This window comes from Vibrio limimangrovi, assembly GCF_054064025.1.
The window spans coordinates 1-115,343 of sequence record NZ_JBSUGF010000009.1; the positions used below are offsets into that span (position 1 = coordinate 1).

The following is a 115,343-nucleotide window of genomic DNA, read 5'->3' on the forward strand; positions in this document are numbered from 1 at the left end:
AAGGAGAGACTCGAACTCTCACACCTTGCGGCGCCAGAACCTAAATCTGGTGCGTCTACCAATTTCGCCACTTCCGCGTCTTGAACTCTGTAAACCATCAGTTAATTGGTAAAAACTGAAAGTTATTTTTCTTTATCACAAGGATAGTTCTTTCATAAAGAAAGAATGGTGGCTACGACGGGATTCGAACCTGTGACCCCATCATTATGAGTGATGTGCTCTAACCAACTGAGCTACGTAGCCATCTTTTTGAGCGAGACAATATAAACCTTCGCGCTCTAAGTGACAACCCCTTTATAAAGGAATATCCACTTTGAATAATGGCAGGTCTACCTGGATTCGAACCAGGGAATGGCGGCATCAAAAGCCGCTGCCTTACCGCTTGGCGATAGACCTGCAGGCAGTAGTTATAAAACTACTTAAAACATGGTGCGGAAGGAGAGACTCGAACTCTCACACCTTGCGGCGCCAGAACCTAAATCTGGTGCGTCTACCAATTTCGCCACTTCCGCATCTATTCCTAACTACTCTTTGTAGAGTGTTTAGGAATGGTGGCTACGACGGGATTCGAACCTGTGACCCCATCATTATGAGTGATGTGCTCTAACCAGCTGAGCTACGTAGCCAAAACCATGTTTTTCGTTCTCAACACCTTGTTGCCTTGTTGTCGGGAACGGCGCGCATTATGCGAAGTTGAGTAAGATCCGTCAATAGTTTTTTTAAATAAATCCCGGAAAAAACCTCGTTCGCTTCCTTTTTAAACAAAGAGGTGTGTTTATGATCTAAAACTGGAAATAAATTAGCTTGCAGCAGGGGAGTTAGCTTGAGGTATTCTGTTGAGGGTATAAAAAGAGCCAGCATGATGGCTGGCTCTTTATGTAAATGAAGTGTTTAAAATTCATTCATTTATTTAAACATTGAAGCGGAAGTGTACAACATCACCGTCTTTCACGATGTATTCTTTACCTTCCAGACGCCATTTACCTGCGTCTTTCGCACCACTTTCACCCTTGTACTCAATGAAATCGTCGTAACCAACAACTTCTGCACGGATAAAGCCTTTTTCAAAGTCAGTGTGGATCTTTGCCGCAGCTTTTGGTGCCGTTGCACCTACAGGGATTGTCCATGCACGAACTTCTTTCACGCCTGCTGTGAAGTAAGTTTGTAGGTTTAATAGTTCGTAACCTGCGCGGATCACGCGGTTTAGACCTGGTTCTTCGATACCAAGATCGGCCAGGAACTCTTCACGTTCGTCATCTTCTAGCTCGGCCATTTCTGACTCAATCGCTGCACAAACAGGTACAACAACGTTGTTTTCTTTTGCCGCGAATTCACGTACCGCATCGAGGTAAGCGTTGTCTTCAAAACCATCTTCGTTCACGTTAGCGATGTACATGGTTGGTTTTAGAGTCAGGAAGTTCAGGTAACCTACTGCTTCTAGCTCTTCTTTTGAAAGCTCAACAGTACGAGCAGAACCACCTTCTGTCAGTACAGGAAGCAGCTTTTCAAGTACAGTCAGTTCGAATTTCGCGTCTTTGTCGCCGCCTTTTGCTTTCTTAGCGTTACGCTGGATAGCGCGTTCACAAGAATCAAGGTCAGCCAGTGCAAGCTCCAGGTTGATAACTTCAATATCTTCAATTGGAGATACTTTACCTGCTACGTGCACGATGTTGTCGTTTTCAAAACAACGCACAACGTGACCGATCGCGTCAGTTTCACGGATGTTTGCCAGGAATTTGTTACCAAGTCCTTCACCACGTGATGCACCCGCAACCAGACCAGCGATGTCTACGAATTCCATTGTAGTAGGCAGCACTTTCTGTGGGTTAACGATCTTTGCTAGCGCATCTAGACGTAGATCTGGCACAGGAACTACACCAGTGTTTGGTTCAATGGTACAGAACGGGAAGTTTGCTGCTTCGATGCCTGCTTTAGTTAGTGCGTTGAACAGAGTTGATTTACCAACGTTTGGAAGACCAACGATGCCACATTTAAAACCCATGATAGTAACCTTATTCAGCTTTGAACGTGTGGAGGCGATTTTGTGCTTTTGATAGGCCATCCTTAATCAGAATGTCCAGACAACGCACCGATTCATCGGTTGCAGCGTCTAAAAGCTCTTGTTCTTTTGCCGGAGCTTTACCTAGTACAAAACCTGCCACTTTATCTTTGTGTCCCGGATGGCCAATGCCGATACGGAGACGATAAAAATCTTTGTTGTTGCTTAGTTTGCTAATTGTGTCACGCAGGCCGTTATGTCCGCCGTGACCACCACCTTTTTTAAACTTAGCGACACCTGGCGGTAAGTCTAGCTCGTCATGAGCAACCATGATCTCTTCTGGCTTTATTTGGTAAAAATTCGCCAAAGCAGCGATAGATTTGCCAGATAGGTTCATGAAAGTGGTTGGAATGAGCAAACGGAGATCCTGTCCGTTGACCATGATGCGTCCGGTCAGACCAAAGAACTTTGGTTCGTTCTTTAGGGTAATGTTATGAACGCGTGCTAATTCTTCTACAACCCAAGCCCCCGCATTATGGCGAGTTTTGGCATATTCAGGTCCCGGATTAGCAAGACCAACGAGAAGTTTGATTTGTTGACTCAAGGTTAGGATCTCTCTGGAATCTCAAAAAGCGCGGTATGATAGCACAGAAAATTGGCAGTGGGTGAACTAGGGTGAGATAGATCTTTTGAGTTAAATCACTCTCAACGCGTAACATCTCCCTTTATCCTGCGCACAAATAAAAAACACCCCAAGTAGGGGTGTTTTAAAAATCAGTGTAACTGAAATGTTCGAATTAGTTGAACATTGCAGAAATTGACTCTTCGTTGCTGATACGACGGATCGCTTCAGCAAGCATGCGAGATAGGCTTAGTGTGGTTACTTTACCTGTCGCAGCCATCTCTTTAGATAGAGAGATAGAGTCAGTTACGATAACTTGGTCAAGAACAGATTTCTTGATGTTGTCTGCTGCATTGCCAGAGAACACTGCGTGAGTTGCGTAAGCGAATACACGCTTAGCACCGCGCTCTTTAAGCGCTTCAGCCGCTTTACACAGAGTACCACCGGTATCGATCATGTCATCAACGATCACACAGTCGCGACCTTCAACATCACCGATAAGGTTCATAACTTCAGAAACGTTTGCACGTGGACGACGCTTATCAACGATAGCAATGTCGATATCACCTAGTGCTTTAGCTGTCGCACGAGCACGAACAACGCCACCAAGGTCAGGAGAAACCACTACTGGGTTTTCCAGGCCACGAGCTTGCATGTCTTCTAGCAGTACTGGTGTACCGAAGATGTTGTCTACAGGTACATCGAAGAAGCCTTGAATCTGCTCTGCGTGTAGATCGATAGTCAGAACGCGGTCAACACCAACGTTAGATAGGAAATCAGCAACAACTTTTGCAGTAATTGGCACACGAGAAGAACGTACACGACGGTCTTGACGAGCGTATCCAAAGTAAGGGATAACTGCAGTGATACGGCCTGCTGAAGCACGGCGCATTGCATCAATCATAACAACCAACTCCATTAGGTTGTCGTTAGTCGGTGCACAAGTGGATTGAATGATGAAAACATCGCTACCACGAACATTCTCATTGATTTGAACTGCAACTTCGCCATCAGAAAAGCGAGAAACAGATGCATCACCAAGAGAGATGTAAAGACGATCAGCAATACGTTGGGCTAGTTCAGGTGTTGCATTACCAGCAAATAGCTTCATATCAGGCACGGTGGAAACCTCGGGTTTGCGTCCAGTTTTAATTAGGTCGGTGTGTGGCTGATTGGTATTCAGCCAGAGTCTCTTTTAATGGCGAAATATTGCGCCCTTGAGCGACAAATGCCGAGACATCATCAGAGAGTTGTGCAAGGAGAGTTTCTGCTTCAGATTTGCTCGAAAATTCGGCAAAAACGCAAGATCCTGTCCCAGTCAATCTTGACGGCGCATATTGTAGCAGCCATGAAAGTTGCTTATCAACCTCTGGGTAAAGCATTCGTACAATTTTTTCGCAATCGTTTACGTTTGGGGTGTTTAAAAGTGTGGTTAGATCTCGTTTTGGGGTGTTTCTTGTCAGATCTGGATGGCGAAATACGTCAACTGTCGCGATCGAGACGTTTGGTCTGACGACGAGATACCACTTTTCTTCCGGATACGCTGGAGAGAGTTTTTCACCCACGCCCTCGGCAAATGCGGCGAATCCACGTACAAATACTGGCACATCAGCGCCAAGTTTCAAGCCAATCTCTGCAAGTTCATCGTCACTGAGATTCAGCTGCCAGAGGTAATTAAGCGCTACTAAAGCGGTCGCTGCATTTGAAGAACCACCGCCGATCCCGCCCCCCATAGGCAAAACTTTATTAAGATCAATATGGGCACCCAGTGAGCAGTCAGCATATTTTTGTAGTGCGGTTGCCGCCTTCCAAATCAAATTATCATGCAGAGGGACACCTTCAATCTCAGGAGAAAGGGTGATTTCTCCTGAATGATTGGCTTGGATTGTGAGTTCGTCGCCATGATCAAGGAATTGGAACAAAGTCTGTAGTTCGTGATAACCGTTTTCTGTACGACCATTTATATAGAGAAAGAGATTCAATTTCGCCGGTGAAGGCCAGCGGGTTGAAATGTCGATCATTGCGTGATGTTCCATTTGGTGATCAGTAGATTTATTTTTACGTCCGACGTCGTCAGCTTCAATTTGTTCGGTAGCGGCAGGGTCTGAGAATGCCATTCAACATCGCTGTAAAGCTGGTAGGCAATGTTCCAATCGTTCTGGCCAATCTGTTTGTTCAATGTTTGCAATGTGTTGGCTGGAGATAATTTGAAAGTGTCTGCATCGGTTGGTAAACCAAGTAACCAGTCCGGCATATGTTCAACGGGCATCATTAAACCCGTGAGTCGGTAGATCAGTTGATTGGCATGACGCGCAGAGAGCACTTGATCATCGTAGGTTTCTACCTTGGCACCTTGTGGCGTGATGGTGAGGTTTAATGCGGTTTGACCAAGGATCGTCGTTAAGCGAAGTTGACTGAATGCGGGTGAATGTTTCCAGAAGAAATTCAGGTTTTGTCTTTGATCTGGACCTATATACCCAAGTTTGCCAGTAACCTGAAAATCTTGAATGGTTTCAAGTTTTTTCTCGTGAGTTTGCCATTCCACACTGGTGATGCTTTCCGGTACAGAGGTACAGCCAGCGAGTATCAGACTCGACAAGACAAAAATTATAGAGGAGCGTAAGGTCATGTTTGATGGCTTCTTAATCAGTTTCATCGGTATTCGCTCACAACTATAGCATTGAAAAGACGGACTAAGGAAAACAAATCCGGCTTGCCCTTTCAATAAACGCCTGCTTAAAGTAAAATTCTGAACCTATTTCATATTCGATCTCAGAGATACCACGTTAGATGTCCTTGCTTGCTATTGGAATCAATCACAATACAGCGTCTGTCGACTTGCGCGAGAAAGTGGCGTTTGGACCCGATAAACTCGGACCAGCCCTCAAGCAACTTAGAGAGCACGAAGCGGTTAACGGCAGTGTTATTGTTTCAACCTGTAACCGAACTGAACTGTACTGCGACGTAAAGCAAGGTGCGCGAAACAAGTTAATCGATTGGCTCGTACAGTTTCATCAGGTGAGCCGAGAAGAATTAATGCCAAGTTTGTACGTGCATGAAGAGCAATCTGCGATCAAACATCTGATGCGCGTGTCATGCGGTCTCGATTCTCTGGTTTTAGGTGAACCGCAGATTTTGGGGCAGGTTAAGCAGTCTTTTTCTGACTCGCGTGAACACCAAACCGTTGATTCGTCAATTGATAAGCTGTTCCAAAAAACCTTTTCTGTTGCGAAACGTGTGCGTACAGAAACGGATATTGGCGGCAATGCCGTGTCGGTGGCCTATGCTGCATGTACGCTGGCGAAACATATTTTTGAATCACTGTCTGACTCCACAGTACTCTTGGTCGGAGCTGGTGAAACCATTGAACTGGTTGCTAAACACTTAGCCTCGAACGGCTGCACAAAAATGATTGTGGCTAACCGCACCAAAGAGCGCGCGCAAAGTCTTGCGGATGAGTTCGGTGCAGAAGTGATCAGCTTAAACGAAATACCTGACCATCTTGCCAGAGCCGATATTGTGATTAGCTCAACGGCAAGCCCCTTACCGATTATTGGTAAAGGGATGGTCGAAACGGCGCTGAAAAAGCGTCGCCATCAGCCTATGTTATTAGTTGATATTGCAGTGCCACGAGACGTAGAGTCTCAAGTCGGTGAACTGAATGATGCTTACTTGTACTCAGTGGATGATCTGCAGTCGATTATCGACAGCAACATTGAGCAACGCAAAGTAGAAGCTATTCAGGCCGAAGCAATTGTGAGTGAGGAAAGTGCTGCGTTTATGACGTGGCTACGCTCACTGCAAGCGGTCGACAGTATTCGCGATTATCGCGAGTCAGCAAACAATATACGTGAAGAGCTATTGAGCAAAAGTCTGCAATCCTTAGCGGCTGGCACAGACCCTGAGAAAGTGCTGCGCGAGCTCAGTAATAAACTTACCAACAAACTGATTCACGCCCCAACACGAGCACTGCAAAGTGCAGCGGAGCAAGGCGAACCAGCAAAATTAACGGTCATCCGACAAATTCTTGGTTTGGATGATCTGTAACTCACGCTTTTTTATTAAGAAAACGACACTATGAAAGCCTCTATTCTGACTAAGCTAGAAACGCTAGTAGAACGTTACGAAGAAGTTCAACATCTTCTTGGTGATCCTGATGTAATCGGCGATCAGGACAAATTCCGTGCTCTATCTAAAGAGTACTCTCAGCTCGAAGAAGTCACTAAGTGCTTCCAAGCTTATCAGCAAGCGCAAGACGATCTTGCAGCCGCTGAAGAGATGGCAAAAGAAGACGACGAAGAAATGCGTGAAATGGCGCAAGAAGAAATCAAAGAGGCGAAAGCTACTATCGAGCGCCTTGCTGATGAACTGCAAATTCTTCTTCTGCCAAAAGATCCAAACGACGATCGCAACTGTTTTCTGGAAATCCGCGCAGGTGCGGGTGGTGATGAAGCAGGCATCTTTGCTGGTGATCTATTCCGCATGTACAGTAAGTATGCGGAGAAGAAAGGCTGGCGTGTTGAAGTGATGTCTTCAAATGAAGCAGAGCACGGCGGTTACAAAGAGATGATTGCAAAAGTAAGCGGCGATGGCGCTTACGGTGTATTGAAATTCGAGTCTGGCGGTCACCGCGTACAACGCGTACCTGCAACTGAATCTCAAGGGCGTGTTCACACTTCAGCTTGTACTGTTGCGGTTATGGCGGAAGTCCCAGAAGCTGAGATCCCTGAAATCAAAGCGTCGGACCTTAAAATTGATACTTTCCGTTCATCAGGAGCGGGTGGTCAGCACGTTAACACCACGGATTCTGCAATCCGTATTACTCACTTGCCAACGGGTACTGTTGTAGAGTGTCAGGACGAGCGTTCACAGCATAAAAACAAAGCGAAAGCGATGGCGGTTCTTGCTGCACGTATTATTCAGGCGGAAGAAGCCAAGCGAGCGGCTGAAGTGTCAGACACGCGTCGTAACCTGCTAGGTTCTGGTGATCGTAGTGACCGTATTCGTACTTACAACTACCCACAAGGCCGTGTTTCCGACCACCGCATCAACCTTACGGTTTACCGTTTGAATGAAGTGATGGAAGGTGAACTACAAAGCTTGATCGATCCTGTTGTTCAAGAGCACCAAGCAGACCAACTAGCGGCGCTAGCTGAGAACGCTTAATCAATGAGCCAGGTTCAATCTATTGAGCAAGCACTGAAAAGTGCCACGGCAAAACTGACAGAAGGCGGCACAGAGTCGCCTTCTCTTGATGCAGCTGTCCTGCTTTGTTATGTCCTTGGAAAGCCAAGAACGTATCTCCTTACCTGGCCAGAGAAAGCTCTGGAACGAGATCAGCAAACTCAATTTGAAACCTTACTTGAAAGACGACTGACTGGAGAGCCAGTCGCTTACATAGTCGGTGAACGTGAGTTCTGGTCGTTACCACTGAAAGTTTCTCCTTCTACTTTGATCCCAAGACCGGATACCGAGCGCCTGGTCGAAGTCGCTTTGGACAAAACCTACGAGCAGACTGGGCCAATCTTAGATTTGGGGACTGGTACGGGGGCAATCGCGTTAGCGCTGGCATCTGAACTGCCAAAGCGTCAGGTGATGGGCGTTGATCTTAAGCAAGAAGCAAAAGAGCTTGCGGAGTTTAATGCGGCTCAGTTAAACATCAAAAATGTGACCTTTAACCAAGGTAGCTGGTTCGAACCTATCGCTCTGGGAGCAAAGTTTGCTCTAATCGTTTCTAATCCACCGTATATCGATGAAAAAGATCCGCACTTAGCTCAAGGTGATGTTCGCTTCGAACCACAATCGGCACTAGTCGCTGATGAAGGCGGTCTGGCAGATATTCGTCATATTTCGGATCTTGCTCGTCAGTATCTCGAAGCGGGGGGGTGGCTTGTGTTTGAGCATGGATATGATCAGGGACAAGCGGTGAGAGACATCATGAATAGCTTTGGCTATCAGCAAGTCGTCACTGAAAAAGATTATGGTGGTAACGATCGAGTAACGCTTGGTCGTTTCGTCTAGAACCATAACAAGTCAGTCCGCAGCCATTAATTAAAAGAGAAGAAAAATGTACGTAGCTCTAAAACATATTCACCTCGTAACCATCGCGCTAAGTGCCACTTTGTTGTCGATCCGATTTGCGTTGATGATGATGAACTCTCCAAAACGCAACAGTCGTTTTCTTAAAGTGTTCCCACACATTGTTGATACTGCGTTGCTGGTATCAGGTATCGCTCTTATCTTCGTAACGGGCTTTATTCCGTTTACTGACGCAGCTCCATGGTTAACCAACAAGATCACCTGTGTGTTAGCGTACATTGCTTTGGGCTTCTTCGCTTTGAAGTTGGCTAAAAATAAATTGCTGCAAATTTTCGGCTTCTTTGGAGCGCTTGGCTGGCTGGTTATGGCGGCTAATATTGCAGTTTCTAAGAGTCCAACTTTATTTGGGTAAACGTCATGCTTGATTTTTTTGACGAAGATTTTGACAACATGGCGCTGGTGGAAGGCGCTTTAGAACTGAACAAGTCTGTTGACTCGGAGACCAATGTTCATTGGGCAAAACAAGAGCTGGAACGTCTGTATCAAGAAGCGGAAGCCGCTTTAGTACATGAAAGCGATGAAGAGCAACGCTTTGATTCATTCCTGCGTCTTTTTTTCCATGAGTGGGGCTTTAAGGGCGACGACCAAGAGTACTTTAACTCTGATAACAGCTTTATTGACAAAGTGTTGGAGCGTAAAAAAGGGATTCCGGTGAGTCTCGGCGCAATCATACTGTATTTGGGTAACAAACTTGGCTTCCCACTGAAAGGCATCACTTTCCCAACACAGTTCTTGCTAAAAGTAGATTGGATGCATAAGAAGCCTGACTATATCAACCCGTTTAACGGTGAGTATGTGGGTGAAAGAATTCTTCAGGCCTGGTTAATCGGTCAGGAAGGTCCGTTAGCTCAGCTCAAACCAGAGCATTTCGCAGAAGCGGACAACCCGACAGTCATTGGCCGCTGGCTAGCACTGATCAAAAGTGCCATGCTACGTGAGGAGCAATATACGCTTGCGCTGCGTTGTACCAATCTGGCGCTTACGTTTGTCCCCGATGATCCATATGAAATACGAGACCGCGGTTTTATCTTCCAGCAGTTAGAGTGTCATCAAGTTGCCGCGTCTGATTTCCAATACTTTATTGACCAGTGTCCTGATGATCCGGCATCTGAGCTACTAAAATCACAAGTAAACGTGATGAGTGAAAAACACGTCACGCTTCACTAATGTTATCGATGAGTTGAATAAGGCTTATCGGAGATAGAAAAAGAGAATCAAAATGGAACAGAAAATCGTTAATATTGGCGACATTCAGGTTGCTAACGACAAGCCATTCACCCTATTTGCAGGTATGAACGTTCTTGAGTCTCGTGATCTGGCGATGCAGATCTGTGAGCACTATGTAAAAGTAACGGACAAATTGGGCATTCCTTACGTATTTAAGGCGTCGTTCGATAAAGCTAACCGCAGTTCTGTTCATTCATACCGTGGCCCAGGCCTTGAAGAAGGTATGAAGATCTTCCAGGAGCTAAAAGACACTTTTGGCGTGAAAATCATCACGGATGTTCACACAGAAGCACAGGCACAGCCAGTGGCAGATGTGGTGGATGTTATTCAGCTTCCTGCGTTTCTTGCACGTCAGACTGACCTTGTTGAAGCAATGGCGAAAACAGGTGCAGTGATCAACGTGAAAAAACCACAGTTCATGAGCCCAGGTCAAGTGGGTAACATCGTTGAGAAGTTTGCTGAGTGTGGCAACGATAAAATCATCCTGTGTGAGCGCGGATCTTGCCACGGTTACGACAACCTGGTGGTCGACATGCTAGGTTTTGGTGTAATGAAAACCGCATCAAAAGGTAGCCCAATCATTTTTGACGTTACTCACTCACTACAAATGCGTGACCCGTCAGGTGCCGCTTCAGGTGGCCGTCGTGAGCAGACGGTTGAGCTGGCAAAAGCAGGTCTGGCAACGGGTATTGCTGGCCTGTTCATTGAAGCGCATCCAAATCCAGATCAAGCACGTTGTGACGGTCCATCTGCATTGCCACTAGACAAGCTAGAGCCGTTCCTTGCGCAAATGAAAGCGCTAGATGACTTGATTAAAAGCTTTGCGGACATCGATATCAGGTAATCGATGTTCATTTCAAACTGATCAATAGCCAACCTTGTGTTGGCTATTTTTTTATCCGAAAGAACGAAGTTCTCAAACTGGGATTGATGAGTTTGAGATTCGAAGACAATCGACCATAATTAATAAATCAATGGCTTAGGATGTTCTTCCTCGCTGGGCTGAGGAGGTCTACGAGCGTCTTTCAAATGCAAAGCAGCAAATCAATAAAAGAAAAAGGTAAAACAATGAAGCAGCGTCTGATGGTAAAAACCGCGTTGAGTGCTGTCATCCTGGCTACTCTTGCCGGATGTGCAACTCAACCTACCCCGCAATGGAATAAAGATACGACTTATCGATTAACTGTGTTGCATACCAACGATCACCATGGTCGTTTCTGGCACAACAAATATGCTGAATATGGCATGGCTGCGCGCAAAACGCTGATTGATGATGTGCGTGAAGAGGTGGAAGCACAGGGAGGAAGTGTGCTGCTTCTTTCTGGTGGTGATATTAATACCGGAGTTCCAGAATCAGATTTACAGGATGCAGAGCCTGACTTTAAAGGCATGAGCAAAATTGGCTATGATGCGATGGCACTAGGCAATCATGAGTTTGATAATCCGTTAGACGTTTTGTTTAAGCAGCAGGAATGGGCGACTTTCCCGATGTTGTCCGCCAATATCTATTCGAAAGAAACCGGTAAACGCATGTTCCAGCCTTATGCGATGTTCATTAAGCAAGGCATTAAGATTGCGGTTATTGGCCTGACAACGGAAGATACCGCGAAGTTAGGTAACCCTGAATACATAGATCAAGTGGACTTCCGTGATCCTAAGGAAGAAGCGAAGAAGCTCATCGCAGAGCTGAAAAGAACCGAGTACCCAGACCTGATTTTTGCTGTCACTCACATGGGGCACTATGAAAACGGAAACCGTGGTATTAACGCGCCTGGTGATGTGGCATTGGCTCGTTACCTCAATGAAGGTGACTTGGACATGATTGTTGGTGGCCATTCACAAGAACCAGTGTGTATGGAAGGTCCAAACGTTGTGACGAAAAACTTCCAACCGGGTGACGAGTGTCTACCAGACCAGCAGAACGGCACCTATATTGTTCAAGCCCATGAGTGGGGCAAGTATGTCGGGCGTGCTGATTACGAGTTCCGCAATGGTGAGCTTTCGATGGTGAGTTATGACCTTATTCCGGTCAACTTGAAGAAGAAAGTGGAAATAAACGGACAATCAGAGCACATCCTTGTTGAGGATGAAATTGCTCAGGATGAAGCGATGCTTGAGTTCCTGCGTCCTTATCAGGAAAAAGGTCAGGGACAGCTGAACGCTAAAATTGCTGAGTCAAATGGCAAACTGGAAGGAGACCGTGACGTAGTGCGATTTAAGCAGACCAATCTCGGTCGCTTGATCGCTACGGCTCATATGGATCTTGCTAAAGCCGATTTTGCTGTGATGAATTCAGGTGGTGTTCGCGACTCTATTGAAAAAGGGGATATTACCTACAAAGATGTTCTGACGGTTCAGCCATTTGGCAATATGGTGTCGTATGTGGATATGTCGGGCCAGGAAGTTCTTGATTATCTGAACGTTGTTGCAACTAAGCCCGTGGATTCTGGTGCTTATGCTCAATTTGCTGGCATTGCCATGACGATTGAAAATGGCGAAGTCACGAATGTCTTTATTGGGGATAAACAGCTTCGTTTAGACGGCAACTACCGCTTTACCGTACCAAGTTATAATGCGGCAGGTGGCGATGGTTATCCAAAAATTGATACTCATGCGGGCTACGTGAATACGGGATTTACCGATGCTGAAGTATTAAAAGATTATCTCGAGTCTCACAGTCCGATTGATGTCAATCGTTATGCACCTACGGGTCAAATCAAATACGCAACTGACACGGTTATTTATCAGTAAAGCCTGATAGAAGTAGAGACTGATAGTGAAAAAGCGATTGACTCAAACTCGCTGATATCATTAACTAAAAGTGCAGCTCCCATTAGACGGGAGCTGCGTTTTTTATTTTTATAAGGAGAATCTTGATGACTCCGGCCATTAACCTTGCGAAAAAGAAGAAAGTCCCACACACCATTCATCAGTATGAGCACGACCCGAGAGCAGAAAGCTATGGACTAGAAGCTGCAGAGGTGTTGGGACAAGATCCAAAAAAAGTATTTAAAACGTTGCTGTTTTGTTTAAATGGCGAACCGAAAAACCTTGCGGTAGCCATCATCCCCGTTGATCAAAAATTGAATCTCAAGCTGGCAGCAAAAGCCGCAAAGGGAAAGAAGGCTGATATGGCAGATCCAGAGATTGCTCAGAAAACAACGGGCTATGTAGTAGGGGGCATCAGTCCACTTGGACAAAAGAAAGCGCTCCCCACTTTTTTACACGAAAGCGCCAAAGAGCAAGAAACCGTTTGTGTGAGTGCTGGTAAGCGTGGGTTAGAAATAGAGTTGGCCCCACAAGATTTGCTGACCTTAACTCGTGGTCAGTTTGCGCCGTTGTGTTTATAAAAGTGACAGATAAATAAAAAGGACGCATTGGCGTCCTTTCCACTCTTAGCAGTGCGACAAATTACTTTTTCAAGCTTAAAGTGTTACCAGTGCGCTTCACTGGCTTAGATGGTTTTGCTGCATTTGGGTTGTCGTAACGCACTTTTGGTTTGTTTGGTTTACGATCGGTGTCCTGTGCTTTCGTCTTGAAGTGCTCTTTTGATGGACGAGCCTTATCGTCATCGTGCTGACGTCGTTTTTGTTGGCCTTTTTTCGAGTTAGGCGCGTGACGGAACTCATCGGCATTATTACCGCGGAAAGTGCGTGGTTTCTGGTTACGACGAGCGGTGGAGTCTTGATTCTCTTCACGACTGTCAAACAGCTTGGCGTCTGTAGCTTTACGGATATTACGCCCTTTTGAATCCACTTTAGAGGCTTCTTCTGTACCGACAGAGCCATCGCACATTGCCATAATTTCTGCCACTTCAGCATCCGTAAGATAACGCCATTTTCCGTTTGGAATACCATCCAGGGAAATGTTCATAATACGCACACGGCGTAGCTTAAACACTTCGTAACCCAATGCTTCACACATACGGCGGATTTGGCGGTTGAGACCCTGAGTCAGTACGATTCGGAAAGAAAACTTGGTTTCTTTAGTCACTTTACAAGGAAGGGTGACGGTATCGAGGATTTTCACACCGCTCGACATTTGTTTCAGAAACTCGCCAGTGATCGGTTTATCAACACGCACCACATATTCTTTTTCGTGGTTATTGCCTGCGCGCAGGATTTTGTTGACGATGTCACCATCGTTAGTCAAAAAGATAAGACCATCAGAAGGCTTATCCAGACGACCGATAGGGAAGATACGTTTATTATGACCAATAAAGTCAACAATATTGCCCGGGATATCACGCTCAGTTGTACACGTAATGCCGGTAGGCTTGTTCAATGCGATGTAGATAGGCTTTTCTTTTACAGCAACAGGCTTGTCATCGACTCGCACGTCATCGCCAGGTAATACTTTAGTGCCCATTTCTGGTTGTTTACCGTTAATCGTGACACGACCTTGTTCGATCAGCCTGTCCGCTTCTCGACGAGAGCAAAATCCCGTTTCACTAATGAACTTATTTAAGCGCTTTGCGATATCTTGTGACATGTTGTTGTACTCCTAACGTTTCACAACGGCGGTGAATAGAGAATCCCTGCACACGTCAGTGAAGGGAAATAATAAAGTCGCGCATTCTAGCACCAGGACGAAACTTAACCTAACCGTTTTTGATGGCGTTCGCGGTTTTCCAGCTTCTTATCTGTACTTTTTCTTAGTAATACATAGACAGCGCCACTGCCGCCATGAAAACGCTGGGCTGTGTGAACGCACTGTACTTCTTGAATCTGCTGCAGCCAGCTGCTGACAAAGCTCTTCATTAAAGCGGGTGGGTTCGAGCGCTCGCCCCGACCATGAACAATCACAACAGTACGTATATCCATCGCGATACACTGCTTAAGAAATTTAACGACTTCATCGCGCGCTTCTTTTAGTGTTTTTCGGTGTAAATCTAACCGAGCCTGAATTGGGTATTTACCAAGACGCAGTTTTCTATATACGCCATCTTGTACGCCATCACGCTTGAATTCGACAAAATCATCTGGTTTGAGCATATCTGCATGATCGAGAGAGAGGTATTCAGGGTCGTCTTCTGTTAACCATATTGCAGCTTCGCGCTTGGCAAGCTGGGCATCTGACACCTGATGAACTTTCTTGAGTTCTGCGGTGTCTTGATTGATGGGCTTAACATCTCCCATCATTTGTTGGAACAGTTCAAAATCGTCATCGTGAGACATAGTGGCTATCTCATTAAGAGCAGGGTAGGTCGATTATATCAACGAGATGTGGGGAAAGATCAATAAAAAACCGGAGTAGGCAAATTACCAACTCCGGTGCAAAGCGTTTATAGGGCTAAGCGAGATTCTAGTGAGGAGATTTATCGTTCATGATCTTGTACATGAAGAAACCGCCGTAAAACAACATCAGACCGATTGCTCCGAAGATTACTATCATCGATGATAGACCTACTGCATTACCAAATAGGAGATCAAGCCAAAAGTCCATATGTTTCCTCCAAGATTTTCCCGATAGGCACAAATTAAATGGTGGAGTTCTCTGGCATACTGATCTGGATCAATTATGTTGCTGAGGTTAATAAACTGTTTTTTATTGTGGGTTATTAGTCACATTTTGCGTGCTAGTGTTCAGTAATTCACCAAACAAATTAAGACATTAAGTTTTTTTAGAAAAAGCACTTGCGTCTGTGATCAGAATCCGTAATATACCACCTCGTTGACGGGGATAAGTCCTCAGTTAAACATCTCGGTGAATAGCGCAGTTTGGTAGCGCATCTGGTTTGGGACCAGAGGGTCGGGGGTTCGAATCCCTCTTCACCGACCACTTTCAAAAAAAGGCTCTGTAGAAATACAGAGCCTTTTTTGCGTTCTAAAGGTCCTAGGTGGCTTGGGGCCTAGGTCCTAGATGAGTTCGCTGAAAGTTAGGCGTATCTCTTTGTCATTTGTGTTGGTTTTTTGGACTACAGACTACAGACTACAGACTACAGACTACAGACTACAGACTACAGATTCAGTATTCCGTAAGCGAAGCGCTCCGTATTCCCAAGCAACATCGACCTAAGCTTAATTGTTGCAGAGTGATTCCAACAATCTCCCTCTAGAACCTAGAACCTAGAACCTAGAACCTAACTTCAAATATCACACTTTGCTTTGCGTGTCTTACCTAGTGGCGTAATTTCAAATCCACGCTTGTTCAGTAAATCAATTAAATTGTCTTTTCCGACGAGATGCAGGCTGCCAACTACAACGGTATAGCGGCCTTGTTTCTGCGGGAGTAGGCTGCCAGTGTCGAGTTTTTCTGCCCAGTCTTTATTGCGCGCATACAAAAAGGCTTGGTTGAATTCTGCAGTGGCCTTGTCTGCTAAAGAGGACTCTTCCAACATGCTGCCATCACCGCTTTTCCAGCTTTCTATTAGACACTCGACCAGAGCTTCACCGGCATCGTATTCGTTGATGGACGACAATAGCATCTCTTTGCCTCCATCCGGTTGACCAGTAATCAAATCAATTTGGAATTGCACTGATTCAAGCGAAATAACCGGAATGTGCTTTGTTTCTGCCAGACCAATCAGGTGCATATCCACACCTTCATTAGCGACATAGCCGAGCTTATTGACGAGAGCAAGCTGAATCATAAGCGCGGTATTCCAAGGCGGAGCATTGAGCAACTGAGCTTCTGCTATTCGTAAATCCTTTGCTATGTCTATGAGATGTTGGCGCTGCACTTTATCCAACACGTCTTTGGTACGAGTTGAGACTGGAGGGTAAGTGGAACCTGTGGTGTTTCTTACGTCTGCTTCAATGATTAAACCTGAACTTTTATCCAGGTGATTCGTCAGCGCTTTAGGTAAGGGGTACATACTTTCATCACCCACATGCACTGAACCAATAATCATGTATTCGGTCGCTCCCTTTTTTGCTAACCAGTACTGCGGCTCTGCATTGGACGAAAATGAGGTAAAGAGAACAATGAAAGATGACACAAAGGTCATTGTTCGAAACATAGTTTGATCCTCGAACTGGATTCCGGAAAACACTTTGTATCCAGCAAGTTGAAATGACATCTGTCCATTACTTTATAACTAAACCATAGCAAGGTGCCATATTGAGCATAGAACACATCGCGGAACACACTTTATCGAACTTACTTTGCCAGCGCTCCTCGGCAGAGAAAGGTAGATACATTCGACATGTGATGAGCCAGGACTTTCTATACCGTTATACACGACTCTTCTTTATCGTCGTTACGCCATAATCGTGAAGTTTATTTATTTTTCACTGTAAAATAAGTGTGATCGAACTCTTATTATTTCGCATCAACAAAAAAGTTGGCGATGAAAGTTTATTTTTACAGTGTGATCTGAATGTGGGAAATGTTCTACATTCGTTGGTTTCTTGTGATTGCGATCTAATTCTAATTTTTTGAGTGATTTTCGAAATTTTTCATAACTTATTGTATTTATTATATTTATTGAATAAGCTTCGTGCCTGTTTTGAACAGGATCACTTTTTAAAAGGAATTATTTTTCATCGAAAATTAATTATTTCAATATTGCCCCCGCCATGAAGGCACATCCCAACTTTGCGCTGTAAGGTCACAGATGCCCTTAAAAACATCGCATAACGTGAATAAATAAAGGCAGTTATTATGAAACACATTTTTGCACTGAGTGCACTTTCTCTTGCTTTCGCTTCTAGCGCTTTTGCTGATTCTTCTTACGTAACGGGTAACGTTCAATTTCACGATGATGGCCGAATTCACGGTTCGGACGTGACTTCTACTCTGGAAGCTGGTCATACTTTCGATAATTCTTTTGGTGGCTTTACGGTTTACACCGAATTCGATGGTATTCAACTTGGCAAACTGGAAAGCAAAAATGGTGGAGCAGGGAACATAACACCTTACATTACTGTAGGGGGTGAGCAGTCATTTAATATCACTGATCATCTATGGGTTGCTGCAGGTTACCAACACTTGTTCTCGGCAGGTGAAAACCTTCAATACCGTCCTCTGGTCAAGATTGGTTACAACTTCGATAACGGCATTTCTATAAGCAACCGTACTCGCGCGCACATCGATGCGACAGACGCAGATGCCGATACCGATTACCGCATGGATAACCGCATCGGTTATGTAATGAATGAGGATGTGACGCTGAGCTACAACAACGTCTACATGATTGATGCCGACACTATGGATCACGAGTTCCGTGCGACCTGGACTCGTCAAGGTGTTCAGCCATATTTTGAACTTCGTTCTCAGGCTCACGGCGCAGAAAATGCAGATGGTGACAGCCTGGTGAACAACGCATTTGTATTTGGTGCGTCTTACGGTTTCTAACGATTTTGTCTTAATTGTCCATTAAGCTACTAAGAAAAAGCCCGGCATCTTTGTTAAGAGCTGGGTTTTATTTTATTTGTCGTTACCTTTGTGGTGACTAAAGGCCGAAACTTGACCTTGTTCATTAAAAGCGTAAACGGTGTAGCTGTCCTTTTTATCGCCATACTCCATACCTGGCGAGCTTACCGGCATTCCCGGAACTGTCAGACCTTTCGCATTCTTCGGTGGGTTTTCCAAGAAGGCTTTAATATCGGCTGCTGGCACGTGTCCTTCAAACAGATAACCGTTTATTTCTGCTGTATGGCAAGAGTAGAGCTGCTGGTTTTTCATGCCTAATTCGCGTTTGATGGCATTCATATCTTCATGCAGTTTTTCTTCGACCGTAAAGCCGTTCTCTTCCATGTGTTTTGTCCAGTCACCACAACAGCCACAATATGGCGACTTGTGGTTAATGACATCGGCTGCCAATACATTGGCGGATACGGTCGCAAGCATTGCAAAAGTTACAAGTTTCAATTTCATAATACCCTCAGAAAGAAGTCGTCATTTTACTGAAAACAGTCGTAGTCGGTTTGCGTTACTAACGACAGTAATGGAAGACAGTGCCATTGCCGCTCCCGCAACTACAGGGTTGAGCAAAAAGCCGAACGCCGGGTAGAGCACGCCAGCGGCGACAGGAATACCCAACGAGTTATAAACAAAGGCACCAAACAAGTTTTGTTTCATGTTTTTAAGTGTAGCGCGCGACAACTCTATTGCGTGCACCACGGCCATTGGTGAAGTGTTGAGAATCGTCATTTGCGCACTTTCAATCGCGACATCACTGCCACTACCCATCGCAACGCCAAGGTTCGCAAGCGCGAGAGCAGGCGCATCGTTAATGCCGTCTCCAACCATAGCTACTTTATGTCCTTTAGATTGAAGCTGTTCAATGTGCTTAGCTTTTTCATCTGGCAGAACTTGGGCTATCACTTCATCAATGCCGAGTTCTTTACCAATGGCATTCGCAGCGTGCTGATTATCACCTGTTAACATCACTGTTTTGATGCCCTGTGATTTCAACGCAGAGATAGCTTGCTTTGCATCAGATTTGATTGGATCGGCAACCGCAACAAGTCCGATTAGCTGACCATCTAAAGCGATGGCAACTGGCGTCCATGCATTTTGGGCGCATTCGTCAATCGCTTGTTTAAGCACATTTATGTCGACGTTTTTGCCTTGCATAAACTGCAATGAACCTATAAACAGCGGTTTGCCCTCGTACGTAGCCGAAATGCCACGTCCACGAACGTTTTCGAATTTGTCTAAATTGACTTCTCGCGCTTGTTGTTGTTTAGCGAAATCACACACCGCTTTGGCAAGTGGATGCTCGGATTGACGCTCGGCGGCATAGGCCAGAGCAAGCAACTCATTCTGGCTGGTGGCGTGAGTAAAAACTTGCTGAACTGATGGTTTTCCTTGTGTCAACGTGCCGGTTTTATCGAAGACGACCGTATCGACTTTACTGGCTAACTGCAGTGCATCAGCGTCTTTAATTAAGATGCCCAACTCGGCGGCTTTGCCTACGCCAACTGTGACGGAAAGAGGTGTTGCTAAGCCAAGTGCACAAGGGCAAGCGATAATCAACACGGTTGTCGTTACGACTAACATATAGCTGGCTTTTGGCTCTGGGCCGACGGCAAACCAAACCAATCCAGCGAGTATGGCAATACCTACTACGACCGGTACAAAAACAGCAGAAATTTGATCGGCTAATTTAGCAATGGCCGGCTTACTGCTTTGCGCGGTTCGTACCATTCGAATGATGCGCGCTAACATGGTATTGGCACCAATGCCAGTGGCTTCGATGATCAAGCTACCATCGGTGTTGAGCGTACCTGCTGAGACTTCTGCGTTTTGTCCTTTTAATACAGGTACAGGTTCACCGGTTAACATCGACTCATCAATATAAGATTCGCCTTCGAGTACGGTGCCATCTACTGGCACTTTCTCGCCGGGCTTAATTCTTAATTTCATACCAAGCGTTATTTGCTCAACGCTGATGGTCTGATCGCCTTTCTCTGTAATAGCCGTCGCTTGTTGTGGTTGCAAGTTAATTAAAGCTTGTAATGAGCGAGTAGTGTTGGCCTTGGCTTTGGCTTCTATATAGTGACCGAGAGAAATCAAACCAATGATCATTGCACTTGCTTCAAAATAGACGTGACGTGATGCGAGCGGGAACCAATTTGGGAAAACCACTACGAGCATGGAGTAGAACCAAGCTGCACCAGTGCCCAATGCAACCAGTGTATCCATGGTAGCGCGTTTGTGGGTTGTGGCTAACCAAGCATTGGCAAAAAAGTGGCGGCCAGCTGTAGCCAGTAGCAGCAAACATAAAAGACCGACCGCGCCCCAAATGAACTGATCACTGGTGTGGCGAATCATCATGTTACCGCCAGCCACACCCCACAGCATTAAGGGCGCCCCCACCACTAAGCCAGCAATCGCATCGAACTTGAAACGTTTTTGTTGGGCTAATTGCTGCTGCGTTTGTTTTTCCTGCTGAGTAGCTGCGTCTTGCAATATTTCCGCTTGGTATCCGGCTTGTTTGACGGATTCGACAATCGCTTGATGCAGAGCTTCTGAATCTTGTGTCGCAAACACCAACGCACTTTGTTCAGCAAGGTTTACCTGTGCTTTTTCTACGCCTTGAACATTCATCAGCGCTTTCTCTACTGATGAAACACAGCTTGCACAAGTCATTCCCTGGATCAGCATTTGCAGTTGAGTGCTGCTGGCTGGTGGAATGTCTTCCAGTGGGTTATCTGGTGCTTCGCTTTGTGCTGGCTGGGTTTCATCTTCAGGCTCGGCACTTTTAGCTTCTGTACTTTTGGTGCCTGTGATGACTTCTTTACTCGCTATGTAGCCTAAGCTCGCGACAAGCTCGATGACTTGCTGTTCAGAAAGAAGAGTACGGATAGTTAATTGCGTCGTAGAAGCGTCAAATGAAATAACGTCTGAGTTTGACTCTAATAAAGACGAGAGTTTTTTAACGCAGCCACCGCAACTCAAACCGGATAAACGGAAATGGTAGCTATAGCCTGCGTGATAACCTAGTGATTCAATCGATTTAACGATCGCTTCCAGAGAAGCATCGGTTTTAATTTCAACTGAGGTTGGAGACAAATTCGTGATTTCAACACTATGATTTTCGTGTAAAGTCTTCTCAACTTTTCTTGCACAACCCATGCAGTTAAGTCCCGACATTGGTACCATAAACTGATTCATAATTTGTCCTCATTAATCGCTATATAATGAGCTTAAACCTTCCTTCAAGGGTAAGGTCAAGGTTTGTGATGAATGAATATATAAACACGGAATGATTGTAGAATTGGCTTACGATGGTAAAATGTCGCCACTTTTTTATCCTTGATATTCCAACGAGAACCCTCTCGTTGAACATTAACCTCTAAGGAACTCAAATGACGGTTAAAACTCGTTTTGCTCCTAGCCCAACTGGCTATCTACACGTTGGTGGTGCGCGTACTGCACTTTACTCTTGGCTATATGCTAAAAACCAAGGTGGTGAATTCGTTCTGCGTATCGAAGATACAGACCTTGAGCGTAACTCTAAGGAAGCAGTTGACGCGATTCTGGAAGGTATGGAATGGCTAGGGCTGGAGTGGGATGAAGGTCCTTACTACCAAACTCAACGTTTTGATCGTTACAACGAAGTGGTTGATACGCTGCTTGCTGAAGACAAGGCATACAAATGCTATGCGTCTAAAGAGCTGCTGGATGAAATTCGTGCAGAGCAAGAAGTAAATAAAGAAATGCCTCGTTACGACGCAAACCATCCAAAAATCAAAGCGGCAAACGCAGCGGCAAAAGATGGCGATCCATGTGTAATCCGTTTCCGCAACCCGAAAGAGGGCAGCGTAGTATTTGACGACCAAATCCGTGGCCGCATCGAAATCCGCAACGAGCAAATGGATGACCTGATTATTCGTCGTACAGATGGTTCTCCAACGTACAACTTCTGTGTTGTGGTGGATGACTGGGATATGGGCATTACGCACGTTGTTCGCGGTGAAGACCATATCAACAACACGCCTCGTCAAATCAACATTTACGAAGCATTGGGTGCACCTGTACCAACATTTGCTCATTGTGCAATGATCCTGGGTGACGACGGTGCGAAATTGTCTAAACGTCATGGCGCTGTATCGGTAATGCAGTACCGCGATATGGGTTACTTGCCTGTTGCGCTAAACAACTACCTGATCCGTCTGGGTTGGTCTCACGGTGATCAGGAAATCTTCAGCCAAGAAGAGATGATCAACCTGTTCAGTCTAACCGCTGTATCTAAGTCTGCGTCTGCATTCAACACAGACAAACTGCAATGGTTGAACAACCACTACATCAAAACTTCAGAGCCAGAATACGTTGCTAAGCACCTGCAATGGCACCTTGACCAGCAGAAATTGGACGTAACAAACGGCCCTGCAATCACCGAAGTGATCAAGCTGGTTGGTGAGCGTTGCCATACTCTTGTTGAGCTGGCAGAGCAGATCCGTTACTTCTACGAAGATTTCTCTGAGTTTGAAGCGGGTGCTGCGAAGAAACACCTGCGTGGTGTGGCAAAAGAGCCACTAGAGCTTGCACTTGCAAAAGCAGAAGCACTAACAGACTGGACGACTGAAAGCATCAAAGACGGCGTGATCGCAGCTGTTTGTGAAGAGCTGGAAATCGGCATGGGTAAAATTGGTATGCCACTACGTGTCGCGGTAACAGGCGGCGGGCAGTCTCCATCTGTTGACGCTGTGATGGCTCTGATTGGCCAGGAGCGTTGTATCGCTCGCATTAAAATGGCACTAGAGTACATCGCTGAACGTGAAGCAAATGCGCAATAGTCGTGAATAAAACAGACAAGTAGTGAATAAATAGTCAAAAAGCCGCGGTATTTACCGCGGTTTTTTTTCGCTCGGTGATCAGATTAAAAGATAAAAAGCTCATTCATCGAGTGCCTATCACTCTGCCAAATTGATGTCAGAATGTTTTGTTATCGATAGGAATTTGTAATCTAAATTCATTTTCAATGATGAATGTCTTGCTATTTATAATCAAAGTATCTTTATGATTTATATCCAGTATCTATAAAGTTCCCCAAATATCGTCTCAATTATGAGAAAGTTAAATGCTATAGCTTTACTTTTGTGAAAATGTACGCAAACGTTTGCGCGGTTGTTGTGACTGGTTTGGGGGTGCTCTAGATCACACTATGCTTGTTTTTTTGATGACACTAAATTGACAGTTTTGGGATTTTTCTCAAGTTTTCTTGGCGTTATAGTTCATCCCGCCAGTGAAAAATAGATAGCGATAAAAATCACGGTACTGGAATGCTACCCAAGCTCTCTTCGTTAGATATTGTGCATATGCATGATTGGAGTTTGCTTCGGTAATAGGCTCAAGGAATGAATAAATATTGAAATACAACGTCAGTCAGGCGACGCATTTCGTGAACAAATAAAAGTAATTCTTTATAGGAATCAATAATGAAAAAACTAGCAGCGGTAATTTCAGCATCTTTACTTATGGCATCGGCAGCGCAAGCAGAAGTTTATGTGGGCGGTAAAATGGGTAAATCTTGGTTGGAAGATGCTTGTGTATCAGGTCAGTCTTGTGACAAAGATGACACGACTCTTGGTGCTTTTGTTGGTTACGAATTTAACGACTATATCGCATTAGAAGCAGGCTTTGACAACGTTGGTGATTTCGATGAGTCTTCATTCGGTGGTCACGTAGAAGCCATTACTCTTGCTCCTAAGTTCAGCCTGCCAATCACTGAAGACATCGCACTTTACGGTAAAGTGGGTGGCGCGTATGTTATGTTTGATGGCAAAGACGATTACTCGTACCTAGGCGCAGCTGGTCTTGAATTCAACATCAGCCAGAACGTTACAGCTCGTGCGGAATACCAAACGATCACTGACATCAATAACGATGTCGTTCGTGCAACAGGTAACACAGCAACTCTGGGTGTTTCATTTAAATTCGGTGGCAGTGAAGAGCCAGTTGTTGAAGAAGCAGCAGTAGTCGAAGAAGTTGCAGTCGTTGAAGAGCCTGTTGTTGTGACGAAAACATTTGAAACTCAAACTATGGGTACAGGTAGCTTCGATGTAAACAGCGCAACGCTTAAAGCAGAAAGCTCAGCTAAACTAGACAACCTGGTTGCTTTCTTAAATGAATACCCACAAGCGAACGTTGAAGTGGTTGGTTACACTGATACTTCTGGCGCAGCAGCATACAACCAAAAAATGTCTGAGAAGCGTGCAGAATCTGTCGCTAACGCTCTAGTAGAAAAAGGCATTGATGCATCACGCATCCAAGCTCGCGGTGAAGGTGAAAACAACCCTATCGCATCAAACGACACTCTTGAAGGTCGTCAACAAAACCGTCGCGTAGAAGTGATCGTTCCTGAATTTGAATACCAAGTTCAACAATAAGATACTTTCTGATTACAGAGTAGAATCCTGAATTCCACTGCCCCGAAGCGTTCGCTCTTTGGGGCATTGTTATATCTAGGGTTTGTTAACGGTTGTTGCTATCGACAGTATTAGATCGAAAAAATGGTTCGACAAAGTGGGTTATTTGAGATTGATACTGGTGACGCGCCCCATAAACGTGAGTATTTCCAGATTATCTTTGTGTGCCTTCAGTAAGGCTTTCTTGGTTTGCATATAAGCGGCAAGCTTGCCGTATTTACTGATTGAGCGTACTACGGTTTTATACCGATATTCCCCATCCTCATTAAACTCTCGCCACTTCGCAATGTAACACGTGTCTCGATTGTCCGGATTTTCCAATGTCGGGTTCGGTTTATGGACAATTTTCGGTTCTACGCTGTGCGGCAATCTTGTCATCAGGTAGGGATCTTTTAAAAGACGCCGCCAAAACTTGCCCCACATCTGTAGTCCTAATTCATTTCTCAATTTGATGGCTTTCTTTAAGCCTTTTTCTTCTCCAATGCGCACAAATCCCACCGAGCGGTGCAACACCGTATCCTCGGGAGTGTGAATGTGGATCTTAAAGGCTGTTTTGCCTTTGGAAATAAAGCGGTGTCCAGTGTTAGTTATTAAATTGCTTTTAGACATAGGCTAACTAATATCTTTATTAATCTCGGAAAGGGAAGCAAAACTCATCAATAATTAAAGTCATAAAATATAAAACTGTAAATAGCTACGTTTCAATTAGATTTTAAGTGGTCAAACCGTGTGCGTTGAGAAGCCGAAATCTGAGTTCGGGTTGCTTTGGAAAGATGAGTGCGCGCAACCGATAAGGTTAGGGAGGTATCGCTTCAAAGAAAAAACCTTAGCTCAATAGTGAACTAAGGTTTGATATGGCGCCCTCAGTAGGATTCGAACCTACGACCTGTCCCTTAGGAGGGGACTGCGCTATCCACTGTGCCATGAGGGCATAATACCAAGTACTTTGGTTGGTATAATCAAATAAGATGCCCACCCATAATATTCAAAAGTGAGCATATCTCAAGGGTTAATCTTGCCTTTTAAAGCATGTTGCTCATTACATCGCCAATTTGTACGCTCGATGTCAGGTCAGGCTGGTCGATACTCAGTTCTGCCTCCTGCTCATAGACGCGAGAGACGGTTAATGTAATGTCACTTTTCGATACTTTATTACGTGGTAAACCATTCTGGTCGATGAAGGAGGCAGTATGCCACAATTGCAACTTATCGCCTTCTTTAACGCCATGCATTCGGCCTAAATCTATGGTGACGATGTTGCCGTAGACGGCTACCACTTCCGGCAAGGTTATCTTACAAGACAGTTCAGACTCCAAATCCAACATGATATTTCGGCTAACGCGCAGCATCATTTCACCGTAGGTAGATGCCCAGTATCTCGCACTACGAGTGTCGACCTGACTGGTCTTTGCGAATGGCCAGCGCGCCACTTCTCGGTAGCTTTTATTGAAGACCTCATGGCCAGTTTTGCCATCATAAACTTTCATCTCCAGCGCGAATTGGCGGTTAATGATGTCATCTTGCAATACTTGAGATTCAACGGTTGCGGTTAAGTCTGTAATCACCCCACCAACAATGTATTGAGCGCCATTATCCTGAGCGATCATTTGCGTACGCATCGGGTCGCTTCGGCTGATTGAGTAGTCTGTAGTGCCGACAGAAACGAAACTGTGCGACGTCTGTTCGATCTGACGATTCACCACATGGCTGAAGTCATCACCGACTTGATAAATTTGTCCCATCACCGCTTGCTGCGGAGAAGCAATATCGATATTGCCGATCAAGATGGTTTTCTTGTATTGCGCTGTGTGGCAACCCGTTGCCGATGGATAGATGTCGACGCGGATTTTTATTTCCATTTTTCCGCTACGTTTACGCTCAGATTCGACAAGTATGTAACGAACCTCGTGGTTAGTGAACTGATACTCTTTGCGGATCTCTTCTAATAGCGGCATTAAATTACTGATGCTGCCAATGTCGGCACCTGAAAAGTTGACAGCTTTGAATAGCGCGTCTTCCAGGGCGTGTAGCCTTGCCGCATCGTCAGAAGAAACGATCGTGGCAACACCTGTTACTTCATACCACGCAGCGAAGACGCGAAAAGGCAGAAGTGCAATGAAAGTGATTGAAAACAAGAAGGTTAATGTTTTTTTCATGGTTTGTACTGTTCGGGTATAAATATTGCTTTAACAAACTCAGTTCAGTTTGGTGGCGATTGCTTTGTTTGGACAAACAAAAGAAAAGCAAAGACTGTTCCAACATTACGTTTCTTGCCAGGAATGAGAAGGAACAGTGACACCCAAGATTATCTGGAGAATCAAACCATGAAAAAGTGGCTTGTCGCCGTATCGATGATGACGCTTTTGACATCGTGTGCGTACTCACCAATTTACAATGGTAAAGAACCTTATGCAGGCAGTCAGTTTATGTTGGCAGATAGCCCGCGCCACACGATGGACTTCTTTATTGAAAGCCTGACCGAAGAGTTGATGGTGTCCAACGTTGCGGTTTCTGCACGCACGCCGATTGCGATTACGTCTTTTGTCGACATGCAAAACATGGATGCAACGAACTGGCTGGGAAACTCAGTATCGGAAGGATTTATTCACCAGTTTCAACGTCGTGGTTTTCAGGTGGTCGACTTTAAAACTACGGGCTCTATTCAAGTGACGCAACAAGGGGACTTTGCGCTAAGTCGCGATTGGAAAAATCTTGCGCACGAGCAGCAAATTCAGTACGTGCTGACGGGCACGATGTTACGTCAGGAAGGAGGCGTGCTGATTAATGCGCGTGTGGTTGGTATGCAAAGTCGGATTGTGGTGGCAACGGCACAAGGTTTCCTGCCTGCGGATCGTATTGGTCGTGATCTAGATACTCTGAACAGTATTCGCACTCAGGATGGCGTGTTGATTCGCTCAGACCCAACGATTCGTCAGCCATACACTGTTATTCTCCGTCCATAGGATATAGCCATGAAAAAGTTATTATTTATTATCGCTACCCTAGTGCTGGAGGGTTGCCAGCCATTGCAGCAGATGCGTCAGGATGAACTGTTAGTGGCGGTAGGTTATGCGAGTGTGAGTGAGCAATCCGGTCGTACAGTGGAAGAAAAACGTGTACGGGCTATGCGTGCATCTAAGATTGATGCCTATAGAGAGCTGGCTGAGCAGGTCTATGGTATGCGAGTCAGTGGCCGTGCTGAGTTGCAAGATCAGCGTTTAGGTACCGAGCGAACATCAGGCGCTGTTGACGGTGTCATCCGTGGGGCGGAAGTAGTGCGAAGTTATTTAGTAGAAGACAGCTATGTCACTGAGCTTCGTCTGGATATCCGTAAAATGGACAAGCTCCGCGATTATGGCGAAGTACAACAGGTGCCGGAAAAGCGTCAGCAGACTCTGTTCTAACTTTTCCAGAAAATACAGATAATCTTAATGGCGGCTCATTGGTAACAATGGGTCGCTTTTTTAGTGCAGATGGATACAGTGAGGAGGTAGCTTAGGCTTTTAAGTTCGTGCCTAAGGTCGAAATAGTGTGGGTTTTTCCGCCAGCATTGTACGTCATACCGATTTTTCCGTGGCTATGTTGCAACATGTTGTTGAGCTTGTTGAAACTCAGCTGTGCCCGGTTGAGCGACTCGCCGTTTACTTGGTTGATTTTTTGGCAATCAAGCACGATTGACTGGATTTGAGTCACGCTCTGTTTTAAGAGCTCATCTTCGGTAAGTTGATTGACATGCGGGTGAGAGGCGATTCGCTGATCAGTGGTTCTGAGTTGATCAATGAGTGTCATTTTTTGTTTGGCAATGGTTTCGATCTCAGAAGAGACACGTGCTGTGATCGCTTGTGTTTCCTGACGCAAAACGACAGAAAGTGCCTGAGCATTTTCTAATTGGAAGTTGATGAGATCGACTAATGCTGCCATGAATACTTACCTACGGCCTAAGTCCGTTCGCTTTTGCCTTGCAATTCATTTTCAAATTTAATCATACTGTCTGCCAGTTTTTCTGGGTCCACTCTGTACGAACCATTTGCAATCGCTTCTTTGATTGCCGCCACTTTTGCGCTGTCGTAAGCCGGAGATGCTGCCAAATCCTGGTGGAGTTTGCTGACGGCCTTACTTTGTTGGCTCAACGACACCGCATCTTGCTGTGCTGGCGTTATCTTCGACTCTGTTGTGCTGGTCGCTTTCGAGTCATTACGTGCAGGTGCGCGACTGTTTGTCGTCATTATCTGACCTGAACGTATATTATCTATACCTGCCATGTTTAACCTTGCCTTGTATCGTAATACGGGTACTCAGACTATCGACCAATACCGAAATAACTTTAATCATTTTTTATGGATCGATGTTCACCATGCGCTTTTGGTGTCTAAAAAGGTCAAAAGTTGATGGTGATTTCCGCAATGTCAGTCACTATGCCGTCTATTATACGTTGAGACTTATCATTTTTCACTCTCACTTGATCCCCTGATGTACCATCCTGCAACGCGGTGCCCTGGGTCGTGATCGTCATGCCCGCTTTTGCTGCTTTTATGGTCACTTTTTCGTTACGACACACGACGCAAACATCATTGCGCTCGACGACATCACCAAGGCGTACACTGCGTTTTAACTTCGAACCAACCACTTGATCGTAGTCTGAGAAGCCCTCTTTGCGAAAGCGCTGTAATTCAATCATGGAAGTGGTGACGTCAGAGGCGCTGATGATTTCTCCCCGGCCAAGTTGACGGGTACTGACTACCATAGGTACCGAAACAGAAATGCGCACCGGCACGTAAACTTGCCAGCCGTCCTCTGGACACTCGACTAAAACGTTAATATTGCTGCGAGTGCTGCTGGTGGTGGATGCAGAAGTACTAAGAGGTTTAGGGCAGTCAGTGGCTTGGATTCGGAAGTCTATATTGGCTGCATTCACGCTTAACTCGCCGCCTGCAGGATGTTCTACCGTGGCAAGAATGTGTTGCTCTGCCGCCGTTTTTATCTGTTCGATCTGACTCTCTGTAGCAGAGTGAACAAAAAAGCTAAACATACTGAGCAAAATGCCGATAGCTTTAGCGTACTTTTTAAATACCGCTCTACATATTGTCTTAGTCAATGTGGTCGAAGTGATAGTGAAATACGCCATAAGGTCTCCCTGGAACAATACTTGCCAGCGGTAGAGTATCATTTAAAAACAAAAAGTTTGAGATGGAGATGAGCATATGACGGGGATTCTTGACTCAGTGAATCAGCGTACGCAACTCGTCGGTCAAAACCGATTGGAATTGTTGACCTTTCGACTGATGGGGCGGCAGCGTTACGGTATTAACGTATTCAAAGTAAGAGAAGTACTGCAATGCCCAAGGCTGACAGTCATGCCAAATCTGCACCGATTAGTAAAAGGTGTGGCTCATATTAGAGGCCATACCGTATCGGTTATTGATTTGAGTCTGGCAATTGGTGGTCGTCCAACGACTGAGATTGATAAGTGCTTTGTTGTGATAGCTGAGTTTAACCGGACAATTCAGGCGTTTTTGGTCTCTTCGGTCGAACGCATTATTAATATGCGCTGGGAAGCAATTCTGCCACCACCTGAAGGTGCAGGCAAAGCGCATTATCTGACGGCGGTAACAAACATCGATAACGAGTTAGTTGAAATTCTTGATGTCGAAAAAGTCTTGGCTGAAATTTCACCGGTTGATGAGGCGATGGATGCGGCGATTGGTGAAGAAATCGCACAGGCAGAGCAAGAAAAATCTATCGTACGCCGTATTTTGATTGTCGATGATTCCACAGTGGCACGAAAGCAGCTCGAGAGAGCAATCCGCTCAATTGGCTTTAAAGTCGTCTCGGCTAAAGATGGTAAAGAGGCTTACGACACATTGCTTGAAATGACTCGCAGAGGGGACATATACGATCAGATTTCTTTGGTTATTTCTGACATCGAAATGCCTGAGATGGACGGTTATACATTAACCGCTGAAATTCGCAGAAATGCCGATTTGAAAGACCTTTATGTTATTCTCCACTCTTCTTTGAGTGGTGTGTTTAATCAGGCCATGGTTGATCGCGTCGGGGCGAATACCTTCATAGCGAAATTTAACCCTGATGAACTGGGTAACGCGGTTAAATCTGCATTAATACAATAAAGAGACGTTAATGACTGCTATTACCATCAGTGATCAAGAGTATCGTGACTTTAGCCGTTTTTTAGAAGCGCAATGTGGCATTGTGTTAGGCGATAGTAAGCAATACTTAGTGCGCAGCCGATTAAGTCCATTAGTGACCAAGTTTAAGCTCACATCGTTGTCTGATTTGCTACGTGATGTGGTTTCGGGGCGTAATCGTGAGTTACGTATTTCTGCTGTGGATGCAATGACGACAAACGAAACACTTTGGTTTCGGGATACTTATCCGTTCACTGTTTTAGCCGAGAAATTATTGCCGGAAGTAGTGGCAAACAAGCGCCCGATTAAAATTTGGTCGGCAGCCAGCTCATCGGGTCAAGAGCCTTACTCCATCGCGATGACCATTCTGGAAACGCAGCAGCGTAAACCGGGATTGCTACCAAATATTTCCATTACTGCGACCGACATATCGACCAGCATGCTGGAAATGTGTCGTGCTGGTGTGTATGACAACTTAGCGTTGGGGCGTGGTTTGTCTCCTGAGCGTCGCCGTACCTTTTTTGAAGATGCTGGCGATGGTCGTATGAAAGTGAAAGACAATGTAAAGAGGCTGGTCAACTTCCGGCCGCAAAATCTACTCGACAGTTACGCTTTGGTGGGTAAATTCGACATCATTTTTTGCCGCAATGTGCTGATTTACTTCTCACCGGAGATGAAATCAAAAGTGCTCAATCAAATGGCAAACCAGTTAAATCCGGGTGGTTATCTATTGCTGGGGGCGTCAGAGTCTTTGACCGGACTGACTGATCGTTTTGAAATGGTACGCTGCAACCCGGGCATTATTTATAAACTTAAAGATCCTAGAGGCTAGGCTCCTAGGTTCTAGGTGTGTTTGCGGCCAGTTCAGTGATAAACGCAAGCCCCGGATTTTGTTGCTTTTGGAATACGGATTAAAGAAAGAGGTCCTAGGCCCTTTTTTTCTAGGCCCTTCCCTCCCTAATTGGCATACTAATTGCCTTTCAGTTACTTATACCGGTCAGTTCTAATTGTAGAGGCAAACATGGCTATATCTTTTGACAATGCACTAGGCATCCACCAACACACGGTGGGTGTACGTGAGCGCAATGCTGAGGTGATTTCTACCAACATAGCGCAAGCTAACACGCCTGGTTATAAAGCAAGAGGTTTAGACTTTGCGAAGGAACTACAAGCGGCAACCTCTGGGGCAAGCATGAGTCTTAGCCGAACAGATGGTCGGCATATTTCTGCCACTACCACTGTGATAGGAGACAAGTTGTATCGTCTTCCTACCCAACCCGATACGGGTGATGGCAACACGGTTGATTTGGATTTAGAGCGTAATCTGTTTATGCAAAACCAAATCAGACATCAGGCATCACTCGACTTTCTGGGCGGCAAATTCAAGAACTTAACCAAGGCAATCAAAGGGGAATAATTTAGATGAGCTTATTTAACGTTTTCAATGTGACAGGTTCTGCAATGAGCGCTGAGTCTGTTCGTCTGAATACTACCTCAAGCAACTTGGCAAACGCGGACAGTGTCAGCAGCTCTGCAAAAGACACCTATAAAGCGCGTCATGCTGTATTTGGTGCTGAGTTTAGTAACGCTATGCATGGCGGTAATACCGTGCCAGTGAAAGTATTGGGAATTGTAGAAAGCGATAAACCGCTCAATGCGGAGTACAACCCTGATCACCCCCTTGCAAACGAAGAAGGCTACATCTACAAGCCGAACGTTAATGTAATGGAAGAAATGGCAAACATGATTTCTGCTTCTCGCGCATACCAAACTAATGTGCAAGTGGCTGATTCTGGAAAACAAATGCTGCTGCGTACGCTGCAGATGGGTCAATAAGGATAAGGAGGTAGCGTATGGCCGGAATTAATAACGTTGGTCAAAGCGGCTTGTCCTATATTGACCAGCTTAAGAGTCTTCAAGAGAACAAGAAAGCGGAAGGGAACACAGGTAAGCAGGACCTTAAACAGGAAGACTTCTTATCTTTGCTCACCAAGCAATTGTCTCAGCAGGACCCTTTTAAGCCAGTCGGCAATGACCAGATGATCGCGCAAATGGCATCATTTGCGACCGTAGATGGTATCGGCAAAATGAACACTCAGTTTGAGAGTTTGAACTCGTCAATGACATCGAATCAGGCACTACAAGCTTCCTCTTTGGTTGGACGTGATGTTCTGGTTCCGGGTGCGGCGGGAGTGAAGCAGGATGATGCTCCAATGGCGGCAATGGTGAAGCTTTCACAATCTATCGACAATTTGTTTGTTCGTGTAGAAGACGAAGCAGGCCAACTGGTTCGTACTTTTGAGGTAGGGGCGAAACCAGCCGGCGACACGCGCGTACTCTGGGACGGTAATGATGAAAGCGGAAATCCATTGCCGGCCGGTAAATACAAAGTAAAAGCGTCTGGTTTAGTTGATGGGAAGTCACAAGAGTTCCCGGTATCCACTTATGCCAACGTAAACAGCGTATTGCTCGGTAAGGGCGACGGAAACGTATTACTCAATCTGGCGGGTTTTGAATCGCCAGTTCGACTTGCAGAAGTATTGGAAGTCGGCAAAGCGTAACGCATAACACGCGAGATCAGGAGACTTTGGAATGTCATATGTATCTTTAAGCGGTTTGTCCGCTGCTCAACTGGATTTAAACACCACCAGTAACAACATTGCAAACGCCAACACGTACGGCTTTAAAGAGTCCCGTGCCGAGTTCGCGGATGTTTACTCAAACTCTTTGTTCACAAACGCTAAAACCACGCCAGGTGGCGGTGTTCAGGCTGGCCAGGTGGCTCAGCAATTCCATGAAGGTTCAAGTGTTTACACCAACAATCCGATGGATTTGCGCATCTCAGGTACGGGGTTCTTCGCGGTAGCGAAAGATCGTCTGGTGCCGCAGCAAAATGAAATGACACGTAACGGTGCGTTCCATTTGAACAGAGACAACTACATGGTAACGGCGAACGATGAGTTCCTGCTTGGTTATCAGGTAAACCCAGAGTCTGGTGAGGTGTCATCCTACGAGCCACAGCCAATCCATATTCCAGCCGAGTTTGGTAAGCCAAAACAAACCGCGAATATTGAAGTAGGCGTGAACTTACCTGCTAATGGTGATTTGAAAGATCCAATGCAGTTTGATTTTTCCGACCCTGATACGTACAACCGTTCAACGTCTTCAACCATTTATGACTCAATGGGTCAGTCTTACAAATTAACTACTTATTACCTGAAAGACCAGACTCAGCCGAACACCTGGAATACCTACTACACCGTTACCGATAAAGATGGTGAGAAGCCGGTAAATATTGCTCAAGGCGATGCAACAAACGCATCAGGCCATGTTGGTCACACGATGAAGTTCAACAATGATGGCACATTGGCTAGCTTGAATGGCGGCAACCCGATAACGTCTGTCGCGTTAGGTGGTACAGCAGGTGAAGGTGGTGAAGCTGCGGGAGCAAATGCGGGCATCAACCTCAATGGTGCCGATCCAACGCAAACTCTGAACTTTGGTTTGGACTCATCAACTCAGTTTGCGGCGCCATTTGAGCTGACTAAGTTCGATGAAGATGGTGCAACGACGGGCTTCCTGACCAAAGTTGATTTTGATGAAAACGGCAGTGTTTTGGGTACATACTCAAACGGTGAAAATGTTACCTTGGGTCGAGTCGCTCTGGTTCGTGTTCCTAACGAACAGGGGCTGGATAAAAAAGGCGGCACTCAGTGGGACTCAACTCAGTTTTCTGGTGAGAAAATCTGGGGTGAATCCAATAAAGGTTCTTTCGGTACCCTGAACAATGGTGTACTGGAGCAGTCAAACATTGATATGACTCAGGAGCTGGTGGATTTGATTTCTGCGCAGCGTAACTTCCAGGCAAACTCTCGTTCGCTAGAAGTGCATAATCAGCTACAGCAAAATATCCTGCAGATTCGATAACCTGCGTGACCAAGTAGAGTTTTTTTGCCTGATTACTTGGTCACTTTACGATATTCATCAAATGATTGGCCCAAAAACTCCTCACTTTGGGCTGTAATGCCAGTCGCTAACGCCCTTTATTGAGTCATTCCAGCGAGCCATAGCGAGACTAGGAATCTATTATCAGTGCGCTGAAAATAGTTAGGAACAATGTTGGCAACAAAGTGCTCGGATAGAAGATTCTGAATCACGCTCCTTCGTCGCTGTCCAGAATGACGGGGGTTGTGATATACCGTTCGCTGTTAAACGAGCAGCATTACACTTTGGGCAAACATTCTTTGAGCGCTTTGTTGCCGCTGTTGCCGCTAAGAGGATCCAAACCTTGCCTCTATCCTGGTTTAGGCTCTAAAAATTTCTTCTTATCCCCTTTATTTTTCCATTAAGATTTTGAATACTAAGTGTATTTTATTTTGGCATAAGTATTGCTTTTACTCTCAAGTACAGAGGACTTTAGGGAGTAATTTATGGATCGCGCACTGTTTCTCGCAATGAGCGGCGCCAAGCAAAACATGCAGGCTCTGCAATTGCGTGCCAACAACCTGGCCAACGTGAGCACCACGGGTTTTCGTGCGGATTTGGCACAGGCTCGTTCGATGCAAGCGTATGGAGAAGGGCTCCCTTCACGTGTGTTTAGCATGACAGAGCGTCCGGGACATAACTTTGCTCAAGGCAGTGTGATTACTACAGGACGAGATCTGGATGTAACCATTGAAGGCAGCGGCTGGATTTCTGTATTGGATCACACCGGCAAAGAAGGGTTAACGCGCAATGGTAACCTCAAAGTGGATCAGAACGGTTTACTGACCAACGCGAGTGGTCACGTCGTACTGGGCGAAAACGACGCACCGATTACTCTGCCAGTTCCTCTCTCAAAAATTGAAATCGGTCGTGACGGCACCATCTCTGTACTTCCTCAAGGTGCACCGGCAGAAGAATTGGAAGTGGTTGATCGCATCAAATTGGTCGGCACTGACGATCGAAGCTTATTTAAAGACACCAATGGTCTATTTCGCCATAAAACTCCAAACCAGCCTTACGAAGCAGATGCATCTATCAGTATCCAAACCGGTGCTATTGAAGGGAGTAACGTCAATGCCGTGGGTGAAATGACGGCGCTGATTGACCTACAGCGTCAGTTTGAAATGCAAGTCAAGATGATGAGCACCGCTGAAGAGATGGATAAGTCTTCAGATTCACTGCTTCGTATGAGTTAACAGAGTTAGAGGTTCACAATGCATCCAGCACTATGGGTTAGTAAAACCGGTTTAGACGCCCAACAAACCAACATCGCAACGATTTCAAACAACCTGGCTAACGCCTCGACGGTTGGCTACAAAAAGAGCCGCGCTGTATTCGAAGATTTGTTCTACCAGAACATTAATCAGCCAGGCGGCCAGTCTTCGCAGAATACAGAATTGCCAAGTGGTTTGATGCTGGGGGCAGGTTCTAAAGTCGTCGCAACACAAAAAGTGCACACACATGGTAATGCGCAGACCACCACCAACGCGCTCGACATGATGGTCGAGGGTGACGGCTTTTTTCAGGTCACTTTGCCAGACGGCAACCTTGGTTACACCCGTAACGGTCAGTTCACGTTGAATGGCGAAGGTACGCTGGTAACGTCCGGTTCTGGCTATCCGGTGGAACCTGAAATTGTTATTCCTGACGACGCAATCTCAATCACTGTCGGCACGGACGGTGAAGTTTCAGTACGCGTTCGCGGTCAGCAAGAAAACCAGGTTGTCGGCCAACTGACCATTACCGATTTCGTCAACCCTGGCGGCTTAGAGCCTATCGGTCAGAACCTTTACTTACCGACAGGTGCAAGTGGTGATCCGCAAGAAGGGGTTCCGGGTTTGGATGGTCTAGGTGAGATTCGTCAATCCATGCTGGAAGCGTCGAACGTAAACGTGACGGAAGAGCTGGTCAATATGATCGAAGCTCAGCGCGTTTATGAAATGAACTCAAAAGTGATTTCATCCGTCGATAAGATGATGAGCTTTGTTAACCAGCAGCTGTAACGGCTTATAAGCATAGGAAATGAGCATCTTATGGTGAAACGTATTTGCCTGCTTGTACTTATTAGTACCATGTCTGGCTGTGCCATATTTGAGCCGATTGAAGCGGATGAAGTTTCTCAGGCAACGACGGTTGTTGACGCGGTTGAAGGCGATAAATCCGAAGAGAACAGCGGCATGGTGGATACTTTACGCGGCAGAACGGATCCGCTAGCGGGCGATCCGGCATGGGCGCCAATCCATCCAAAGCAGAAACCAGAACATTATGCCGCGGCAACTGGATCTCTTTTCAGTCCAGAGCACATTACCGACCTCTATGATGACTCTAAACCACGTGGTGTGGGTGACATCATCACGGTTACGCTGGATGAAACCACTCGGGCAACTAAGAGTGCAAATGCAGATTTGTCGAAAAGCAATGACTCAACTATGGATCCTTTATCTGTCGGTGGACAAGAGCTGCAAATGGGGGGGCAATATAACTTTTCCTATGATTTGAGCAACAGCAACTCTTTTACGGGAGACGCCTCTGCTAACCAGAGCAACAGTATCAGTGGTTACATTACCGTTGAAGTGATTGAAGTTCTGGCAAACGGCAATCTTGTCATTCGTGGAGAAAAGTGGATGACGCTGAATACCGGCGATGAGTACATTCGTCTCAGCGGCACAATCCGCCCGGATGACATCAACTTCGACAATACGATTGCTTCAAACCGTGTATCGAACGCCCGAATCCAGTATTCAGGAACTGGGTTTCAGCAAGATATGCAAGAGCCGGGCTTTTTGGCACGATTCTTTAATGTCGCGCTTTAAGACGTCGCATAACGGCAATTAGACTTGAAGAGATAACTAAGCATGAAAAGAATCCTTTTACTCCTGATGAGTGTTGCCCTGTTTTCAACCACAGCCCAAGCCGCACGTATCAAAGATGTCGCGCAAGTGGCGGGTGTACGTAGCAACCAACTCGTGGGCTATGGCTTAGTTTCAGGCTTACCAGGTACTGGTGAATCAAATCCGTTCACTGAACAAAGTTTCGCGGCCATGCTGCAAAATTTCGGCATTCAACTGCCGCTGGGTACCAAGCCAAAAATCAAGAACGTTGCCGCAGTGATGGTAACAGCGACATTGCCGCCTTTTTCCAAGCCAGGTCAGCAAGTCGATGTCACTATTTCATCGATTGGTAGTGCGAAGAGCTTGCGTGGTGGTACCTTGCTACAAACGTTTCTAAAAGGTTTAGATGGTCAGGTTTATGCCGTCGCGCAAGGCAATCTGGTTGTCAGTGGCTTCAGTGCCGAAGGTGCCGATGGTTCAAAGATTGTCGGTAATAACCCGACGGTCGGCATTATCTCCAGTGGTGCGACGGTAGAACGTGAGATCCCAAACCCGTTTGGCCGCGGTGACTACATAACATTCAACCTGCTTGAATCTGATTTTACTACCGCGCAACGCATGGCAGATGCTGTTAACAACTTTCTTGGCCCACAAATGGCCAGTGCGGTAGATGCAACATCGGTACGCGTACGTGCGCCACGTGATGTAAGTCAGCGAGTAGCGTTTCTATCAGCCATAGAAAACCTTGAGTTCGATCCGGCAGATGGTGCGGCAAAAATCATCGTAAATTCCCGTACGGGCACTATCGTTGTCGGCAAGCATGTACGTCTTAAGCCAGCGGCGGTGACACATGGCGGTATGACCGTCGCGATTAAAGAAAATCTTAGTGTAAGCCAGCCGAATGCTTTCTCTGGCGGCCAGACCGTTGTGGTACCAGATTCTGATATTGAAGTGAATGAACAGCAGGGCAAGATGTTCAAATTTGAGCCGGGTTTGACACTGGATGATCTGGTTCGCGCAGTCAATGAAGTGGGCGCTGCGCCTTCAGACTTGATGGCTATATTGCAGGCGTTAAAACAAGCGGGTGCGATTGAAGGCCAGTTGATCATCATCTGAGTCATTAGGAGGCAGCAATGATTAATAATCCTAACGATATCGGCTTTATTCACGACATCAGTTCTCTCGATACTTTGCGCCAGAAAGCGGTAAAAGAGGGGAAAGACGGCGAACAAGAAGCCTTGCGTGCAGCAGCGCGACAGTTCGAGTCTATTTTTACTTCTATGATGCTTAAGTCGATGCGTGAAGCGAATGAAGGTTTCGAGTCGAATTTCATGAACAGCCAGAACGAAAAATTTTACCGTCAGATGCTGGATGAACAGATGGCGAGTGAACTGAGTGCTTCGGGCTCAATGGGTCTGGCCGATATGATAGTGGCTCAGTTGACTGCAGGGCAGGGCGACGATAAGAGTGAAACGACAGTGCGTGAAGCGGTAAACAGTGCCGCAGAATATCGCCGTGTTGATCCGCAAAAAGCGCGTGATATCGAGCAGCGTCTGATTGAATCAGGTGAGCTATCTCATCCAAACAATACTGTCGCTAAGATTCAAGCTCCGACTCGATTTGATTCTCCGGAATCGTTTGTTAGCTCAATGAAGCCATATGCGCAAAAGGCGGCCAAAGCATTAGGGATTGAACCATCACTGCTTCTTGCTCAAGCAGCGTTAGAGACGGGATGGGGACAAAAAGTAGTTAAGAATGCGCGTGGCAGCAGCAACAATCTTTTTAACATCAAAGCGGATCGTAGCTGGAAGGGAGATAAAGTCACCACTCAAACGTTGGAGTTTCATGACAACACACCTGTGAAAGAGACGGCGACGTTCCGTTCGTATTCAAGCTATCAAGACAGCTTCAACGATTACGTTCGTTTCTTAAACGACAACCCTCGTTACGAGACGGCACTACAACAACGTGGTGATTCTGAATCGTTCATTCGCGGAATTCACCGTGCTGGTTATGCGACGGATCCAGAATACCCAGATAAAGTTCTGCAAGTGCAACAGAAAATCGAAAGCATGTAGAGCTCACGAGCATCTACTGCACCTAATGCATCATCGAGGTTTGCCATTGTGCAAGCCTTTCTTTTATCGACAGTTCCTATTCGCCTTTATGCTTGGCATACCTTTTGCTTTTATTTGTCCAGGTGATCGGTTTTTACCGGTTTTTTTCGTTTTTGGGGGCATGTATGGCGTCAGATCTTCTGAATGTAGGTACTCAAAGTGTGCTTACCGCTCAGAGACAGTTAAATACCACTGGTCATAACATTTCTAATGTTAATACAGATGGTTACAGTCGTCAGTCGGTAGTACAAGGCACTAACGATCCGCGCCAGTTTGGTGGAGCTACCTACGGAATGGGCGTGCATGTGGAAAATGTTCGCCGCTCCTGGGATCAGTTTGCCGTTAATGAACTCAACTTGTCATCGACCAACAATGCCAACAAAACGGATACCCAAGATAACCTAGACATGCTGTCTGGCATGCTCAGCTCTGTTGCCTCCAAAAAGATTCCTGAAAATCTCAATGAGTGGTTTGATGCGGTTAAGACTATGGCCGATACTCCGAATGATTTAGGGGCGCGAAAAGTGGTCTTAGAGAAGGCAAAAATCTTTTCTGATACATTGAACGACTTCCATGAAACGGTGCGCTTACAGTCTGAAGTGACCAACAAAAAATTGGACATGGGCATTGAACGCATTAACCAGCTTGCGCTGGAGATCCGTGATATTCACCGTTTAATGATGCGCGCGCCCGGTCCTCATAATGATCTGATGAATCAGCATGAAAAGCTGATTACGGAACTGTCTGAATACACCAAAGTGACCGTTACCCCACGCAAAAATGCAGAAGGTTTTAATGTCCATATCGGCAATGGTCATACCCTGGTGTCCGGCACTGAAGCCAGTCAGTTAAAGATGATTGATGGCAATCCAGATGTTCATCAGCGACGTTTAGCCATGGTGGAAGGGGATGCTATCAAGGCGATTAAATCGGATGATATCGACGGCAAAATTGGTGCCCTGCTCGATATGCGTGACCAGCACATTCCTCAGTTGCTTGATGAGATGGGTAGATTAGCGACTGGATTCTCATACCAAGTCAATCAGTTGCAATCCCAGGGTTTAGACCTGAACGGTAAAATTGGTCAAAACGTATTTACTGATGTGAACTCGGAGTTGGTAGCCAAATCACGTGTGTCTGCTGCGCCGAATTCACAGGCTGATGTGGCTGTCTATGTGGACGATATCTCCGCGATCAAAGGCGGGGAATACGCGCTGCGCTATGATGGTGACCGATATAGCGTAACGACTCCGAAAGGTGAACAGCTTCAGTTGAATATCGATCAGTCGGATTCTTCTTTCTTGCTGGATGGTATGAAAGTGCAGATCGGTGAAGGCCTCGCCGCTGGAGAACGAGTACTGTTGCGTCCTACGCGTAGTAGTGCCGCCATGATTAAAATGGAAACCAACGACGCTAAAGCCATTGCGGCACAAAGCTATGAAGCGTCCACCACCTTTGCTCAGGGCAAGGCAAAATTCAACATTTATCAAGCCGGAGACGTCAAAGAGTTTGAGGTTACGGTGCAGCCTGCCGACGAAAAACACGACAAAGCATGGCTAAAGATTACCGATACCAAAGGCAATGTGTTATCCGATAAATACGCTTACCCACTTGATAAAGATAATCCAACTATCGAAATTTCTGTGCCGACGAATCATCCGCTGTATAAAAATGGCGATGCTACGGTTTTTGAACTCACAGACGGTGCGCTGCTGAACGATAAATTTACCGCCAACTTGGTGCCGTCAGAAGGTGGTAACGGTAACTTAAGAAAAATGCAGCAGTTGCAGACCAACAAAATGATGGATGATAAGTCGAACACCCTGATTGATGTTTACCACAATCTGAACACGGAAGTGGGATTGAAGTCGGCAACCGCGAACCGTTTAGCGTCCGTTGCTGGTCTGGAGCACGAAGCGGCAAAAGAACGTGTGGCATCCATTTCGGGTGTCAATTTAGATGAAGAAGCGGCCAATATGATGAAATTCCAGCAGGCTTACATGGCGTCGTCACGCGTAATGCAGGCAGCGAATGACACCTTCAACACCATTTTACAACTGAGGTAAGGAGAGGAGATAAGTGTTAACCCGAATTTCTAGTTTCCACAACTATCAGTCCGTCCAAAATGACTTGCGCCGCCAGGAGAACAAGGTTCATCACAACCAGGAGCAACTGGCCTCCGGTAAGAAGCTACTTAAGCCAAGTGATGATCCACTGGCAACGCACTACATCCAGAACATCGGTCAGCAGCAGGATCAATTACAGCAGTACCTGAGCTCGATTGTCCTAGTGCGTAACCGTTTAGAAAGCCACGAAGTGAATATCGCGAGCGCTGAAAACTTCGCGGATGAATCGAAACGTCTTAGCATGGAAATGATAAACGGTGCGTTCTCTGCAGAAGACCGTCAAGCCAAAAAGCGTGAGTTAGAAGAAATCGCCAATAATTTTTTTAACTTAGTTAACGTACAAGATGAGTCTGGAAATTACGTATTCGCAGGGACCAAACCCCAAAGTCAGCCTTTTTATCAGGATAAAGATGGCAGTGTGCAGTACGCAGGTGACGATTATCAGCGCAAGATGAAAGTCTCTGGCATGCTGGAAATGCCGATGAATGATCCGGGCAGCAAACTGTTTATGGACATCCCTAATCCGTTTGGTGACTACCAGCCCGATTACGATTTACAAAATGGTTCTGAGCTGTTGCTGGGTCAAGCGACCAATACCGACAGTGAAGACACGGCCTCGTATCGCGTAACCTTTGTTGATATGAATAACGGCAAATTTGGTTATCAGTTAGAGCGCAACGGCAGAGTAGTCGATGCCGATGAATTTTCCCCAAAACAAGGTATTGAGTACAACGGGTTAACTGTGCATGTGAAAGGGCAGATTACGCCTGGTGATAGCATTGGAATTGAGAAGCGCGAATCTTTTAGTATTTTCGATACCTTTAAACAAGCCATGTTATGGTCCGATAAATCTGTATCGGATGCATCAGCAACGGCTAAGCTACATCAAATGACCGAAGAGTTTCAGGCGGCCTTTATTCATCTCAATAAAGCTCGCACAGATATCGGGGCAAGATTGAGTACCCTCGATATTCAGGAGCAAAATCACGAAGATTTTAATCTGTCACTGGCCAAGGCGAAGAGCAATTTTGAAGACCTGGATTACTCGAAAGCGGTCATTGAATTCAGCGAGAACTCACGAGCGCTGCAAGCCTCACAGCAAGCTTTTGGTAAAACCAAAGATCTGACGCTGTTTAATTATATTTAGAGTTCACATAGCTTAACCAGAGCCGTTTTGTAAGTCTTTAATGCCTTATGTGCCATGCCTTAAGCGCGAAGTCGCCTCATTATCGTTCGGTTGTTTAAGCGGCATAGTATTACCTAAAGCGGCAAAAGTCGGTAACTCGTTGTCGTTCTTCGCTGACCTCTGTCGCATTAATGTAATTGTATCTTTATGTTTATATTGATTTTTATTTTAAATTTACATGAATTAATAGTTGGCATATAAATTGTATTGAGATTGTCAGAACAGATTTTAATTTCTAAACCCTGTATTCAGACAGGTTTAGTGAGTCATTCTTACGGTCAGTGCCTATCCAAATGAGAGTTAAGCTGGCCGCTTCGCAAAGCTTGCGAACTCAAAGGAGAGCAAAATGGCTGTAACAGTAAGTACTAACGTCTCCGCGATGACCGCGCAGCGCTATCTGAACAAAGCGACGGACGAGCTAAATACTTCGATGGAGCGCCTGTCATCAGGTCACAAGATTAACAGTGCAAAAGACGACGCGGCAGGTCTGCAGATTTCTAACCGTCTGACAGCACAGTCTCGTGGTCTGGATGTGGCTATGCGCAACGCGAACGATGGTATCTCGATTGCACAAACGGCTGAAGGCGCGATGAACGAAGCAACGTCAGTGATGCAGCGTATGCGCGATCTAGCGATCCAGTCATCTAACGGCACGAACTCTCCTGCGGAGCGTAAGGCAATTAACGAAGAATCTTCAGCGCTGATTGATGAGCTAAACCGTATTGCTGAAACGACGTCATTTGGTGGCCGTCGCTTACTTAACGGTTCATTCGGTGAAGCGGCATTCCAGATCGGTGCGAGCTCTGGTGAAGCCATGATCATGGGACTTACCAGTATCCGTGCTGATGATACCCGCATGGGTGGCGTGACTTTCTTCTCTGAAAGCGGTAAAGGCAAAAATTGGAGTGTTGAACCGAACAAAGCGGATCTGAATATCACACTGCCAGGCATGGGCCAGGATGAAGACGGAAATGTTGATGATTTAGACATTAACATTACGGCTAAAGCGGGTGACGACATTGAAGAGCTTGCAACCTACATTAACGGTCAGTCTGATATGATCAGTGCGTCGGTCAGTGAAGATGGCAAACTACAGATTTTCGTTGCAGATCCAAACATTCAAGGTGATATTTCTATCTCTGGTGGCCTTGCGTCTGAACTGGGTTTAAGCGATAACGCGGTGAGAACGTCAGTGCAAGACATTGATATGAACACAGTTCAGGGCTCACAGAATGCGATTTCAGTATTGGACTCAGCGCTGAAATACGTCGACGCGCAGCGCGCTGATCTTGGTGCGAAGCAAAACCGTCTGAGCCACAGCATTAACAACTTGGCGAATATCCAAGAAAACGTAGACGCGTCGAATAGCCGAATTAAAGATACAGACTTTGCGAAAGAAACCACGCAAATGACCAAAGCACAAATTTTGCAGCAGGCTGGGACGTCGATTCTTGCTCAAGCGAAACAGTTGCCAAACTCTGCAATGTCACTATTGCAGTAGTTTATGGCCAAACGACTTCGCTGAACCTAGCACTCGAGGTTGTTTGGGTATATGAGTCCTGTATTCAAATTATCCAGACGTGGATACGAATATGGGCTTTTGGCAAGCAACTTTATAACAGAATGAGCGGCTCTCTCATCTCTCACCTGCCAATCATTTTCAATGTAAAGTTGCACTCGGTCTGCCGGAAATGTGTTCATTTCTCTTGATTTCCACATTAGCTCTGGCGACCAAACTAGCCCCGGTTCTCTCAAAGGAAAGGGGCTTTTCTTTTTCCCGATCCAGCAAACCCAGCCTAAATCGTTGCTTAACTATTCTTGTCAGTGAACGTCACTGATCAAAACGCAAAAACAGCAGGCAATAAAAAACGCTGCCATGGCAGCGTTTTTCCGTGTTCGATAGTAAGTAAAAATTACTTAGTTACACGTAGAACTGGAGTTTCACCAACAACTACAGAACCAGAAAGCTTGTTCAGCTCTTTGATTTCGTCCATGTTAGAGATAACAACTGGAGTTAGCGTTGATTTCGCTTTCTCTTCTAGAAGAGCTAGATCGAATTCAATGATAGTGTCGCCAGCTTTAACCGATTGACCTTCTTCAGCGATACGCGTGAAGCCTTCGCCTTTAAGTTCAACTGTATCGATACCGAAGTGAACGAAAAGCTCAACGCCGTCGTCTGATTCGATAGAGAATGCGTGGTTAGTCTCGAAGATCTTACCGATAGTACCGTTTACAGGAGCTACCATTTTGTTGCCTGCTGGCTTGATAGCAATACCGTCACCAACGATTTTCTCAGCGAAAACAACATCTGGCACGTCTTCGATGTTTACGATCTCACCTGAAAGTGGTGCGATAATTTCGATTGCACCAGCATCAGCGCTGTCATCAGATACAAGCTTCTTAAGTTTGTCAAACAGACCCATTGTGTCATGCTCCTAAGGTTTGGTTTTATTCTGTCGAATTATAGTATACCAATATAGTTCATTAGACGACTTTTTTCGCCGTCTAATGGCCATTAGGTATTGAATTACTTGGTACTAGCGATTATTTCGTTTTCTCTGCAATGAACTTTTCTACCACAGCTTCAATCTCAGCTGCAGTTGGTAGAGAAAGTGCTTCTTCAGCCATTGCTTTCACTTCTGCGAAGTTAGAGTTACGGATAACTTTCTTCACTTTAGGGATAGAGATACCGCTCATAGAGAACTCATCCAGACCCATACCTAGAAGTAATAGTGTTGCACGCTCATCGCCTGCAAGCTCACCACACATACCAGTCCATTTACCTTCAGCGTGAGAAGCATCAATAACTTGTTTGATAACCGTAAGCACTGCTGGTGATAGCGGGTTGTAAAGGTGAGAAATCATCTCGTTACCACGGTCAACGGCTAGCGTGTACTGAGTCAGGTCATTCGTACCGATAGAGAAGAAAGATACTTCCTTCGCTAAGTGGTGCGCGATTGCTGCTGCTGCTGGCGTTTCAACCATTACACCGATTTCGATGCTTTCGTCGAATGCATGACCTTCAGCGCGAAGTTCTGCTTTGTACTCTTCGATTGCTTTCTTAAGCTCACGAATTTCTTCAACAGAGATGATCATTGGGAACATGATACGTAGTTTGCCGTGCGCTGATGCACGTAGGATCCCACGTAGCTGGTCACGAAGAATCTCACGACGATCCAAGCTGATACGTACTGCACGCCAGCCCAGGAACGGGTTCATCTCTTTTGGAAGATCCATGTATGGTAGATCTTTGTCGCCGCCGATATCCATAGTACGGATGATCACAGCTTGATCTTCCATTGCTTCTGCAACTTCTTTATAAGCTTGGTATTGCTCATCTTCAGTTGGCAGAGCGCTACGGTCCATAAATAGGAACTCAGTACGGTACAGACCAACACCTTCACCACCGTTACGGATGATACCGTCACAGTCTTTAACGGTACCGATGTTACCGCAAACTTCGACGCGGTGACCGTCAGTAGTCTCTGCGTGTAGGTCTTTTAGCTTAGCTAGCTCTTCTTTTTCAGCTTTGAATGCAGCTTTAACTGCTTTCGCTTCTTCTAGCTCAGCTTCAGATGGATTCACAACAATCTTGTTGTTCATCGCGTCAAGAATCAGCATGTCACCATTCTTTACGCGCGATGTGATGTCATTAGTACCAACGATAGCTGGTAGCTCAAGTGAGCGAGCCATGATTGAAGTGTGTGAAGTACGACCGCCGATGTCACATGCGAAACCAAGAACGTAGTCAAGGTTGATCTGTGCAGTTTCTGATGGAGTCAAGTCGTAAGCAACCAAGATTACTTCTTCATTGATGTCACTTAGGGATACGATGTTGATACCTAGTGCGTTTTTCACGAAGCGAGAACCGATATCACGGATGTCAGTTGCCCGTTCTTTCAGGTATTCGTCGTCTAGAGACTCAAGAGCACATGCTTGCTCTTCGATAACGGTGTGGATAGCGTTATCTGCAGTCAGCTTGTCGTTTTTGATTAGTGCTAGGATTTCTTCTTCTAGCTCTTCATCTTCAAGAAGCATGATGTGACCTTCAAAGATCGCTTCTTTTTCTTCACCAAACGTTTCAAGCGCTTTTTGCTTGATTGTTTCTAGTTGAGCGGAAGATTTTTCACGAGCGTCAAAGAAACGCTGAACTTCAGCTTCTACTTGATCATCAGAAATAGTGTTTGTGTTTAGGACAATTTCATCTTCTTGAAGTAGTAGTGCTTTACCGATTGCAATACCAGGAGATGCTAGGATGCCTGAAATCATAGCCTTACCTTAAGTTTGGTCAACTTTATAAAACGGGAGAATAATGGGTGCGCTAACGAATAGTTTTAGCTTAGTTTTGAGCCTATTTCCAACAAAGCCATTTTGTTTTCACAAAATGGCTTTTGGAGTAGGAGGCCTGATTAGTGCAGTTGGTCCATTAGAGCAACTAGGTGGTCTACTGCTTGCTGAGCTTGTGGGCCTTCAGCAGAAATAGTTACCTGAGTACCTTTTACTAGGCCAAGTGTTTGTAGCTTGAAAAGGCTCTTAGCGCTAGCGCTTTTACCATTAGAAGTCACAGTGATGTCTGCATCGAACGCTTTCGCTTCTTTAACAAACTGTGCAGCTGGACGAGTGTGAAGACCGTTTTCTGCTGTGATTTCTACTTGCTTCTCGTACATGTGATATACCCCAATAAATGTATTTTTTTGTTAGTAGTGACTAAGTTTAGCTTAACTGCTTTACAACTTGTGCGCTAGCACGGGAGAGTTCAAAGCGTGTTAGATCTGATACTAGTCAAAAGTTCTGCAACTACGCAACTGTTTGCGTGCGTAATCACTTTGAAACCTTTTTGTGGTCTGCTTCTTTATTTTGAAGCTAGAAATAAAACACCCCGATATTACCAAAGGTTGGGCAGGGATCAACAAAAAAGCCCCTGACCGGGGCTTTTTTAAACGAAAAGTTGATTTGAACACGTATTACTGTTGGTTCTCTTTTTCAGTAAAGATGCCAGCAAATAGCGCCGTGCTTAGGTAACGCTCACCTGAGCTTGGCAGAATTGCTACGATAGTTTTCCCTTCAAATTCAGGTAGTTCTGCAATGCGGTTTGCTGCAACTACTGCTGCGCCTGAAGAGATTCCTGCAAGGATACCTTCCTCTTCCATAAGGCGGCGAGCCATCTCAATAGCTTCTTCAGAAGTAACTGGCTCAACACGGTCCAGAAGTTCTAAATCTAGGTTACCAGGGATGAAACCGGCACCGATACCTTGGATTTTGTGTGGAGCTGGTTGAATTTCTTCCCCTGCTAGTGCTTGGGCAATGACTGGTGACTCTGCTGGTTCTACCGCAACAGAAGTAATTGCTTTGCCTTTTTCGCCTTTGATGTAACGGCTTGTACCAGTGATAGTACCGCCAGTACCAACGCCAGCGACAAGTACGTCGATAGCACCGTCAGTCGCTTCCCAAATTTCTGGACCTGTTGTCTTCTCGTGAATTTCTGGGTTAGCTGGGTTGTTGAATTGTTGTAGAAGAAGGTATTTTTCAGGATTGCTTGCTACGATTTCTTCTGCTTTAGCGATTGCACCTTTCATGCCTTTCGCTGCTTCAGTTAACTCTAGGTTTGCGCCAAGTGCTTTTAGAAGCTTACGACGTTCAAGGCTCATTGACTCAGGCATAGTCAGAGTAAGCTTGTAACCGCGAGCGGCTGCTACGAAAGCTAAAGCGATACCTGTGTTACCACTGGTCGGTTCTACTAATTCAACGCCAGGCTTAAGTTTGCCTGATTTTTCAGCATCCCAAATCATGTTTGCGCCGATGCGGCATTTAACGCTGAAGCTTGGGTTGCGCGCTTCGATTTTTGCCAGAACGTTACCTTTGCTCACTTTGTTTAAGCGAACTAGGGGAGTGTTACCAATAGTAAGAGAGTTATCTTCGTAGATCTTGCTCATAGTGATGTTCCTTCATTACACGTTGTGTGAATATAGTTAGAAGAATATTAGGTCTAAAAAAAAGGAAAAGGATTAAAAAGTTATATCTTATTAGGTTGTCCGAGATTTCAGCAAAAGAATAGGGAAAAGCCGAAGTCCTCCCGTATTCTTTCGCATGCTACTGATTATCTCTGATGTTTGAATTCTGCGACCCACATTGCAGTGGCACCACATATCGCAACGGGCATCACAATCAGATTCAGAATTGGGATTGTCGTAAATACTGAAACCATAACGCCAAACCCGTAGGCTTTGCCCTGTTTTTGTTTCAATTTGTAACGCATATCGTTGAACGGGATTTTGTGGTTATCAAATGGATAGTCACAATACTGGATGGCTAACATCCAGGCAGTGAAGATAAACCATAGAAATGGTCCAACAGTTTGTCCCAGTGCTGGGATAAGTAGCAATAAGAATAAACCAATCGCTTTAGGAAGAGTATAAAGCAGCTTGCGCCATTCTCGGGCCAGAACGCGAGGAATATCTTTAATAACAGCAGTGAAACCGTCGTCATTAATCTTTTGTCCGGTTAGATACTCTTCTACTTTCTCAGCCAGCAGACCGTTGAACGGTGCGGCGATAAAGTTAGCTAACGTGCTAAAAAAATACGAAAAAGTCGCTAGTATGGTAAGCGCAAGTAAAGGCCAAAGAACATAAGTAAGCCAGGATAGGATATCTGGCAGTTGCCCAATCCAGCCTTCAATCCATGTATTAAGATGAGAGAACATGTAAAAAATAGCACCACCAACAAGCAGGACGTTTGCAAGTAGAGGCAATACGACAAAGCGTCTTATCTTTGGTGACAGTGCGAGCTTTATACCATATAGGAAATAACCGAATCCGGTTTTAGGCTGATTGTTTAGCGTCATATCCATTTCGTTTTGAGAGAATGAGAACTCATTGTACCTGTCGCGACTTTTCTTTCAATGCCCTAACAATTAGCCTCTTGTAAAGTGGAATCGTGGCAAGAATCACAACAAAAAAGTGAACTTCTTGCATTAAGTTGTTCTAAACCTACATATAGTTTTGGTAAAGTAAACGCATCATTAAGAATTATTGCACTTGGGTTGCTGCTCAAGGAAGTGCGAGTAGTACAAACAAGTATATTGAGAGTAAATAATGCAGGAATTGCGATTCGTACTCATTGTTGTTGGCGCATTAGCCATCGCGGCGCTGCTGTTTCATGGTTTGTGGAGCAGTAAAAAAGAAGGCAAAGCAAAATTTGGTAACAAGCCGCTTGGTAAGTTGGAAGTTGACCAAGGTAAAGCTAGCCGAATCAAGAAGGAGCGGATTGTCGATTCTGCTCCAGAAGACGATGTTGAAATCATTCGTAAAGATCGCCAAGAGCCAGATTTTGGCATGGAAAACACGTTTGATACCAGGATTGAGTCAGATCCCCTGTTTGGCGGAGTAGTGGAAGACAAGCCATTCAAGGATGAGCCTGAAGAGGTTTCTTCGTTTGTGGCTGGTAAGTCTCACGATGATGAAGTCGTCGTTAAAGAGCCGTTTAATCAAGAATCGTTTATCCAAGAGCCAGTGATGCAAAATCCTGTTCAACCAACGGTAGATGAATCTGTACCGCCTGCATTTACTGATCCGGTTCCGCAGATGGAAGTGACTGAAGAACCAATCATTGCTGCTGCCCCTGAAGAAGAACCTAAGCTTGAACCAGAAATGCAGGTGATTGTTCTCAATGTGCATTGTGCTGGTGAAGAGCCATTTGTAGGGACAGAACTGTTTGATAGCATGCAACAAAATGGCCTTATCTATGGTGAGATGGATATCTTCCACCGACACGTTGATCTGTCTGGTACGGGCAAAGTGCTGTTTAGCGTTGCGAATATGATGCATCCAGGCACGTTAGCTCATGGTGATCCAGCAGAATTTGCCACCAAAGGCATCTCGTTCTTTATGACATTACCTTGCTTTGGTGAAGCGGAACAAAACTTCAACTTGATGCTTCGTACGGCGCAACAGATTGCCGACGATATGGGCGGAAATGTTCTGGATGATCGCAGAAACCTGATGACTCCAGACCGCTTGGCGTCTTATCGTCGTCAAATAGTTGAGTTTAAGACGGCTAACGCATAATCTTAAGACCAAATAAAGAAGGGCTCCGGTTGGAGCCCTTTTTCTTCGATTCCAACCTCACCGATTGAAAAAATACGGGGCTTTAATATGTCTGAATCAGTACTTCAACGACTAGAAGAACTAAAAGAGTCGTTGCATTACCACGCTGTTCGTTACTACGTGGAAGATAACCCAGAGATTCCTGATGCTGAGTATGATCGACTCATGCGTGAATTACTGGAAATTGAAGCGCAAAACCCGGATTTAGTAACTATTGATTCTCCAAGCCAGCGCGTTGGTGGTAAACCTTTATCTGAATTTAGCCAGGTAACACATGAAGTACCGATGCTATCGTTAGACAACGCTTTTGATGATAGTGAGTTGGACAGCTTCCACAAACGAGCGCAGGACCGGGTCGGCAACCAAAGTATAAAGCAATACTGTTGCGAGCCTAAATTGGATGGCTTAGCCGTAAGTTTGCTGTACGAAAATGGGATTCTTGTGCAAGCAGCGACTCGTGGTGATGGGACAACGGGTGAAAACATCACTGAAAACGTTCGAACAATTAATGCTATCCCACTGAAGTTGAGAGGCGATGATTGGCCTGCTCGTCTTGAAGTGCGTGGTGAAGTCTTCATGCCAAAAGCAGGCTTTGAAAAGCTAAATGAGTTGGCTCGTCAAAAAGGGGATAAGGTTTTTGTTAACCCTCGTAACGCAGCGGCTGGTAGCTTACGTCAACTAGACTCGCGTATTACGGCTTCTCGCCCACTGAGCTTCTATGCTTACAGTGTTGGTGTTGTTCAGGGAGCTGAATTGGCTGCCAGTCATTATGAACGTTTTCTGCAAATCAAGTCCTGGGGGCTACCGATGTGTCCTGAAACCAAGCGTGTAGAAAGCTTGGCTGAAGTGAAAGCGTACTACCAAGACATATTACAGCGTCGTGATGATCTACCGTATGAAATTGATGGTGTTGTAATTAAAGTTGACGATATTGCAATTCAGGAACGATTGGGATTTGTTGCTCGCGCTCCACGATGGGCGATTGCTTACAAATTCCCGGCACAAGAAGAGATCACCACGCTAAATGAAGTCGAGTTTCAGGTTGGGCGTACCGGAGCAATTACTCCTGTAGCAAAACTGGAACCCGTTTTTGTGGGTGGCGTGACAGTCAGTAATGCCACTTTGCATAACGCGGATGAAATTGAACGTCTGCAAGTTAAAATTGGTGATCAGGTCGTGATTCGCCGTGCTGGTGATGTGATTCCTCAAGTGGTCTCTGTGATCCGCGAACGCCGACCAGAAAACGCGAGAGATATCCTCTTTCCTTCACTTTGTCCGGTTTGTGGTTCACACGTGGAACGTATCGAAGGGGAAGCGGTCACTCGATGTACGGGTGGTTTGGTTTGTCAGGCGCAGCGCAAGCAGGCTTTGAAGCACTTTGTGTCTCGTAAAGCGTTAGATGTAGATGGCCTGGGCGATAAAGTGATTGAACAACTTGTAGATCGCGAAATGGTGGAAACCCCTGCGGACTTGTTTAAGTTGTCGGCGGGAATTTTGACGGTCTTAGAGCGTATGGGGCCTAAGTCAGCGCAAAATATTGTCAATGCACTAGAAAAGTCTAAGTTAACGACGTTACCTCGTTTCTTATACTCATTAGGTATCCGAGAGGTAGGGGAAGCGACCGCAGCTAATCTGGCTCAGCATTTCAAGTCACTTGATTTGATACAAGTCGCGACAGAAGAACAGTTAATTGAGGTTCAGGATATTGGTGGTGTGGTAGCGAAGCATATCACGACCTTCTTTGACGAAGAGAAAAACCAAGCCGTCGTGAAAGATTTACTCGACCAAGGCATCCACTGGCCAGAAATCAATATTCCAGAGCAAGGAGTGGAATTGCCGTTAGAAGGTAAGACCGTGGTGCTAACAGGGACTCTTTCTCAATTAGGTCGCACCGAAGCAAAAGAAGCACTACAAGCGCTTGGGGCGAAAGTAACCGGCAGTGTTTCTAAGAAAACGGATATTCTATTTGCAGGTGAAAATGCGGGTTCTAAATTGGCAAAAGCTCAAGAGTTGGGGATTGAAATTAAAACCGAGCAAGACTTACTCGACTTGATGAATTAAGTTAAGCCAAAAAGCAAATACCTTTCTAATCAGCCCCAGCAGCTAAGCTTCTGGGGCTTTTTCTTTTCTTGTATTAAGTCCGTAATTTACTCCTAATTCGACGTTTTTGATCTTTCAGTGATCAAGTTCTCTACCTGAATAATTTAAATTATTTTGTTATCTACTCTGCGAGGCACTTCAAGTTAGTGCTGGTATTTTTATTTATATAACTGATTTATAAATAATTTTTTGTTTTTGTCTTGGTGTATTTAAAAAATAAGATCTGGATCAATAACTAATATGGAAGTTTGTTGTCGCTCATATTTTTTTAGAAAAAAAATAAGTTCCATTTGGATGTTTTTTGTCGCGAAGTTAGTCTTAATGACGTGTGATACACGGTGTGTATACAGGAACTAAAAAAGCCGAGTTAGGAATAACGAAGCTTAATATTTCTCTCCTTCGGCGGCCAACTTAAGGAGAGATAGAAAAAACAGCTATATCTATTTTTAGGAGTTTTTCCATGGACAAATTTTTTAAAGTATCTGCGCTAACCGCAGCAATGATGGGGGCGGTAGTTGCAGCTCCTGTTATGGCTGAAGATCCAGTAGGTCCAGCTTATGCGGGTGCAGTTTCAGAGTTTTTCTCTGAGTCTACAATCAGCGGTAATGTAAACTTCTTTATGCGTGCTCGTGATCGCGCGGGTAAAGATGCAGACGGCAATGATACATCTAAAGTTGCTAACTTAGACCACGGTTCAATCTTCGCTAATCTGGGTTTCCACTCTGGTTATATAGCCGACACGATTGGTTTTGATACTGTTATCTACTCTACTTTCGATATGTGGAATAATGCGTCATTCGAACACGAGATGAACTTCTTCGATTGTGACTCTCCATACGGCGCTGGTAGCTCATGTGATTCATACGAAACTGACAATGGCGTATCGTTTGCTTCCGCAGCAGTTAAGTTTAAGTTTGGTGAAAACTTTAATGCTAAACTAGGTTACTTCCAGCCATCTGTTCCTAGTTCTCTAGGTGTGAACTGGTCATTTGCTCCGGGTACTTATCGTGGTGGTGAAATCGGTGCAAACTTCGGTAAACTTGCTCTTGGCTTTGTTTACGCAGATGAATACAAAGCACCATGGTTCAAAGAAACTTACGAGTTCAATGAGGGGTCTTTCTGGGGTGGTGCAGGAAAAGAAGTCGGTGATGTTTACTCGTTTGGTGCTCGCTACGCTTTAGACAATGGTATCTCTTTTGATGCAGGTTACGGCGGTTTAACAGACGGTGACCGTAAGAATTTCCACTTCAAAGTGAAAGGCACAACAGATGGTGGTCTGTACTGGTCTCCACAACTTTACGTAGTTGATGATGATAACCAATACGACAGCACTGCGTTCCAAGTGGCTCTTTTAACTTCTCAATCTATGGGTCAGTACAATTTCCGTGCTGAAGCAACTTACACGTCGGCAGATTCTGATGACAAGCGTGGCCAAGTCGGTAACATGGCTTACCGTCTGACTGAGCAATATGGCGGTTCAAACGGTGCTTACGATATTTGGTGGAACAACCGTTCTGACTTTAACCACGATGGTGAATATGCGTTCTTCCTATCTGCAGCGCGTGACTTCTCAGATATCGGTGGTAACGGATTTAGCGCAGGTCTAAGTGGTGCTTACGGTGGTGGTGCTAAAGCGTCTGGCTTCGATGAATTGGTAGAGTACTCATACAGCTTCTTCGCAAACTACGCAATTCAAGGTGGCGCGCTTAAAGATGCTAACATCAGCTTCTACTACACTAACTTCTACAATGATTCTGATGCGTCAGATTGGGGTCCATACTCTAACGCATTTAACGATGAAACAGACTTTAAACTAATTCTAACTATGCCATTCGGCGTAAAATAATGAGTTGAATTGAAAAAGCTGAGCAAACGCTCAGCTTTTTTTTGCCATCTGCTCAAGTTATATAGTCGTTATTACTTTGGTATTGGTTGGATTATGAAGGAAGTACTGTTTATTTCGTTGGTGTTACTTTCTCTGCAAGCATGTAGTAACAGCCCTAAAACGGCCGCTGAATATTGGTATGGTCAAGGTGAAAGATTTGGTGCCAATGGTTATCAATATGACAATGACATTTTAACTACACTAAAAAAGTCGGTTGCTTTCGATGAAGAATCATACAAAAGCGGTTATCAGGCAGGGAAAGCGGAGTACTGTGATCCGTTTAGCGCTTTTGAAAAAGGTGTTCAGGGCGTTCGTTATGATGATCAATGTGCAGGTCAGTCGCAAGAAATAATGATTAAAGCGGAATGGCAAAGAGGCTGGGATGCTTTTATCGGATCAGACTTTTACAAATTTTAATCAGTGATATTAAATGAAGTGAGAAGTTTACCTAAGAGAATAATCTGACCCAGATAAACTTCGTCTAATCATTGAGTTTGAGAGGCTATTTATATACGCCTCCATACATTTTGCATAATTCTCGAGGAAGTTGTTTAACGGTGCCATCACTAAAGGTACAGTCAACTCCAGCACCAAATACATGCCCGGCATTTTGAGCGAATGAAACAGGTGAAGAAAATACCAAGCATGCAAAAATTAAAGTGGCTATTCGTTTCATGGTAAACCTCTTACTTATTAATGAATTTAGATTTTCTTCTAATACATTAATTTATAATCAAATAAAAAATTAAAGAGAACACTGTATATAGACTCTGTTTCGCGGCATGTTTAAATATATTAACATTACTCAATAAGCACTCAGTTGCTATTGGTTTTGTTTTGTAACTTGGCGTCTAAAGTATTGTTACGATCCAGCCAAAGTAAAACACATATCTATACTCAAGACTAAGCTTCTATCTAAAACACTTCTCGTCTTTCATAGTTCATCTTTTCACTTACCTAAAATATAAGCATTAAATACTATGCTTATGAATTAAGTATGTATAGAGGAAAAGAAAGATCAAAAAATAAATTAGTAATATTTTATTTTTTATATTGAAATTAGATGCAGTCAAAATATTTAATTTGATTTTATCTTGTTGATTTTATTATTTGTGTTTAAATTTAATCAAGAGTATAAAGAGAGGATGACCATATTATTATAAAACTTAATTTTTATTAGCAATTTAAACAAGATGATGAAATAAAAGAATAATTAAGATTAGATAATAACGGAGCGATGAACGCTCCATTATTTTTACATAAGTTACTTAGAAACAGGTTCTATGATCAGAATAATCCCTTCCACGGCCACTATTTTTACTCTGGTTCCCGCCGGAAGAGCCTCATCAGATTGTGCTGACCAAGTGGTATCTGCCACATGAATTCTATTCAGACCAATGGAAAAGTCTTCTTCGATGGTAAGTGTTCTGCCAATCAGTTGTTTGTATTTTTGATTCAAGTCCCGTACTTGATCATCTTCTTTATCTTGCTTCCATTGTCGCCGCCACCATAACCAGGTGGTGATTAAACTGAATGTGGCAAAAGATAACCATTGTAGTTGCCAGCTCATCGGTAGCATTGACAGTATCACCCCAACAATTAGCGCTGAAATACCAAGCCAGAGGCAGTAGCCTGCGGTGCCAAGTAACTCGATTGCAAGCAGGGCTAATCCTAGTGCTAGCCAGTGCCAGAAAGTGATCCCATCTAGTAAGCTAATGAAGTCCATAGGCAGGTCTTATTCTTTATTCTGTTGTTTAAACATTTCGGCAATGCCTGCTACTGAACCCATTAGGCCAGTGGCTTCAAGCGGTAGCATGATGATTTTGCCATTTTCTGCTTGGCCAATACTCTTTAATGCGTCGGTATAACCCTGTGCAATAAAGTAATTCACGGCTTGCATGTCACCTTTCGCAATCGCTTCTGAAACTACAGCGGTCGCTTGGGCTTCTGCTTGTGCAGCACGTTCGCGAGCTTCAGCATGGAGAATCGCAGACTGCTTCTCACCTTCTGCTTTTAATATTTGCGATTGTTTATGGCCTTCTGCTTTAAGGATCTCTGCTTGGCGGATCCCCTCCGCTTCAAGAATTTCAGCACGCTTATTACGTTCCGCTTTCATCTGAGCATTCATAGCCGCCGTTAAGTCTGCTGGTGGCTGTACATCTTTGATTTCGATACGTGTGACTTTTACACCCCAAGGGTTAGTTGCTTGGTCAACGATAGCGAGTAACTTGGAATTGATCATGTCACGTTGGCTGAGCATTTCGTCTAACTCCATCGAGCCTAACACGGTACGAATATTAGTAAGAGTAAGGTTTCTGATGGCGTGTTCGAGATCGTTAACCTCATACGCTGCTTTTGCTGCTTCGATAACCTGTACAAAGCCCACAGCGTCAATCGTAACATTGGCGTTATCTTTACTGATAACCTCTTGTGCGGGAATATCTAAAACTCGCTCCATCATATTAATTTTATGACCAATACGGTCGATAAAAGGAATGATGAGGTTTAATCCGGGTTTTAGGGTGTGGGTATAACGGCCAAACCTCTCAACAGTCCAGTTGTTCCCTTGAGGAACCGTTTTTATGGCAGATGAAAGAATAATAATGGCAAGGACAACAAAAATACCGATAGTAATCAATGAATCAACTGGCATGGAATATTCCTTTCAATGCATGATGTTTCATTCATTTTTACCCATTTGTTGCAATTAGACAATTGAAGGCAGGGATCGATTTGCTGTTGTTTGATGTCAGACATGATAAAGGCCGGAATTCACCGACCTTTTTGATTTAAATCCAAATTTCCGTTCACTTAGTACAAGATAGAGTACAGTTGGCGGCGATACTTACTGGCCAAGACATTACCCTGACCTAATGCACTCAGAATATCCATAAAGGTTTTCTTCACTTCTCCATCCTGAGCGCCTAAATTCACTTTAAGAATGTTCCAAAGCAGTTCTAACGCTTCTTCATCACGACCAACTTGGTTGTATTGAACTGCTAACTCACATGCCAGTTCGATATTGTCTGCGTTTGCGGCGTATTCGTGCTCCAAACGTTGAAGCTCTGGACTGTTTGCTGCTTGCTGATGCAGTTCAAGTTTTGCTAACAATCCTTTGTAGTAGTTGTCTTGATACTCAAGGGGAATTGAACCTAATAGCTCTTGCGCAACTTCAAACTGTTTTGTTTCTAGTAAGCAGTCTGCCGTTGCTAGCTTAACATCACCACGAGACTGCAGTTCTGCAGGTAGTGTTTGAATGATGTTCAATGCTTCGGCGTGTTGGCCTTGTTGCAGCAACTCTGAGGCCTGCTTTAGCGATTGTTCATCGGGGCTTGGGAGGTGTTTTTGCAGCATAGTGGCGATAGCATTGATGGGCTGAGGGCCACCTAAACCATCGACTGCCTGGCCATTGATAAACAGAGCGATAGTGGGTAACACCTGGACACCAAACTGAGACGCCAAAGCGGGTTGATTTTCGCAATTAAGTAAAGCAAGGGTAAAGGCACCATTATACTGTTGAGTCAGCGATTGTAACTCAGGGAGTATTTGTGCGCTTTCTGGTTGCGCATTAGCCCAGAAATGGATCAGAACAGGCGCGTTCATTGATCCTTCAAGTGTTTCGCGAAAGTTCTGTTCTGTGAGCTCAACGATAAATGGGGATTGCATCAGAGTATCCTTGCTTTTGTTTCTTGTCGTTGGTTATTGATATGGAGTTGTTTTCGTGGAAATTCAAGCAGTATAGCCAAATAACCACGAGATGTTTGGATTGATTAGATTTAGATAGCATCGAAAAGAAAAACGCTGCCGAAGCAGCGTTGTCCTGATAACAAGCGAAAGTGGTATTAAATTGGCGATTTTTGCACGGGGATTGTTATTTTCATCATGCAAATGTGGTATCAGAATAGGATGAACAAGGCCAACACTACACCCACACTAAGCCAGTTAAGCTGATTTAATGTCATTATTGTCTCGCATTAGTACAAAACAGATTGGGTGGCGATACCAAATCTAACCAAGTCATTGTACTAAAAAAATATTCATTTTTGTGCAAGATTTGCTTAGATATTGATTCGAACAGTTGAGGTTTTTTTAACCTACATGCTCATGATGGCATCACATTGTTACGATGAAATTACACGACAACAAAAGTATTTTATGCTGCTTGTCGCAAAATTTTATCGAGCAACCGTGTGGGTAATAACCTTTTTAGTACGGCGAACACCTTAGTTGGTGTTGTAATACGATAACGGATTTTCGGTGAATCGCTGGTCAGTGCATGAAGGACTGGAGCAATACACGCTTCGGCTGGCAGAACGAATTTGTTATTTGACTTGTCTTTGTCTAAGCGCTTTTTCTGACCTTCATAGGCAATACGGTGTGGGCTGGATTCCACATCGATCCACTGTTCAAATGCTTTGAGTGCATTTTGTCTGAACTGGGTCTCGATAGGGCCAGGCTCAATGATCGCGACTTTAATATTGGTATCTGCCAGCTCAAGCCTTAAGGTGTCTGTCCATCCTTCCAGAGCAAACTTAGAGGCATTATAGGCACCGCGATATTTCATTGCAGCAAAGCCAAGTATAGAGCTGTTTTGAATAATACGGCCTTCGCCCTGAGATCTCATATGAGGAAGAATCTCCTGCACCAGTTGATGCCAACCGAAAAAGTTGGTTTGAAATTGTGCTTTGAGTGCTTCAATCGGGAGATCTTCTAGTGCTCCGGGTTGACCATATGCTCCATTGTTGAATAGGGCGTAGAGTTTTCCCTGTGCCAGTTCTACGGCCTGCTTTGCACCTTGGGTGATGCTATCAGGGTCATTGAGATCAAGTTGGATGCAGGTTAAGCCTTCCGCTTGCAGTCGCTGGACATCGTCGTGATGTCGGCAGGATGCGATGACATTAATCCCTTGCTTTTTCAGGGCATGAGCACATACGTAGCCAATACCGGTCGAGCAGCCAGTGATGAGAATAGACTTGTTCATAAATTACGCTCAGAATAAACATTCAATAAGGCTTATCATTCAACAGCTTCGTTCATGAAGCAAGTGCTTCAGTGCTGGTTCAATTCTCGAATAAGTAAACTGGAAATCAAGTTCTGTAAGTTTCTTAGGCTTAGCTCTGATGCTGTCGAACAACAGACAGGCGGATTCCCCCATCACGGTTTCCATGACCCATTTTGGCGTGAACAACAGATGTGGTCGTTTTAACGTTTTTGCTAATGTGGCGCTGAAAATCCTGTTGGTTACCGGGTGCGGCGCGCACATGTTGAACGCGCCGTGTGCGTGAGGAGTGTTTAGTAAATAGATAATAGCGCGGACCATATCGAGAATATGAATCCAGGGCATGTATTGGTTTCCGCTTCCAAGAGGTCCACCTAGGCCTAACTTGTAGGGCAGTAACATTTTTGCCAGCGCACCGCCATTCAGGCCGAGTACAACCCCAGTTCGCAATAAACAAACGCGAGTATTTTCAGATTCTGCACGCTTTGCAATCTGCTCCCACTGTTGGCAGACAATATGGGGAAAATCGTTATTGTTGACATGCAGACACTCGTCAAAAGGGTGCTCTTGTTGGTCGCCATAATAGCCAACAGCGGATCCACTGATAAATACCGCCGGAGGTTTGGTACTGGCGTGGATCAATTCGACAATTTTCTCTGTTATGTGCCAGCGGCTTTTGCAGATTTTATCTTTCTGCTTCTTTGTCCATCGCTTGTCTGCGATAGGCTCCCCCGCAAGGTTAATCACTGCGTCAATATGATTGAGGTCAGCCAGATGAGCCAGAGAATCGATATACTCAATATTACCAAGGTCGGCATGTTTGAGTTGCTGTCTGGCTTTTTCTGGTGAACGTGTTAATAGCACTACACGATGTGTAGTGAGTAGTTTAAGCAACTCTGAGCCGATAAATCCGGTTCCGCCGGTTAGTAATATATTCATGGCTTCTCATGAATTGGAACAAACATGACAACAGTATAGTCACTTTGCTTGTCGCGTGATCACATTCCCTCAGTGTATTCAGCGTACGTCAGAGTTCTTCGTAAAAATCGAACTTTCGTATCAACTTCACATAATGAAAAATTGTAACTGTTTGTTATTGGTGACACTGACTTGTTCACATTTGCATCAAGCAATTTATGCCAGACTGGTATTAAGTCGTGTCAATTAAGTATCACTTTGGCTATATACAGCGTTCACCAAGAGGGGAGATATGGAAGCATTTGTTGCTCTTTTTCGGGCTCTCCTCAATAGTGCGCGCGATCTTTTGCCAATTGTCATTGTCATCGTTTTTTTTCAACTAGTCGTATTACAAGAGCCTTTGCCGAATCTGGTTTCCATTCTTCTTGGCTTATTATTCGTCATTTTAGGACTCACGTTTTTTATTTTTGGATTAGAACTCGGCCTTTTCCCGATTGGTGAAAGCATGGCTCAGGCGTTTGCGAAAAAGGGCAGTGTGTTCTGGTTATTAGTCTTCGCTTTTTGTTTAGGGTTTGGCACCACCATTGCAGAGCCCGCATTGACCGCCGTTGCAGAGAAATCCGCTCAGGTGGCTGCGGAGGGTGGCATGATTACTAACTCCCCGCAGTCAATGCATGATTATGGCACCGGGCTTCGTGTGACAGTGGCTTTGTCGGTCGGGATAGCGATCGTTATTGGTGTGCTTCGAATTTTGAAAGGTTGGCCAATCCATTACATGATCATTGGCGGGTACGTCGGTGTGGTGGTGTTAACCTGGTTTGCACCTGAATCTATCATAGGAGTGGCTTACGATTCAGGAGGAGTGACGACATCAACGATTACCGTGCCACTTGTGACGGCGCTTGGCGTGGGACTTGCCTCTTCAATCAAAGGGCGGAACCCGATGGTTGACGGTTTTGGATTGATCGCTTTTGCTTCTTTGCTGCCTATGATGTTTGTCATGGTCTATGGGATGGTTGTGGCATGATTTCATTTGAGCAATTTTTTAGCACTATATTTACCACCATTCGTGATGTTATCCCTATCGCCGCCATCATATTTGGTTTTCAGCTCGCAGTACTCCGTCGGCCAGTTAATAACCTGAAAAAAGTGCTGTTCGGGTTTGCCTATGTCATTTTAGGTTTGTCTCTGTTTTTACTCGGATTAGACATGGCGTTGTTTCCTCTGGGAGAAACCATGGCAATACAACTCACGAATCCTGACTTCTTACGTGAGTTCAAAGTATCGGTTGGACAGCAGCTGGAATGGGTCGACTATTATTGGGTGTATACCTTTGCCTTTTTTATTGGTTTCAGCACGACGATTGCGGAGCCATCATTAATCGCGGTGGCGATTAAAGCCAATCAGGTGTCCGGTGGCAGTATTCGTGTGACTGGTCTGCGTGTAGCGGTGGCACTAGGCGTTGCGATTGGGATAGCGTTGGGCAGTTATCGGATTGTAGCGGGAGACCCGATTCACTATTACATCATTGCAGGTTATATCGTCGTGGTCGTCCAGACTTTTTATGCTCCCCAGTTAATCGTCCCGTTAGCTTATGATTCAGGCGGAGTAACGACTTCAACAGTAACCGTACCGCTTGTTACTGCTCTGGGGTTGGGCCTCGCGTCAACGGTGCCGGGGAGAAACCCAATGATAGACGGTTTTGGTTTGATTGCCTTTGCCAGTTTGTTTCCGATGATATCCGTAATGGGATATGCACAAATTAGTCAGTGGCTTAATAAAGACATCTCGGAGGACGAAGAAAATGCGCTTTAAATTGATACTTGCGTTTGTTGAAGATGCCAGAACAGACAAGGTGCTTGATGCCGCTCGGGATGCTGGAGCGACAGGAGCAACGGTCATTAATAATGCTCGTGGACAGGGGCTCAATCAAAAACGAACCTTTTTTGGCTTAACTTTGGAAGTGCAAAAAGATGTGTTGTTGTTTGTTGTAGAGGAGCACCTCTCCCGGCATATATTGGAAACCATCAGTGAGGTAGGCGAATTTGACCGGGAGTCAGGGCAGGGTATTGCGATACAAATTGATATTGAAGATGCCGTTGGTGTTGCCCACCAAGTCGAGACTTTGGCTAAGGTCGTTGAGGATGAACTATGAGTAATCAGGCGATAGTACGAGTGAGAGATGTAATGGCTGCGACTTACGTTATGGTTGATGGACTGATGACGGTATACGAAGGTATTACATTGGCCAAAAAATATCAGGTTAAAGCACTGGTGGTTAAGAAGCGTGATGACAATGATGAGTTCGGTATTGTGCTGATGAATGATATTGCAAAAAAAGTATTAGCGAATAACCGGGCTCCTCAACGTACCAATATCTATGAAATCATGACAAAGCCTGCTCTGTGCGTCGGCCCAGACATGAACGTGAAATACTGTGCCAGATTGTTTGAACGATTCGGTATTAGCCGTGCACCAGTCATTGAAGATGGCGAGGTCATCGGTATGGTCAGCTATAACAACATCGTGATTAACGGCATGATAAGAGACTGACCGAAACCGTAATCAAGGAGAATGCTTTCTCAAGTCGGCGAAAGTGAATAATCTCTAACGTATTGATTATTTAAGATGTTGCATATGTGTTCTCTGGCATTTATTCTTTGTTCCCTAAGCTTATAGTCGAGGATTATTATCATGCCCTTAGTTGCTTGTCCGGTGTGTGAGAAACAGATTTCTAAACGAGCGCATACCTGCCCTGGATGTGGTGAGCCGGATCCACTGAATCATTTAGCAAAATCGAAGTTCATCTCAATGGTTTTTTGGCTAGTGGTACTTTTCGGTGCAGGTTACGCTGTATGGGTGTATTTGTTGCCAATGATGATTGAGTTTGTGCGTGACCAGTAAGCTGGTTGAGCTATCGCCAGAATGACGTAGAATAGCCTCATACATTTTGAGGAGATAATGCCGTGAAACTATTTTTTGCCTCAGATTTGCATGGCTCTTTACCTGCGGCTAAAGAAACTATTGAGCTGTTTATTGCGTCTGGAGCTGAGCATTTGATTCTGTTGGGGGATATTCTCAATCACGGGCCTAGAAACCCGATACCTGAGGGGTATAACCCATCACAGGTCGCTGAGCTATTAAATCAGTACAGCAATCAGATCATCGCAGTTCGTGGTAACTGTGATAGTGAAGTGGATCAGATGCTGTTAACTTTTCCTATGATGATGGACTATGCCTGGGTTTTGCTTGAATCCGGTCAACGCCTGTTTTTAACTCATGGTCATGTATACAACGGTATCAAGCGTCCGGAACTCAAAGAGGGGGATGTGATTGCACATGGCCACACCCACGTCCCTGTTGCGGAATTACAAGATGGCGTGACTATCTTCAATCCGGGTTCTATGACTTTTCCTCGTAATGGCTTGCCTCGAAGCTACGGCTTGATGAACGGAAACAAACTAGTAGTACAAACACCAGACGGTGAGGTTCTATCGCAGACAACAATCTAGCTATTGTTCTGCTGTTGGGAGCCGTCGAGTGTACCAGTTCAACCTGCGGTGATAGGGAACCTTGGGTTCCCTTATTTTGTGTCTGAATGACCTAAATCTCGCTCAGGATCAATAATGTCTCTGACCCTTTGCTTCAACACTTTGGCTTCTGGAAATCCACCATCTTTTTTACGTTCCCAGATTTGCTGACCGTTGCAGAATATTTCGAATCGGCCACCAGTATCTGGATGTAGGCTAATGGATTCTATTTCTTCACTGAACGTATGCAGCAGTTCTTGCGAAAGCCATGTTGAACGTAACATCCAGTTGCATTGGCGACAGTAATAAATGTTTATGACGGCTTTATCCATTTTGTTTTCCTTTTAGCTGAATTAAACCAGCAGTTTAATGCCGACGGCAAAGGTGAGAATCTCAAAGGCAATTTTAATCACTCGGTTGCTATATCGAGTGGCTCCCCAAGCTCCCAGACTTCCTCCCAAGAAGGAACTTAATAGCAGAACGGGTAACCATGCCCAGTGAATCGGTGCACCTGCCTGAACAACGGCAACGCCACCGATGCCATTCCAAAATAAACCGACACAAATCATGGTGTAAGCGACCGCTTGTTTATAATCAAACCCAAACCAGCGAACTAAAAACAGAGTAACGAGTAAACCAGATCCGGCAGTCAGTGAGCCATTGATGATTCCAATCAACATTAGACCGAAGCCGCCAATAATCCAACCAAGTCGATCACGGTGCATAATGATTTCTGATTGGCCCAACTGTTTTTTCAGTCGGGAATAGATGCCGAGTGCAAGGATCATGACACCTAACATCCTCGTTGCAATACCATCAGGAATATGGACGATGATATTGGCACCAATGATGACCCCGATACTGCCTACCAGAATAAGGTAAAGAGCGACGGGGAGTTTGATCGTGCCTGCTTTTAGATGAGTGCTTGCCGCACCTAAGCCCAAAGCAACAGAAGCGACTTTATGGGTACCAAGTGCGACAGAAAAAGGTAATCCTAAAAATATTAATAAAGGAAATTGCAATAATCCCGCGCCGCCACCCGAAAGTGATGCAAGCGTGTTGGCGACAAGTGAGCCAAAAAAGAGAGTGAAGGTGTCTATCCAATCCATGTGTAAAATCGAGGGGGCATCATCGCCCCTTATCATCTGAGAGTAATTAGTTTTTGAACAGTACTGTAGAGCCGTGGTTTAGGCTAGTAAGGAGCAAGGCTTTCTCATTAACAACATCAATGCGACGGCTTTGTTCTGCGTCTAGCCTAAATATTTGAGTAATCAGGCGTAATTGTTCTGCAGAAAAGTCTTTCGAATGCGAAGATGAAATATCTTTGAACTCAGACGGAGAAACAAGCAGATAATTATCACTTACTTCCCAGCGCCCTTTCTCGGAAATACTAATTTTGGACTCAGCCGTTGAGCCTTGAGCAAACAGTGTAATGTTGGCAACACGGATATATTCGCCATTCGGCAGGTATTTCACATTCGATTCGACATTGACGCGACGCAGAGGGCCAACGGTGTCATTCGGTAACTCATCAGTAATGAGAGTCACCATTGTTGACTGCCACTCATTTGCTGTAAGAACCTGCTCGACTTTCAGGTCACTTCCCCAATACAACCAAGCACTGAAAAGAATGGATACGGCCAAAACCGCAGATGGAAATTTTATCTTCATATTGGCCTCCTTTATTTGCAGATATCTGCTGTGTCGTTTTGTCCCGCCAAAATACGCAGAGTGACGTTCTCATACGAGTGATTTATGTCATGAACGTAGTTCAGTACCAATTGGTTGTTTTGCCCACCAGTGGCAATGACTTCAACAGGTAATGAATCTTTCGCATGATGCTCTACGTAGCGCTCCACACATTGCTTGATGGAAGGCAGCCAATCATTGATTTGAGGGTGGTTAACCGGTGTCAGAACAGGCACATTTTGGTATACACCGATCTGACGGAACTTGGACTCTGCAGGATTGGTGAATAGCAGAACGCAAATAGGGAGCAGAGCGGCCACAAGTAAAATCAAGCGAGGTAACCATTTATTAGGTCTCCTTGTTGCCTGAGTTTGAGGTTGCTCGGTGTTTGATTCATTTAACTCTGTCGACTCTGTAGTCGCTCTTATTGCAGCTTCATCTGAGATGTCCACGTCTTCTGCTTTAGGTAACTCATCGTCTGCAGTTAGCTCTTCAGTTTCCGAGTTAAGATCAGAGTACAGCGGATTCATGCGCTCAACAGAGCAAATAAGTTGGTAGCCACGTTTTGGTACGGTTTTAACGAACTCTGGAGATTTGGTTGAATCCTTCAACATCTTACGCAGAGTTGAGATCGCTTGAGTAAGGCTTGAGTCATCCACCTCAAAACCTTGTTCACGCCATACGAACTCGTGGAGCTCATTACGGGTTAAAACTTCGTTGGGTCTTTCTGCCAACATCAGGAGTATGCGGCTTTCGTTGCTTCCTAATCGTACAACTTCGTTGCCGTTTTGTTGGTCAGCGAGCGAATTACTATTTGGGTCAAAAGTAAACCTTTGAGCAAGTAGAAATTTGGTGCCAATGCTAGTCATTTAGTTCTTCTTAGATGGATGAATCTGTAATTGTAGTGATTTATATCACATTTTTATGTATGCGTATGGGATATGCACGACGTTTTAGATGTGTTCCGGCGGGTAGGATAATTAAATTTTTTAAAAAAAACACGGCTTTTAGCTTAATTGACCTTGAATTTATATTTGTCAGCCGCATGTTACATGACAGATTAGTGAGACTATTTGATGGGAATAAGCGAAGAACTTTCCTCTCTGAAATAGTTTGTTAGTGTAGATGTTATGGAGCAAACATGAGCGAAACCGTATCTCAAAATAAAGAAACTCGTGGTTTTCAATCAGAAGTAAAACAACTACTTCACTTAATGATCCATTCTCTTTATTCCAACAAAGAGATCTTTTTGCGCGAGCTGATTTCTAACGCATCAGATGCAGCCGACAAATTGCGTTTTCAGGCGCTATCTAACCCAGATTTATATCAAGGTAACGCGGATCTTGGCGTTAAGCTGTCGTTTGACGAAAATACAAACACGTTAACGATTTCTGACAACGGCATCGGCATGAGCCGTGAAGATGTGATCGAACACCTAGGGACTATTGCAAAATCAGGTACTGCCGATTTCTTCTCAAAACTGTCTGAAGAGCAAAGTAAAGACTCTCAACTGATTGGTCAGTTTGGCGTCGGTTTCTACTCTGCGTTTATCGTGGCAGATGCAGTTACCGTACGTACTCGCGCTGCAGGTGTTTCGGCAGAAGAAGCCGTACAATGGCACTCTGCGGGAGAAGGTGACTACACGATTGAAAACATCGTAAAAGAGTCTCGAGGTACTGACATCATTCTGCATATGCGTGAGGAAGGTAAAGAATTCCTGAGTGAATGGCGTCTGCGCGAAGTGATCAGTAAGTACTCTGACCATATTGGTATCCCTGTTTCTATCCAGACTGCGGCACGCGACGAGGAAGGTAAAGAAACTGGCGAGAAAAAGTGGGAGCAAATTAACAAGGCTCAAGCTCTATGGACTCGCAATAAGTCAGATATTTCAGAAGAAGAATATCAAGAATTTTACAAACACGTTTCGCATGACTTCGCTGACCCTTTGGTGTGGAGTCACAACCGAGTAGAAGGTAAAAACGACTACACGAGTCTACTATACATCCCAGCTAAAGCGCCTTGGGACATGATGAACCGCGACCACAAATCTGGTCTGAAACTGTATGTTCAACGCGTATTCATCATGGATGACGCAGAGCAATTCATGCCGTCTTACCTACGTTTTGTGCGTGGTCTGATAGACTCGAATGATTTACCACTCAACGTGTCACGTGAAATTCTGCAAGACAACAAAGTGACTCAGTCTTTACGTAACGCTTGTACGAAACGTGTACTTACGATGCTAGAGCGTATGGCGAAGAATGACGAACAAAAATACCAGTCATTCTGGAAAGAGTTCGGTCTTGTATTGAAAGAAGGCCCGGCGGAAGATTTCGCCAATAAAGAGAAAATTGCCAGTCTGTTACGTTTTGCGTCTACAGACGTGGACTCTGCTGAGCAAACTGTTGCGCTGGCTGATTACGTTGCGCGTATGAAAGAAGGTCAGGATAAAATCTACTACCTGACAGCAGATAGCTACGCAGCGGCGAAAAACAGCCCTCACTTAGAACAGTTCAAAGCGAAAGGCATCGAAGTTATCTTGATGTACGATCGTATTGATGAATGGTTGATGAACTACCTGAATGAATTTGATGGTAAGCAGTTCCAGTCAATCACGAAAGCAGGTCTCGATCTCAGCAACTTTGAAGATGAAGCAGAGAAAGAAAAACAGAAAGAGACTGAAGAAGAGTTTAAATCGGTTGTCGAGCGCACAAAAGCTTACTTAGGTGAACGTGTTAAAGAAGTTCGTACGACCTTTAAGCTTGCTTCAACTCCGGCTGTAGTCGTCACGGATGATTACGAGATGGGTACACAAATGGCTAAGCTTCTTGCAGCAGCAGGTCAAGCGGTACCAGAAGTGAAGTACATCTTTGAAATTAACCCGGAACATGCATTGGTAAAACGCATGGCCGATGAAGCGGATGAAGAAGCGTTTGGTCGCTGGGTTGAGGTACTTCTTGGCGAGGCCATGCTCGCAGAGCGCGGTTCAATGGAAGACCCTGCGCAGTTTTTGAGCGCCATCAACAAGCTTTTGACTAAGGTTTAATTGTCACTTCATATCAAAAAGCTCGCTTATTGCGAGCTTTTTGTATGGTGCCGCAAAAATTTACATTATGAGTGTTGAGTTATTAGTCAATAACAGCATAAAAATGCGGTTGTTAACATTCTTTAGTCTTAGTTCACTCTTTGCTTACATAACCTGTGATAGAATCTGTCACTTGAATGTCAGTCATAAGGCGTGTATTTTTGCCGCCTAAACGCTACGTTATACCGAAACTTATCGTTGCGAGCGCTTCTAAGGTTTTATATCTAGGAAGTCCAGCTATTGTGAGCTTCGGTATAAATCTTACATATTAAAGAGGATAAATCATGCGCATCATTCTTCTAGGTGCTCCAGGTGCAGGTAAAGGCACACAAGCAAACTTCATCATGGAAAAATACGGTATTCCACAAATCTCTACTGGTGATATGCTTCGTGCGGCAATCAAAGCAGGTACAGAGCTTGGTAAGCAAGCTAAATCTGTTATCGACGCTGGTCAGCTAGTTTCTGATGAAATCATTCTTGGCCTTATCAAGGAGCGTATCGCTCAAGACGATTGCGCAAAAGGTTTCCTACTAGATGGTTTCCCGCGCACTATCCCTCAGGCTGACGGCCTTAAAGAGATGGGCGTTGACGTGGATTACGTAATCGAATTCGACGTCGCTGACGACGTAATCGTAGAGCGCATGGCGGGTCGTCGTGCACACCTACCTTCAGGTCGTACCTACCACGTTGTTTACAACCCACCTAAAGTGGAAGGTAAAGATGACGTAACAGGTGAAGATCTTGTTGTTCGTGATGACGACAAAGAAGAGACTGTACGTGCACGTCTGGGTGTTTACCATGATCAAACTGCGCCGCTAATCAACTACTACGGTAAAGAAGCTGAAGCGGGTAATACTAAGTACCTAAAATTTGATGGTACTAAACAAGTTGCTGAAGTAAGTGCTGATATCGAGAAGGCATTAGCATAATAGGTAATACCTATTATCAAAATTTTTAAGAATTTTGTTATAGTTAAGCGACCGTAAGGTCGCTTTTTTTATACGTTTTTATAATCAATTCCAGCTATTATCGTATCAATATTACTGGTTACACTGACTGGCATTGGTATAAGCAGGAAACAAAAGGACGCTATGCAAACAATAAAAAAACAAGGTGTGCTTCTGGTTAACTTGGGTACACCTGACGAACCAACTGCTGCTGCTGTTAAGCGCTTCTTGAGCCAGTTTCTTCATGATCATCGCGTGGTCGACATGACACGATGGCTTTGGTGTCCAATTTTGCACGGGGTTATTTTGCCAATACGTGCGCCAAAAGTTGCCAAGCTTTATGAGTCCGTTTGGATGGAAGAGGGTTCCCCTCTGATGGTGTACTCAAAGCGCCAAGCGAAGAAGCTCGCTCAACAGTTAGATGTGCCCGTAGAGCTTGGCATGACTTATGGTAATCCAAGTTTACACGCTGGTTTTGAAGCCTTACTGGCACGAGGAGTCGATGAGGTCATCGTACTGCCTTTGTATCCTCAGTATTCAGGTACAACAACGGCAGCGGTGTCTGACGGGATAACCAAAGCATTTAAGAAATTACCAGTCATACCTGCATATAGCTTAATTCGTGATTATCACGACCATCCAATGTTCATTGATGCCTTGGCTCAATCCGTACGAGCGTATTGGGCTGAACATGGGCAAGGTGAGTATCTGTTATGTTCCTATCACGGCATACCGAAACGTTTTGCAGATAACGGTGACATTTATCCTCAGCATTGTGAAACAACCACCCGTTTGCTAGGTGAAGCACTTGGATTGAATGAAACGCAGATAGGGATGGCTTATCAGTCCCGTTTTGGGCGTGAAGAGTGGTTACAGCCATACACTGATAAAACGCTGGAAACCTTGCCTGCAAAAGGCGTGAAAAAGCTCGACATTATGACACCGGCATTTTCTTCGGATTGTTTGGAAACATTAGAAGAAATCGCAGGAGAGAACAAACATATTTTCTTAGAAGCAGGCGGTGAGCAGTTTAATTACATTCCGTGTCTGAATGATGATGATCGACATATTGATATGATGGCAGAGTTAGTTCGCAATAAGCTTTAATCGTTGTCATTAAATGTGCCTAACAAAAAGGGTCGCAAGTGCGACCCTTTTTAGTTTGAATGGTGGATTAAGCTACTTGTACTTGTTGCTCTTCTACTTGTTCTGCGTTGCTCGCTGAGCTTTCGGCACCGTGCATCCAGCGGACAAGCGTGTTAGAGAACAGCAGCAAAATCACGCCGCTGACTGTTGCACTGGCGGCAATGCCACTAAAGATTGCCATCGCACCCAGTTCGCCCACGTGAGAACCCACATAACCAGCGACGTAGTTCGCAATCGCGTTACAACCGAACCACGCGCCCATCATTAATGATGCCAAACGCAAAGGTGCAAGTTTCGTTACTAATGACAAGCCGATAGGTGATAGGCATAGTTCACCCAGTGTATGGAAGAAGAATGCACCAACCAACCATAGCATTGACGTTTTCACGGTGGTATCACCGCCTTGCTCAATGACAGCACCAACCATACATAGGAAGCCCAGAGCCAGGAAGAACATTGCCAATGCAAATTTCACTGGTGAGTTTGGTTCGCGTTTGCCAAGTTTGACCCAAAGAACAGCAAGTACAGGTGCAAGCGTAATGATAAAGAATGGGTTAAGAGACTGGAACCAGGCAGCAGGCACTTCAAAGCTTCCAATCATACGGTCGGTATACTGCTGGGTGTAGATGTTCATCAGACCACCCGCTTGTTCAAAGCCAGCCCAGAATACGATCGTAAACAGGCTCATCACGAGAATAACCTTGATGCGGTCCACTTCTTCTTTAGTTAGTGGCTGTTTCTTATTTGAGCCCTGATTTGCCAGCGCACGTTTTGCTGCAGGCTCTCGGCCAATATCGCCAAGCCAGGATTGAGCGAGTGTCATTTGCATAACAAGGCTCATAAGCATACCGATACCCGCTGCAACAAAACCGGCTTTCCAGCCAAAGGAGTTGGTCACAGAGCCTGCGACAACACCAGCCAGTAAAGCGCCAAGGTTGATACCCATGTAAAAGATAGTGAATGCGCCATCACGACGGTTGTCCCCTTCATTGTAAAGGTCACCAACCATGGTAGAGATGTTTGGTTTGAACAGGCCATTACCAGCAATCAGCAGAGCTAAACCTAAGTAGAACGTATGGAGTGAACCCAGGCCAAGCGCATCGGCTGGCAACGCCAGCGTAAATTGACCTATAGCCATCAAAGCACCGCCAAGCAAAATAGAACGACGTTGGCCGAGATAGTTATCCGCTAAGTAACCACCGATAAGTGGAGTAATGTAAACAAGGCCGGTATAGATACCATAAAGATCTAACGCATCTTTAGTTGTCCAGCCAAGGCCACCGTTCATGGTGGTATCTGTGAGGTAAAGTACGAGGATGGCACGCATTGCATAATAGGAAAAGCGCTCCCACAACTCTGTGCCGAAAAGTAAAAACAGGCCACGTGGATGGCCAAAATATTGATGTTGGTTTGACATATAATCTTTTAGTAATAGTTGTTACATTTTTCGAGTGGAATTTATACCTTTATGTGTACCAATTTACAAACTAAATGTTTTGTATAATTAGGATAAACATTGTTCAAGTATCTGTTTTTGATTGTATTTGTAGAATAATTGCTGGGTAATATTCGTGGTTAAAACTAATTTTTCACTTTTGAGTGTGAGGGATATTTGAACAAATATTAACGAGGATTTGATTTATGTGATCGGCGTTTATCTATAATTCTATAGATAGAAGAAATGCCCATGACTCATCTTTAGCTTAATGCTAGGATGCTTGAAAAAATATAACTGGCTAGTAAAAATGAAACGTTGGTATCTACTTTATTGTAAACGAGGTGAGCAGATTAGGGCGCAGCTGCATCTTGAAAATCAAGGGGTGGAGTGTTTTTATCCGACTGTAGAAGTTGAGAAAATATTGCGTGGTAAAAGACAAAAAGTCGAAGAGCCACTGTTCCCTAGCTATGTGTTTGCACGTTTTGACTACGAGAAGGGTCCAAACTTTACATCAGTTCGCTCCACCCGCGGAGTTGTCGATTTTGTACGGTTTGGCGCTCAACCAAAAGAAGTGCAAGGTGACCTTGTCTTTGAATTGAAGCAAATCGAGAAATGTTGCAGTGAGAACGCAGCTTGTGTAAGCATGCCGAAACCTGGTGACCAAGTCAGAGTTAAGAGCGGTCAGTTTGCGGGCATTGATGCGATTTTCCATGAGCAGGATGGCGAGAAACGTTCAATTATGCTGGTACAGATGATTACAAAGCGTGTACCAGTTAGTATTGATAACTGCGACTTAGATCTGACATAAACGTTTACCCAATACAATTCGTTTATTAATACCAATCACAGTAAGTAAGTGATCAGAAATAGCGTAGGGAAAATGCTTGAGAACAAGGCAAAATTTTTCGATAAGTAGTTATTCTACAATCAAACTTCTTTGTTAACGAAAAAGGTAACGCAGTTATCGAGTGTTTTAACAAGCTAGAATTACCAGTTATTTACTACGATTGGTATAACTATAGTCAGTATTATTCAATACAAAAGGGGCTGGTTTAACCAGCCCCTTAACTATCTATTTTTGTTTACTAATCAGTAAGCGTCGTTGTGAACGGCCTGTACTGCTCGGCCTGATGGGTCTACACAGTTCTTGAATGATTCATCCCATTCGATTGCTTTAGCTGAAGAACATGCCACTGAAGGGCCGCCAGGTACACATTCTGCTGCTGATGGTAGCGGGAACAGTTCTTCAAAGATTTCACGGTACACATAACCTTCTTTAGTGGTTGGTGTGTTGTAAGGGAAGCGGTACTGCGCCGTTTCCATTTGTTGATCCGTTACTTTTTCTGCAGCAACTGCTTTCAAAGTATCAATCCAGCTATAACCTACGCCATCAGAGAATTGTTCTTTTTGGCGCCATGCAATTGAGTCTGGTAGGTAATGTTCAAAACACTCACGTAGGATATGTTTTTCCATTTTTCCGTTACCACACATTTTGTCCGCTGGGTTTAGGCGCATTGCTACGTCGATGAATTCTTTGTCTAAGAAAGGTACTCGGCCTTCGACACCCCACGCAGCCAACGATTTGTTTGCGCGTGCACAGTCAAACATGTTCAGAGCAAGAAGTTTACGTACTGTTTCTTCGTGGAACTCTTGTGCGTTTGGCGCTTTATGGAAATACAGGTAACCACCGAAGATTTCGTCCGCACCTTCGCCAGATAGTACCATTTTGATCCCCATCGCTTTAATTTTACGTCCCATTAGGAACATCGGCGTCGAAGCGCGAATCGTTGTTACATCGTAGGTTTCGATGTGGTAAATCACGTCACGAATGGCATCAAGACCTTCTTGAATGGTATAGGTCATTTCGTGGTGTACTGTACCAATTTTATCTGCAACTTCACGTGCTGCTTTTAAATCTGGAGCGCCTTCTAGACCAACAGCAAATGAGTGTAGTTGTGGCCACCAAGCCTCTGATTTTTCATCGTCTTCAATACGCATTGCTGCATAACGTTTAGCAACAGCAGATGTGATGGATGAATCCAAACCACCCGATAGAAGTACACCGTAAGGAACGTCAGTCATAAGCTGGCGTTTTACTGCTGCTTCTAACGCTTCCGTCAGTTCTTCTTTGCTGGTGCTATTGCCTTGAACCGCTGCGTATTCATTCCAGTCGCGAACGTAGTAGCGCTGAGGCTCTGAGTCTTTAGAGCTGTAGTAGCTACCTGGGGGAAATTCGCTCACTGTTTTACATACTGGCACAAGTGCCTTCATTTCAGAAGCAATGTAGTAGTTGCCGTGTTCGTCAAAGCCTTGGTAAAGAGGAATAATACCGATGTGGTCTCGACCAATTAAGTACTCATCTTTCTCTTCATCGTAAAGAACGAATGCGAAAATGCCGTTCAACTCTTCCAGAAGGTCTGCACCCATATCTTGGTATAGCGCAAGAATTACTTCACAATCTGAGTCAGTTTGGAATTCATACTTGCCTTCGTAACGAGCACGAATCTCTTTGTGGTTGTAGATCTCGCCGTTTACCGCAAGGATTAGTTTTTTGTCAGGGCTGTATAGTGGTTGAGCTCCGCTATTCAAACCTACGATGGCCAAGCGTTCATGAGCTAGGATCGCTCGCTCTGAAGAGTAGATGCCAGACCAGTCTGGACCACGGTGACGAAGCTTTTTCGACATTTCTAATGCGATCGGGCGTAATGCCGCAGCATCACTTTTTATGTCTAAAATGCCAAATACTGAACACATACAACATCCTTTTTAAACTAAACAATATCTAATCGGTATGGCTTCAATTTGCCAGTTTGAGTAAAAAAAGCAACGCTTTGTGATAAAAAAAATTATAAAACCCCTAAGCCTTTAGATGTTGTTTAATTATTTGCTTGTTTTAGTGAATGAAATTAAGGTTTGGCGTGAAATTTAAACAAAAAAGCCTACCATTTGACTGGTAGGCTTGTGGTTTTATTCACTTGGGTGCTTATTTTGCGGGCGTGAATTTGGGCTCAAGTTGCTGACAAACGTGTCGCGCGAAACCACTACCTGCCTCATTGTAGATATTGAATGCTGCGTGAACGCCATTTTCTAACAAACCATCAAGCTGATCTGGGTACTCTGCTATAGCCGCAATTTGTCCTTTGTAGTTTCTTCGTTGGAGCTGTTCCAAAGCGGTCTGATTACCCTGATGATGGGGCATAGCCAATAACACCAGTTGCACATTGCCAGTATCAAGGATTCTCTCCCAAAAGTCTGGGTCAGTAGCATCACCGGAAATGACATTACGACCTTCTTCCCGATGTCGTAGCGCTGCATCTTCACGAATTTCTATGCCGAGAGAAATTTTGCCGTAGCGCGCACATAATTCATCATAAGCACCAGTGCCGATTCGACCCATCCCCAGAATAAGAATCTGAGCATGACCAGGGTTGATGAGTTGATCTCGTTGGTTGAGTTTTTCCGCAGAGGTCTCTTGGAGCCACTTACCTGAATGCTGATAGATTTTATTGCTCAGGCGGTTCAGTGGGGCTGAGATAATGAATGATAAGGATACCGCCACGGCGATTGCGGCTAACATGTCACTCGGCATCCAACCCATTTTATAGGCCAAGCCGCCGACAATCAGTCCAAATTCACTGTAGTTGAACAGTGATAAGGAGGCGAGTAAAGAGGTACGGACTCGGAAGTTAAAGTAATTAATCGTTAAAAAGTAAAGCAAGCCTTTAATTGGTAGTAACACAATAAATAAGACAGCGAGCGCGATTCCAGTAACGCTTAGCGATGCAGACAGGCCGATATTTAAGAAAAAGCAAACTAAGAAGAGCTCTTTCATATTAAACAGTGATTTTGAAAGCTCAGATGCTTTGCTGTGACCTGCCAGCAGCATACCTAAAATAAGGGCACCAAGATCTGGTTTCATACCCACAAGTTCAAATAAACCAGCACCGACAACAAGGGCGAAGAATATACCAAACAACACCAACATCTCGCCGTGACCAACTCTATCCAGCAATCTGTAGAACAGAGGTCGAAGCAGAGGTAGGCCGAACAAAGCAATGGCATACCACTCTGGTACTTTCCCGGTAGAAACTGTCAGAAAGACCACAGCAAAGATATCTTGCATAACTAGGATACCAATCGCGATGGTGCCGTACGTTGCGCTCATTTCTCCTTTCTCTTGCAGTGTCTTTACCGCGAAAACCGTACTTGAAAATGACAAAGCAAAGGCCAGTAGTAAAAGTTGGCTAATATCCATGCTCACCAGAGAGGTAATCCCTAGCAGTTTTAACCCAGCTAGTGCGATGGTGAATACGGCAGTCGATAAGACGTTGTGTACTGTCGCACCTCCCCAAATTTCTTTGGATAACAGTGTTTTTACATCGAGCTTTAGCCCAATAGTGAACAAAAGTAGAGTAACGCCGAGATCAGCCAGATTGGCAATGACATCATTACTTTGATAGCCAAACGCGTGTAATCCAAATCCTGCGAGTAAAAAGCCAACTAGCGGGGGAAGGGCGCATTTCAGAGCGATAAAGCCAGCTAAAAATGCGGTAGAAATTAGAATGATTTCCATACTGTTGAGGAGTTTCCTGATATGCAAAAACGGGCTGTGCAAACACAGCCCGAGATTGTAACTCAATTAGTTGGATAAACTTAGTCTTCTAATAACTTTTGTAACAAAACGCCGTTAAGCATTGAACGTTTGATCATTGCAAATGCCCCCATTGTTGGCCGTTTGTCAATGAGTGAGGCGACGATAGGAAGACCACTATGGAAAGTCTTTAACGACTGGTTTTCAACATTTCGTTGAATGGCTGGGAATACAATTTCTTGCGCAGCGGTAATATCACCGGCAATAACGATTTTTTGAGGATTAAATAAGTTGATTGTGATCGCAATGGCTTTACCTAGCTGATTACCAACGCGGACCAGACTTTGTTTAGCCAGCTCGTCGCCATCAATGGCATGCGCACAAATATCTTGAATCGTAATTTTTTCAAGCTCAGCCAGGCTCGACTCATAACCTTGTGCAATTAGCTGTTTTACTCGTTGCACAATAGCAGGATTTGCAGCTACCGTCTCCAAACAGCCAAAGTTACCACATTGGCACTGTTCTCCAAGAGGATCGATTTGAATATGACCAATTTCGCCGACATTGCGGTTAAATCCAAGAAAGACTTGGCCATTGACAATAATGCCAGCCCCCGTCCCTCGATGAACACTAACCAGAATGGAGTCTTGGCAATCTTGGCTTGCACCGAAATAGTGTTCAGCTAATGCCATTCCGCGCACGTCGTTGCCAACAAAACAGGACGTATTAAATTTCTCGCTGATTATTTCACCAAGAGCAAGGTTATCGACGTCTGTATTCGGCATGTATTCAACCACACCGGTCGTTGGGTTAACCAAACCAGGCAGAGTAATACCAATTGCTATTAACTGGTCAATCTTGTCTTGATTGCGATTCATGAAATCTTTTAATAGATCTATAAGACCAGCAATAAGGTTTTCCTGGTTGGTATAATGTAGCTCGTGTTGATCTTCTGCTAATGCAGTTCCACCTAAATCATACAAACAAAATTGTATGTAGTCGCGACCCAGGCGAACTGCAACAGAGTGAAAAGGTTTGACTTCGGTAGTCAACGAGATAGCTCGGCGGCCACCAGTCGAAGCTTGCTGAGCGACTTCTTTAATTAGGCCACGCTCTAAAAGTTGGCGGGTTATTTTGGTAACACTCGCGGGAGCCAGTTGGCTAACATCCGCGACTTGAATTCGGGAGATAGGACCTTGCTGATCTATCAGCCTGTATACCGCAGCGCTGTTAAGCTGTTTTACTAAATCTACATTACCAATTTGTCCGCCATTCATGCTTAATTGTGCTCGTATTGTCCGTTAACAACCGTCGCTTTTACATTGAAGTCACGATCGAAAACAGTCAGGTTTGCCACCATGCCAGTTCGAATTCGGCCAAGACGATCCGCAACACCAATTGCTGTTGCAGGGTACAGTGTGGCCATTCGTAGAGCTTCGTCTAAAGCGATACCTGCGTGCTCAACTGTATTCTGAACTGCTTCAATCATCGTCAGAGCTGAGCCGCCTAGTGTGCCGTTTTCATCAACACACTTACCATCTCGGTAATATACTTTCTTACCGACAAAAATAAAGTGATCAATGTTAGCGCCTGCTGGAGCTGTGGCATCCGTCACCAAAACCAGCTTCTCTCCTTTGATTTTATGAGCAATTCGTATGTTTGCGTAGTCGACATGGAAACCGTCAGCAATGATCCCTGCGTAAACCTCTGGTGTGTCGTATATAGCACCGACAGCCCCTGGTTCACGACCAACCATTGGTGTCATTGCATTAAAGAGGTGTGTCGCGAAGGTAATACCTGATTCAAAGCCTTGGCGTGCTTCCTTGTATGTTGCGTTGGTATGGCCGATTGACACGACAATTCCCGCTGCACTTAAACGACGGATATGCTCTGGATCGTTTTGCTCAGGAGCAAGAGTTACTTTTGCTATAATGTCTGTGTTTGAGCAGATGATGTCGATCATTTCTTCATCTGAAGTGCGAATAAAGTTTACATTATGGATACCTTTTTTCGCGACGTTAAGATAAGGACCTTCCAAGTGCAGACCCAGTGATTGGTTTTGGTACTTGTTGTGATACTCACGAGCCGCCTTAATCGCTGCACGCATATCTTCATCTGAAGACGTGATTAAGGTAGGTAGGAAACTCGTACAACCGGACTTGAGGTTAGCTTCGTGCATGATTTGCATTGTTTCTGGAGTGATGTCGTCATTCAACATGACGCCACCGCAACCGTTTAGCTGGAGATCAATGAACCCCGGACTTAAATTTGCGCCGTTTAAATCTTTTACCTGGATGTCTTTCGGTAGGTCAGAAACGGGTAAAACGGATTGAATTAGGTTGTTTTCGATGATGACCGCATGTTCGGTAAGAACATCACTACCGGTATAGATTTTACAGTTACTTAGCGCGTACATAGTCAGCTAGTCCTTATAGATGAGAATTCAATGTCTGTATTGTTACCTAAATGGTGACTGCTTGAGTCATGTGGTTACTTAGTTTGTATCACTGAATTAGATAACAAATTACATGGTGTAAGTCGTGTTGATCTCGGCTATCGCGGAAGGACCAACGTATCACACGCTGAAAAATACCCAACAAAGAGCTTTTTATGATTCTTTTTCAGTGCGAAGTTACGTTGGATTACCTGCTCAGACAACAAAATAACACCGAACCTTCCTTACATAAAGTGCGAGGATGTTATCTTTAAAATGCCATTTTTTCGTATTATAAAATAAGTTTTATGATCTCGCTAGCAAAAACCTTTCTTTCGGCTTAATTCTGGTGATTACGATCACAAACAATGAGCTTTTAATTTGCGGAGCAAAATTATTGTCATAAACTGAGCATGACTAAATTGAAAGGCTAAAATAAGTCATTCAGCATTACATCGAATCCTATAGGGGGAACTTAAGGTGAATATTCTCGGATACGCGCAGAAGTTAGGTAAAGCACTTATGCTTCCTATCGCGACGCTTCCAGTTGCGGCGCTCTTACTACGTTTGGGTCAAGGCGACTTATTAGATATCCCATTTATGGCGCAAGCTGGTGGTGCTATCTTCAGTCAGCTTCCACTTTTATTTGGTCTTGGTATTGCTATTGGTCTATCTAAAGATGGCCAAGGTGCAGCCGGTCTAGCTGGTGCCGTTGCTTACTTCGTAATTACGGCGACAGCAACAACAATCAACGCAGACATTAACATGTCATTCTTTGGTGGTATCATTGCTGGTATTATCGCAGGTCACTCATACAACGCTTTCCATGCAACACGTCTTCCTGAGTGGCTGGCATTCTTCTCTGGTAAACGTCTGGTACCAATCATGGCTGGTCTGTTTTCGCTAGTAGCGGGTGCTATTGCTGGTATTGTATGGCCAAGTATTCAAGGTGGACTTGATGCTTTGGCACACGCAGTGTCAACATCTGGTGCGGTTGGTCAGTTTGTATACGGTACACTTAACCGTGCGCTTATCCCTGTAGGTCTTCATCACGTTCTTAACTCTTACTTCTGGTTCGGTATGGGTACGTGTCAGGAAATACTTGTTACTGGCGCTCAGGCGGCTGGTAATGCGCTTCCTGCAGTGCAACAGCTTTGTGTTGATCCAGCTTTAGCTAAAACTCTTGTTGCTGGTCAGACCCACACATTTGAGTTCGCGAACTCTGTAACGCCAGAAATCACTGCAACAGTTAAAGAAGTAACTGAAACCGTTAAGTCTGGTGACTTACACCGTTACTTCGGCGGCGATAAATCTGCGGGCGTATTCATGAACGGCTTCTTCCCGGTAATGATGTTCGGTCTGCCTGGTGCGGCTCTAGCGATGTACTTTGCTGCTCCAGTTGAAAAACGTCATCAAGTGGGTGGTGCACTATTCTCAGTTGCTTTCTGTTCATTCCTGACAGGTATCACTGAGCCACTAGAATTCATGTTCGTGTTCCTAGCTCCAGCACTTTACGCAATGCACGCTGTTTTCACAGGTCTTGCTCTAGTTGTTGCTAACATGTTCGGTACGCTACACGGTTTCGGTTTCTCTGCGGGTCTCATCGACTTCGTACTTAACTGGGGTCTGGCAACTAAACCATTAATTCTACTGTTTATTGGTTTAGGCTTTGGTGCGCTATACTTCTTCACTTTCACATTCGCTATCCGTGCTTTCAACCTTAAGTCGCCTGGTCGTGAAGATGACGAAGAAACTGTAGCAGCGCCTGCGGGTGAAGCGAAAAGTGGTGACCTGGCTCGCCAATACCTAAAAGCGCTGGGCGGTCACGATAACCTGACTTCCATTGACGCTTGTATTACTCGTCTACGTTTAACACTGAAAGATCGCTCTATCGCTGACGAAGCGGTACTTAAGAAACTGGGCGCGAAAGGTGTCGTGAAACTGGGTGAGAATAACCTGCAAGTTATCCTTGGCCCTCTAGCAGAAATCGTTGCTGGCGAAATGAAAGCAATCTCTTCTAACGAAGACCTGACCGATGTGAAACTACCATAATCACATTGTAAGGATTGATGAAAAAAGACCTTCCTCGGGAGGTCTTTTTTAGTTTCGTCCGTTTTATTCTGCTGAGCTTTCAAGCTAACTCGATAAATATTGAGGTTTTAGCGCGAGTTTCTGGTTGTCTAATGGCCTAGAATTGTGGATCATTAGAAACAATGCACTCTGTAGATCTACTCTTGGATACAGAGTTCCGTTTTCTCTGACAATACTAATATTTTTTTGAGGTGCTATAGATGAGTGAAGCTGATGCTCGTCCATCAAACTTTATTCGCCAGATCATTGATAAGGATCTAGCGGATGGCAAACACACTAGCGTGCATACTCGATTCCCGCCGGAGCCAAATGGTTACCTGCATATCGGCCATGCAAAGTCTATCTGTTTGAACTTCGGTATTGCTCAGGACTATCAGGGTCAATGTAACTTACGTTTCGATGATACAAACCCTGAAAAAGAAGACATCGAATACGTTGAGTCTATCAAGAAAGATGTAAACTGGTTGGGCTTCGAGTGGAGTGGTGAAGTATGTTATTCATCAAACTACTTCGATAAGCTTTACGAATATGCAATTGAATTGATTAATAAAGGCTTAGCGTATGTAGATGAGCTAAGTCCAGAGCAGATTCGTGAATACCGTGGCACGCTAAAAGCGCCAGGCAAACCGAGCCCGTACCGTGATCGTCCAGTTGAAGAAAACCTCGCGTTGTTTGAAAAAATGCGTGCAGGGGAGTTTGAAGAAGGTAAAGCATGTCTTCGCGCTAAGATCGACATGGGTTCTTCATTCATGGTTATGCGTGACCCAGTGCTATATCGCGTACGTTTCGCGTCTCATCACCAAACTGGAGACAAGTGGTGCATTTACCCGATGTACGACTTTACCCACTGCATTTCTGATGCGTTAGAAGGTATCACTCACTCGATTTGTACGCTTGAGTTTATGGATAACCGTCGTCTTTACGACTGGGTTCTGGACAACATCACTATTGATTGTCGTCCGCATCAGTACGAATTTAGCCGTCTAAACTTAGAATACACAGTCATGTCCAAGCGTAAGCTGAACCAGTTAGTTACTGAAAAACTGGTTAACGGCTGGGATGATCCTCGTATGCCAACGGTGTCTGGCTTACGTCGTCGTGGTTTTACGTCGGCATCGATTCGTGAATTCTGTAAACGCATTGGTGTGACGAAGCAAGACAACATGATCGAATTTAGCTCTCTTGAATCTTGTATTCGTGACGACCTAAACGAAAATGCACCACGTGCAATGGCCGTACTAGACCCTGTAAAAGTAGTTATTGAAAACTTTGAAGAGGGTGCAGTAGAGAACTTGTCACTTGCGAATCATCCCAACAAACCAGAAATGGGTGAGCGTGAAGTTCCATTTACTCGTGAAGTCTGGATCGAGCGTGAAGACTTCCGTGAAGATGCGAACAAAAAGTACAAGCGTTTGGTTCTTGGCAAAGAAGTTCGACTGCGTGGCGCTTACGTGATTAAAGCTGTACGTGTTGAAAAAGACGCGGAAGGTAATATCACGACAATCTTCTGTACTTACGATGCGGATACGCTAGGGAAAAACCCAGCTGATGGTCGTAAAGTAAAAGGTGTCATTCACTGGGTATCAGCGGATAAAGCACTCCCTGCGGAAATTCGCTTGTATGATCGCTTGTTTACCGTTCCAAACCCGGGTGCTGCAGATGATTTTGCATCGACCATTAACCCTGATTCACTTGTTGTAATCAATGGGTTTGTTGAGCCAAGTCTCGCTACTGCTGAAGAAGAGAAAGGCTACCAGTTTGAACGTATGGGTTACTTCTGTGCTGATTCTAAAGATTCAACGGTAGACAACTTGGTGTTCAATCGTACAGTAGGCTTACGCGATACTTGGGCGAAAATTGAAGACAAATAGTTGCGTGTGAAAATAAAAATGCCAGTCTTGTGACTGGCATTTTTTATACTTGACGAGACAACCCGTTAAAATAAAAGCGCTCAAGGAGCGCTTTTATTAAGGACTATTTCTTTGGTTTGTGTGCATTTGGATCGTTTTTGCAACTACCGTCACCACATTTACCGTATAGGTAAAGGCTGTGGTTAGTCAGTGTGACATTGTATTTAGACGCAATTTCTTTTTGACGTTCTTCAATAAGATCGTCTGAAAACTCAATAACTTCACCACAATCTAAACATACTAGATGGTCATGGTGATGTTGAGTTGAAAGTTCAAAGACCGATTTACCACCTTCGAAGTGGTGACGAGTTACAATCCCAGCATCGTCGAATTGGTTTAGCACGCGATAGACGGTTGCTAGACCAATTTCTTCACCTAGATCAATCAACTTTTTGTACAAATCTTCAGCACTGATGTGCTGGCAGTCTGGCTGCTGAAGTACTTCTAGAATTTTTAGCCTTGGAAGGGTTACTTTTAAGCCCGCATCCTTCAGCGCCTGATTATTATCTGACATATACTTTCCCGTTGGATCATCTGCAGCGATTTAACAGAATTCAATATTCCTACTATTATAGGCGAATGGCAAAAAACATTAAACCACGAACTTCAAAGGGTTAATACAATCTTTCTTTGTAAATTAGAAATCGGTCAATTATATTAGAGTTCTTGCTGTTACAATTACGTAACATGAACACGCTAAGGGCAAGGATTGCAATGGATAAGCGAATCGCCAAAATTTATAAGCCAGGAATTATAAAGTTCGGGCTTAATCTTTGGCCTCCATTTTGGGGGGCTGGAATTAAAATCTTACATATTTCTGAAGATTTCCGTTTGGTTAAAGTGCGTTTGAAGCTGAGTTGGTGGAATAAAAATGCCAATCGTACTCAGTATGGTGGAAGTATTTTTTCGCTAACGGATCCTATTTATTCCATGATGCTGATCGGAATTCTGCGTGAGGAATATTATGTTTGGGATAAAGAGGCAAGCATCAACTTTATCAAACCTGGAAATAGTGACCTGTTTGCCGATTTTGAAATCTCTGAAGGGGTGATTGAAGAGATATATAAACGGACGCGCGGCGGCGATAAATGGTTTCCCGAGTTTATGATTCATATTAAAGATAAAGACGGAAACGTGGTGTCTGAAGTGAAACGCAAACTGTATGTTCGTAAGAAACCGCAGTACCGAGAGGTAGAAGTAGCAACGGAAGTTTCGTAACCGTTACATACAAAAAGACCTCCACACAGGAGGTCTTAACTAAGATTCTGTATTAGCCTTCAAGCTCAGCTAGACACATCTCTTCGTAAATCTGTTTTACCCAGTTCTCGACGCGCTCGTCGGTCAGCTCAGGTTGACGGTCTTCATCGATACATAGACCGATAAATTGGCTGTCATCACCTTCTACTAGTGCTTTAGATGCTTCGAATTCGTAGCCTTCAGTTGATGTATGACCCAAGATGGTGCCGCCTTTTGATTCAACGATATCACGTACTGTACCCATCGCATCACAGAAGTACTCTGCGTAGTCTTCTTGGTCACCACAGCCAAAAATAGCCACTAACTTAGTAGAGAAGTCGATTTGCTCAAGTTCTGGGAAAAAGTCATCCCAATCACATTGTGATTCACCGTAGTACCAAGTTGGGATACCTAGAAGTAGAAGATCGAAATTATCAATGTCTTCTTTGCTGCTTTTCGCGATGTCTTGAACGTGAACCAGGTGTTTACCTAGTTGCTTTTGAATCATCTTTGCAACGGCTTCAGTATTACCTGTGTCGCTACCGAAGAAGATACCTACACTTGCCATAGAGTCTATACCTTTACATTGTTTGTTGTTGGCAATGGAGCTAAAGGTTTAGGTTAGCCTAACCCTGAGCCTTCCCAAGTTAGCTGAATTATCCCTTTTGCGATAAAGCCAGCACAGCCAAGGAAAAGGACCAACCATACAATACGACGACCAAAAACAGGTACATTGCCTTGCTTCAGTACATCTTTTATCGCCATCCCAATGAAGAAGAAGATAGCAGCAAAAAGAAGATCGAGCCCGATAGATTCGAGCATATCCATGTAGTCGTAAAGCATTTTAGTCCTTCATGCCGAAAATTATTGCGCGCACTATACCACTGTTAAACGGTAAAGTTAATGCAATAGCAGAAGGGTTATTTCAATAATCGATGCTTAGTTGTGAATTTGTTAACCCGAGATATGTTTCCTGATCACTCGCATGACTTCAACCGGCTTTTCCGCATGTAACCAATGACCAGTGTTGGCGATAATATGAGCTTTGGCTTGCTTAAATTGTCTTTGCACCGCTGGCTGATGTTCTGGCATTAAATAATCAGAATCTCCCCCCTTAACGAAAAGAGTTGGGATATCGGTTGGTGTGATCTCTTCCCAGCCAATAATTTCAGCGTAATTGGTTAACAGACTTTGCACATTGAAGCGCCAACACATTTTATCGCCTTCTTTGTAAAGGGATTTTGATAGGAATTGTCTCACGCCGTCAATTTCAACGTGCTGGGCGAGAATATCCACAGCTTGCTGACGGCTTGATGGCTTTTCGGCAATAACGGCTTGTAATCCCTTGAATACGTTATCATGGCGATTTGTCGTATAGGCCACTGGAGCTATATCTAATACAACAAGCTGCTTTACCAGTTGCGGAACAATGTCTACGAGTTTCATCGCAACTTTACCGCCCATGGAATGGCCGATAACTATCGCTGGTTCGACGTTTAAATGACGGAGAAGGTCGGCGACATCATGTGCCATATCGGTATAGGTATGTACATCTGAGTGGAAAGAGAGACCGTGATTTCGCAGGTCAATACTGATCACAGTGCAATCTTCGATAAGATCACGAGCCAAAAGGCCCAAATTACTTAAACTACCAAACAATCCGTGAATCAAAACAACTGTTTGGCCTTGGCCTTCCTGCTTATAGTTGAGTAATGCTGACATTTTATCTTATTCGTGATGGGTTTAACGTGGAGTATCCGCGAGGATCTCGTTATAATCCCCCAGAGTTTAAACATTGAGAATGTGAAAAGCGAATGAAAACAATTGAGGTTGATGAGGATCTTTACCGTTACATTGCGAGCCAAACTAAGCATATCGGTGAAAGCGCCTCGGATATTTTGCGACGCCTTTTAAACCTTGATGGTCAGTTGCAGGAAGCAAAAATTGCGCCTGTAGTAGAGAAGCCACAAGGGATTGTAGTAAGTAAAGATGCAGGTAAAACAGAGCAAATAGACACTGTGAAAGCAATGCGATCACTGTTAATTTCTGATGAGTTTGCTGATCTTAAGAAAGCGATTGATCGCTTCATGTTGGTCTTATCAACATTACATAAATTAAATCCAGAAGGGTTCGCACAAGCGACAAATGTGAAGGGACGTAAGCGCGTTTACTTTGCAGATAATGAAGAAACCTTGCTGGCTAACGGCAATACAACCAAACCTAAAGCGATTCCAGAAACACCATTTTGGGTAATCACGAATAACAATACCAGCCGAAAAAGACAGATGGTTGAGCAAGTGATGGCGCACATGGGATTCCAGCCGGACTTGATAGAGAAAGTAACGGGTTCAATTTAAGAAACCTGATAGAAGCCTCATAATGTGTAGCATTTAGCGGATATTATGAGGCTTTTTAGTTTGTTATTTTTATAGAAAGGATGTCAGACATGGCTATGCACCCTCGTGCTGGGCAAAAAGCGCAGCAGGAAGATCTTCATAATATTCCGGCGTTAGTTGCTAATTACTTCTTGCTTCAACCTGATGCGGCTAATCCAGAACACAAAGTTCAGTTCGGTACATCTGGTCACCGCGGTACCGCAGATAAACATACTTTTAATGAAAACCATATCTTAGCGATTGCGCAGGCGGTTGCTGAAGTTCGTGCCGAGCAGGGGACCACAGGGCCACTGTTTGTCGGTAAAGATACCCACGCATTGTCTGAACCAGCTTTTTCTAGTGTTATCGAAGTTTTGATTGCGAACGGTGTAAAAGTGATCGTTCAGCAAGATAATGGCTACACACCAACTCCAGGGATCTCACACGCAATTCTGACTTACAACATCAAACACGATGATAAAGCGGATGGCATTGTGATCACTCCATCGCACAACCCGCCACAAGACGGTGGTATTAAGTACAACCCAACTCACGGTGGCCCAGCGGAAGCTGAATTGACTCAAGCGATTGAAGATCGTGCCAATGTGTTGATTTCTGAAGAGCTGAAAGGCGTGAAACGTCTGCCGTTAGAAGAAGCGAAAGCATCTGAATTGTTTGTTGAAGTTGATCTAGTGAAACCATATATCGATGATCTGGTTAACGTAATCGATATGGAAGCGATTCAAAAAGCGAACCTAAAGATTGGTGTTGATCCATTAGGTGGCAGCGGTATCGACTACTGGCGTCAAATCGGAAAAGCATACAACTTAGATCTTACTCTAGTGAGTGAATCGATTGACCCGTCTTTCCAATTTATGTCATTGGACAAAGATGGCGTCGTGCGTATGGATTGTTCTTCACCATATGCAATGGCTGGCCTTTTGGCGCTGAAAGATGAATACGCCTTGGCGTTTGGTAATGACCCAGATTATGACCGCCACGGTATTGTGACACCAAAAGGTTTGATGAATCCAAACCATTATCTGGCTGTATGTATCGACTACCTATACCGTCATCGTGATGCTTGGGGCAAGGATGTAGCAGTAGGTAAAACTTTGGTGTCGAGCGCACTGATTGACCGCGTTGTTGCAGACCTTGGTCGCGAGCTGTGTGAAGTGCCCGTTGGTTTTAAGTGGTTTGTTGATGGCTTGTACACTGGTAAGTTTGGTTTCGGCGGTGAAGAAAGCGCAGGCGCATCTTTCCTACGCAAAGACGGAACACCTTGGTCAACTGACAAAGATGGCATCTTGCTTTGTCTGCTGGCTGCTGAGATTACTGCAGTCACAGGTAAGAACCCGCAAGAGTACTACGAAGAATTGGCCGCTAAACACGGTGAATCTAAGTACAACCGTATTCAAGCCGTAGCGAATGGCCCGCAAAAAGACGTACTGAAGAAACTGTCTCCTGAAATGGTCTCTGCAGAGACACTGGCTGGTGATCCAATCACGGCTCGACTCACTCACGCTCCTGGTAATGGTGCGGCGATCGGCGGGCTAAAAGTCACTACAGAAAACGGCTGGTTCGCGGCCCGACCATCTGGCACCGAAGATATTTACAAAATTTACTGCGAGAGCTTCAAAGGTGAAGAACACCTAAAACAAATCGAAGCTGAAGCACAAGAGATTGTTAATCAGGTATTTGCAGTCGCTGGCCTGTAACCCCGACAATTTTCTGAATGGTAAAACTAAGGGTTGATGTGGACGCATCAACCCTATTTATTTTGGCGTTCCCGAGATTGAATAGAGGTTACTTCGTTCTTCAATGCTTCTCTGGCCAGCGATCCGGCACGATAAACCAGAACTCGCCATCTTCAGTCTGTACATGCTCAAATCGGCCAGCTGGTTTCTCAATCGGATGGGAAAAGTCATCGGTACCTATTGCCCAACAAGGTTTATTCAAGTGATACAGAGGCTTCTCTATTAGTTCCCACTGACTTTGGTAGCACCAGTATCCAGCTATTTGACTGGGATTTATCTCATAGCCTAAACATTCTGTTGGTTCAGGCTCTGGCGAAAAAGGATTGATGTAAAGACGTCCTTGTATTAACAAACGCTCGATAGGAGTCGTCTCAAGAGGAAGGATTTTCTGGAATTCCGGTCTATCACTCATTTTCAATTGATGAGTTAGCATTCTGTCCAGTTTCTTGTGCAGTTGGTCGTGGGCGTTTGGACCATACCAAACTCCCTGATGAAGAAGATAGAACTTAATAGCGACCTCCCAGTGCTCCATCTGACCTGATTCATTATTTTTCAATATCAAATCTACAGCGCCAATCGTCCTGCCATGGCTATCATTCAATTGAATTTCTTCTGCTATTAGCTGGTATCGTGGTGACTGAGAAAGTACAGCGGTACACAAATGTTGGTAGAGAAAGCCAAGCCTGGGATTACCGCTATATTCTTCAGATTCGCAAAGCGGGGCAACCGGCAAATCTTCAAGTGTCACAAATGGCGGTCGCAACTGAAAAAGTGGTGGTGATGATGCGATCCAGTGATAAAAGCGTTGTAGTTGATTCATTCTGTTTCCTTTTAACCCAATCGCTGTAATAAAGAGAAAAAGCGGCATTATTGTAACGAAAATTGCTAAGTAAGGGGATCTGATATCTGGCATCAATCTCTGAGTTCGATATACACTTTGACCATACGCTAAAAAATTGGAAGTGATAATGAATAACCTGAAGTTAGAACAGATTCTCAATGACAAACTGTCACCACAATTGCTTAAAGATTACGCACCAAATGGGTTGCAGGTGGAAGGTACGTCTGCGGTAAAGCGTATTGTAACTGGGGTAACCGCTTCACAGGCATTAATCGATAAAGCAATAGAACTTAATGCCGACGCGTTACTCGTCCATCATGGGTACTTCTGGAAGGGGGAACCTGAACCGATCCGTGGTATGAAAGGGAATCGAATCCGAAGCCTGATTAAAAATGATATCAACTTATATGGTTATCATTTGCCGCTTGATATTCATCCTGAGCTAGGAAACAACGCAGAACTGGCTCGCTTGCTTGAAATTGATGTAGAAGGCGGACTGGAAGGGCACCCTCAGTCGGTAGCGATGTTTGGACGATTGAAAAAACCGATCTCAGGTGAAGAGTTTGCGAGCAAGATCAACCAAGCACTAAATAGAGAACCTCTACATATTGCTCCAGAAAATGCCGATAAGATGATTGAGACGGTGGGATGGTGTACTGGCGGTGGACAAGACTATATAGAACTGGCTGTTCAGCATGGTTTGGATGCCTTTGTTTCTGGCGAAATCTCTGAGCGTACGACTTATACAGCGAGAGAGATGGACATACATTATTTTGCAGCAGGACATCACGCAACAGAGCGTTACGGTATCAAAGCACTTGGTAAGTGGCTGGCTGATGAATACGGCTTGCAAGTTGAATTTATCGATATTGATAATCCGGTATAACGCTGGTTTAAACAAAAAGGGTTGAGACTCACATCTCAACCCTTTTTTAATTTAGCTTTCGCTTAGCGATTATTCGCGCTCATGAAGTGGCGAAAATTCGCGTTGTTCCTCACCAGTGTATAGCTGGCGTGGACGACCAATACGGTTTAGTGGGTCGCTGTGCATCTCGTTCCAGTGAGCAATCCAGCCAACAGTACGAGATAGAGCAAAGATAACCGTAAACATTGATACTGGAATACCGATCGCTTTAAGAATGATACCTGAGTAGAAATCTACGTTCGGGTACAGTTTCTTAGAAACGAAGTACTCATCAGACAGCGCGATACGCTCAAGCTCCATTGCAACGTCCAAAAGCGGGTCTTGGATGTTCAGTTCTTTCAGAACGTCATGACACGTTTCACGCATTACAGTAGCACGTGGGTCGTAGTTCTTGTAAACACGGTGACCGAAGCCCATCAAACGGAATGGATCATCTTTGTCTTTCGCGCGTTCTACGTATTCAGGAATATTATCTACACTGCCGATTTCTTCCAACATCTTCAAACATGCTTCATTAGCACCACCATGCGCAGGGCCCCAAAGAGAGGCAATACCAGCTGCAATACATGCAAATGGGTTAGCACCTGAAGAACCTGCCAGACGCACTGTCGACGTCGAAGCATTCTGCTCATGGTCCGCGTGAAGCGTGAAGATCTTGTCCATCGCACGAGCAACTACAGGGTTCACTTCATACTCTTCACATGGGTTTGCGAACATCATGTGTAGGAAGTTTTCCGCGTAGCTTAAATCGTTACGAGGGTAAATAAATGGCTGGCCGACTGAGTATTTGTAACACATCGCCGCCAGTGTAGGCATTTTCGAAATTAGACGGTACGCCGCAATTTCGCGGTGCTCGTCGTTGTTTATATCAAGTGAATCGTGGTAGAAGGCAGCTAATGCACCGACTACACCACACATTACCGCCATTGGGTGAGCGTCACGTCGGAAGCCGTGGAAGAAGCTTGCGATCTGCTCATGAACCATTGTATGACGAGTAACGGTTTTCTTAAATTGCTCGAATTGGTCTCGGGTAGGGGCTTCACCATAAAGAAGGATGTAACATACTTCTAGGTAATCTGCGTTATTGGCTAATTGATCAATTGGGTAACCACGGTGCAAAAGAATACCTTTGCCGCCGTCGATATACGTGATTGATGATTCACAAGATGCAGTGGCAAGAAAACCGGGGTCAAAAGTAAAGTAACCGTTCGCTCCCAGTTTACGAACATCAATTACAGGAGTACCTATTGTACCTTCCATAATTGGTAGCTCGATTGGCGCTTTGCCTTCAACATGAAGGGTAGCTTTCTTATCCGCCATAACAATCTCCTTTGTTTATTATTTAATCCGTCCAGGATGTTTGTGTGCAATGTTTTTACTGTTGTTAAGGACTAAAGTCAATTTTTCTACAGCTTTGTGTGCACTTGTTATGATTTTTTCTTAGAAAATCGTTAAAAATCTGTTCTATGTAGCATAATTTGTTACACCAATTGTATTAGAATGTTGCTCGCCGTATATTGGCAAAGAAAATTTTAGTTAAATCCTTATAAATTCGGGGCTATGACAAAGAGTGAGGTTTAGTGATAGCTTTCGTTGTTAACAACTTGTTTACAATTATCTGGGTGAATAATCGAGGTATCTGTTAAATAAATGTTAACTTTTGTACGTTTGGACACTGAAATTGGTTATAACAATAAATGCTCAATGGAGCTGAGTGAGCAAGCCCGTGAAAGAAAGAAAGTCAAGACCTGTTAATTTAGATTTACAGACCATCCGCTTTCCTATCACAGCAATCGCATCCATCCTGCACCGTGTGTCTGGGGTAATTACGTTTGTTGCGGTGGGTATATTACTGTGGTTACTATCCATTTCTCTATCATCCCCAATGGGTTTTATGGAAGCCGCTGACATCGTTGATGGTTTCTTCGTAAAATTCATCCTGTGGGGAATCTTAACTGCACTTGCATACCACATCGCTGGTGGTGTCCGTCATTTACTGATGGATCTAGGTCATTTTGAAGAGCTGGATTCAGGCGCGATGAGCGCGAAAGTCGCCTTTGGTGCGACTGCAGTATTATCACTATTGGCGGGGATCATGGTATGGTAAAACACGTTTCTTCATTTGGTCGTAATGGTGTACACGATTTCCTATTGGTTCGTGCAACTGCCATCATTATGACGCTATACACGATTTATCTGGTGAGCTTCTGTGCATTCTCAGATATCTCTTACGCATCTTGGACCCAGTTCTTTGGTGGCACTTGCACCAAAGTATTCACCATGTTGGCCCTTGTTTCGGTACTGATTCACGCTTGGATCGGTATGTGGCAGGTGTTTACTGACTACATTAAGTGCGCAAAACTTCGTGGCGCGCTACAACTTGGTGTCATTGCCGTACTGTTCGGTTATGTCTTCTCTGGTCTATTTATTTTGTGGGGTGCGTAAGTGTCTATTCCAGTTCGTGAGTTTGATGCCGTAGTAATCGGCGCTGGTGGTGCAGGTATGCGCGCTGCACTACAAATTTCAGAGCAAGGCCTTTCATGTGCTTTGCTGTCTAAAGTATTCCCAACTCGTTCTCATACCGTATCTGCACAGGGTGGTATCACCGTTGCTCTTGGTAACTCGCACAAGGACGATTGGCAGTGGCACATGTACGATACCGTAAAAGGTTCGGATTACATTGGTGACCAAAACGCCATCGAATACATGTGTAAAAATGGACCAGAGTCTGTTATCGAACTAGAAAAAATGGGTCTTCCATTCTCTCGTTTTGATAATGGCACAATCTACCAACGTCCATTTGGTGGCCAGTCAAAAGAATTTGGTGGCGAGCAGGCTGCTCGTACAGCGGCAGCAGCCGACCGTACAGGTCACGCGCTTCTTCATACGCTTTACCAGCAAAACGTTAAGCACAAAACAACAATCTTCTCTGAGTGGTATGCGTTGGATTTGGTGAAAAACCAAGATGGCGCGATCATGGGTTGTACTGCGATTTGCATGGAAACTGGTGAAATCTGTTACTTCAAATCGAAAGCAACAGTACTCGCTACCGGCGGTGCAGGTCGTATTTACGCATCGACAACTAACGCACACATTAACACTGGTGATGGTGTTGGTATGGCACTACGTGCTGGTGTACCAATGCAAGACATGGAAATGTGGCAATTCCACCCAACTGGCATCGCTGGCGCGGGTGTACTGGTAACAGAAGGTTGTCGTGGTGAAGGTGGTTACCTTCTAAACAAAGACGGCGAACGCTTCATGGAACGTTATGCTCCAAACGCGAAAGACCTTGCTGGTCGTGACGTTGTTGCACGTTCAATGATGATTGAAATCCGTGAAGGCCGCGGCTGTGATGGCCCATGGGGACCGCACATTAAACTGAAACTGGATCACCTAGGTAAAGATGTACTTGAGTCACGTCTACCTGGTATCTGTGAACTGTCTCGTACGTTCGCACACGTTGATCCTGTAAAAGAACCAATCCCAGTCATCCCGACATGTCACTACATGATGGGTGGTGTACCAACTCAGGTTTCTGGCCAGGCAATCAAACAATTGGCTGACGGCAGCGAAGCTGAAATTCAAGGCCTATTCGCTTGTGGTGAAATCGCTTCTGTATCTGTACACGGTGCAAACCGTCTGGGTGGTAACTCGCTACTAGACTTGGTTGTATTTGGTCGTGCAACAGGCCTACACCTAGGCGAAACATTAGCAGCACAAGCGGAAGCTCGTCCTGCAACTGAGTCTGACATCGAAGCTTCTCTGGCGCGTACAATGCGTTGGGAAAACAGCACTGGTGGTGAAGACCCAGTACAAATCCGTAAAGATCTACAACGTTGCATGCAAAACAGCTTCTCGGTATTCCGCGAAGGTGATGCAATGGCAACCGGTCTGGAAGAGCTGAAAGTGATTCGTGAACGTCTGAAAGATGCACACCTGGCGGATAAATCTTCTGAGTTCAACACTCAACGTATTGAGTGTCTAGAGCTAGACAACCTGATGGAAACAGCCTTCTCAACAGCAGTGGCTGCAAACTACCGTACGGAAAGTCGTGGTGCGCACGCTCGTTTTGACTACCCAGAGCGTGATGATGAGAACTGGTTATGTCACTCTATCTACAATCCGGAAACAGAAGCGATGACTAAGCGTGATGTAAACATGACGCCAGTATACCGCGACGCGTTCCCGCCGAAAGTACGTACATACTAAGGGAGGAAATGACGATGAAACTTAACTTCTCTTTGTACCGTTACAATCCGGACGTAGACACCAAGCCTTACATGAAAGACTACACGCTTGATGTAGAAGAAGGCTCAGACATGATGGTACTGGATGCACTGATTCTGCTTAAAGAGCAAGATCCTAGCATCTCTTTCCGTCGTTCATGCCGCGAAGGCGTTTGTGGTTCTGATGGTTTGAACATGAACGGTAAAAACGGACTTGCATGTATCACGCCGCTGTCTGCACTTCAAGGCGATAAGATCGTAATTCGTCCACTACCAGGTTTACCTGTTGTGCGAGACCTTATTGTTGACATGACGCAGTTCTATGATAACTATGCGAAAGTTAAACCATTCTTGATTGATGACGGTGCATTACCACCATCACGCGAGAACCTGCAGTCACCAGATGAGCGTGCACATTTAGATGGTTTGTACGAATGTATCATGTGTGCATGTTGTACAACTTCTTGCCCGTCGTTCTGGTGGAATCCAGATAAGTTTATCGGTCCTGCAGGCTTGCTGGCAGCATATCGCTGGTTAATTGATAGCCGTGATACAGCAACAGATGAACGTCTGTCTGATCTTGATGATGCATTTAGCGTTTTTCGTTGCCATGGCATCATGAATTGTGTCAGTGTTTGTCCTAAAGGACTAAACCCGACGAAAGCAATCGGTCATATCAAATCGATGCTGGTAAACCGTTCGGTGTAACTTACTCGCAATTTCTACAGCTGCGGTGGAGTGTACAAAGCACTTCACTGCAACTGCAAAATTCGAGTAGAAGAATATTAAAATTGCCGATTGTTCCAGTCGGCTCTTTATAGCTCGGCGTAGACCGAAGCAAACGTGAAAACTACTGGTTAAGGGAAAATATGCACAACGGCGTGATGAAGGCATGGCTCGAGTCTTCACACTTGGCTGGCGCCAATGCAACGTATGTAGAGGACCTCTACGAACTGTATCTAAGTGATCCCGATCTGGTAAGTGAGGAGTGGAAACGTGTTTTTGAAGGCTTGCCGAAGCCAACAAAAGAAGTGGCAGAACAGCCACACTCACGTGTCCGTGACTACTTCCGACGACTCGCTCAAGAGACAAAGCATTACAATGTCCAAGTTAGTGACCCTGATGTCGATGCAAAACAAGTAAAAGTTCTACAGCTAATCAACGCATACCGTTTCCGCGGACACGAAGCTGCTGAACTAGATCCACTAGGTCTATGGCAACGTTCAACTGTTGCTGAGCTAGATCCAGCATTTCATAATCTTACCGAAGAAGACTTCGAAGAAACTTTTAACGTAGGTTCTTTTGCTATTGGGCAAGAAACCATGAAGTTGAAAGATATTTACGAAGCCCTCAAGAAAACATACTGCGGTTCCATCGGTGCTGAATACATGCACATGACTGACACAGAACAAAAGCGTTGGATTCAACAACGTCTAGAGTCTGTCGTAGGCCAGCCATCATTTAACATTGATGAGAAACGTACTTTCCTAGAAGAGCTAACAGCAGCTGAAGGCCTTGAGCGTTACTTAGGCGCTAAATTCCCTGGCGCAAAACGTTTCTCGCTAGAAGGTGGTGATGCACTGATTCCAATGACGAAAGAACTGATTCGTCATGCAGGTAATAGTGGCATGCGTGAAGTCGTTATCGGTATGGCTCACCGCGGTCGTTTGAACATGCTAGTGAACGTGCTGGGTAAGAAACCACAAGACCTGTTTGATGAGTTTGCTGGTAAGCACGACGAAACGTGGGGTACGGGTGACGTTAAATACCACCAAGGTTTCTCTGCAGACTTCGCAACGCCGGGTGGTGATGTCCACTTAGCGCTGGCATTTAACCCATCGCACTTAGAGATTGTAAACCCTGTAGTTATGGGCTCTGTTCGTGCTCGTCAAGATCGCTTAGGGGATAACAAAGGAAGTAAAGTTCTTCCTATTACTATCCACGGTGATTCGGCTATCGCAGGTCAGGGTGTCGTTGCAGAAACATTCAACATGTCTCTGGCGCGTGGTTTCTGTGTTGGCGGTACCGTTCGTATCGTTGTGAACAACCAGGTTGGTTTTACAACGTCGAATCCACGTGATACTCGCTCAACCATGTACTGTACTGATATCGCTAAGATGGTACAGGCACCGATTTTCCACGTTAATGCTGACGATCCAGAAGCGGTTGCGTTTGTTACGCGTATTGCACTGGATTACCGTAATGAGTTTAAACGTGATGTTGTTATTGACTTGGTATGTTACCGCCGCCATGGCCACAACGAGGCAGATGAGCCAAATGCGACTCAGCCTTTGATGTACCAAAAAATCAAGAAACACCCAACACCACGTAAGCTTTATGCCGATGTTCTGATTGATAAAAACGAATCAGATATCGAGACTGCTACTCAGTTAGTAAATGAATATCGTGACGCTCTTGACCGCGGTGAAGTCGTGGTGAAAGAGTGGCGCCCAATGGCATTGCATTCTGTTGACTGGTCTCCATACCTAGGTCACGAATGGGACATGCAGTGGGACTCTCAATACGATAAGCAGAGGCTGATTGAACTTGGCAATCGCACATGTCAGTACCCAGAAAGTCACAAGCTACAAAGCCGAGTCAACAAGCTATATAACGATCGCGTAGCGATGATGACAGGTGAAAAAGCTATTGACTGGGGTATGGCTGAAACGTTGGCTTATGCGACATTAGTTGACGATGGTAAGCGTATCCGTATTTCAGGACAGGACTCAGGCCGTGGTACTTTCTTCCACCGTCACTCAGTACTGCATAACCAAACAGATGCGAGCACTTATATCCCGTTATCGAACATTCATGATAAACAAGGTCCTTTCCAGGTATTTGACTCTGTATTATCTGAAGAGGCGGTATTGGCATTTGAATATGGTTACACGACAGCGGAACCGGGCGGTTTAACTATTTGGGAAGCACAGTTCGGTGACTTTGCAAACGGTGCTCAAGTGGTTATTGACCAGTTTATCTCTTCTGGTGAACAGAAGTGGGCGCGTTTGTGTGGCTTAACTATGCTTCTGCCACATGGCTATGAAGGTCAAGGCCCAGAGCACTCGTCTGCACGTTTAGAGCGTTACCTACAATTGTGTGCTGAGCAAAATATGCAAGTGGTGGTTCCATCCACGCCAGCTCAGGTTTATCACATGATTCGCCGTCAGGTTGTTCGCCCAATGCGTCGACCGTTGATCGTAATGTCTCCAAAATCATTGCTTCGTCACCCACTTTGTACTTCGACTATCGAAGACCTTGCAGAAGGTACATTCCAGGCTGCTATCCCGGAAGTGGATAACTTGGAACCGAGCAAAGTGAAACGCGTTGTGTTCTGTTCTGGTAAGGTTTATTTCGACCTTCTTGAACAGCGCCGCAATAACGAGCAAGAAGACGTGGCAATTGTGCGTATTGAACAGCTTTACCCATTCCCAATGGAAGAAGTGCAAGCTGCGATTGCTCAATACACTAACGTCGAAGACTTTGTGTGGTGTCAGGAAGAGCCTCAGAACCAAGGTGCTTGGTACTGTAGTCAACATAACTTCCGTGCCGCTATTCCTGCAGGTGCAGATCTTAAATACGCAGGTCGCCCAGCTTCTGCTTCGCCAGCAGTTGGCTACATGTCGGTGCACTTGAAACAACAAAAAGCGTTGGTTGAAGACGCTCTGAACGTGAACTTAGAAACTTCGAATTAAGAACTAGAAGTTAAAGGAAGAAACACATATGACAATTGAAATTCTGGTTCCAGATTTACCTGAATCAGTTGCTGATGCAACCGTAGCGACATGGCACAAACAACCAGGCGACACAATCGAGCGTGATGAAGTTCTGGTTGATATTGAAACTGATAAAGTGGTACTGGAAGTTCCGGCTCCTGAAGCTGGCGTTTTAGAAGCTATCGTTGAATTAGAAGGTGCGACAGTACTTTCAAAACAGCTTCTGGCTAAGATCAAGCCAGGTGTAGTTGCTGGTGAACCAACTGCAGATACTACAGAAGGCACTGAAGCTTCTCCGGACAAGCGCCACAAAGCAGCGCTGACAGAAGAGAGCAACGATGCACTTAGCCCAGCGGTTCGCCGTCTGCTTGCGGAACATAACCTCGAAGCTGGCCAAGTGAAAGGCACTGGTGTTGGTGGCCGCATCACACGTGAAGATATTGAAGCATACCTAGCTAGCGCTAAAGCTGCTCCAAAGGCTGAAGCGCCTGCAGTAGAAGCACCAGCAGTGGCACGTAGTGAAAAACGTGTACCTATGACTCGCCTACGTAAGACCGTTGCAAACCGTCTACTTCAAGCGAAAAACAGCACTGCTATGCTAACTACGTTTAACGAAGTGAACATGAAACCAATCATGGATCTCCGTAAGCAGTACAAAGATCAGTTCGAAGAGCGACACGGTATCCGTTTAGGCTTTATGTCTTTCTACGTGAAAGCAGTAACTGAAGCGCTAAAACGTTACCCAGAAGTAAACGCGTCAATCGATGGCGACGATATCGTTTACCACAACTACTTCGACATCAGCATGGCGGTATCTACGCCACGTGGTCTGGTTACTCCAGTACTAAAAGACTGTGACACACTAGGTTTTGCTGACATCGAAAAAGGCATCAAAGAGCTGGCGGTTAAAGGTCGTGACGGCAAGCTAACGGTAGACGAGCTAATGGGCGGTAACTTCACTATCACTAATGGTGGTGTGTTCGGTTCACTGATGTCTACGCCAATCATCAACCCACCACAATCAGCGATTCTAGGTATGCACAAAATCCAAGATCGCCCAATGGCGGTGGATGGCAAGGTTGAAATCCTGCCAATGATGTATCTAGCTCTATCTTACGATCACCGTCTAATCGATGGTCGTGAGTCAGTTGGTTTCTTAGTAACCGTTAAAGAGCTACTAGAAGATCCAGCACGTCTCCTATTAGACGTTTAATATCGCTAAAACGTCTAGTTACCTCTAGTAGCTAGACGTTGAAAATTTCAATGGCTAGACTAGCTCAACGTTTGGCCTTCATTTGAATCACTAAATGATTTATTTGAGAAGACCCTACAGACGTACAAGCAGCCAAGACTGCAGCGTTATGGAAATAATAAATCCCGTAAGGGAAAAACAAACGGAATATCGAAATGAATTTGCATGAATACCAAGCCAAACAGCTGTTTGCAGAATTCGGTTTGCCTGTGCCGGAAGGCTACGCATGTGATACACCACAAGAAGCTTTCGAAGCTGCAGGCCGTATCAGCACAGCGAAGAAAGTCGTTAAATGTCAGGTTCACGCAGGTGGTCGCGGTAAAGCGGGCGGCGTAGAGCTACACGATACTAAAGATGGCGTAAAAGAGTTTGCACAAAAGTGGCTAGGTAAAAATCTAGTAACTTACCAAACAGATGCAAATGGTCAGCCTGTAACTAAAATCCTTGTTGAAGAAGCTTCAAACATTGCTAACGAACTATACCTAGGTGCGGTAGTTGACCGTGCTAGCCGTAAGATCGTTTTCATGGCTTCTACAGAAGGTGGCGTGGAAATCGAAAAAGTTGCGGAAGAAACTCCGGAACTAATCCACAAAGCAGCCATTGATCCGCTAGTAGGCCCACAGGCTTACCAAGGTCGCGAGCTTGCGTTCAAACTTGGTCTTGAAGGCGACCAAATCAAACAATTCGTTAAGATCTTTTTGGGTCTTGGCAATATGTTCTCTCAGTACGACCTGGCTCTGCTAGAGATCAACCCACTTGTTATTACTGCGGAAGGCAACCTGCTATGTCTTGACGGTAAAATCAACATCGACTCAAACGCGCTATACCGTCAGCCTAAGCTTCGTGAAATGCACGATCCTTCTCAAGAAGACGAGCGTGAAGCGCATGCAGCTCAGTGGGAACTGAACTACGTAGCACTAGATGGTAACGTTGGCTGTATGGTTAACGGCGCTGGCCTGGCAATGGGTACGATGGATATCGTAAACCTACACGGCGGCAAACCTGCTAACTTCCTGGATGTAGGTGGCGGCGCGACGAAAGAACGCGTTGCAGAAGCATTCAAGATCATCCTATCTGATGACAACGTGAAAGCAGTACTAGTAAATATCTTCGGCGGTATCGTACGTTGTGACATGATCGCTGAAGGTATTATCGGTGCGGTTAAAGAGGTAGGTGTAAACGTACCTGTTGTTGTTCGTCTGGAAGGTACTAACGCAGACCTAGGTCGCGAAGTTCTTGCTAATTCTGATGTTGATATCATTGCTGCTGAGTCGCTAACTGACGCTGCTCAGAAAGTTGTTGCTGCTGCGGAGGCAAAATAATGTCTGTATTAATTAACAAAGACACTAAAGTAATCTGTCAGGGTTTCACTGGTGGTCAAGGTACTTTCCACTCAGAGCAAGCTATCGCATACGGTACGCAAATGGTTGGTGGTGTGTCTCCTGGTAAAGGCGGCCAAACTCACCTAGGTCTGCCAGTATTTAACACGGTTCGCGAAGCAGTAGAAGCAACTGGCGCAACGGCGACAGTAATCTACGTTCCTGCTCCTTTCTGTAAAGATGCAATCCTAGAAGCGATTGACGCGGGTATCGAGCTAATCGTAACAATCACTGAAGGTATCCCAACGACAGACATGATCGACGTAAAAGTGAAGCTAGAAGAAACTGGCGTTCGCATGATCGGTCCTAACTGTCCGGGCGTTATCACTCCTGACGAGTGTAAGATCGGTATCATGCCTGGTCACATCCACAAGAAAGGTAAAGTAGGGATCGTATCTCGTTCAGGTACATTGACTTACGAAGCAGTTAAGCAGACTACTGACGAAGGTTTCGGTCAGTCTACTTGTGTTGGTATCGGTGGTGACCCAATCCCAGGTTCAAACTTCATCGATATCCTGAAACTGTTCCAAGAAGACCCAGAAACTGAAGCGATCGTAATGATCGGTGAAATCGGTGGTACAGCAGAAGAAGAAGCAGCGGCGTTCATCAAAGAGAACGTAACTAAGCCTGTTGTTTCTTACATCGCAGGTGTAACTGCTCCTCCAGGTAAACGTATGGGCCACGCTGGTGCGATTATCTCTGGTGGTAAAGGTACAGCTGAAGACAAATTTGCTGCACTAGAAGCTGCAGGTGTTAAGACGGTTAAGTCTCTGGCAGATATCGGTCAAGGTCTGCGTGAAGTAACTGGTTGGTAATATCAACTTGTCTTACTAAAAAGCCTGGCTCACAAAGCCAGGCTTTTTTGTCTCTTACGTTTGTCAGTAAAAATAGTGATAAGCATACGGTTGATCAACGCTTACTACTTATTGAACTGACAATACTTTCGCCGTTAATCTTTGATTTTGACCATTTGGCTTAGCATAAACAGCGAGGTCGCACTGATCACTACTGACGGACCTGCTGGGGTATCAAAGTGCCAGGATAAACTCAGTCCTATTAGTACCGAAATTGCCCCGATAATGGAGGCAAACAGCGCCATTTGCTCTGGGGTAGAGGATAACTTTCGAGCCGTTGCTGCTGGTATAATAAGCAGCGACGTCATGATTAACGCACCGACAAATTTCATCCCCACAGCAATAACAACGCCTACCATCAGCATCAACACGAGACGAACCAGATCGGTGTTGACTCCCTCGACCTCGGCCAGTTCTTCGCTCACGGTACTCGATACTAAAGGGCGCCAAAAAACAAACAAACAGGCACTTACAGCGATGACACCAGCATAAATAAACATCAAATCTTGAGACGAAACGGCGAGCAAATCGCCAAATAGGTAACTCATCAGATCGACGCGAACATTATCCAAAAAGCTTACCGATACCAGACCGATGGATAGTGAACTATGGGCCAGAATTCCGAGTAAGGTATCTGTGGCAACCAGTTGTTGTTTCTGTAAGGTTACCAGCAAAACGGCTAACGCTAAGCAACATATCAACAATGCCAGATACAGATTAACGTTGAGTAAAAAACCAAGCGCTAACCCCATTAGTGATGCGTGGGCGAGTGTGTCGCCAAAGTAGGCCATTTTACGCCAGACGACGAAAGAGCCTAATGGTCCAGCGATGATTGCGATGCCAATACCGGCCAGAATAGAAGGTAAAAGAAACTCAATCATGGTGGTGATGTCCGTGGTTATGCTTAGAGCAAGAAGATGCATCACCAGAAACCGGATCACCGGATAAATCGTGATGGTGGTGGTGATCATGATGATAAAACGCTAATGATTCTCTCGCGGCACTGCCGAATAAAGCAATGTACGAAGGGTGCTGAGTAATCATGGCGGGAGAGCCTGAACAGCAAACGTGATGATGCAAACAGATAACATCATCTGTTTTAGCCATGACTAAATGTAAATCATGGGACACCATAAATACACCGCAATCAAAGCGGTGACGGATACTTTCGATTAAATCATACAGGTCAATCTGCCCCTGAATATCAACACCTTGGGCGGGTTCATCAAGAACCAGAAGCTGTGGACGTTGAAGAAGTGCCCGAGCGAGTAAGACACGTTGATTTTCACCACCCGAAAGGCGGTGCATATTGCTGCTTATTAGATGTTCTGCACCGACAAGCTTTAATGCCTCAATACATTCTTGCTTACTGAATTTCCCTGCCAAATTTAGAAAGCGGATTACATTCAGTGGTAATGAGTCATTGAGTTTCAATTTCTGTGGAACATAACCCACTTTTAATTTTTTTGGTTTAGAAATTTTGCCGCTAGTTGGCTTCTGAAGACCTAAAATTACTTTCACTAACGTTGATTTTCCAGCACCGTTTGGACCGATTAGGGTGGTTATTTTACCCTTTACCAATTCCAGGCTGATGTTATCGAGAACTTTGCGGCCGTCAAATTCGACGTTCAACTGTTCTAGATGGACTAATGAAGTCATGAATGAAACTCAATTGCAAACTGATAATGTTATAATGTAACATTATTGCACTTTCCACTCTATATCCCAAGTAAAACTATGAAAAGAGCCTTAATTCTTTCTGCTACATCCATGCTGGTACTTCCAGCGCACGCGATGACTGTCATGACTAGCATCAAACCTATTCAGATGATGGTGACAGAGCTTACCCAAGGTGTGACTACACCAGACGTATTATTGAACTCGAATGCGTCACCTCATGACTATGCATTACGCCCTTCTGACGTCAAAAAAGTAGCATCAGCTGATTTAGTTATCTGGTACGGGCATGATTTGGAGCCTTTCTTAGAAAAAGTTGTCGTCGATAGAGAAAATGTCTTAACCATTAGTCAAATTCCAGACTTACCATTACGTGAATTCGCTAGCGAAAATGACCATGATGGCCATGATCATGGCACTCATGATCCTCACTTTTGGTTAGGCATTGAACCTATCAGGCATGTCGCTAATGAAGTTACCAACAAGCTAGTCGCGGTTGACCCATCGAATGCGGCCAAGTATCAGGAGAACCTGACCCGATTTGAAACTCAGTTAAGTGCCACAGATATTGAAATTAAGCACAAGCTCAATCCGGTGAAAGACAAAGGCTACTATGTATTTCACGATGCTTATGGTTATTTCGAACAACAATATGAGTTGAAGCAACTTGGACACTTCACGGTAAGCCCTGACCGTAAGCCTGGAGCGAAAACACTGATTGAAATTCGCAAAGCGCTGAGCTCTGGCGACGTGTCGTGTGTATTCTCTGAGCCACAATTTACACCTGCAGTTGTGGAAAGTGTGATGCGCGGAAGTCAAGTTGCTAAAGGTGAGCTTGATCCTCTGGGTAGCACGATTGAAGTCAAACCGGGTAGTTACTTTATCTTCTTAAATCGTCTGGCGGATAGCTTCGAACAATGCTTAAGCCAGAAGTAGTGATGGGCTGGCCTTATTGGTAAATTTTTTTTACGTGATCTGGCAGTAAGAATTGCAACCTTTGGTAGGGCGAAGCCTTTCCTATAAAACGATTTGAGATATTATTACCCAATAATTAGCGACTCAAAATAACTAAGTGAAAAAACTGCTATGGAAGGCATGAAGTGTTAAGAGTTGGGATAAATTAAATCTGAAAGGTTTCGTCTTGCTACGCTGTTTAGTTCTCATTTTTATGGGAGCAGTAATTTCATGCCAAGCATTTGCATACAACTATGCCAATGCTATTTTTTACCCTTTGCCAACACAGGTTAAGGGAACTTTTATTGCGGCAAAGAAATTATTCTTAGGTGAGCAAGGCGGGCTTTGGATTCACGACGTACATGGTCGGGTTTTATTCTACGATGGCCAGAATATACTACCCAAATCTGGGAGCTTTTTACAGGCTCCAGCCGAACAACTCGCCTACTATAAAGGTTCTTTTTGGACGTTCGTTGAAAATGAGGTCTACCAAACATATCCAAACCAAGAAAGAAACTTGGTTTTCAGCTTAAATCCTGGTTCTCAGATTCGGAAAATTGGCTCTTCTGGTCACTATATTTGGGTCAGCGATGGCGCTAATTTTTATACCTACAATACTGCATCTAGTGAGTTAAAAACGTTTTCTTTGCTCCATCTTTATCAGCACAGTAACAACGGTTATGTCTATATCAACGATGCCGTTTTTCTGGAAAGTAAGTGGGCACTTGCCACTACCTCGGGTTTTTATTTGTCAGAGGGAAATGCGTTTGATCACGTTGTTGCATCCGGTCAACGTTACATCGAAAAAATCTACTACTCTCCTACACGGCGTGAAATATTAGTTGGTACGCTTCAAGGCGCTTTGATTATCAACATCAGTCAACCCGATAAAGAAGTGACCAGAATTGGTGGCTCACATGTGTTGACGTTTGCCGAGACAAATCAGGAATATTGGGTTGGAACCGAGCACGGACTATATCTGTATTCATTCTCGTCCGGAGATATCACTGAAATCGAATCAGCAAGCTTTCTTGAATTAGAGTTGGATAGCAATAAGATCTATTCGCTTTTGAGTGACAATATGGGAGGGATTTGGATCGCAACCAGTAACGGCATTCGTTATTACTCTCTGTTTAGTAAAAGGTTTGAGCGAATCACATTCAGTAGTTACGATTCACAGACGTTGTCGGGGAGAATTCGGCAGACGGTGTCTGGACCGGATGGTGCACTATGGTTTGCTGACGATTATAAGCTTTATCGTAGTGGCAGGCATGGGAATGAAAAAATTCTCGAATCACAATCCCAAATTAACGAGTTTGCATTTCAAGGCGGCATGCTTTGGCTCGCAACATCAAAAGGGCTAGAAGTCTTTGAAATAGAAGGGCTTGAAAAAGTCATATTTCCCTATTTACAAGTCATGGCTGGGCATGCGGTAGAACATCTTGCCGCAGATGGTTCGTCGCGCCTTTGGGTATCAAGTGGCAATCAACTTTATAACGTTGATATTACTAATAAACGAGTGAGAAACCTTGGCAGTGAATGGTTGGTAAGTCAGTACTTACCTGCAAAAATAACGCGGTTATATGATACTGAAGAGCGTTTATTAATTGGTACCGACCACGGTGTGTACGAGTTTGATGATGAGCAAATTCGTTTTAATCGTTTCTCGGAAAAATTTGGAGAATCATTAGATATCATTACCGCCGCCGATGGCAGACAGTGGTTTGCTTCGTCTTACGGCTTGTTTAAGACGGTAAAAGACAGTGATGAAAGACAAGTATTGGCGCTAAGCGTCCCGAATGCTCGCCCAGCTTGTATGATCAGCGATTCTGACGGTGTCTGGCTCGCCTCAACCGTCGGATTAAGCTACTACCGCTTATCTGGCCAATTAATCAAACATTTTTCTTCTTCTTCAGGGTTGATCAACAACGAGTTCTTACCTGGTATTTGTACCGCTATTCTTGGAGAAAAAGGTGATGAAAGCGAACTGATACTGGGGTCTAAATTTGGTCTGGTTAAAGTCGAAGCATCAAAACTACAGATCTCGAACGCTCCAGAATCAAAATTTATCGTGAGCCAAGTGGTGCATGAAAATGAGGTTATTCAAGTCGGGAGTGCTGACCTCCAAGGAATTAAATTACCGTATGGTTCCTCTTTGAGTTTTCTTTTTGGCGTTATGCCCAGACCTGATAGTCAAAATTTGTTCTACCGGCTGAGTGAAAATGAACCATGGCAGGCACTGGAAGGAAGTCAGTTAACGCTAGAACACCTTAACTCCGGGGAGTATCGTCTTCAGTTTAGCAGTCAATCTCAACTTTCAGCAGGGGTGACAGGGCTAGAGTCTCGCTTTGTGGTTCAGCAGCCATGGTATTTATCTTCGCTCGCTGTATTTGGTTTTTTGGCAGCGACACTAGTTGTACTGGGAGGTCTTACTTACTGGCGCTCGCGTTATATGGTGCAAGTCAACCGAGCGCTTGCTGCGCAAGTGACACTAAAGACGAACCAGCTACGGCACCAAAGTCGGGTTCTTTTGAGCAGTAACCAACAGTTGCGTAAGCAGATTCAGGTGAGAAACTTATTGGTGGATCACGTAGCCCAGTCGATCAAATCAAGTGTTGATGTTATTGCGTCTAAGTTTCCTCATATGACCGATGCCCCGACACAAGATCACCTTACAAAAACTTACTGGCAATTAAATGAGTTACGAAATACGCCAAGTGATTCTAGTAGCGGTAGTCACAACTATAACTTGAGCCAAATAACTCAATCTGTGGTTGATGTATGGCAGGACGACTTCGCGAAAGCGGGTGTATTAGTAGAACTCGTTGATGCGCATAAATCGAGTCGAATAGCTCTGGATAGCTTTAATTTAGATGTCATCTTTAACACTATTTTCGCCAATATCCTTAAGCGTTCATTTCGCGGACAGACGGTTAAGATCTCACTGGATGAGGGCAGTGATATTGTGTGGTTAAGTTTTATTGATTACGGGACTCAACTACCGAATAAATTAGTACAAGGCCCTACTTCGAACAGCAATAACGTCGAGTTGGGGATCGACAATTTGACACAGTTGGTTACTCAAAGTGGTGGCCATTTAGCGACATTTACTTCGGATGCTCAAAATAAAATTGAGATAACTTGGCCAGTTGCGAAAGAGTTAAGCCATACGTATCTTGAAGATGACTTGTTAGAGTTTGAGTCAGAGAGAGGTTCAGAAGCACTGGTGACACCTGAAGATGAATGGTTACAGAAGGTCTATCAGTTAGTTGCTGAACATTATCATGATGCGGAGTTCGGTACTGCCTCGGCAGCTAAAATGCTGTTTATGTCGGAGCGTAGCTTGCAAAGGCGTTTCAAGTCCGCTTCGTCAAGAACGTTAAAAGATTATCTAACGGAAGTTCGTTTAGAGACGGCTTGTGAGCAGTTACTTGCCGGAGAAAAAATCTGTGAGGTCGCATTCAATTGCGGTTTCAATGATCCTTCATACTTTAGCCAAAAGTTCAGGTTACATTTTGGCTTGCCTCCTTCTAAATTTGCGATGACGCAAGAAAACCAAGACGTAAACTGACATTTCTCAAATACAGTACCGAGCAGTTTTAGATATTGAGTACGCACAATTCTCTCTCGTCAGTGCCATGCCAGTTAGCGTTATCGACATACGGATTCTATTTATCGCTAGTCCCGCGCTGACATCAAAACACCTTCACTTATACCTTAAACACCCGATACGCAGTCACTAGAACCTCAACTAGGCTTTTTGCTAAGTGCTTTTAATCCTTTGGAACCATCGTCATGCTCATATCAAAATGAGGAGGTCGATCTGTAAGTTTTAAAAGATTGTTTTGAGCGAATGAGACGAGTAAATATGTTCTTTGGGGAGAAGATCTAGTGGGATAAGAATCAGTGAAAAAAATTCGTGGTATAGCCGGGGGGACTATACCACGGGTGTCAATGACACCTTCGCTTGCTGCCGGAGTGGCATATGACTGCCACTTCTGGAATACGTTTAAGAGGTAATCCTCTCGATGCGTTAACTATACGAGGGCTTACTTATTTTTCTTATAAAAATAACGACATGTTCATATGAGAAAAGCGACAATATTTACTTTGTGAATATAACTTATTGATATTAATTGATTATTTTTTATTTTAAATTTTTTGGTCTGTTTTATAAGGAATAGAGTTAGCGTTTGTGATGTCAATTTTGACGAAAATGACGTGAAGAAAATTAACGGAGTTGACGTTTTTCGTGGTGAAAAGATTTATGGAATCTTTGATTTCACACAATGATTGTATGGTAATAGAGGGGTATTATTAAAACCTAAATATTTAAATGATAATTTTTATCATTAGCAATTATATTAAGGACCACTATGAAATTATCAGAAGTTATACCCGGTGAGTCGGTGACTATTCATTTTCTAGATGGCCTTTCACCAGATGTAAGAAAGAAGCTGATGGTAATGGGTCTACTACCAAATACAGTAGTTAAGGTTATCAGACGTGCTCCGATGGGTGACCCACTACAAGTAGAGGTTCGTGGTGTGTCGGTAGCGGTGAGAGAAACCATTGCTCAAAAAATCGAAGTGGAGTGAGTGTCATGCAGTATCAAATCCTTACCGTAGGCAATCCGAATAGCGGTAAAACCACACTTTTTAATGGATTGACTGGTGCAAAGCAACAGGTTGGTAACTGGGCTGGCGTGACTGTCGAGAAAAAGACAGGTCAATTCAAACATGCTGGTGATGAATTTTTGCTGACCGACCTTCCAGGTATTTACTCATTGGACAGTGGTAATGACAGCAACAGTATCGACGAGTCAATCGCGTCAAGAGCGGTACTTACCCATCCAGCGGATCTGATTATCAATGTCGTGGATGCAACAAGCTTAGAGCGAAGTCTGTACATGACGCTGCAATTGCGCGAACTCGGCCGTCCGATGGTCGTCGTCCTGAACAAAATGGATGCTCTAAAACGAGAACGCAAAGTGATTAATGTTGCTGAGCTGGAAAAGACATTGGGCTGTCCGGTTGTGAGTTTATCCGCAACAAGTAGAGAGCAGGTCGCTGAATTTAAAGAGCGTCTTCATAAGTCGGTTGTGCAGGGTGTCGCAATTAAAGAGCTGTCGCTGAACTATGGTGAACAGATGGAAGCGGCGATTGAACATGTATCGATGCTTTTTAGTGACCAAACGGTATCTCATCGTGCTTTAGCGATTCGTGCATTAGAGAAAGACGCCTTGGTTTTGAACAGTATGCCAGAGGCAGAAAGAAGTCATGTTCTGAAAACCATCGTTTCTCTAGATCTGGATATTGACTTACACGTCGCCGATACCAAATACACCCATCTGCATGAGCAGTGTAAGAAGGTTCGCCGCAGTGAAGGTAAGTTGAGTCGAAGTGTGACAGAAAAGTTAGACCAATTCATTCTGAACAAGTGGGTTGGCATTCCTTTTTTCTTTGTCGTCATGTACCTGATGTTTATGTTCTCAATCAACATTGGTAGTGCATTCATCGATTTCTTTGATATTGGTGTCGGTACGTTGCTTGTTGATGGAGGCCATTATCTGCTTGATGATCACCTTCCGGTCTGGTTGGTGACTGTACTTGCAGATGGTATCGGTGGTGGTATCCAGACGGTCGCAACCTTTATACCGGTAATTGCATGTCTGTACTTGTTCCTAGCGGTGCTAGAAAGTTCAGGTTATATGGCGCGCGCAGCATTTGTTCTGGATAAAGTGATGCAGAAAATTGGTCTGCCAGGTAAAGCGTTTGTACCGTTGGTACTGGGATTTGGCTGTAACGTGCCTTCAATCATGGCAACACGTACATTGGATCAAGAGCGTGAACGTAAGTTAGCGGCCTCGATGGTTCCTTTCATGTCTTGTGGTGCACGTTTGCCAGTTTATGCCTTGTTCGCGGCAGCATTCTTCCCTGGCTCTGGTCAAAATGTGGTATTCGCTCTTTACCTGCTGGGTATTGCTGCGGCTATTTTTACCGGCCTGTTTTTGAAAAATACCCTTTACCCGGGTAGCAGCGATAGCCTTGTCATGGAAATGCCTAACTATGAACTGCCTACGCTGCAGAATGTTGTGATCAAAACTTGGCAAAAACTGAAGCGCTTTGTTCTGGGGGCAGGTAAAACGATCGTTGTCGTGGTTGCGATTCTTAGCTTCCTCAACTCAGTAGGCACTGATGGTAGTTTTGGTAATGAAGATAGTGAAAAATCAGTACTGTCAAAGGTCTCTCAGGTTGTGACACCTGTATTTGCGCCAATTGGTATCCAGGAAGATAACTGGCCGGCAACGGTAGGTATCATTACTGGTATCTTCGCGAAAGAGGCAGTCGTTGGTACGCTAAACAGCCTTTATACATCACCAAGTGATGCTGAAGATGCTGACTTTGACCTAATGGGCAGTCTGCAAGAAGCGGTTTTGAGTATTCCAGAAAACCTTGCAGGACTTAGCTTCTCTGATCCTTTGGGCATTGAAGTGGGAGATCTAACCGATACTAACGCGGCTGCGGAAGAGCAAGAGGTGGATTCGTCTATCTTTGGCAACATTAAGTCGCAGTTTGTTTCTGGTCATGCAGCGTTTTCGTACTTAATCTTTATCCTTTTGTACACACCATGTGTTGCTGCGATGGGGGCGTATGTTCGTGAATTTGGTAACAACTTTGCTCGCTTTATCGCGGTGTGGACCATGGGTTTGGCTTACCTAAGTGCGACCTTCTACCATCAGATGATGCATTTCGTGGACAGTCCTGTCACCAGCGGTATTTGGATGGCGGTGATTGTTGCGATCTTCCTCAGTACTTACCGCATATTTAAACGAATTGGTAAGAAGCAGCAAGGTGCGTTAGAGGCGCAGGTAGCATGATTTTAAAAGAGCTCTATCAATATATTGCAGACAAAGGGTCGGTCTCTCAGTCAGATTTGGCGAAGCAATTTGGCATGAGTGAGGATGGTGCCGATGCAATGCTGAGTGTCTGGATCAATAAAGGTCGTATTACACGTTTGGTAGACACAAATACAGCTCATCATGTAACTCGCGTACGCTATGCCGTGACAAGACACGATGGATTATCTCTGACCGTAATGATGTAATCCTCAAACAGAAAAAGCCGCCCTATTAACCTTAATAAGGTGGCTTTTCTGTTCTTGGGGATTTTAAACTTTATGGAAAATAGAGCTTAGCGATAATACATTCTGAATACGACCAAGCACTTCGTCTTGCTCTTCGTCGCTACGGAATTCGCCTTTAGTGTTACCCCACACAGGTCCCGGCCAAGCTATGTCATCTTTAAAACGCGCGATATGATGAATGTGCAGTTGAGGTACCATATTACCCAGTGAGCCCAGATTGAGTTTGTCTGGACGGAACGTCGCTTCGAGCGCTTGGCTTACCGCCTGAGATTCCAACAAAAACTGATGTTGTTCATGCATTGGTAAGTGGTGTAACTCTTTCAGATTGGCGTGCTTAGGGACCAAAATAACCCACGGCACTGCGTTGTCTTTGTGTAATAGGGCAACGCAAAGCGGGAAGTGACCAATAACCGTGGTGTCTTTTGCTAGTTGTGGGTGCAGTTCAAAACTCATTTTGTTTTCCAATTCGTTTCTATTGGGATGGATTGAATTCAGTATACTCAGCAAGTTTGCATTCGTTAACTAGTATAGAAACAAAAAGGCTGACGTTTTTGAACGTCAGCCTTTGCTTTTTTAGTTTAACTGAGAGCGGTTTACATGCGCTCTAGAGTTTCTATACCTAATAGCGACAGACCTTGTTTGATGGTCTTCGCTGTTAGCGCAGCTAGTTTCAGGCGGCTTTGTTTAACGGCTTCGTCTTCTGCAACCAGGATAGGACACGCTTCGTAGAAACTTGAGAACTGACCTGCAAGTTCAAACAGGTAGCTACACATGATGTGTGGTTGACCTTCGCGAGCAACAGACTGAACCGCTTCTTCGAACTGTAGAAGTTTAGCAATCAGCGCTTTTTCCTTTTCGTCAGTGATTTGGATATCACCTTGAAGCTCATCCATTGCAATGCCAGCTTTGGCGAAAATAGATGCAACACGAGTGTATGCGTACTGCATGTATGGTGCAGTGTTACCTTCGAATGCCAGCATGATGTCCCAGTCGAACACGTAGTCAGTAGTACGGTGTTTAGACAGGTCAGAGTATTTCACTGCAGCCATTGCTACGGTACGAGCGATGTTCTCTTTCTCTTCTGCGTCTAGTGTAGGGTTCTTTGACTCGATTAGTTTCGCTGCGCGTTCTTCTGCTTCATCCAGAAGATCAGCAAGACGAACCGTACCACCTGCGCGAGTCTTAAATGGACGACCATCTTTACCTAACATCATGCCGAACGCGTGGTGCTCCAGAGAGACTGACTCTGGCACGTAACCCGCTTTGCGAACGATAGTCCAAGCCTGCATAAGGTGTTGGTGCTGACGAGAGTCTATGAAGTAAAGTACGCGGTTAGCGCCTAGCTCTTCGTAACGGTATTTCGCACATGCGATGTCAGTGGTTGTGTATAGGAAGCCGCCATCACGTTTCTGAACGATAACGCCCATAGGCTCGCCATCTTTGTTTTTGTACTCGTCCAGGAATACAACTTGTGCGCCGTCATCTTCTACAGCAAGACCTTTTTCTTTCAGGTCAGCAACGATCTTAGGTAGCATGTCGTTGTACATGCTCTCGCCCATAACGTCCTCACGAGTCAGTGATACGTTTAGACGATCGTAGTTACGTTGATTTTGGATCATCGTAACGTCAACCAGCTTCTTCCACATTTCTGCACAGAACTCGTCGCCGCTTTGTAGTTTCACTACGTAGTTACGTGCTTTAACTGCGAATTCTTCATCTTCATCGTAAAGCTTTTTAGATTCACGGTAGAAGGCTTCAAGGTCAGCCAGCTCCATTGAAATTTCGCCAGACTCTTGTTGTACACGCTCAAGGTTTGCGATAAGCATACCGAACTGAGTACCCCAGTCACCGATGTGGTTCGCGCGGATAACTTTGTGACCTAAGAATTCAAGAGTACGGACCACTGCGTCACCGATGATGGTTGAACGCAGGTGGCCAACGTGCATTTCTTTCGCAACGTTTGGCGCAGAGTAGTCAGCAACAATAGTTTGCGATTCTTCTTCTGCTACACCCAGACGAGAATCAGTCAGTGCCGCATCCGCTTGTTTTGCAAGAAACTCTTCGCTTAGGAAAATGTTGATAAAACCAGGGCCAGCGATTTCTGTTTTGCTCGCAATGCCATCAAGGTCTAGAACATCCAGTACTTTCTGTGCAAATTCTCGTGGGTTAGTACCCAATTTTTTAGCAACGCCCATTATGCCGTTTGCTTGGTAGTCACCAAATTGTGGCTTTGCTGATTGGCGAACTGCTGCAGGGCTGCCTGCAGGTGCGCCAGCGGCTTCTAGAGCCTGAGATACTTTGTCATTAATAAGTGCTTGGATATTCACACGCGTTTCCTTCAATTCGAGGACTAAGAACCCGTTATGATCAGAGTCGAGTTCTGTTGGAGTTCACAAAAATGGCGCTAATGATAACAACATTATTGCTTTTCTTACAGCGAGGATTTGGTGAAATTGTTACTTTTTCGACTGAATGGAAATCAATGCTCAAATTCCCTCATCTCCTCTGCACCAAGCATCTTGAACTCATTTGGGTATATTCTCTTTTAGGTTTACTATTGCGCCTGAAACGTAGAACAACCCTTCTTTACAGAGAGTCCCGATGACAAATGAATTAGTAGAAAAGCGCTTAACACCAGAATTGATGATCCAAGATTTGGACGCCTTTATGGAAAAAATCGAAGCGCTGGCTTCCATGCTGCATCTGGATTTGAGTTTGGCTCAAGCCGACCATATCGCGCTCCGCATTAACGACTCTAACACTGCGCAACAAGCACATCACGCATGGACTCAGTTCGGTAAGGTGATTTCGCAGGCACAAATCAATGGGCGCCCAATCATTGTGATTGAATTTGATAAAGCACTTGAAAGTCGAGGCTGGAAGATGGAGTGTTTGGAGCTACCGTACCCAGCAGAAGGTAAAATATATCCCACAGAAAGTTGGGAACATGTAGAGTTTGTGATTCCATCCCATGCACA

106 protein-coding genes and 6 tRNA genes (1 of these 112 running past the window's edge) are annotated in these 115,343 nt (G+C 44.8%); 62 read left to right on the forward strand and 50 right to left on the reverse strand.

Annotated elements, in window-relative coordinates:
• Positions 1-166 precede the first annotated feature (166 nt).
• The 9 genes from ACWYU8_RS13560 to lolB form a co-directional block, all read right to left on the reverse strand.
• A tRNA-Met gene (locus ACWYU8_RS13560) sits at positions 167-243 on the reverse strand.
• A gap of 78 nt (positions 244-321) precedes the next feature.
• A tRNA-Gln gene (locus ACWYU8_RS13565) sits at positions 322-396 on the reverse strand.
• Positions 397-427: 31 nt separating this feature from the next.
• Positions 428-512, reverse strand: a tRNA-Leu gene (locus tag ACWYU8_RS13570).
• A 37-nt stretch (positions 513-549) separates the two neighbouring features.
• A tRNA-Met gene (locus ACWYU8_RS13575) sits at positions 550-626 on the reverse strand.
• 284 nt (positions 627-910) lie between these two features.
• The gene (gene ychF, locus ACWYU8_RS13580) at positions 911-2,002 is read right to left on the reverse strand and encodes a redox-regulated ATPase YchF (RefSeq protein WP_457520196.1); all 1,092 of its coding nucleotides are present in this window, start codon (positions 2,000-2,002) and stop codon (positions 911-913) included.
• Between the two features lie 10 nt (positions 2,003-2,012).
• Complete coding sequence (gene pth / locus ACWYU8_RS13585) at positions 2,013-2,603, reverse strand: aminoacyl-tRNA hydrolase (protein ID WP_457520198.1); 591 nt, start codon at positions 2,601-2,603, stop codon at positions 2,013-2,015.
• A gap of 193 nt (positions 2,604-2,796) precedes the next feature.
• On the reverse strand, positions 2,797-3,741 hold the full coding sequence (locus ACWYU8_RS13590) for a ribose-phosphate pyrophosphokinase (protein WP_457520199.1): 945 nt from the start codon (positions 3,739-3,741) through the stop codon (positions 2,797-2,799).
• Between the two features lie 28 nt (positions 3,742-3,769).
• Positions 3,770-4,642 (reverse strand): 4-(cytidine 5'-diphospho)-2-C-methyl-D-erythritol kinase, encoded by an 873-nt coding sequence (gene ispE, locus ACWYU8_RS13595; protein ID WP_457520352.1) that lies wholly within the window; start codon positions 4,640-4,642, stop codon positions 3,770-3,772.
• On the reverse strand, positions 4,639-5,277 hold the full coding sequence (lolB, locus tag ACWYU8_RS13600; RefSeq protein ID WP_457520200.1) for a lipoprotein insertase outer membrane protein LolB: 639 nt from the start codon (positions 5,275-5,277) through the stop codon (positions 4,639-4,641). Before lolB ends, ispE begins: the two co-directional genes overlap by 4 nt.
• A gap of 134 nt (positions 5,278-5,411) precedes the next feature.
• Between lolB and hemA the strand changes: the two genes are divergently transcribed.
• From hemA to ybaK, 8 genes are all read left to right on the forward strand, one after another.
• Entirely contained in the window at positions 5,412-6,668 is a 1,257-nt protein-coding gene (hemA, locus tag ACWYU8_RS13605; RefSeq protein WP_457520201.1) for a glutamyl-tRNA reductase, read from the forward strand.
• A 30-nt stretch (positions 6,669-6,698) separates the two neighbouring features.
• Positions 6,699-7,787, forward strand: coding sequence for a peptide chain release factor 1 (prfA, locus tag ACWYU8_RS13610; RefSeq protein ID WP_457520202.1), 1,089 nt, complete (start codon positions 6,699-6,701; stop codon positions 7,785-7,787).
• Positions 7,788-7,790: 3 nt separating this feature from the next.
• Positions 7,791-8,642, forward strand: coding sequence for a peptide chain release factor N(5)-glutamine methyltransferase (gene prmC / locus ACWYU8_RS13615; protein ID WP_457520203.1), 852 nt, complete (start codon positions 7,791-7,793; stop codon positions 8,640-8,642).
• Positions 8,643-8,688: 46 nt separating this feature from the next.
• Positions 8,689-9,072 carry a SirB2 family protein gene (locus ACWYU8_RS13620; protein ID WP_457520204.1) on the forward strand — a complete coding sequence of 128 codons (384 nt, stop codon included), beginning with the start codon at positions 8,689-8,691 and terminating at the stop codon, positions 9,070-9,072.
• Positions 9,073-9,077: 5 nt separating this feature from the next.
• A complete protein-coding gene (locus ACWYU8_RS13625) occupies positions 9,078-9,887 on the forward strand; it encodes a SirB1 family protein (protein WP_457520205.1) in 810 nt (269 codons plus the stop codon).
• Between the two features lie 52 nt (positions 9,888-9,939).
• Positions 9,940-10,791 (forward strand): 3-deoxy-8-phosphooctulonate synthase, encoded by an 852-nt coding sequence (gene kdsA / locus ACWYU8_RS13630; RefSeq protein WP_457520206.1) that lies wholly within the window; start codon positions 9,940-9,942, stop codon positions 10,789-10,791.
• A gap of 224 nt (positions 10,792-11,015) precedes the next feature.
• On the forward strand, positions 11,016-12,698 hold the full coding sequence (gene ushA / locus ACWYU8_RS13635) for a bifunctional UDP-sugar hydrolase/5'-nucleotidase UshA (RefSeq protein ID WP_457520207.1): 1,683 nt from the start codon (positions 11,016-11,018) through the stop codon (positions 12,696-12,698).
• A 125-nt stretch (positions 12,699-12,823) separates the two neighbouring features.
• Entirely contained in the window at positions 12,824-13,297 is a 474-nt protein-coding gene (ybaK, locus tag ACWYU8_RS13640) for a Cys-tRNA(Pro) deacylase (RefSeq protein ID WP_457520208.1), read from the forward strand.
• Between the two features lie 61 nt (positions 13,298-13,358).
• Here ybaK and rluF read toward each other — a convergent pair whose 3' ends face one another.
• The 3 genes from rluF to ACWYU8_RS13655 form a co-directional block, all read right to left on the reverse strand.
• A complete protein-coding gene (gene rluF, locus ACWYU8_RS13645) occupies positions 13,359-14,438 on the reverse strand; it encodes a 23S rRNA pseudouridine(2604) synthase RluF (RefSeq protein WP_457520209.1) in 1,080 nt (359 codons plus the stop codon).
• Positions 14,439-14,542: 104 nt separating this feature from the next.
• Positions 14,543-15,124, reverse strand: coding sequence for a DNA endonuclease SmrA (gene smrA / locus ACWYU8_RS13650; protein ID WP_457520210.1), 582 nt, complete (start codon positions 15,122-15,124; stop codon positions 14,543-14,545).
• 127 nt (positions 15,125-15,251) lie between these two features.
• Positions 15,252-15,392: a DUF3149 domain-containing protein gene (locus ACWYU8_RS13655; RefSeq protein ID WP_014231074.1), complete on the reverse strand. Its 141-nt coding sequence runs from the start codon at positions 15,390-15,392 to the stop codon at positions 15,252-15,254.
• Between the two features lie 259 nt (positions 15,393-15,651).
• On the opposite strand from ACWYU8_RS13655, the gene ACWYU8_RS13660 reads away from it, so the two are divergent.
• A tRNA-Pro gene (locus tag ACWYU8_RS13660) sits at positions 15,652-15,728 on the forward strand.
• A 307-nt stretch (positions 15,729-16,035) separates the two neighbouring features.
• Here ACWYU8_RS13660 and ACWYU8_RS13665 read toward each other — a convergent pair.
• Entirely contained in the window at positions 16,036-16,908 is an 873-nt protein-coding gene (locus ACWYU8_RS13665) for a TraB/GumN family protein (protein WP_457520211.1), read from the reverse strand.
• Positions 16,909-17,552: 644 nt separating this feature from the next.
• Here ACWYU8_RS13665 and ACWYU8_RS13670 point away from each other — a divergent pair.
• Entirely contained in the window at positions 17,553-18,245 is a 693-nt protein-coding gene (locus ACWYU8_RS13670; protein ID WP_457520212.1) for an oligogalacturonate-specific porin KdgM family protein, read from the forward strand.
• 72 nt (positions 18,246-18,317) lie between these two features.
• Here ACWYU8_RS13670 and ACWYU8_RS13675 read toward each other — a convergent pair whose 3' ends face one another.
• Positions 18,318-18,767 (reverse strand): DUF411 domain-containing protein, encoded by a 450-nt coding sequence (locus ACWYU8_RS13675; RefSeq protein WP_457520213.1) that lies wholly within the window; start codon positions 18,765-18,767, stop codon positions 18,318-18,320.
• 21 nt (positions 18,768-18,788) lie between these two features.
• Positions 18,789-21,512, reverse strand: coding sequence for a heavy metal translocating P-type ATPase (locus ACWYU8_RS13680; RefSeq protein ID WP_457520214.1), 2,724 nt, complete (start codon positions 21,510-21,512; stop codon positions 18,789-18,791).
• Between the two features lie 194 nt (positions 21,513-21,706).
• Here ACWYU8_RS13680 and gltX point away from each other — a divergent pair, with 194 nt between their 5' ends.
• Entirely contained in the window at positions 21,707-23,137 is a 1,431-nt protein-coding gene (gene gltX, locus ACWYU8_RS13685) for a glutamate--tRNA ligase (protein ID WP_457520215.1), read from the forward strand.
• Positions 23,138-23,779: 642 nt separating this feature from the next.
• Positions 23,780-24,730 carry an OmpA family protein gene (locus ACWYU8_RS13690; RefSeq protein WP_457520216.1) on the forward strand — a complete coding sequence of 317 codons (951 nt, stop codon included), beginning with the start codon at positions 23,780-23,782 and terminating at the stop codon, positions 24,728-24,730.
• A 141-nt stretch (positions 24,731-24,871) separates the two neighbouring features.
• Here ACWYU8_RS13690 and ACWYU8_RS13695 read toward each other — a convergent pair whose 3' ends face one another.
• The 3 genes from ACWYU8_RS13695 to ACWYU8_RS13705 form a co-directional block, all read right to left on the reverse strand.
• Entirely contained in the window at positions 24,872-25,378 is a 507-nt protein-coding gene (locus tag ACWYU8_RS13695) for a Fe3+-citrate ABC transporter substrate-binding protein (RefSeq protein ID WP_457520217.1), read from the reverse strand.
• 246 nt (positions 25,379-25,624) lie between these two features.
• Positions 25,625-25,700, reverse strand: a tRNA-Arg gene (locus ACWYU8_RS13700).
• A gap of 91 nt (positions 25,701-25,791) precedes the next feature.
• A complete protein-coding gene (locus tag ACWYU8_RS13705) occupies positions 25,792-26,925 on the reverse strand; it encodes a flagellar assembly protein FlgT (protein WP_457520218.1) in 1,134 nt (377 codons plus the stop codon).
• 168 nt (positions 26,926-27,093) lie between these two features.
• Between ACWYU8_RS13705 and ACWYU8_RS13710 the strand changes: the two genes are divergently transcribed.
• Positions 27,094-27,732, forward strand: coding sequence for a FlgO family outer membrane protein (locus tag ACWYU8_RS13710; RefSeq protein ID WP_457520219.1), 639 nt, complete (start codon positions 27,094-27,096; stop codon positions 27,730-27,732).
• A gap of 9 nt (positions 27,733-27,741) precedes the next feature.
• Complete coding sequence (flgP, locus tag ACWYU8_RS13715) at positions 27,742-28,173, forward strand: flagellar assembly lipoprotein FlgP (protein WP_457520220.1); 432 nt, start codon at positions 27,742-27,744, stop codon at positions 28,171-28,173.
• Positions 28,174-28,264: 91 nt separating this feature from the next.
• Here flgP and ACWYU8_RS13720 read toward each other — a convergent pair whose 3' ends face one another.
• From ACWYU8_RS13720 to flgA, 3 genes are all read right to left on the reverse strand, one after another.
• On the reverse strand, positions 28,265-28,690 hold the full coding sequence (locus tag ACWYU8_RS13720) for a flagella synthesis protein FlgN (protein ID WP_457520221.1): 426 nt from the start codon (positions 28,688-28,690) through the stop codon (positions 28,265-28,267).
• Positions 28,691-28,707: 17 nt separating this feature from the next.
• On the reverse strand, positions 28,708-29,031 hold the full coding sequence (flgM, locus tag ACWYU8_RS13725; protein ID WP_457520222.1) for a flagellar biosynthesis anti-sigma factor FlgM: 324 nt from the start codon (positions 29,029-29,031) through the stop codon (positions 28,708-28,710).
• Between the two features lie 116 nt (positions 29,032-29,147).
• Positions 29,148-29,894, reverse strand: coding sequence for a flagellar basal body P-ring formation chaperone FlgA (gene flgA / locus ACWYU8_RS13730; protein ID WP_457520223.1), 747 nt, complete (start codon positions 29,892-29,894; stop codon positions 29,148-29,150).
• Between the two features lie 76 nt (positions 29,895-29,970).
• On the opposite strand from flgA, the gene ACWYU8_RS13735 reads away from it, so the two are divergent.
• From ACWYU8_RS13735 to ACWYU8_RS13800, 14 genes are all read left to right on the forward strand, one after another.
• Positions 29,971-30,897: a chemotaxis protein gene (locus tag ACWYU8_RS13735; RefSeq protein WP_457520224.1), complete on the forward strand. Its 927-nt coding sequence runs from the start codon at positions 29,971-29,973 to the stop codon at positions 30,895-30,897.
• A 10-nt stretch (positions 30,898-30,907) separates the two neighbouring features.
• Complete coding sequence (locus ACWYU8_RS13740; protein ID WP_457520225.1) at positions 30,908-31,747, forward strand: protein-glutamate O-methyltransferase; 840 nt, start codon at positions 30,908-30,910, stop codon at positions 31,745-31,747.
• A 189-nt stretch (positions 31,748-31,936) separates the two neighbouring features.
• Positions 31,937-32,332 carry a flagellar basal body rod protein FlgB gene (gene flgB / locus ACWYU8_RS13745; RefSeq protein ID WP_457520226.1) on the forward strand — a complete coding sequence of 132 codons (396 nt, stop codon included), beginning with the start codon at positions 31,937-31,939 and terminating at the stop codon, positions 32,330-32,332.
• Between the two features lie 5 nt (positions 32,333-32,337).
• Entirely contained in the window at positions 32,338-32,751 is a 414-nt protein-coding gene (gene flgC / locus ACWYU8_RS13750; protein ID WP_457520227.1) for a flagellar basal body rod protein FlgC, read from the forward strand.
• 17 nt (positions 32,752-32,768) lie between these two features.
• Positions 32,769-33,476 carry a flagellar hook assembly protein FlgD gene (gene flgD, locus ACWYU8_RS13755; RefSeq protein WP_457520228.1) on the forward strand — a complete coding sequence of 236 codons (708 nt, stop codon included), beginning with the start codon at positions 32,769-32,771 and terminating at the stop codon, positions 33,474-33,476.
• A 31-nt stretch (positions 33,477-33,507) separates the two neighbouring features.
• Positions 33,508-34,842, forward strand: a complete 1,335-nt coding sequence (flgE, locus tag ACWYU8_RS13760) for a flagellar hook protein FlgE (RefSeq protein ID WP_457520229.1) — start codon at positions 33,508-33,510, stop codon at positions 34,840-34,842.
• A gap of 503 nt (positions 34,843-35,345) precedes the next feature.
• On the forward strand, positions 35,346-36,095 hold the full coding sequence (locus ACWYU8_RS13765) for a flagellar basal body rod protein FlgF (RefSeq protein ID WP_457520230.1): 750 nt from the start codon (positions 35,346-35,348) through the stop codon (positions 36,093-36,095).
• A gap of 18 nt (positions 36,096-36,113) precedes the next feature.
• Complete coding sequence (gene flgG / locus ACWYU8_RS13770; RefSeq protein WP_457520231.1) at positions 36,114-36,902, forward strand: flagellar basal-body rod protein FlgG; 789 nt, start codon at positions 36,114-36,116, stop codon at positions 36,900-36,902.
• A gap of 33 nt (positions 36,903-36,935) precedes the next feature.
• Entirely contained in the window at positions 36,936-37,712 is a 777-nt protein-coding gene (gene flgH, locus ACWYU8_RS13775) for a flagellar basal body L-ring protein FlgH (RefSeq protein ID WP_457520353.1), read from the forward strand.
• A 42-nt stretch (positions 37,713-37,754) separates the two neighbouring features.
• Positions 37,755-38,846 carry a flagellar basal body P-ring protein FlgI gene (locus ACWYU8_RS13780; RefSeq protein ID WP_457520232.1) on the forward strand — a complete coding sequence of 364 codons (1,092 nt, stop codon included), beginning with the start codon at positions 37,755-37,757 and terminating at the stop codon, positions 38,844-38,846.
• Positions 38,847-38,863: 17 nt separating this feature from the next.
• Complete coding sequence (flgJ, locus tag ACWYU8_RS13785; RefSeq protein ID WP_457520233.1) at positions 38,864-39,808, forward strand: flagellar assembly peptidoglycan hydrolase FlgJ; 945 nt, start codon at positions 38,864-38,866, stop codon at positions 39,806-39,808.
• Positions 39,809-39,972: 164 nt separating this feature from the next.
• Positions 39,973-41,913 carry a flagellar hook-associated protein FlgK gene (gene flgK, locus ACWYU8_RS13790; RefSeq protein WP_457520234.1) on the forward strand — a complete coding sequence of 647 codons (1,941 nt, stop codon included), beginning with the start codon at positions 39,973-39,975 and terminating at the stop codon, positions 41,911-41,913.
• Between the two features lie 13 nt (positions 41,914-41,926).
• The gene (gene flgL, locus ACWYU8_RS13795; RefSeq protein WP_457520235.1) at positions 41,927-43,120 is read left to right on the forward strand and encodes a flagellar hook-associated protein FlgL; all 1,194 of its coding nucleotides are present in this window, start codon (positions 41,927-41,929) and stop codon (positions 43,118-43,120) included.
• A gap of 385 nt (positions 43,121-43,505) precedes the next feature.
• Positions 43,506-44,660 (forward strand): flagellin, encoded by a 1,155-nt coding sequence (locus ACWYU8_RS13800; RefSeq protein ID WP_457520236.1) that lies wholly within the window; start codon positions 43,506-43,508, stop codon positions 44,658-44,660.
• A 412-nt stretch (positions 44,661-45,072) separates the two neighbouring features.
• Here ACWYU8_RS13800 and crr read toward each other — a convergent pair whose 3' ends face one another.
• The 5 genes from crr to cysZ all read right to left on the reverse strand — a co-directional run bounded on the left by crr (position 45,073) and on the right by cysZ (position 50,000).
• Positions 45,073-45,582 carry a PTS glucose transporter subunit IIA gene (gene crr / locus ACWYU8_RS13805; RefSeq protein ID WP_248331168.1) on the reverse strand — a complete coding sequence of 170 codons (510 nt, stop codon included), beginning with the start codon at positions 45,580-45,582 and terminating at the stop codon, positions 45,073-45,075.
• 121 nt (positions 45,583-45,703) lie between these two features.
• A complete protein-coding gene (ptsI, locus tag ACWYU8_RS13810) occupies positions 45,704-47,428 on the reverse strand; it encodes a phosphoenolpyruvate-protein phosphotransferase PtsI (RefSeq protein ID WP_457520237.1) in 1,725 nt (574 codons plus the stop codon).
• A gap of 140 nt (positions 47,429-47,568) precedes the next feature.
• Positions 47,569-47,826 (reverse strand): HPr family phosphocarrier protein, encoded by a 258-nt coding sequence (locus ACWYU8_RS13815; protein ID WP_005382043.1) that lies wholly within the window; start codon positions 47,824-47,826, stop codon positions 47,569-47,571.
• A 297-nt stretch (positions 47,827-48,123) separates the two neighbouring features.
• On the reverse strand, positions 48,124-49,092 hold the full coding sequence (gene cysK, locus ACWYU8_RS13820; protein ID WP_457520238.1) for a cysteine synthase A: 969 nt from the start codon (positions 49,090-49,092) through the stop codon (positions 48,124-48,126).
• Between the two features lie 164 nt (positions 49,093-49,256).
• Positions 49,257-50,000, reverse strand: coding sequence for a sulfate transporter CysZ (cysZ, locus tag ACWYU8_RS13825; protein WP_457520239.1), 744 nt, complete (start codon positions 49,998-50,000; stop codon positions 49,257-49,259).
• A 250-nt stretch (positions 50,001-50,250) separates the two neighbouring features.
• On the opposite strand from cysZ, the gene zipA reads away from it, so the two are divergent.
• The 4 genes from zipA (at position 50,251) to ACWYU8_RS13845 (ending at position 55,663) form a co-directional block, all read left to right on the forward strand.
• Positions 50,251-51,222, forward strand: a complete 972-nt coding sequence (gene zipA / locus ACWYU8_RS13830; protein WP_457520240.1) for a cell division protein ZipA — start codon at positions 50,251-50,253, stop codon at positions 51,220-51,222.
• 87 nt (positions 51,223-51,309) lie between these two features.
• Positions 51,310-53,322, forward strand: coding sequence for an NAD-dependent DNA ligase LigA (ligA, locus tag ACWYU8_RS13835; RefSeq protein ID WP_457520241.1), 2,013 nt, complete (start codon positions 51,310-51,312; stop codon positions 53,320-53,322).
• A 499-nt stretch (positions 53,323-53,821) separates the two neighbouring features.
• Positions 53,822-55,207, forward strand: a complete 1,386-nt coding sequence (locus ACWYU8_RS13840) for a multidrug transporter (protein ID WP_457520242.1) — start codon at positions 53,822-53,824, stop codon at positions 55,205-55,207.
• A gap of 93 nt (positions 55,208-55,300) precedes the next feature.
• The gene (locus tag ACWYU8_RS13845) at positions 55,301-55,663 is read left to right on the forward strand and encodes a DUF2799 domain-containing protein (protein WP_457520354.1); all 363 of its coding nucleotides are present in this window, start codon (positions 55,301-55,303) and stop codon (positions 55,661-55,663) included.
• An 847-nt stretch (positions 55,664-56,510) separates the two neighbouring features.
• Here the strand turns inward: ACWYU8_RS13845 and ACWYU8_RS13850 are convergent.
• The 5 genes from ACWYU8_RS13850 to ACWYU8_RS13870 form a co-directional block, all read right to left on the reverse strand.
• The gene (locus tag ACWYU8_RS13850) at positions 56,511-56,972 is read right to left on the reverse strand and encodes an NfeD family protein (protein ID WP_457520243.1); all 462 of its coding nucleotides are present in this window, start codon (positions 56,970-56,972) and stop codon (positions 56,511-56,513) included.
• Positions 56,973-56,981: 9 nt separating this feature from the next.
• Positions 56,982-57,899: an SPFH domain-containing protein gene (locus ACWYU8_RS13855; RefSeq protein ID WP_457520244.1), complete on the reverse strand. Its 918-nt coding sequence runs from the start codon at positions 57,897-57,899 to the stop codon at positions 56,982-56,984.
• A 158-nt stretch (positions 57,900-58,057) separates the two neighbouring features.
• A complete protein-coding gene (locus tag ACWYU8_RS13860) occupies positions 58,058-58,912 on the reverse strand; it encodes a co-chaperone YbbN (RefSeq protein ID WP_457520245.1) in 855 nt (284 codons plus the stop codon).
• A 487-nt stretch (positions 58,913-59,399) separates the two neighbouring features.
• Positions 59,400-60,227 carry an SDR family oxidoreductase gene (locus ACWYU8_RS13865; protein WP_457520246.1) on the reverse strand — a complete coding sequence of 276 codons (828 nt, stop codon included), beginning with the start codon at positions 60,225-60,227 and terminating at the stop codon, positions 59,400-59,402.
• Positions 60,228-60,266: 39 nt separating this feature from the next.
• Positions 60,267-61,184 carry a TIGR01777 family oxidoreductase gene (locus ACWYU8_RS13870; protein WP_457520247.1) on the reverse strand — a complete coding sequence of 306 codons (918 nt, stop codon included), beginning with the start codon at positions 61,182-61,184 and terminating at the stop codon, positions 60,267-60,269.
• Between the two features lie 271 nt (positions 61,185-61,455).
• Between ACWYU8_RS13870 and ACWYU8_RS13875 the strand changes: the two genes are divergently transcribed.
• From ACWYU8_RS13875 to yfcE, 6 genes are all read left to right on the forward strand, one after another.
• The gene (locus ACWYU8_RS13875; RefSeq protein ID WP_457520248.1) at positions 61,456-62,190 is read left to right on the forward strand and encodes a DUF1538 family protein; all 735 of its coding nucleotides are present in this window, start codon (positions 61,456-61,458) and stop codon (positions 62,188-62,190) included.
• A complete protein-coding gene (locus tag ACWYU8_RS13880) occupies positions 62,187-62,978 on the forward strand; it encodes a DUF1538 domain-containing protein (protein WP_457520249.1) in 792 nt (263 codons plus the stop codon). Before ACWYU8_RS13875 ends, ACWYU8_RS13880 begins: the two co-directional genes overlap by 4 nt.
• Positions 62,968-63,318 carry a P-II family nitrogen regulator gene (locus ACWYU8_RS13885; RefSeq protein ID WP_444494164.1) on the forward strand — a complete coding sequence of 117 codons (351 nt, stop codon included), beginning with the start codon at positions 62,968-62,970 and terminating at the stop codon, positions 63,316-63,318. The genes ACWYU8_RS13880 and ACWYU8_RS13885 overlap by 11 nt, the downstream gene beginning before the upstream one ends.
• Entirely contained in the window at positions 63,315-63,716 is a 402-nt protein-coding gene (locus ACWYU8_RS13890) for a CBS domain-containing protein (RefSeq protein ID WP_457520250.1), read from the forward strand. Before ACWYU8_RS13885 ends, ACWYU8_RS13890 begins: the two co-directional genes overlap by 4 nt.
• 141 nt (positions 63,717-63,857) lie before the next feature.
• Positions 63,858-64,067, forward strand: a complete 210-nt coding sequence (locus tag ACWYU8_RS13895) for a hypothetical protein (RefSeq protein ID WP_457520251.1) — start codon at positions 63,858-63,860, stop codon at positions 64,065-64,067.
• A gap of 62 nt (positions 64,068-64,129) precedes the next feature.
• Positions 64,130-64,675 (forward strand): phosphodiesterase, encoded by a 546-nt coding sequence (yfcE, locus tag ACWYU8_RS13900; RefSeq protein WP_457520252.1) that lies wholly within the window; start codon positions 64,130-64,132, stop codon positions 64,673-64,675.
• 71 nt (positions 64,676-64,746) lie between these two features.
• Here yfcE and ACWYU8_RS13905 read toward each other — a convergent pair whose 3' ends face one another.
• Genes ACWYU8_RS13905 through ACWYU8_RS13920 form a run of 4 tightly spaced genes read right to left on the reverse strand, consistent with a single transcriptional unit; the run spans position 64,747 to position 67,251 of the window.
• The gene (locus ACWYU8_RS13905; RefSeq protein ID WP_457520253.1) at positions 64,747-65,025 is read right to left on the reverse strand and encodes a SelT/SelW/SelH family protein; all 279 of its coding nucleotides are present in this window, start codon (positions 65,023-65,025) and stop codon (positions 64,747-64,749) included.
• A 21-nt stretch (positions 65,026-65,046) separates the two neighbouring features.
• Complete coding sequence (locus ACWYU8_RS13910; protein WP_457520254.1) at positions 65,047-65,802, reverse strand: sulfite exporter TauE/SafE family protein; 756 nt, start codon at positions 65,800-65,802, stop codon at positions 65,047-65,049.
• A 46-nt stretch (positions 65,803-65,848) separates the two neighbouring features.
• Positions 65,849-66,364 carry a regulatory protein ToxS gene (locus ACWYU8_RS13915; protein WP_457520255.1) on the reverse strand — a complete coding sequence of 172 codons (516 nt, stop codon included), beginning with the start codon at positions 66,362-66,364 and terminating at the stop codon, positions 65,849-65,851.
• Between the two features lie 11 nt (positions 66,365-66,375).
• On the reverse strand, positions 66,376-67,251 hold the full coding sequence (locus tag ACWYU8_RS13920; RefSeq protein WP_457520256.1) for a winged helix-turn-helix domain-containing protein: 876 nt from the start codon (positions 67,249-67,251) through the stop codon (positions 66,376-66,378).
• 272 nt (positions 67,252-67,523) lie between these two features.
• Here ACWYU8_RS13920 and htpG point away from each other — a divergent pair, with 272 nt between their 5' ends.
• The 3 genes from htpG (at position 67,524) to hemH (ending at position 71,521) form a co-directional block, all read left to right on the forward strand.
• Positions 67,524-69,428, forward strand: coding sequence for a molecular chaperone HtpG (gene htpG, locus ACWYU8_RS13925; RefSeq protein ID WP_457520257.1), 1,905 nt, complete (start codon positions 67,524-67,526; stop codon positions 69,426-69,428).
• 323 nt (positions 69,429-69,751) lie between these two features.
• The gene (adk, locus tag ACWYU8_RS13930; protein WP_457520258.1) at positions 69,752-70,396 is read left to right on the forward strand and encodes an adenylate kinase; all 645 of its coding nucleotides are present in this window, start codon (positions 69,752-69,754) and stop codon (positions 70,394-70,396) included.
• A gap of 162 nt (positions 70,397-70,558) precedes the next feature.
• Complete coding sequence (gene hemH, locus ACWYU8_RS13935; protein WP_457520259.1) at positions 70,559-71,521, forward strand: ferrochelatase; 963 nt, start codon at positions 70,559-70,561, stop codon at positions 71,519-71,521.
• Positions 71,522-71,588: 67 nt separating this feature from the next.
• On the opposite strand, the gene ACWYU8_RS13940 is transcribed toward hemH, so the two are convergent.
• Entirely contained in the window at positions 71,589-72,977 is a 1,389-nt protein-coding gene (locus ACWYU8_RS13940; protein ID WP_457520260.1) for a peptide MFS transporter, read from the reverse strand.
• A 328-nt stretch (positions 72,978-73,305) separates the two neighbouring features.
• Here ACWYU8_RS13940 and rfaH point away from each other — a divergent pair, with 328 nt between their 5' ends.
• Complete coding sequence (gene rfaH / locus ACWYU8_RS13945; RefSeq protein WP_457520261.1) at positions 73,306-73,806, forward strand: transcription/translation regulatory transformer protein RfaH; 501 nt, start codon at positions 73,306-73,308, stop codon at positions 73,804-73,806.
• A 281-nt stretch (positions 73,807-74,087) separates the two neighbouring features.
• Here rfaH and asnB read toward each other — a convergent pair whose 3' ends face one another.
• The 4 genes from asnB to nagA form a co-directional block, all read right to left on the reverse strand.
• Complete coding sequence (gene asnB, locus ACWYU8_RS13950; protein ID WP_457520262.1) at positions 74,088-75,752, reverse strand: asparagine synthase B; 1,665 nt, start codon at positions 75,750-75,752, stop codon at positions 74,088-74,090.
• 229 nt (positions 75,753-75,981) lie between these two features.
• Positions 75,982-77,571 (reverse strand): cation:proton antiporter domain-containing protein, encoded by a 1,590-nt coding sequence (locus ACWYU8_RS13955; RefSeq protein WP_457520263.1) that lies wholly within the window; start codon positions 77,569-77,571, stop codon positions 75,982-75,984.
• 80 nt (positions 77,572-77,651) lie between these two features.
• Positions 77,652-78,866, reverse strand: a complete 1,215-nt coding sequence (gene nagC, locus ACWYU8_RS13960; RefSeq protein ID WP_457520264.1) for a DNA-binding transcriptional regulator NagC — start codon at positions 78,864-78,866, stop codon at positions 77,652-77,654.
• A gap of 2 nt (positions 78,867-78,868) precedes the next feature.
• Entirely contained in the window at positions 78,869-80,005 is a 1,137-nt protein-coding gene (gene nagA / locus ACWYU8_RS13965; protein ID WP_457520265.1) for an N-acetylglucosamine-6-phosphate deacetylase, read from the reverse strand.
• Between the two features lie 498 nt (positions 80,006-80,503).
• Between nagA and nagE the strand changes: the two genes are divergently transcribed.
• Together nagE and glnS are read left to right on the forward strand one after the other, a co-directional pair.
• Positions 80,504-82,075 (forward strand): N-acetylglucosamine-specific PTS transporter subunit IIBC, encoded by a 1,572-nt coding sequence (gene nagE / locus ACWYU8_RS13970; protein ID WP_457520266.1) that lies wholly within the window; start codon positions 80,504-80,506, stop codon positions 82,073-82,075.
• Between the two features lie 239 nt (positions 82,076-82,314).
• Positions 82,315-83,985 carry a glutamine--tRNA ligase gene (gene glnS / locus ACWYU8_RS13975; RefSeq protein WP_457520267.1) on the forward strand — a complete coding sequence of 557 codons (1,671 nt, stop codon included), beginning with the start codon at positions 82,315-82,317 and terminating at the stop codon, positions 83,983-83,985.
• Between the two features lie 103 nt (positions 83,986-84,088).
• Here glnS and fcrX read toward each other — a convergent pair whose 3' ends face one another.
• Positions 84,089-84,538: a ferric iron uptake transcriptional regulator FcrX gene (fcrX, locus tag ACWYU8_RS13980; RefSeq protein WP_182011394.1), complete on the reverse strand. Its 450-nt coding sequence runs from the start codon at positions 84,536-84,538 to the stop codon at positions 84,089-84,091.
• 200 nt (positions 84,539-84,738) lie between these two features.
• On the opposite strand from fcrX, the gene ACWYU8_RS13985 reads away from it, so the two are divergent.
• A complete protein-coding gene (locus tag ACWYU8_RS13985; protein WP_457520268.1) occupies positions 84,739-85,242 on the forward strand; it encodes a DUF4442 domain-containing protein in 504 nt (167 codons plus the stop codon).
• A 52-nt stretch (positions 85,243-85,294) separates the two neighbouring features.
• Here the strand turns inward: ACWYU8_RS13985 and fldA are convergent, their stop codons facing one another.
• The 3 genes from fldA to ACWYU8_RS14000 all read right to left on the reverse strand — a co-directional run bounded on the left by fldA (position 85,295) and on the right by ACWYU8_RS14000 (position 86,982).
• The gene (gene fldA / locus ACWYU8_RS13990; protein ID WP_457520269.1) at positions 85,295-85,828 is read right to left on the reverse strand and encodes a flavodoxin FldA; all 534 of its coding nucleotides are present in this window, start codon (positions 85,826-85,828) and stop codon (positions 85,295-85,297) included.
• A gap of 53 nt (positions 85,829-85,881) precedes the next feature.
• Complete coding sequence (locus tag ACWYU8_RS13995; RefSeq protein ID WP_005461613.1) at positions 85,882-86,103, reverse strand: DUF2788 domain-containing protein; 222 nt, start codon at positions 86,101-86,103, stop codon at positions 85,882-85,884.
• Positions 86,104-86,214: 111 nt separating this feature from the next.
• Positions 86,215-86,982: an alpha/beta fold hydrolase gene (locus ACWYU8_RS14000; RefSeq protein WP_457520270.1), complete on the reverse strand. Its 768-nt coding sequence runs from the start codon at positions 86,980-86,982 to the stop codon at positions 86,215-86,217.
• Positions 86,983-87,074: 92 nt separating this feature from the next.
• Here ACWYU8_RS14000 and seqA point away from each other — a divergent pair, with 92 nt between their 5' ends.
• The gene (gene seqA, locus ACWYU8_RS14005; protein WP_457520271.1) at positions 87,075-87,617 is read left to right on the forward strand and encodes a replication initiation negative regulator SeqA; all 543 of its coding nucleotides are present in this window, start codon (positions 87,075-87,077) and stop codon (positions 87,615-87,617) included.
• A gap of 89 nt (positions 87,618-87,706) precedes the next feature.
• On the forward strand, positions 87,707-89,353 hold the full coding sequence (pgm, locus tag ACWYU8_RS14010; protein WP_457520272.1) for a phosphoglucomutase (alpha-D-glucose-1,6-bisphosphate-dependent): 1,647 nt from the start codon (positions 87,707-87,709) through the stop codon (positions 89,351-89,353).
• Between the two features lie 100 nt (positions 89,354-89,453).
• Here pgm and ACWYU8_RS14015 read toward each other — a convergent pair whose 3' ends face one another.
• Entirely contained in the window at positions 89,454-90,212 is a 759-nt protein-coding gene (locus ACWYU8_RS14015) for a DUF1853 family protein (protein WP_457520273.1), read from the reverse strand.
• A gap of 148 nt (positions 90,213-90,360) precedes the next feature.
• Here ACWYU8_RS14015 and ACWYU8_RS14020 point away from each other — a divergent pair, with 148 nt between their 5' ends.
• Positions 90,361-91,119 (forward strand): Nif3-like dinuclear metal center hexameric protein, encoded by a 759-nt coding sequence (locus tag ACWYU8_RS14020; RefSeq protein WP_457520274.1) that lies wholly within the window; start codon positions 90,361-90,363, stop codon positions 91,117-91,119.
• A gap of 69 nt (positions 91,120-91,188) precedes the next feature.
• Here ACWYU8_RS14020 and ACWYU8_RS14025 read toward each other — a convergent pair whose 3' ends face one another.
• Positions 91,189-92,478: a citrate synthase gene (locus tag ACWYU8_RS14025; RefSeq protein ID WP_457520275.1), complete on the reverse strand. Its 1,290-nt coding sequence runs from the start codon at positions 92,476-92,478 to the stop codon at positions 91,189-91,191.
• A gap of 394 nt (positions 92,479-92,872) precedes the next feature.
• Here ACWYU8_RS14025 and sdhC point away from each other — a divergent pair, with 394 nt between their 5' ends.
• The 8 genes from sdhC to sucD all read left to right on the forward strand — a co-directional run bounded on the left by sdhC (position 92,873) and on the right by sucD (position 102,549).
• A complete protein-coding gene (gene sdhC / locus ACWYU8_RS14030) occupies positions 92,873-93,265 on the forward strand; it encodes a succinate dehydrogenase cytochrome b556 subunit (RefSeq protein ID WP_457520276.1) in 393 nt (130 codons plus the stop codon).
• Positions 93,259-93,603: a succinate dehydrogenase, hydrophobic membrane anchor protein gene (gene sdhD / locus ACWYU8_RS14035; protein ID WP_457520277.1), complete on the forward strand. Its 345-nt coding sequence runs from the start codon at positions 93,259-93,261 to the stop codon at positions 93,601-93,603. The genes sdhC and sdhD overlap by 7 nt, the downstream gene beginning before the upstream one ends.
• Entirely contained in the window at positions 93,604-95,370 is a 1,767-nt protein-coding gene (gene sdhA / locus ACWYU8_RS14040; RefSeq protein WP_444494196.1) for a succinate dehydrogenase flavoprotein subunit, read from the forward strand.
• A 14-nt stretch (positions 95,371-95,384) separates the two neighbouring features.
• Positions 95,385-96,095 carry a succinate dehydrogenase iron-sulfur subunit gene (locus tag ACWYU8_RS14045; RefSeq protein WP_457520278.1) on the forward strand — a complete coding sequence of 237 codons (711 nt, stop codon included), beginning with the start codon at positions 95,385-95,387 and terminating at the stop codon, positions 96,093-96,095.
• A 161-nt stretch (positions 96,096-96,256) separates the two neighbouring features.
• Positions 96,257-99,082, forward strand: a complete 2,826-nt coding sequence (gene sucA / locus ACWYU8_RS14050) for a 2-oxoglutarate dehydrogenase E1 component (protein WP_457520279.1) — start codon at positions 96,257-96,259, stop codon at positions 99,080-99,082.
• Between the two features lie 28 nt (positions 99,083-99,110).
• The gene (gene odhB / locus ACWYU8_RS14055) at positions 99,111-100,316 is read left to right on the forward strand and encodes a 2-oxoglutarate dehydrogenase complex dihydrolipoyllysine-residue succinyltransferase (protein ID WP_457520280.1); all 1,206 of its coding nucleotides are present in this window, start codon (positions 99,111-99,113) and stop codon (positions 100,314-100,316) included.
• Between the two features lie 194 nt (positions 100,317-100,510).
• Complete coding sequence (gene sucC, locus ACWYU8_RS14060) at positions 100,511-101,677, forward strand: ADP-forming succinate--CoA ligase subunit beta (protein ID WP_457520281.1); 1,167 nt, start codon at positions 100,511-100,513, stop codon at positions 101,675-101,677.
• A complete protein-coding gene (sucD, locus tag ACWYU8_RS14065) occupies positions 101,677-102,549 on the forward strand; it encodes a succinate--CoA ligase subunit alpha (protein ID WP_005486020.1) in 873 nt (290 codons plus the stop codon). The genes sucC and sucD overlap by 1 nt, the downstream gene beginning before the upstream one ends.
• A gap of 134 nt (positions 102,550-102,683) precedes the next feature.
• Here the strand turns inward: sucD and znuB are convergent, their stop codons facing one another.
• Both znuB and znuC read right to left on the reverse strand, forming a co-directional pair.
• Positions 102,684-103,469, reverse strand: a complete 786-nt coding sequence (gene znuB / locus ACWYU8_RS14070; RefSeq protein ID WP_457520282.1) for a zinc ABC transporter permease subunit ZnuB — start codon at positions 103,467-103,469, stop codon at positions 102,684-102,686.
• Positions 103,462-104,247, reverse strand: coding sequence for a zinc ABC transporter ATP-binding protein ZnuC (gene znuC, locus ACWYU8_RS14075; RefSeq protein WP_457520283.1), 786 nt, complete (start codon positions 104,245-104,247; stop codon positions 103,462-103,464). The genes znuB and znuC overlap by 8 nt, the downstream gene beginning before the upstream one ends.
• Positions 104,248-104,325: 78 nt before the next feature.
• Between znuC and znuA the strand changes: the two genes are divergently transcribed.
• From znuA to ACWYU8_RS14100, 5 genes are all read left to right on the forward strand, one after another.
• Complete coding sequence (znuA, locus tag ACWYU8_RS14080) at positions 104,326-105,201, forward strand: zinc ABC transporter substrate-binding protein ZnuA (protein WP_457520284.1); 876 nt, start codon at positions 104,326-104,328, stop codon at positions 105,199-105,201.
• 205 nt (positions 105,202-105,406) lie between these two features.
• Positions 105,407-108,790, forward strand: coding sequence for a helix-turn-helix domain-containing protein (locus ACWYU8_RS14085; RefSeq protein ID WP_457520285.1), 3,384 nt, complete (start codon positions 105,407-105,409; stop codon positions 108,788-108,790).
• 805 nt (positions 108,791-109,595) lie between these two features.
• Positions 109,596-109,817 carry a FeoA family protein gene (locus ACWYU8_RS14090; RefSeq protein ID WP_457520286.1) on the forward strand — a complete coding sequence of 74 codons (222 nt, stop codon included), beginning with the start codon at positions 109,596-109,598 and terminating at the stop codon, positions 109,815-109,817.
• A 5-nt stretch (positions 109,818-109,822) separates the two neighbouring features.
• Positions 109,823-112,099, forward strand: coding sequence for a Fe(2+) transporter permease subunit FeoB (gene feoB / locus ACWYU8_RS14095; protein ID WP_457520287.1), 2,277 nt, complete (start codon positions 109,823-109,825; stop codon positions 112,097-112,099).
• Positions 112,096-112,326, forward strand: a complete 231-nt coding sequence (locus tag ACWYU8_RS14100) for a FeoC-like transcriptional regulator (protein ID WP_457520288.1) — start codon at positions 112,096-112,098, stop codon at positions 112,324-112,326. Before feoB ends, ACWYU8_RS14100 begins: the two co-directional genes overlap by 4 nt.
• Positions 112,327-112,389: 63 nt before the next feature.
• Here ACWYU8_RS14100 and ACWYU8_RS14105 read toward each other — a convergent pair whose 3' ends face one another.
• Both ACWYU8_RS14105 and argS read right to left on the reverse strand, forming a co-directional pair.
• Positions 112,390-112,818 (reverse strand): HIT domain-containing protein, encoded by a 429-nt coding sequence (locus tag ACWYU8_RS14105; protein WP_457520289.1) that lies wholly within the window; start codon positions 112,816-112,818, stop codon positions 112,390-112,392.
• 140 nt (positions 112,819-112,958) lie between these two features.
• Positions 112,959-114,692 (reverse strand): arginine--tRNA ligase, encoded by a 1,734-nt coding sequence (argS, locus tag ACWYU8_RS14110; RefSeq protein ID WP_457520290.1) that lies wholly within the window; start codon positions 114,690-114,692, stop codon positions 112,959-112,961.
• Between the two features lie 274 nt (positions 114,693-114,966).
• On the opposite strand from argS, the gene ACWYU8_RS14115 reads away from it, so the two are divergent.
• Positions 114,967-115,343 carry the 5' portion of a VOC family protein gene (locus ACWYU8_RS14115; protein ID WP_457520291.1) on the forward strand. The gene runs 220 nt beyond the window's last position, so 377 of the gene's 597 nt are visible here — the first part of the coding sequence; the start codon lies at positions 114,967-114,969; its stop codon lies off the right edge, out of view.

Coding starts and splice junctions, on each gene's coding strand:
- ychF (WP_457520196.1), bottom strand. CDS start 2,002: ATGGGTTTTAAATGTGGCATCGTTGGTCTTCCAAACGTTGGTAAATCA.
- ispE (WP_457520352.1), bottom strand. CDS start 4,642: ATGATCGACATTTCAACCCGCTGGCCTTCACCGGCGAAATTGAATCTC.
- lolB (WP_457520200.1), bottom strand. CDS start 5,277: ATGAAACTGATTAAGAAGCCATCAAACATGACCTTACGCTCCTCTATA.
- hemA (WP_457520201.1), top strand. CDS start 5,412: ATGTCCTTGCTTGCTATTGGAATCAATCACAATACAGCGTCTGTCGAC.
- prfA (WP_457520202.1), top strand. CDS start 6,699: ATGAAAGCCTCTATTCTGACTAAGCTAGAAACGCTAGTAGAACGTTAC.
- prmC (WP_457520203.1), top strand. CDS start 7,791: ATGAGCCAGGTTCAATCTATTGAGCAAGCACTGAAAAGTGCCACGGCA.
- ACWYU8_RS13620 (WP_457520204.1), top strand. CDS start 8,689: ATGTACGTAGCTCTAAAACATATTCACCTCGTAACCATCGCGCTAAGT.
- ACWYU8_RS13625 (WP_457520205.1), top strand. CDS start 9,078: ATGCTTGATTTTTTTGACGAAGATTTTGACAACATGGCGCTGGTGGAA.
- kdsA (WP_457520206.1), top strand. CDS start 9,940: ATGGAACAGAAAATCGTTAATATTGGCGACATTCAGGTTGCTAACGAC.
- ushA (WP_457520207.1), top strand. CDS start 11,016: ATGAAGCAGCGTCTGATGGTAAAAACCGCGTTGAGTGCTGTCATCCTG.
- ybaK (WP_457520208.1), top strand. CDS start 12,824: ATGACTCCGGCCATTAACCTTGCGAAAAAGAAGAAAGTCCCACACACC.
- rluF (WP_457520209.1), bottom strand. CDS start 14,438: ATGTCACAAGATATCGCAAAGCGCTTAAATAAGTTCATTAGTGAAACG.
- smrA (WP_457520210.1), bottom strand. CDS start 15,124: ATGTCTCACGATGACGATTTTGAACTGTTCCAACAAATGATGGGAGAT.
- ACWYU8_RS13655 (WP_014231074.1), bottom strand. CDS start 15,392: ATGGACTTTTGGCTTGATCTCCTATTTGGTAATGCAGTAGGTCTATCA.
- ACWYU8_RS13665 (WP_457520211.1), bottom strand. CDS start 16,908: ATGTTTCGAACAATGACCTTTGTGTCATCTTTCATTGTTCTCTTTACC.
- ACWYU8_RS13670 (WP_457520212.1), top strand. CDS start 17,553: ATGAAACACATTTTTGCACTGAGTGCACTTTCTCTTGCTTTCGCTTCT.
- ACWYU8_RS13675 (WP_457520213.1), bottom strand. CDS start 18,767: ATGAAATTGAAACTTGTAACTTTTGCAATGCTTGCGACCGTATCCGCC.
- ACWYU8_RS13680 (WP_457520214.1), bottom strand. CDS start 21,512: ATGAATCAGTTTATGGTACCAATGTCGGGACTTAACTGCATGGGTTGT.
- gltX (WP_457520215.1), top strand. CDS start 21,707: ATGACGGTTAAAACTCGTTTTGCTCCTAGCCCAACTGGCTATCTACAC.
- ACWYU8_RS13690 (WP_457520216.1), top strand. CDS start 23,780: ATGAAAAAACTAGCAGCGGTAATTTCAGCATCTTTACTTATGGCATCG.
- ACWYU8_RS13695 (WP_457520217.1), bottom strand. CDS start 25,378: ATGTCTAAAAGCAATTTAATAACTAACACTGGACACCGCTTTATTTCC.
- ACWYU8_RS13705 (WP_457520218.1), bottom strand. CDS start 26,925: ATGAAAAAAACATTAACCTTCTTGTTTTCAATCACTTTCATTGCACTT.
- ACWYU8_RS13710 (WP_457520219.1), top strand. CDS start 27,094: ATGAAAAAGTGGCTTGTCGCCGTATCGATGATGACGCTTTTGACATCG.
- flgP (WP_457520220.1), top strand. CDS start 27,742: ATGAAAAAGTTATTATTTATTATCGCTACCCTAGTGCTGGAGGGTTGC.
- ACWYU8_RS13720 (WP_457520221.1), bottom strand. CDS start 28,690: ATGGCAGCATTAGTCGATCTCATCAACTTCCAATTAGAAAATGCTCAG.
- flgM (WP_457520222.1), bottom strand. CDS start 29,031: ATGGCAGGTATAGATAATATACGTTCAGGTCAGATAATGACGACAAAC.
- flgA (WP_457520223.1), bottom strand. CDS start 29,894: ATGGCGTATTTCACTATCACTTCGACCACATTGACTAAGACAATATGT.
- ACWYU8_RS13735 (WP_457520224.1), top strand. CDS start 29,971: ATGACGGGGATTCTTGACTCAGTGAATCAGCGTACGCAACTCGTCGGT.
- ACWYU8_RS13740 (WP_457520225.1), top strand. CDS start 30,908: ATGACTGCTATTACCATCAGTGATCAAGAGTATCGTGACTTTAGCCGT.
- flgB (WP_457520226.1), top strand. CDS start 31,937: ATGGCTATATCTTTTGACAATGCACTAGGCATCCACCAACACACGGTG.
- flgC (WP_457520227.1), top strand. CDS start 32,338: ATGAGCTTATTTAACGTTTTCAATGTGACAGGTTCTGCAATGAGCGCT.
- flgD (WP_457520228.1), top strand. CDS start 32,769: ATGGCCGGAATTAATAACGTTGGTCAAAGCGGCTTGTCCTATATTGAC.
- flgE (WP_457520229.1), top strand. CDS start 33,508: ATGTCATATGTATCTTTAAGCGGTTTGTCCGCTGCTCAACTGGATTTA.
- ACWYU8_RS13765 (WP_457520230.1), top strand. CDS start 35,346: ATGGATCGCGCACTGTTTCTCGCAATGAGCGGCGCCAAGCAAAACATG.
- flgG (WP_457520231.1), top strand. CDS start 36,114: ATGCATCCAGCACTATGGGTTAGTAAAACCGGTTTAGACGCCCAACAA.
- ACWYU8_RS13780 (WP_457520232.1), top strand. CDS start 37,755: ATGAAAAGAATCCTTTTACTCCTGATGAGTGTTGCCCTGTTTTCAACC.
- flgJ (WP_457520233.1), top strand. CDS start 38,864: ATGATTAATAATCCTAACGATATCGGCTTTATTCACGACATCAGTTCT.
- flgK (WP_457520234.1), top strand. CDS start 39,973: ATGGCGTCAGATCTTCTGAATGTAGGTACTCAAAGTGTGCTTACCGCT.
- ACWYU8_RS13800 (WP_457520236.1), top strand. CDS start 43,506: ATGGCTGTAACAGTAAGTACTAACGTCTCCGCGATGACCGCGCAGCGC.
- crr (WP_248331168.1), bottom strand. CDS start 45,582: ATGGGTCTGTTTGACAAACTTAAGAAGCTTGTATCTGATGACAGCGCT.
- ptsI (WP_457520237.1), bottom strand. CDS start 47,428: ATGATTTCAGGCATCCTAGCATCTCCTGGTATTGCAATCGGTAAAGCA.
- ACWYU8_RS13815 (WP_005382043.1), bottom strand. CDS start 47,826: ATGTACGAGAAGCAAGTAGAAATCACAGCAGAAAACGGTCTTCACACT.
- cysK (WP_457520238.1), bottom strand. CDS start 49,092: ATGAGCAAGATCTACGAAGATAACTCTCTTACTATTGGTAACACTCCC.
- cysZ (WP_457520239.1), bottom strand. CDS start 50,000: ATGACGCTAAACAATCAGCCTAAAACCGGATTCGGTTATTTCCTATAT.
- zipA (WP_457520240.1), top strand. CDS start 50,251: ATGCAGGAATTGCGATTCGTACTCATTGTTGTTGGCGCATTAGCCATC.
- ligA (WP_457520241.1), top strand. CDS start 51,310: ATGTCTGAATCAGTACTTCAACGACTAGAAGAACTAAAAGAGTCGTTG.
- ACWYU8_RS13840 (WP_457520242.1), top strand. CDS start 53,822: ATGGACAAATTTTTTAAAGTATCTGCGCTAACCGCAGCAATGATGGGG.
- ACWYU8_RS13845 (WP_457520354.1), top strand. CDS start 55,301: ATGAAGGAAGTACTGTTTATTTCGTTGGTGTTACTTTCTCTGCAAGCA.
- ACWYU8_RS13850 (WP_457520243.1), bottom strand. CDS start 56,972: ATGGACTTCATTAGCTTACTAGATGGGATCACTTTCTGGCACTGGCTA.
- ACWYU8_RS13855 (WP_457520244.1), bottom strand. CDS start 57,899: ATGCCAGTTGATTCATTGATTACTATCGGTATTTTTGTTGTCCTTGCC.
- ACWYU8_RS13860 (WP_457520245.1), bottom strand. CDS start 58,912: ATGCAATCCCCATTTATCGTTGAGCTCACAGAACAGAACTTTCGCGAA.
- ACWYU8_RS13865 (WP_457520246.1), bottom strand. CDS start 60,227: ATGAACAAGTCTATTCTCATCACTGGCTGCTCGACCGGTATTGGCTAC.
- ACWYU8_RS13870 (WP_457520247.1), bottom strand. CDS start 61,184: ATGAATATATTACTAACCGGCGGAACCGGATTTATCGGCTCAGAGTTG.
- ACWYU8_RS13875 (WP_457520248.1), top strand. CDS start 61,456: ATGGAAGCATTTGTTGCTCTTTTTCGGGCTCTCCTCAATAGTGCGCGC.
- ACWYU8_RS13880 (WP_457520249.1), top strand. CDS start 62,187: ATGATTTCATTTGAGCAATTTTTTAGCACTATATTTACCACCATTCGT.
- ACWYU8_RS13885 (WP_444494164.1), top strand. CDS start 62,968: ATGCGCTTTAAATTGATACTTGCGTTTGTTGAAGATGCCAGAACAGAC.
- ACWYU8_RS13890 (WP_457520250.1), top strand. CDS start 63,315: ATGAGTAATCAGGCGATAGTACGAGTGAGAGATGTAATGGCTGCGACT.
- ACWYU8_RS13895 (WP_457520251.1), top strand. CDS start 63,858: ATGCCCTTAGTTGCTTGTCCGGTGTGTGAGAAACAGATTTCTAAACGA.
- ACWYU8_RS13905 (WP_457520253.1), bottom strand. CDS start 65,025: ATGGATAAAGCCGTCATAAACATTTATTACTGTCGCCAATGCAACTGG.
- ACWYU8_RS13910 (WP_457520254.1), bottom strand. CDS start 65,802: ATGGATTGGATAGACACCTTCACTCTCTTTTTTGGCTCACTTGTCGCC.
- ACWYU8_RS13915 (WP_457520255.1), bottom strand. CDS start 66,364: ATGAAGATAAAATTTCCATCTGCGGTTTTGGCCGTATCCATTCTTTTC.
- ACWYU8_RS13920 (WP_457520256.1), bottom strand. CDS start 67,251: ATGACTAGCATTGGCACCAAATTTCTACTTGCTCAAAGGTTTACTTTT.
- htpG (WP_457520257.1), top strand. CDS start 67,524: ATGAGCGAAACCGTATCTCAAAATAAAGAAACTCGTGGTTTTCAATCA.
- adk (WP_457520258.1), top strand. CDS start 69,752: ATGCGCATCATTCTTCTAGGTGCTCCAGGTGCAGGTAAAGGCACACAA.
- hemH (WP_457520259.1), top strand. CDS start 70,559: ATGCAAACAATAAAAAAACAAGGTGTGCTTCTGGTTAACTTGGGTACA.
- ACWYU8_RS13940 (WP_457520260.1), bottom strand. CDS start 72,977: ATGTCAAACCAACATCAATATTTTGGCCATCCACGTGGCCTGTTTTTA.
- rfaH (WP_457520261.1), top strand. CDS start 73,306: ATGAAACGTTGGTATCTACTTTATTGTAAACGAGGTGAGCAGATTAGG.
- asnB (WP_457520262.1), bottom strand. CDS start 75,752: ATGTGTTCAGTATTTGGCATTTTAGACATAAAAAGTGATGCTGCGGCA.
- ACWYU8_RS13955 (WP_457520263.1), bottom strand. CDS start 77,571: ATGGAAATCATTCTAATTTCTACCGCATTTTTAGCTGGCTTTATCGCT.
- nagC (WP_457520264.1), bottom strand. CDS start 78,866: ATGAATGGCGGACAAATTGGTAATGTAGATTTAGTAAAACAGCTTAAC.
- nagA (WP_457520265.1), bottom strand. CDS start 80,005: ATGTACGCGCTAAGTAACTGTAAAATCTATACCGGTAGTGATGTTCTT.
- glnS (WP_457520267.1), top strand. CDS start 82,315: ATGAGTGAAGCTGATGCTCGTCCATCAAACTTTATTCGCCAGATCATT.
- fcrX (WP_182011394.1), bottom strand. CDS start 84,538: ATGTCAGATAATAATCAGGCGCTGAAGGATGCGGGCTTAAAAGTAACC.
- ACWYU8_RS13985 (WP_457520268.1), top strand. CDS start 84,739: ATGGATAAGCGAATCGCCAAAATTTATAAGCCAGGAATTATAAAGTTC.
- fldA (WP_457520269.1), bottom strand. CDS start 85,828: ATGGCAAGTGTAGGTATCTTCTTCGGTAGCGACACAGGTAATACTGAA.
- ACWYU8_RS13995 (WP_005461613.1), bottom strand. CDS start 86,103: ATGCTTTACGACTACATGGATATGCTCGAATCTATCGGGCTCGATCTT.
- ACWYU8_RS14000 (WP_457520270.1), bottom strand. CDS start 86,982: ATGTCAGCATTACTCAACTATAAGCAGGAAGGCCAAGGCCAAACAGTT.
- seqA (WP_457520271.1), top strand. CDS start 87,075: ATGAAAACAATTGAGGTTGATGAGGATCTTTACCGTTACATTGCGAGC.
- pgm (WP_457520272.1), top strand. CDS start 87,707: ATGGCTATGCACCCTCGTGCTGGGCAAAAAGCGCAGCAGGAAGATCTT.
- ACWYU8_RS14015 (WP_457520273.1), bottom strand. CDS start 90,212: ATGAATCAACTACAACGCTTTTATCACTGGATCGCATCATCACCACCA.
- ACWYU8_RS14020 (WP_457520274.1), top strand. CDS start 90,361: ATGAATAACCTGAAGTTAGAACAGATTCTCAATGACAAACTGTCACCA.
- ACWYU8_RS14025 (WP_457520275.1), bottom strand. CDS start 92,478: ATGGCGGATAAGAAAGCTACCCTTCATGTTGAAGGCAAAGCGCCAATC.
- sdhD (WP_457520277.1), top strand. CDS start 93,259: ATGGTAAAACACGTTTCTTCATTTGGTCGTAATGGTGTACACGATTTC.
- ACWYU8_RS14045 (WP_457520278.1), top strand. CDS start 95,385: ATGAAACTTAACTTCTCTTTGTACCGTTACAATCCGGACGTAGACACC.
- sucA (WP_457520279.1), top strand. CDS start 96,257: ATGCACAACGGCGTGATGAAGGCATGGCTCGAGTCTTCACACTTGGCT.
- odhB (WP_457520280.1), top strand. CDS start 99,111: ATGACAATTGAAATTCTGGTTCCAGATTTACCTGAATCAGTTGCTGAT.
- sucC (WP_457520281.1), top strand. CDS start 100,511: ATGAATTTGCATGAATACCAAGCCAAACAGCTGTTTGCAGAATTCGGT.
- sucD (WP_005486020.1), top strand. CDS start 101,677: ATGTCTGTATTAATTAACAAAGACACTAAAGTAATCTGTCAGGGTTTC.
- znuB (WP_457520282.1), bottom strand. CDS start 103,469: ATGATTGAGTTTCTTTTACCTTCTATTCTGGCCGGTATTGGCATCGCA.
- znuC (WP_457520283.1), bottom strand. CDS start 104,247: ATGACTTCATTAGTCCATCTAGAACAGTTGAACGTCGAATTTGACGGC.
- znuA (WP_457520284.1), top strand. CDS start 104,326: ATGAAAAGAGCCTTAATTCTTTCTGCTACATCCATGCTGGTACTTCCA.
- ACWYU8_RS14090 (WP_457520286.1), top strand. CDS start 109,596: ATGAAATTATCAGAAGTTATACCCGGTGAGTCGGTGACTATTCATTTT.
- feoB (WP_457520287.1), top strand. CDS start 109,823: ATGCAGTATCAAATCCTTACCGTAGGCAATCCGAATAGCGGTAAAACC.
- ACWYU8_RS14100 (WP_457520288.1), top strand. CDS start 112,096: ATGATTTTAAAAGAGCTCTATCAATATATTGCAGACAAAGGGTCGGTC.
- ACWYU8_RS14105 (WP_457520289.1), bottom strand. CDS start 112,818: ATGAGTTTTGAACTGCACCCACAACTAGCAAAAGACACCACGGTTATT.